Here is an 89,054-nt window from a genome sequence, read left to right as displayed (position 1 = left end):
GTTGCATTTTTTAAGCGGCAGCATCTGCTGCCGCTGGTCATTGTTTTGTAGACTGCGTTTATTTCGATGCTGCGCTGGCAGCGGCAGAGGCGCCTGCTACTTTCGCTTCTTTTTTGCCATGCTTGACGTGTTTTTCATGTTTGGCTGGCTTGGCTTCTGGTGTGGAAGCTGACTTGCTGTCTGCTGCGGGTGTCGCTGCAACAGCGCTGGCTGATGCAGAAGCGGCTACCACTTTGGCTGCAGGAGCAGGTTTGGCGACACTGGCGGCGACTGCTGCAGAAGCTGGTTTAACTGCTGTCGTTGCAGAAGCACTCGCTGGTGTTTGTGCAAATGCGCTACCCATAACAACTGTGGAAGCGATGATGGCGATGATCAGTTTGTTCATGATATTTTCCTATTCGTGTTTGGGTTGTTTGCTCAGTTTTGTATTTCGTTTTGCGTTTCGTAGTCAACCTACGTAAGCCAAGAACGCCGCCCGCAGACATTGCGTTGACGCAAAAAACCACAGGACAGGGGGCTTAGTGTTGTTGTTCTAAACGGTGTGTGGCTTGTCAACCGTTTGTGGTGCTGGCGCGTTACGCGCGTAGGATTTAAAAAAACAAGACCTCTCACCACAGAGGCACAGAGACACAGAGAAATACGGAGTTAAAAAAACGACGCCTTTGCATGCAGGGCGTCGTTTGTTTTTTGTAGTGGCCTACATGCTACTGTGGTGCGCATGGCGCACCCTACTCAGGGTTAGGTTTTGTAGGGTGCGTTACAACGCACCCTACTGATCTTTACAGACTGCGATCTGTAGGAGCGGCTTCAGCCGCGAAAGATGGACCGTGATGTACATTCGCGGCTAAAGCCGCTCCTACGGGTATGTACGTTATCGGCCATGATGCAGCGATATTGATTGACCAGCAGGGTGCGCCGTGCGCACCGGCTTGTACATATTTCATGGCGCAATATTGATTCAAATGGTGTGCATGGCATACAGTACATAGGCATGCGCACTACCCCAATGCGAGCATCACATGCGTACGATTACGCTGCGCTAATCGTACCTACTTACTGCGATATTTTCTGGCTCTTAGGGTCGCCGTGCACACTAACAAGTCCAATAAATCCTCTTACGCAAATCAATGACATCCGGCCCGGCACTACAGCCACCGACATCTTTGGCATAGCGATCCGCCTTGTCAGTCCCTATGATCCATTGTTTCGAAGCGGCATGCCACATCAGCGTGCCCTCGGCGATAACACCTTTGGGAAAGACATCCGATACGCTGCGGTTGATCAGCACGATATGCTGGCCGCGGATCTTGGCAGTCAGCACCAGACTGGGCATATCGGGTTGCTCTGCAAATTTGTGCTTGAAGGTATATAGCCCAGAGCGGATAGGCAAAGGCGGCGCGGCTGTCGCTGTACTTGCAGCAAAGGCCAAAGCAAGCATCACCATCATAGATGCTATTGCATAGCCGGTCTTGTTCCGCCTGCTTGTTGACATGGTCTTCTCTTTCAAAAGCTGCGCACCAAATGTGCTTGATATGTCTGGATAGTATAGGCTAAAAATGCCAGTTCCAGCCTCACGCATTCCCCACTTTGCCCGGCATCGTATTTTTGCGTACCATAGCCATATGAAAGCCCCATTGAAATATCTACTCCTCAGCCTGACACTGGCCTGCCTGGCCGCATGCAGCAGCCTGCCTCCCACGCCGGTCGTACTTTTCCGGGCTGCTATCTATGACATCCGCGACGGGCCACCTTATCCAAGGTCAACCAAGCCCAACGTCATGGACATGACCAGCTTTTTCTGGGTTGACTTCATGCTGCAAGAGCACCTGATTGGGCATGTCAAAAATACCCGTGGCCCAGCCTTGCTGACAGCCTGGCATATGCCGATAGAGAGTTACTGGCCCAAGTATGATTTTTACGTGCTGGCGCGCCAGGATCAGGAAGGGAAATTGCAGACCGTGTGGTGGTCTTATGCCAGCAATGATTTTTGCCTGGGTCAAAAAAAGGCGCAAGAGTTAAACATACAAAGCGATATGCAAACCCTGTACCGGGATGGAAAACTGCGCTGCTCTGTTCTGGATACCCTGGGTTATGACGCGCAGGCATTGAAGAAGCTGGATTAAGCCACGGGAGGCCGAAGCTCACATGCCTGAGCCCGGGCCTTGTTCTCCCTTGATGATAAGCGCAATCCATGCCAGTAGGGTGCGCCGTGCGCACCGGGTGTTGAAATTTTGATGCCAATCAAGAGTATAAATGGTGCGCATGGCAGGCCGCATATTTTAATGCGTGCCACCTCAATACGTGCATCACATGCGTACGATTACGCTGCGCTAATCTTACCTACGTGCTCTGATGAATTTGATAGCACGATCCACGAGAAGAAAACCAAGCAGGAACAAGCCCATGGCCAGCAATATGATTTCCTTGAGCCACAACAGTATAAAAGCGGTTACACGAAAATACCGGTCACTTGAGGGTGAAAACTCAAAGGAATAATACACGGACCACCCCAGGCAAACTATCGAAATCACGAGCAATATGAACTGGGCAGGTGATTTTTTCGAAGAGCTGTTGTCACTGTTCAGCACATCCACGGCAAGTGTCTTTCATTCCAGATTAAGCATTGGGTAAATCAAGAACAGCAGTAAATGGATATAAGCACTGCACGGCAGTTAAACCGCATCAGGAAGCATTTGTTCTTCTGAGAACAGCATGTTCATGCATGCCGTAGCGTAACGGATCCTGTGCGTTTTCAAATTTGATGTCGTATTCAAGCTGGCTGCCCTTGAATGAAAATACCTTTTTGACTGGATAGTTCATGTCTGGCCACTGTGCTATCCAGTACCCTTTATTTCCTTTGAGCTTGATTTCCTTGATGAGCGCATCCGACGCAATGATTCGTCCATCGATCATGAACATTTTCATTGAGATGGTCGAATCTTTCTTCACTTCTATAGTTATGCTCTTTGCGCCGATATCACTCATGGACAAAGTCTTGCCATTGGCCATGGTGAGCCGGTATTGCTCATAATCATATTTGCCTGTGATTTTTTCGAGATCACCAGCGCAAGCTAAGCCCGATGCCATGAACAAAATCAGCGTCCATAAAAATTTCATTTTATTGCCTTCCCAAACGGTGTTGGCGAGTACACCACCAGACAGTTTACCGGGGTTTTCTCACTTTTAAAAACCGCATTGTATCAGGCTGCCCTTGTCGGTATCGGTGTCCGTTGAAAACCTATACCGGCATCGCGACATATTTCCTCAATCACACCCTGCTATACGCAAGATGACGCGGCACTCAGTGCGCATGCGTTCCCGGGTTTTTAGCTGGTTCGGTATTTGGTTTCAAGGTCAATAGCGGCTTGCCTGCATCAAATTCATTGTGCAATGTTTTTGCCTGATTGATGAAATCCGGCTAGTCTTGCCGTGCAAACATGCTCCCAGCCCGCTTCAACCCGTTTTTCAATAGACTTACTTTTTGACGATCAATCTTTGGATACCCAAAATTGCAAAGTGTAATCTCCAGAGCTTCCTCCACTTGCTACCAGACACAATCGGTATTCCGGTCTATTGAAGCATCCCGTGTGACGGCTCCCAAATTGTTCACTGGGTGCCAGCCAGGCCATTATTTCATCAGAGATTTTCTGCGGAATAATGCTTTCATTGAAGTCGCCTTGTTTCTGCTCTTCTTTGCGCTTGAGATAGGCTGTCAGCTCTTCTTTTGAATAGCTTTGTTTGACATCGGCACTTATCGATCTCAATTTCCTGGTACCCGGATAGGTACTCATTGAGATGCTTTTCGCTTTTACCCGAAAAACGGTCTTATCAGGAAGATGGACCGTCAAGTAGTAAATAATACCGTCGCAATAATAGTCATTATCGAGCCCGGTCGATTTAAAACAGTGTGCTTTTTCTTGCGACATGATTGTGTCTATTGTCGTGCTCTCGTCCACCGTCACATTGATATGTGCAGGCCAAATGCGTTTAATCAGGAAAATACTTGTAGGCACAAAGACGCAGAACGATAAAAACCCAACAATGAACGCCTTACGAAGATTGGTTCTGCGCCTTTTGTAGGCATAGACAAAACCCAACCCTGATGCAAGGTAAGCCACCGCCCAGAGAAATAGAAAAAAGAATCCCACATAAACGAGTTCAAGACCCATACCCCCCATCATATATCCGCCCTTTCCGCATCAGTGATGCTGTCAAGTTGAGGAGCTAGCTTTTTTGAGATTTCATCAATTCTCCTTTCAGACGGGATTCGTTTTTCGCTGCTGTGACCAGTGTAGCGTAAGTGTGCAAATTATGTTTTTGCAATGATCATAGTGTCTATGATCGACATATGAATGGACGGAAATCGTGCGGGGCAAGGGATGGTGCGTTACAACGCGTTACCCTGCACGATAACCTATGTGCAGGGTGCGCGTATTTTCTCAAATCTACAAAACCAGCGTACTCATTTGACGCCGAACATTTCTGCCTTGAAAGGGGGAATAAAGCGAGTTTTGGTCACGACGCGGAGTACATGTATGGCGATTCCGCAGGGCAGGGAAAGAAAAAACAATAAGGGTGCAGGGAAGTCATTGACGGAATGTGCCGGGCTCATGAAGAGCCAGGGATAAAAGACCATAAATGCGGCAAAAAAGAAACCCGTCCCAACACCTGCCCAAATGATCTTCGGCAGTTTATACAAACGTTGCTTGTGCACTGTCAGCAATGCGGTAATCAAGACCCACCACAAGGAAACCAGCCCAACAGTACCTAAAAAAGTGAAGGTATATACATATCCCTCATCGCCGTGGACGGTGGTGAGCATAATAGAAATCAATTTAATAAAACCCAGGCTTAACAGGCCGACCAGCAAGCTTTCAACATAAAGAACTACAAGCATAGATTTCAAAACCTTTCTCTGTGAACAAACTTGGGCTTTACTCCTGGCTGCACGGCAACATTGCTGTCCGTCGGGCTGTTGGGGTAGTGATAAATAGTTGCTTCTTTTTCTCCAATATTACCACCGTTCTCTTTTATTTTATTTGCCAAGCCTTGCATAAATCTCTGCCAATTCGCGTTCTGTGCACCACCTTCGTCTCTGAACCAGCTTTTATCTAACAGAAACTCACCATCACTCACCCAGGATCTGGTTGACCGTGACAAACCACGATTTACAATATCAAATCCTCCATTCGGATTGACTTCAACGCTGATCTCACGCCCACCAGAGACGGCATGCTCGCCTGTAACATCATCCGACTTATTTGATGCGCCACGCGTATCTGTTGTCGATAGCCGGATGGAAGGCAAGCCGGTTTTGGGATTATTTTCCCACTTTGTCAAAACGACAGTTCCATTGTCAAACCATCCCTTTGGCCAAATATCAACATCATAAATTTGCCCTACACGAACTGGCCCCATATCACGCACTTTGAAATTAGACATCTCAGTGTACGGTTGGTATCCCAAGTAATTATTAAGACCTTTGTTTACCAGGCCTGTAAAGATTTCATGCGGAGACACGCGACCGAAGTCTTTTACGTGCATTCGTGTTTCATCAATGACTAAAGGGCCGAAGCCTTTGGCTGCATTGATGTATTTGACTCCAGGCGGAACCCCAACCTTCGCTTCAGCATCGCCTGCAAGTATGCTTTGATACGTCTGCGCTGCCGATGGAGAAATGCCAGGAAAAGCATTGTTAACTATTCTTATTGGTAAGTCAGTATTACCTGTTGATTGCCGGATGCGATTTTCACTCTCGACCTGCGCGTTCGATTGTTCAGCCCGCTGTCTTTGCGCCAGTTCAATTGCCTGCTGTCTAGCAGACGTATCATCAGCAATCAATTGACCACCTGCACGCAGGTTCGCATTGGTGATGTTATCCGGGATCGTCAAGACGCGTCCAACTGGTAAATTGCGTGCGCCATCGACGGAAGTTGGCAGTCCATTCTGAGCAAGAATGAACTGCCCTGCCCGCCCATCATTAAAATATTGTTTACCGAGCAGCCAGGGATTGTCATCACGTTGGATAGTGTGTGTGCGGGGCGCAAATCTGAGGTCTGCAGAATTACCTAACAAGTCGTCTATCTTTAGCGGGATATTGACACCTCTTGCTACTTCTTCATGCGTCAAGGCGGGTATGCCATGCAATCTGTTAACGACTCCTTGCAAGTACGGGCTGCCACCTTCCTCGGGACGAATCTCTTCTGCTGTCGTTGCGCCCAAAGGATAATCAGGCACAAAATTAACTCTGCCGTAAGCTGCTTCTTTCGCCGTACTAAATCGGGTAGATGGGGTATATATTGAATTGCCTTCTTGCAGCTCATCAGCATTAATGACGCCAAAACGATTTTCCTGCGGAGTCGAAGTATCAAATCTGCTGAGTAATCCTGCATTTCGTATGGCTAAATTTTGCGTAGCAGAAGATTCGCTGTTTGTCTCACCATCATCGAGCATGGTATTCAATAACCAGCTCTTCACGGGGGTGTTGGCTTGCAGGTATTCACGACCGTAGCCACCTGAGTCAGTAGTGGGCATGCTGCTGTCTCTTGCCGTCAACCTGACACCAGCGTTTGCCGGGGAGAATCGGCTGCCCATGTCAGCGAAGGGCGGCAGCCTGTAGCTGCCTTCATCATTGTCGGCCCTGCCCATGGCGGTGCCAGATGGCAAAAGACGGATGCTGGGGTCTAGATCTGACAATTGCAAATCGTCTATCAGGTCTTTACCGTAAGCTGGGGTATTCACATTATCGTAGCCGTCGAGCTCATCAAAGTCGGGGATGCGGTAGTACAGGCCGTCGCGGCCTCGTATGCTGCTACTGTTTGGCATGTTTGTTCCTTATGTGTTTTTGTGTAGGGTGCGGGAGTTAAGAAGTGGTGCGTTACAACGCACCCCACACGATTAATAAAGCACCATATGTGCTCTGCTCTGCGGCATTGCAGGAGCGGCTTTAGCCGTGACAAATCGGCCCTTGCAAGCAATCGCGGCTAAAGCCGCTCCTACAAAAAATTATTTTCTGCATCGCCAGCTTGATACAGCAGCTGGATGCGGCAATTGCAGCGACGTTTGTTGACCTGTAGGGTGCGCCGTGCGCACCGGGTGTTGATGCCGGAGTTTTAAAAATAGTGTGCAGAAAACGGTGCGCGCGGCGCACCCTGCAAGGTGTGCATGAGTAAGGTGTGCGAGCTAAGGGACGGTGCGTTACAACGCACCCTACACGACAGGCGATGTACAGGGCGCGTGCATTTTTAAAATCTACAATACCAGCTTGCGTTCTTCGACCCGGTATTGCAATTCATCGAGCGCATTAATAATTGCTTCTTGCAGGTCTGGCTTGGGTATGATTGGATAGTCAATGCCATGCATGCTAATGTCAGCCATCCAGTCATTTTCTCTGACCCGATATATGTATTGACCAACAAGCGGATGATTTATCCATTCCGTTTCTTTGGCTTGCGTTACTTGATTTTTTTTCGTTCATTTTTTCCTCCAGAATATTTTCCCTGGTCAGACTATCCACTCAGCTTCAATCACGATGAAGTCTGGCGATGTCTCGAAGCTTGGAGACCAGTCATCTTCAGGAAAAGCATCAAGATAAATAAGAAAATTGCCGTCTTTACGGATCGACAAATACTCCACTTTTGCATCAAGCAAGCGATATTCGGGGTGTTTTTCCCTCCATTCATCCGTGGGTGCATCAGGTAAATTGGAGGAACTAATGATTCCGGGCAGCCGTGCAATCAACTCTGCAAATGTGTCCATTTGCGCCTGGATGGGTTCGGGTCCCTTTGCATTTAACGAGACGGAGTAGTCAATTCCATGCACAGGTGCTTCTGCAATCCAACTGTTTTGCTCAACGCGGTATCTGTATTGACCAACAAGAGGATGATTGATACATTCCAGTTCACTGGCGTGCGGCACTTGATTTTTTTCGTTCATTTGTTTCTCCACAATATTTTCCCTGGTCAGACTATCCACTCAGCTTCAATCACGATGAAGTCTGGCGATGTCTCGAAGCTTGGGGACCACTCATCTTCAGGAAAAGCATAGAGATAAATAAGAAAATTGCCGTCTTCACGAATAGACAAATACTGAACTTTTGCATTAAGCAAGCGATAATCGGGGTGTTTTTCTCTCCATTCATCCGTGGGTGCATCAGGCAAATTGGATGCGCTAATGATTTCGGGCAACCGTACAATCAATTCTGCAAATGTGTCCATTTGCGCCTGGATGGGTTCGATTCCCATTGCATTTAACGAGACGGAATAATCAACCCCATGTACAGGTGCCTTTGCAACCCAGTCATTATGCTTAGCACGGTACATGTACTGACCAACAAGAGGATGATTGATCCATTCCGGTCCTTTCGCTTGCGGTACTTGATTTTGTTCGTTCATTTGTTTCTCCAGAATAATCTATCATTGCACAATCTATTTACTTCTTCAGGCCAGGTTCTCCGATACAAATATTCTACTTGATATATTGTTTCAAAGCGTAGACGCACACAACGTCCTGTGTATGTCAACACTGATGAAAAAATTAAAGAATAGTTGCGAATTGACGATGCAAGGTATTCCTATTTTTGCGGAGGAAGCACTCCCACATCTACATCCCTGTAACCAGCCCCGAAATAGCGATTTACCGAACCGCAATGTCGGCAAGCTGCCCTGATATATGATTTTTCTACACGATGCGTTGTGGGCTGCTCGGTTTGATGAAAGCCTGTATTAGGATACTGACATTTCCTGTATCACACGCCCCATTCCGCCAATGTGACTTTGAAATCAGGAGAGACATCAAATCCAGGACCCCAGTCATCTTCTGGGAAGGCAATAAGCCTCACAAAAAAACTGCCGTCTTCGTACAAAATCAAGGAAAGTATTTGCGCGTTAAGTAACCGGTAATCAGGGTGCTTGTTGCGCCACTCTTGAGTTGGCGCATCTGGCAAATTGGATGAAGTAATGATTTCAGGAAGCCTTTCTACCAACTCTGCAAACCTGTCCATTTGCGCTTTGGTGGGTTCGTTCCCGTGAGCAGTGATCCAGATTGGATAGTCAATACCATGCACGGTGGTGTGAGCTTTCCAATCACCCAAGGACCTTCGCCTGAAGTGCCCGGCCAGGGGATGGGGAATCTATTCAGATACCCAGGATGGGTGGATGAAATTCGTTTGACTTGACATGTGATTTTTCCTGGAAATTAACAAGTGAATAGTTTTTTATATTGACTTGTTGCGTCAAATTGGCATCAATCCGTCTAATTTTCTCAATTTAATACAGACATAAATGCAATTTCCTGCTTTCAAGATACAAGAACTGACGGCTACATTTTTAATATAGCTCAAAATTGAAATTAAAATCTTCATCATGACAATTGACGCAAGCGATATTTTATCTTTTCGGGGGCACAACTCCCAATTGATCGTCCCGATATCCAACCCCAAAATAGCGATTTGCAGAGCCGCAATTCCGGCAAGCTGCCCTGGTGTTGCTGTGCAGGGGAAAGATCACGTCGCGCAAGGCTTTGCTTCTTGTAGGAGCGGCTTCAGCCGCGAAAAAACGACCGTAGTGCGCATTCGCGGCTAAAGCCGCTCCTACATGACGGCCTTGTCAGAAATCTTTTCAAGATGAAAAACGCAGCCGTAAAGTAGGGTGCGTTTCAACGCACCGCATGTAGGCGCAATGCACGGCAATGGGCATAGACCGCGGCATGCAAAATTCACCTACGGCGCATTGCAATGCGCCCTACCTTACTGGCAATTACTTTTTGCATGACGAGCTTGATGCCGTAATTGCAGCGATGTTTGTTGACCTGTAGGGTGCGGGAGATATGGGGCGGTGCGTTACAACGCACCCTACACGACTGAAGTTTCCGACAAGAGGATGATCTATCCATTCAGGTCCGTTAACTTGCGGCACTTGATTTTTTTCATTTATTTATTTCTTGCGGACTGCTCTGTCTGCTAAAGCTGGCAATGCTATTGCGACATATTTCCTGAATCACACCTCCCATTGAGCCAAGGTGACTTTAAAATCAGGAGAGATATAAAACCCCGGGGCCCAGTCATCTTGAGGATAAGCATCAAGCCAGAAATAAAAACTGCCATCCTTGTGCAGACGAATAAATGAGATTCGTGCGTTGGCAAGCCGGTATTCAGGGTGTTTGTTCCGCCATTCATCAGTCGGCGCATCCAGCAAATTGGATGAGGCAATGATTTCCGGGATCCGTGCAATCAGCTCTGTAAATCTGTCCAACTGCGCTTTACACGGTTCGTTTCCCTTTGCGACTATATTGATTGGATAGTCGAGGCCGCCAATGATAATGTCAGTGCTCCAGTCGCCTTGTTTCCAGCGTTCATACTTTCCAACAAGAGGGTTTTCATGCGACTCTGAACTCCAGGGGGAAGATGGACGATTTTCTTGATCGGACATGTGATTTTTCCTGATAAGTGGATAGTCTTTTTATTTATCGTTTGCGTCAATTTAAAATGAGTCTGTTCAATTTGTTTATTCAATTAAAAAAACGTAAATGCAGTTACCAGTTTTCAATGTGAAAAAATTCGCAGCAATATTTCGACAATATCTCAAAATTGGCAACTTCATTGTAGCAAACAATAGTGAATAGTTATATCAGCTTGCAGAATAAATTGACGCATAGATCTTCTATTTTTGCGGAGGTACAACTCCCAAATCACCATCTCGATAACCAACCCCGAAATAGCGATTGACAGAGCCGCAATTCCGGCAGGCTGCCCTGATATTGCCGGTCGGATCATGTATCTGTGCTGCCCCCATGAAACCCCATGGTTGTTCATTGTTATTCAATATCTGTGAAAAAACCTGTGGCTCTGCACATCTGCCACGAAATCCTGCAGTATCTGGATTTAAATTATTTTCATTGATCAGGTTTTGCACGAAAGCATTTTCTATTGAAGGAATTTCTAAGTCATTGCGAGCTTTTATGCTATATCCAAGCCTCACTCTACCTACTCTGTCAATATGCGCGCCAGCCATTCCTATTTTTGCTTTTTCTTGTGCTTCTTTCGCCGTCAGTTGTGCTAAGAATTCAGCATTCGCCTGGTTGGGAAATATCGTGATTTTATCAAGCTGGTTCCTCCAGTCAGCTGGTAAATCAGCTTTTGAAAAAGTGCGCTGTTCCTTAAGCCCGGCTTCTGACATGGTGCTGCTTTCAGGCTGCATGCCATCACGGATTGCATTCGCCCTGCCGTAGAAACCCGGGTATTCATCAACAAACGTTGCTCTGCGAGAAGGGGGAACAAAGCTGTCTCTCCATGGTCGCTGGCTAATATAATTAGCACTTCTTTGAGGTGCCCCGGCCCTGGCACCAGCAAGGTCCAACCCTATGGCACCCAGTTGATTTGCAGATTCAACTTGTTCTTCATTTCCGCCAAACAGACGGGTATAAAAGCCGAGAGCATTAAAAGGCGGCCCAAGCAAAGCGAGTTCGAGATTGTTCTTTACTCTCAACTGTGCCGCATAGTCGGTCCTGTCCAATTCCATGCGTTCATTCGGCCGCCCCGCAAGTAGCATACGCATGGAGTCGGGCATCCTTGATGGATCAGGAGCAATGTACTTTCTCAACTGCGGTATTTCATCAGTCAATTCTTGCCAGTAGTAATAACCCGGTGGTGGTGGCGACCATTTTGAGTGAAATTTTGCATTCCCTGCTCCTGGTCCAAAAATGGTGACATCTTCTGGTAACGGCGTTAGTTCTGGCTTGTCGTAAGGTGTTGCCCAGCTCATGGCGCCAGTGTCGCGATCTGTAAAACTTGGCGGTCCTTGCTTCGCGATGATATTGGCAAGAGCATCATGATCGTTATCCAAATCATTGTCGCTCGGTGCTGTACGCGATAGCTGACTACGAGCCGATGTATTGGTTTGCTGGTTGCCAAGGCCGAAACGGCTATCTGCAGCAGCTAGCCTGATGCCCATGTCAGCAAAGGGCGGCAGCCTGTAGCTGCCTTCATCATTGTCGGCCCTGCCCATGGCGGTGCCGGATGGCAAAAGACGGATGCTGGGGTCTAGATCTGACAATTGCAAATCGTCTATCAGGTCTTTACCGTAAGCTGGGGTATTAACATTATCGTAGCCGTCGAACTCATCAAAGTCGGGGATGCGATAGTACAGGCCGTCACGGCCTCGTATGCTGCTACTGTTTGGCATGTTTGTTCCTTATGTGTTTTTTTGTAGGGTCCGGGAGTTAAGAAGTGGTGCGTTACAACGCACCCTACACGACAGGCGATGTGCAGGGCGCGTGCGTTTTCTCAAATCTATAAAACCAGCTTGCGTTCTTCCACCAGGTAGAGCAATTCATCAAGGGCATTGATGAAGGCTTCTTGCGGGTCTAACTTGGGATATTTCCAGAAGTTCATGAGGCCCAGGTGTTTGCAGATGGCCCAGTAAGTCCAGGGTTGTTCGAGGCGCAAGTCATTGATGAGGGCATCGATTTCCCTGACTTTTTTATCTCTTTCCATATCCCAGATGGCATGGCAATCGTCGGCGGCAACGGAATAATTGCTGAGGGCATTCTTGCCTATGATGCCGCCACCGATGCCGGTGTCGCGGGCGATTTCTGCGTGGTTGTTGTTCATCCACATGGCCCATTGGTCCAGCCAATAGGTCAGCAGGTCTTTTTGTTCCTTTTGCGGATCATTGTTTTTGGTGACTGTGTGTGCAAAATTCTGACGTGCGTTCATGCTTGCTCCTTGTTGTGCATGGGCTGTAGAGGTGTTGCTTGTGCATTTTTTAAACTTTAAAATCTTTCAACACAAAGACACAGGGGGACACAGAGAAGGGCTGGAAACATATTTTTTTTCCGTGCTCGTAGGTTGGGCTACGGGGTACCAGCCCAACACTCGACTTCACAACAACGTAATCGCTTATCAAAGGCTGAGTGTTGGGCTGATGAGGCGTAGCCCAACCTACATCCTTGCCAACACTTTCGCTTATCTTCCTCTTCGCTTTTCTCTGTGTCTCTGTGCCTCTGTGGTGAGTGGTTTTCATCATTGATTCATCTAATATTGAGCGTCAAACCACCCGCCGGTAAGACTCCCAATCAAACACCACGGCCTTGCCACCGCCTTCGCGTAGCCTGTCCATGGCGCGGGTGCCTATGTAGCGTTCTAGTTCTGTCAACCCCAGATTGCTGATGAGGATGCTGGGTTTCATGACTTCGTAGCGGCCATTGATGATGTCGAAGAGCAGCATTTTTTCTGTCTCGCTGCCGAACTGGACACCGACCTCGTCGAGTATCAATAAATCGGGCTCTACAAATTCCTGTATCAGTTCCGCCTCGGTATGAGGGCTGTCGCGGCGGTAGCTTTCTTTGATGCGGCGTACTGCTTTTAAAACGGAACTCATCACGGCTTGTTTGCCTGCCTCCATGATGTGTCTGGCGATGCCCACGGCCAGATGGGTTTTGCCTGTGCCTACGCTGCCGCAAAAGATCAGGCTGCGCCCTGTCTTGAGGACGGCATCAAACTCTTGCGCATAGACCTGGCAGGTGCGCAATGCCTGCTCTGCTGCGGCACAGGTCGGGCGATAATTTTGCAGGCTGCGTTCGGCAAAGCGTGCCGGTATGGCGGCACGGCCCAGGCGTTTTTGCCACAGCGCGGCTTGTTGCGCTTGCCGCTGTTGCCGGATGCTGACCTGGCGTTGCTGGGCGTCGCTGGCTTGCAAACATTTTTCGCAGGCAGACCAGATGCCGCTCTTGTGCGAGTAGGCGGTGTAGCCGCCATGCTGCTGGCAATGCCTTTGCTCACTGTCTAACTGCATGCCGCCGACACGGACAAAACTGCTGCTGTCAGAATGAACCATCCTGGGCTATTCCCTGTGCGTAGTTGGTGTTGGCAAACCCTGTGTGCGTGCTGCTGGCGGGTGGCGCATGATGCTCAGGCACGCTCCAGTCGGCCTTGTAGTGCTCATAGGGGCCAAAGAAGGTGGCGGCATGCTTGACGAACTTGGGTGCCTGCCCGCTGGCGATGATGTAGGCGGCATAACGCCGGACGCCATCGACCATGAGAGCAGCATCGACACCATCCCGCCGTCGCGCCAGCCAGGCTTGCCAGGCTTCTTTTTTGCTGGCACCGGGTCGGCGTGGATAGGCTTTCCAGGCGGTTTCGAATTCCTCTTTTTTTTCGTCTGCGCTGCTTAATTTTTTTGATTTGCTGGCCGTGTTTTTTTTCAAATCGCTAGCGCTGCAAGGCGCAGCCTTTGCAGGGGATATAGTATTTAAGGAATCAGGAATCAGGTTATAGGAATCAGCAGGAGTAGTATCAGAGCACTCTGGTACTACTCTGGTGCTGAGTTTTTTTCTATTTTTACGACGTGGAGTTGGTGCCGGGATTTCGCTGTCATCTTCATTCATATGTGGGTTCTGGTGCACGTCAAATTTGCATATCTGGATATACTTGATGCGATCGACCGTATACAACTGGATAAATCCATGTTTATGCAATGCAGCCAGCAGGCTGACGACATCAATTTCATCGTGAGGAAAGAGATTTCCCTTGATGCCTTTAGGACGATTTTCCAGCCGCCCCGAACGATCTGCGATGGTCCACAGGCCAATGAATAGCAGACGACCAAATGGCGGTATCTCGCTCAATTCATCATTCTTGAAAAAACCGGGTTTGATATTTCTTGCGCGGGGCATTTAGAAATTCCTTTTAATACTTACTGGAGCGATCAATACAGAGACACCGAGGAATAAAAAGAGAGAGTTATTAGCAATCAGACTTGTAAATCTCTTTATCTTCTATTGATTTTCTCTGTGAAACCTCAGTGACTCTGTGGTGTAGCAGGGGTTTCGTGCGGTATGCCGCACGCCTGCGAAACGGGCTGCTCTTGCAAGAGCCGCTTCCTTCCTCTGTGGTGAGTGGTTTTAAGTCTGTTCCCAGGCTTATCTACGGCGTCTACCCACCACGACATAATTTGCAATACGTATACACAGGCTGATTCTGCGCATTGCAAAACTGCCGTATCGAACGCATCTGCCCTCGCCCATGACGGCAACGCGGACCTTTGCACAGGCGGCGCGGGGTGATGGTGTGGGTGGGAGATATCACCCGGTTGTCCAGATGCTGCCAGTCGGTGGTTGCGGGTGACTGGCTCAGCATAGGCAGCTCCTTGTTTGTATCAAGGCTTGATGTGATCCGCCTGCCAGCCCTGACAGGCGTGCGCAAGCGGACACCTGACGCAGGATGTCTTTTTGTATAGTCATGTTGTTGTCGTGTGGCTGCCTGGGCAGCTGGGTTTGTGTTTTTAAACCGGGAAGACTTCTCGACACAGAGGTACGGAGACACAGAGGGCGCAGAGAAAGGCGAAGCGTTTGTAAAACGAGAGTGTTGGCAAGTGCGTAGGTTGGGCTACGCTTTACCAGCCCAACACTCAGCTTTTAATAAACGTATACGTCGTTTTAACGCCCAGTGTTGGGCTGATGAAACGTAGCCCAACCTACACACTTGCTACCTCTTCGCTTTTCTCTGTGTCTCCATGCCTCTGTGTTAAGAGGTCTTCATCGCAAATTTATATGCCCCATGTATAAGGAGCTACGGTCGCCAGAAAGACGACAAAATCATCAGCCGGGTAACAAAACACAGGCGGCTGACGGTGGCCAGGCAATCCTGGCGGGGTAAGTAGATGTTAAACAGCATTCGCGCGGTAATGAATCAAGGCAGGCGAAGGGCTAGTATGTTTAAGTTGATCGGGATTATTGAATTTATAGGGTGGATGGTCCATTTAAACTGAACGAGCTCCTCCCCACAAGTTCAATTATATACACATTCGTATTGCAAACCAAGTTATTTTCGTATTGTTCTTGGCATTTTTTATGCGATAACGCATAATGCAGCCATGGACGCGAAAACTAATATCAAATACCTCATGGATAAGTCGGGCATGAACCCGACTTCGTTGGCAACTGCCCTGGAAAAAATGTTCCCTGATGAAGTCAGGGTGCCACAGGCGACGATCTTTCGTATCGTCGAGGGCATCACCAAGGACCCGCGCACTTCGTCGCTGGCGCCGATTGCCAAGTTCTTTAATGTCAGCCTGTCAGACTTGCGCAGCAAGGATTTGCGTGGCTATGAAACCAGCCAGCCCATTGCTGCCAATGATGAGCATATCGGCATAGCTGCTATTAATTACTATGCAGCCAAAGGCTCATGTGGTGGTGGCGCGCATAATGAAGATGCCGAACCCAAGGGCCAACTGATTAAAGAAGTCGGCTTTTTCAAGAAATATGGCGTCAAGGCAGAAAACCTGGCCGCCATCTATGCCGACGGCAGCTCGATGGCAGACTTTATCGTCGATGGCGACATGGTCATCATCGACCAGACCAAGACCGAGCCGCAAAGCGGCAAGATCTTTGCCATCCAGCATCCTGACGGTTTGCGCATCAAGCAACTGCGTCGCGAAATCGACGGCACCTGGGTGCTGGAAAGCCGCAACCCCGACAAGCGCACTTATCCCGATGAGCGCATCACGCCCGAGAATGTGGGCTTGCTGAAAATCATAGGGCGCTTTGTTTACAGGCAGGGTGGTTGATCAGTGTAGCGCTTGAAGTACGCAGATATATAGAGCGAGCACCCTTCTTTCGCCATGTTAATTTGCTATGATAGATGCTTTAAAGCCAGGGCGATTGCCCTGAGCTACATCATGACTGGATGATCAAGCCTCATGCAAACCAAGCTGTCAATGCCCCTCCACACCCCGCGCCTGATCGTGCGCACCATACAAGAAGACGATCTGCCTGATCTCTACCAGGTATTTTCTGACGCTGCCGTCACCCGTTTTTTACCCTATATCACCTGGGAAGATACGCTCGCTGCCCATAGCTGGTATGCGCGCGCCAAGGAAATGGCGGCGCAGGCGGCAGGCATGCAATGCGTGATCGTCGACAAGGCCAGCAACAAGGTCATCGGCGCTTGCCTGCTGTTTCGCTTTGATCCCGAATGTGAGCGCTGTGAGCTGGGCTATGCCCTGGCGCAATCACACTGGGGTGGCGGCTATATGGCAGAAGCCGTGCGCGCCTTGCTGAACCATGCTTTTGCTGAAATGGGCATCAACCGCATAGAAGCAGAAGTCGACCCGCGCAACCCCGCCTCGGCCCAGCTCTTGCGCAAACTCGGCTTTGTGCAAGAAGGCTTGCTGCGCCAGCGCTGGAAGATGAAGGGCGAGATCAAGGATACCTGGATGTTTGGCCTGCTGCGCGATGAATGGCAGGCGGCGAACACGCCAGCCTGAAGCAGGCATAGCCCCCACCATATAGTGCCCAAAGACCATCCCATTACTGAAGCAAACCCACCAAGGAAGATGCCATGACCACCTTTACCACCTCCCGCGATATCCCAGCCAGCCCGGCACAAGTCTTCGCTGCCATCAGCGACCCGCAACGCCTGGCACGCTGGTGGGGCCCTGCTGGTTTTAGCAATACCGTCCATGTCTGCGAATTCAGGCCTGGTGGTAAATGGTCTTTCATCATGCACGGGCCGGATGGTAAAAACTATCCAAATGAAAACCTGTTTGCCGAGATAGACGCCCCCAACAAGGTGGTGGTGCAACATGTGTCAGAACCGCACTTTCACCTGACCATCAGCCTGGCAGCATCCGCCACCGGCACCCTGGTATCCTGGGCCCAGGCTTTCGAGAATGCCGATGTCGCCAGGCAGATAGAGCATATCGTCTTGCCGGCGAATGAGCAGAACCTGGATAGGTTGACGGTGGAGGTGGTGGGGGTTTAGGCTGGACTGTTTGTCACTTCAGATAGACAGGCAACCACTAAAAAGCGACAGCAGACCGTTTAAGCAGGCACATGACATTCAAATAATATTACACTGGCATATTCAAGCTATTCAATTTATCAGCCACTATGCCTGTGCAAATAGTTGAGGTGTTAAGACGATCCGAGCAGGGAGTGACCAAACCATTTATTTGTCGTGGCGATGATGGTCATACCTATTTTGTAAAAGGGTGTGGCGCTGGTAGGAAAAGTTTAATTGCAGAATATATATGCGGACGATTGGCACGCCGACTAGGCTTGCCAATTGCGGATTTTGAGATTGTGGATGTGCCGGAACAATTGATAAAAGCAGGCTTGTTACCAGAAATCAATGAGCTGGGGAGTGGGCTTGCATTTGGGTCAAGAGCATTGCCCCACATACAAGAAATACACTTCACGCATTTAACCAAGATCAAACCTGCGCTGGCAAAAGATGTGCTCGTGTTTGACTGGTGGATACACAATCAGGATAGGACACTGTCAAGCAAAGGCGGTAACCCCAATCTGTTGTGGGATCAAAGAAATGCTAAACTAGTAGTCATCGACCACAATGTTGCTTTTGACAAAAACTTTGACAGGCAGGCATTTTCTGAAAATCATATTTTTGCCCAGTATTTTCCGGCAATACAATATGATTGGGTCGATTGCACTGAATATCAGACTCGATTACAAGATGCCTACGCTGAATTTGATCGTGCCTGCAGTGACATCCCGCATGAATGGTGGTGGGTAGATGATGGTGTCCCCGCTCTGTTTGACAGAGAGGAAACCAGGCAAGTTTTGAGTCGTTTCAATCAACAAGATTTTTGGAGGATAGCGCCATGAAATACGCATGCCAATATGCTATCGTTCGCTTCATGCCCTTTGTCGAGACGGGTGAGTTTGCCAATGTTGGCATCGTCATGATGTGCCAGGAGGCAGCTTACTTTGATTTTATCCTGCTCAATCGCGTAAGACGCATTACCGCCTTCTTTGATCAGCTTGCCCCCCAGATTTACAGAGATGCGAAGACTGATCTCAAAAATGAACTGCAACGAGTAAAAGAAATGCTGCAAGCAAGCATGCAGGCAAACGACAAGACTGCACGCTTCCTGTTCCAGGAATTGATACGCACGCGCGAAGTCATGCTGAGGTTTGATGAACCCAGAGTCGTGCTGACAAATGATCCCGCTACAAAACTGGAGGAATTGTTCCGGTTTTATGTGGAAAGAAATTTTGTCACCCACGACTATGTAGAAAAGAAACTGGAAAAACGGGTTCGTAACCTGCTGGCTGACAATAATCTGCCATCCTACCGTAGTGGAACCGCCAGAGGTGGCGCATTCAGTGCCAACTTCCCTTTTGCCCACTATGACGCAAACGGAGAAATAGACAAAGCGATTAAACCCTTGTACTTGGCACATGATGACCCGGCACAAGCCCATGAACATGGATGGGCATGGTTAGGTAAGTTCAACCAACTGCAAAAATCGGATGCGCTGCCCAGAGATATTCTTGTTGTTGCAGAAGCGCCGTCGCCGGAAAGCGGTGAAAACTATGCAATTTTTCAACAGCTAGAAGAAGATTTTCAAAAAATTAGCGTTCCAGTCATACCAATTGAACAGCAATTGCAGATTAAGCAATTCGCCCACATTCACTAAACAGCCCCTCAAAACCCGCACTCGCGGGTTTTTTTACGCCCTTATACCCAATCCCGCACTTTCCACGTTTACATATAACCAAGTATTCCATACGAAATCATACTTTTTAATACAATTTCGTATTGACATCAATTATACGGAAGCGTATAGTTCTATACATGGTCAGACAAACAAAGAAAGCGACAAATGAGCACGCAAACTTATTTCGGATTGCCTAAAACCTATTACGCCCAACCGGCTACTGCATCGACTGCGGTACTCATGAATGGGCAAAATCTGATCGACGCCTTTGCAGAATGCAGCATGGAACAATGCGACAAACTGGCCAGCCTGCTGGACCAGGGGCGGTATGAAAACTTTGGCAGGATGATGGCCAAGGTGTTACTGGACTGGCAGCAATAAATAGGGGCAGACGCAAAACCGCTCCAGCTGCGTTGCAGCTCCCGCATTTAGCAAGATTCGGTACTAAAGTACTGTCTTCGTCGTTACGCCTTGCTGGAACAATTTTGCGTCTGCCCCTTAGAACCTATGTACGTAATCGCGTAGCACGCACAAAAGTATACGCTGGTGAAATCGGGTCGCCACCAATTTCACGCTTGCCGGAGTAGCGCCCGGCACCTTGTCTGCGCTGGCCTTGCACCTTCTGCTGCCGCGTTCACCCGCGGCGGGCAAGGCCAGCGCATCACATGGGCATCAGGTTTTTTCTGCAACAACAGCCAGCCGCAATGGCCAGCGATAGCAATACACGTTTTACAGCAAGGCATCACCCTGCATCACTCATTAAGCATCACCCCAAAAAACTACATTGATTAACACGAGAACGAGTGCGTTTTTTCGCTGTGTATGCGCTCGTCTACATTTTGTGAGGACCAGCATGAAAACATCCCTGACAGACTGGCTGCTGACTGCCCTGGCGTATATCGTCATTTGCGCAGTGCTCAGCATCATCAATCATGAAGAAGACAATCTGCCCGGCGCAGACCAGCCTGAACGACAGGCAGCGCCTGCCAGCCAGGCTGCGGCAACACTGCATGCGTCAGTGAGCGCCCAGCTTAGCCAGAAAATGGCCCCATCAACTGAGCGCGCTGCCCTGAACAAACTGGCGCAAGAGGCAGAACGCATGACTGGCTTTGCAGCGGGTGAGCAATGAAACATAGCCGCCAATTACGCGCCGTCGGCAATGCCCTGTTCGATGCGCGCAGCAGCCAGTGCATGGCGATTGCCTATGGCTGGCAGGCCGAAGCGCATTACGATGCCAGCGGCAAGATCTGCAACCCCGATGCCCTGCAAGCCTCCGACGAAGCCATTGCCAATGCCCGCCTGTGGGCACTGGCACCCGAGCTGCTCGACAAGGCCCTGGCCCTGGCCGCCAAGCTGCCACAGGATAGTCAATGGTTTGCCGCCCATGAAGCACAAGCCCTGCGTCAACTTTGTCAAACTTTAGAGAAAACCAGCACATGAACGATACACACGCCCTCATCAACCACCTGCACATGCGTGTGCGCATCATGTGCGCGGTGTACCGCATGATACGCAACCTGGGTTACAGCCGCCTGGCTGCATGCAAGACAGCGCTGCAGCACTGAGCGCTGGCAAAACGACGCAGAACAAGACAGAACGATTCATTTACCGCAAGGCGACAACCGCAATGGCATACGTCAATAAAGTGATCCTCGTCGGCAACCTGGGCCGCGACCCTGAAACCCGCTACGCCCCCAATGGCGAAGCCATCAGCAACATCACCATCGCCACCACCGACAGCTGGAAAGACAAATCCACTGGCGAGCGCAAGGAACGCACAGAGTGGCACCGCATCAGCTTCTTTGGTCGCCTGGCAGAGGTGGTGGGCATGCATCTCAAAAAAGGTGCCTCCATCTACATAGAAGGCAGCCTGCGCACGCGCAAATACATGGACAAGGATGGTACGGAAAAATTCATCACCGAAGTCCGCGGCGACACCATGCAAATGCTCAGCAAAGCCAGCACGCCAGCAGGCGGGGGCAATGCTGTCCAGGCAAGGACGCAGCAGCCAGCCCGCGCACCTGAGACCTGGGACAACATGGATGATGATTTGCCGTTTTAATCAACGCTAATAACCGCACAGCTAACCACAGTTAACAAGTAATAGCAGTCCCTTCTCCCTCAAAGAGAAGAAGTTTACCAACAACCGCCGAAAGGAAACGAAATGAAAAACGCCATGAGAAACGACATCGCCGCACGCTATGCCCAGGTAGCCAAAATCCTGAGTGACAAATTCCTCTTCATCGAAGACATCATGCGTGAGCTGCGCACCTCGGAAAACTATGCCCGCAAACTCATCGCTGACCTGTGCTTCTCTGGCCACGTCGTACAACGTGCCACCCCGACCAACCGCGGTCGCAGCAAATTGCAGTTTGGCTGGCACAGTGGCAAACCCGCCCCCACCATGTACACCCGCCAGATCAAGCCAGGCACAGACAAAATCCGCCGTACTGATCCCCTCATGATAGCCCTGTATGGTGAAGCATGATGCAGGCAGCCCAGCAGAACATCGGCATGACTGAGCAAGCCCCTGGTCCCTTGCGCGCCTCATGCCAGCTCCTGCCCTGGAGCCGCAGCATAGACCTGCGCCTGGCGCGCCGCCATGCAGGCAAGCTGCACACCGCCCTACCCTTGCATTTCCAGGAAGTGCCGGAAGGCCAGCCCGGCCCACCTGCACTCTGCCTGCAATATGAAGATGCCCAGCAACTCATGGATGAACTCTGGAACTGCGGCTTGCGCCCCCATGACAATACTGGCAGCCCGGGCAGCAGCAACCATATAAACAGCGCCGCCGCACTGGCAGCCACCGAACGCCATTTAAAAGACATGCGCGACATGGCATTTTGCCTGCTCGGTGCCTACCAGGCCTGATTCACTACTCAACACTCAACACTCAATACTCATCGTCACCAAAGGAAAACCATGGCCATCACCCGCATCATAGGCCCGGACGGCCTGCCCTACCGCCTCACCTCACCCGATGAGATGGACGATGAGTTCGACCATGACTGGCCAGCCCCCAGCCTGCCACCCGCCATGCCAGACCTGGACATCCCCGGCTTGCTGCCCAACACCTATCCAGGCCAGCCCGACGCGCAAGACCTGATGCCCTTCGCAGACATCCACAATAGCGAAGACCAGCAATTACCTGCACGCCTGTATGCCAGATTGCCAGAGCGGGAACCCGGCATCCTGCCACCCGATACTGCCAGCAGCAGAGACTATATGCCCGGCCCTGCACCTGTCAAAGGTTTGCTATTGCGTGCCATGGCGGGTAATGATGAAGCAGGCGTGGGTGAGCCTAAGGTGCAGATGAACGATCTGGATAGATGGTCGCGCAATCCCATGAATGAGCGCGAGGAAGATGCATCTGCGGAGCAAGATGCAATGCGCGGGAAAATGGGGCTGCTTAATAGGTTTTCTGATCCAGATTCATGGGGTAAAAATTCAAATATGATTGACTCGAATAAGCAGCAAGTTGATACTTTGGAGAGTCGGGACCCAGTCTATCAAAATAATTTCATTGATATTCACTCTGAAAATGATCCGCTCTTCAATACCAATAGAGAATCCAGATTATTTAAAGATGGCACATGGCGACATGCAATGATTACCCCATTCATTCAAATAAGGCATCCCGACACATCTGAACTTGATACTTGGTCAAATCAGGCTATGGGTTTTGGCGAAAATCCAAATTCACCGACAAATTCCCTGCGATTCGTCATTGCCGCAAAAGGCGATAATATTTCCTCTTTAATTGGCAAGAGTGAACCACGGGATATTGGCAACTTCATGCATGCCAATGCCCTTGACAGTAGTCGCATTCAGATAGGGGAAACCTACATGATGCCTCAAAAAAATTACATCTATGGAGATGCAAGCAAGATCGGCCAAAAAGTATTGGATATAGATAATATGCGTCGCCTGTCCGCCGAACGACCAAGCATACCTCAGCAAGATTTATCAACGTCAGAAATTGAGTATCTAAGTAAGATGCTTAATCAAGACGTCCAGGGAAGCAAAAATATAATTCCAAAGGAGCCTCAATTGATGCGTGCTGGTGGCCTGCAAGCGTCACCTTTTGAAAGTACTCCACATTATGGTGCGATTGATGTTCGCGGCGGAGATGAGCGTTTGCGTTCTGTTCAAAGAGTTCCAAAAGAAATTCCTACAAATCATCTTCGACCCGGTGAATCTATCAAAGGCAACGTATTCTTTGGTGGGGCAGGAATGGACGGCCCCTATATCCAGGATATGGTTCGCGCATTTGACAAGCAAGGAATAAAATTAACGCCTGCAAACAGGGACACCTGGTCATATGGAACTTTATTAGATGCTGGTCCTGGCGTGCAAACGTATCGATACGGTCAACACCCGTTTCCGACGCCGCTTGAAAAATTCGACCAAAGCGGAAATCAGTTCAACCTCATAGGTTACTCCTACGGCTCAGAAGTAGCCGCACAAGTAGCCGTAAATTACGCCAAAGCAGGCACAAAAGTAGACAACCTTGTATTAATAGCATCACCAATCAGCGATGATTTTTTAGAAAGTGTAAAGAACACAAAAAATATCAACAATGTTATCGTATTAAATCTTGAAAAACAGGGCGATCCCATCAAAGCTGGCATACCACTCACATCTTTGATTGCAGGAGCACCTACCTTAATCAAGCAGATGCGGGCCGGCACCGGAGAAGGTCACTTTTATTATGCCCCTGACTCAGATGCAGGCAAGGAAAGAAGAAATGCGCTGGCCGAATATTTATACAAGCAAGGAGTTCGATGATGGCAGCTTGGTCGCAACGAGTAAGCATGATTTTTTATTTTTTTTCTTTGAGCATTAACTCTTTTGGATCGGCCTGGCTCATCTACTATCATTGGAATTTTTGGATGGAAGGTAAATTCTTTTTAGGTTCTGTTAGTGGAATCGTTGTGGCCGAATATGTCACTGTGAGTCTCGCATTGTGGCTCACTGGAAGATATCTCTATAAAAGAAAAGCATTGGATCTCGTCTTTTATGGATTGACAGCCATTCCCTTCTTAATGCTTATTTTCATACCTGCAAAATTCTATATTGACTGAACATCCATGGCGATCAAAGTGAAAACGACGTTAAAACGCTCACTCATATTTCTGATCGCCGTAAGTACAATGTTCATCAGTCCACGTAGATACGATTAGAAGCGTAATCGTATCTACACTCGCTATAAAAATCGATCAAAGTAAAATGCCAAAGCCTGTTCATCCTTAAAGATAAAGACATGAAATCCATTTTAAAAAAAATAGCGAGCATTCTTGTATTGATATTCCTTGCCTTGCTCCCCCTACTTGCTTTTAGTTATTTCCTGCTCCACGAGCCCGGAGAAAAGGTACGCGAGATATATTCATATGAAGATCAGAAAAAAAGGGGTGGCCATCATGTCACCATTTCATCTGATGGCACACATCAACATGGCTATTCTCAAGAGGAAGATCGCTACGTATTAAATGTTTTCTTTTATCGGCGTTCTATCAGCGTAGACATTTCCCTCATCAACCGGGATGAAAACATCATCTCTTATCTCAAAAAATGCAAAGTCACTGAAACCAGCGAAGGCATTACTTTTTTGCAGCCAAGCGGCTATTCGACGTTTATTCCCAAATCCGAGCTGCCTTGAAACGCATGACTGCAAGTAAGCATGATTAGTCATCTTAACAGTACCTACACTCGCTAATCAGCGACGGATATTTTAAAAGGAGTATCGCCAGTGAAAACGACGTTAAAGCGCTTATTCATATTGCTGGTCGCCGCAAGTAATCTATTGATCAGCGCTCCAGAGGCGCAGGCTTTGGAGCAAAAATTCGATCTCGAATTGAGGGTACTCAACGCTACAAAACATGGGATCGAAATCTGTCACGCTACCCCAACGGATTGCAGTGCCATAGTTCCAGAAGATACCTATGAAGATGGGCAAATCACAAACGGGAAGCAAGTTCCCAATTTCTACCGCTGGTTATATCGTGTCACCATCAATATCTGTGGAAAAAATGTGCGCCTAAGCAGGACGATCACGAATCCGGAACAGCAAAATAACGGTCGTGACATCATCTTTTACAGAATGACCATCAATGAAGAAGCTTATCAGCGAGTATGTAGTGACGAAAAAAACCGACAGGAAAGCATCCCTGAAACCAGGCAATGCTTATTGAACGTACTTCGTTCAGACGGTCTCTAATCAAGTTAAGGAGTAGGGTGCGTTATAACGCACCGGCTGTGATGCAAAAAAATGAGGGCGGCGGCAATGCAAGATCGCTGCGTCAAAACGCACCCTACGGACTGAAAACTACCACTTATCATTACATGGAAAGCAGGTAGCGAGTAGGGTGCGTTATAACGCACCGGCTGTGATGGTAAAACGAGAATATTAACAATGCAAAATCGGTGCGTTACAACGCACCCTACTGACTGAAAATTACCACTTATCATTGCATGGAAAGCAGGTAGTCCACGCAGTTCACGTAGGTACGATTAGCGCAGCGTAATCGTACGCATGATCGCTGTCACTCCCTACTCTGCTTGAAAAGCATGGCTGCTTCACAGTAATCAATCAAGTATAAGTATAAGCCACGCGCCTGCTGAAATAGTAGGTGCTCAGCACGAGATATCTTTGATGCCTCTGGTTATTCAAGCCCTGCATGCGTACGATTACGCTGCGCTAATCGTACCTACACTCGCTATATCAGGACGAATATTTTGCGAGGAGCATCACCGCGAGTAGGGTGCGTTATAACGCACCGGCTGTGATGGTAAAACGAGGATGATAGCAATACAAAATCGGTGCGTTACAACGTACCCTACGGGCCTCACCAGGTAGGGTGCGCATGGCGCCCCCTACAAAACATGCATGGTCATCGCTTGCCGGTTTGGCGACCTATACCCTGCCTGCGTATTTACATCACCGCAATCAGGCGTACCCTGACGGCATCTTGCTCGGCCGTTTCGCAGCGTTCTATGCAATAGCGCAGGTCTTCGATGAGGTCTTCATCGTCGCTTGCTTCGACAGCGGCTTGTTCCAGTGCGCGCAGGGTGGCCAGCAGTTCGGCTGGGTTGACCCATTTGGCGTTTTCTGCCAGCCATTGTTCTGCCTCATCTTCGTCCATGTCGTCTTCGCTGACATTGAGTTCCATGTCAGAAAAATCGACAAACTCGGTCAGGGCGACGACATCGAGAGTAGCGCATTTTTCATCCAGGGCATCCATGCTGTCGTAGAGAAAAGCCAGGTCATCCGGGGCAAAATCGTCGGGGTCGTTTTCCAGTGTGATCCATAAGACGGTGCTCATTGTGGTTGTTCTCCCAAGTAGAGGATAATCAAAGATGTTTCTGCGCACGCTATGCCCCTGGTAATTTGGCAGGCGAGCGCGTGACGATATACCAGTGTATGGCAGATTATCTGGTACTGTAATGACAATAGTGTGACAATAACATGACCAGCCGCTTCTGCCGTGCGCCAGTACTTTATCAAGGCCAGCTATAATCTGGGCTTTTCTCAGGCAAGACTGTCATGCAAGACCCGCTCATCGCTCTATTAAATGCCCATATCCCCGTTGACGCGACAGAAGCCGCCCATCTGCGCCTGGCTCTGGACTTTGTCAGCAGCACTGCCAATTGCTGCAGCCGTGCCACGCTGGCGGGACACATCACGGCATCGGCATGGATACTCTCGCCTGATCGCCAGTCAGCCTTGCTGACGCATCACAAGAAGCTCAATCGCTGGCTGCAACTGGGTGGGCATACCGATGATGCCGATGCCAGCATACAGGCTGCCGCTGCGCGCGAAGCGCGGGAAGAAAGCGGCATCACCGATTTGCACTTGCTGAGCGACGCCCTGTTTGATGTCGATGTGCACCCCATCCCTGCCAGAGGCAACGAGCCTGCGCATTATCATTACGACTTGCGGTTTTTATTCCAGGCACAGCATGAAGACTTTAGCGTCAGCGAAGAATCGCATGCGCTGGCCTGGGTAAGGCTGGCAACGCTGGCGGCAGATAGCAGCAATACATCGGTTGCCAGGATGGCGAGGAAGAGTTTGAAAACATAGTGTTTGGCAGATGTTGCAACTTGCTAAAAAAATTCAGTTGCGTTAGATGTGTAGGGTGCGTTGCAACGCACCGAATGCGAAAAGCATAGATAAGAAAATTTAAAATTCGAGATAAGTAACACATGTGCCCCATGAAAGTCATCGAAAGAGATTTCAATGTTTGACGATCATCATGCGGTGCGTTACAACGCACCCTACATGCTTGTTCCTGCTCTGGAAAAACGCAAGGCTGAACGACGCTGGATGCTGGATCAAGTCCGGCATGACGGTTTGGCGGCTAATTGCTGGCAATGTATATTATTGTGCATAGAACGTAGGTACGATTAGCGCAGCGTAATCGTACAAATTCTCAACATGCCGCATTGCCAGCCGTGGGCAAGGATATCTAAAACCTCCAAGACCTTTAAGCTTATTTGGAGCAAGCTGAAATTGCCATGGCCCACATGCGTACGATTACGCTGCGCTAATCGTACCTACATACTGCTTCCTTATTTTTATTCCTCAAGGCTATCGAACTTCACTTGTAAATATATGCAAGCCAATGAGATGTTGATTCTTGCTTCGTGATTTCTTTTGTCTCTATCACTGCTTTGCTTTTTACAACAAGCAAAATAATTTTATCGACTTGCACCGGGTGTCCACTCATTGCACTGAGTAGCTTTAGCGGGCCTAAAAAAGAATTATATTGATGGTGAATAATGACAATGTCCAAGTTATCCAACTCAGATTGAAACAAGACTTCGTCTGCATCAGCCAGAGCAAGCTCATCAAGCATCAGTTTTCTATTTTTCGAAGTGTAGCGTGCTATCTGAGGTAATTCCTGGCCAGTAATTGATGCAATTTTATGCAATGTTATTTCTGGCAGGCTGACAGAATAATTAGCTTGTAGGACGTTATTTTTAGCCTGTAACGATAATTGTACTTCGCTAGCGCACACAATGGGAGCGTGCAATAGCAACGCCGAAACAAAGAAATGACGGAGAAATTGAGTAGTTTTTTCAATAATTTTCATTGGCGTTTTTCTAGTCCCTCACTTTTCGAGTCTCTATTTTAACTACGGTGACTGCTTGTCGATGCATGATAGCTTGCAAGGTATGTCAGGTCCGGCACTATTGCTCTACATAGCGCCGTACCCCCTAAATAATATGCGCAAACACCGGCATTATTGGCACCAACATGAACGCTCCATCGATCATGCCATCAGATTACATGAATTCACCGGCTCTGCTAATGAGGCCTATCCGGTTTACCCCTTGCTGCTGCGCCAGCGCCAATACCCTGGCCACATGCCGGTAAGTGGTGGCATTGCCAGCATGCAGGTAGACTGCATATGTACTGCTCTGTTGTCTGGCCAGTGCCTGGAAGTTGCGGCCAAGCTGGTCCATGGTCACGGTATTGCCATTCCATTGCAGGCCGCCATGAAGGTCTACGCTGAGTGTGATTGTGGTAGTCTCAGGGCGCAGCCATCCGCAACTGTCGTTACTGCCATAGTCGATCAAATGGCGCTCAGGTGGCAGGCTCATCAGCAGCATCATGATCAACGCCAGCAACAGGCCTATCATGGGCGTATTGTCCAGGTTCATCATCAGTTCTGGCTCTGTTTTATGCTGATTTGGCATGCCGCCTCCCTTGTCGTACTGGCATGACAACTATAGCAGCCAGCGCCGCTTTGTGCAAAGCGCAACGACTATTTCAGTATTTTTGCTATCTGCCCATTATTTTGAGCTAGTATGGTAAGGACTTCTTAAGGGGAGGCCAACATCATATGAACAGCTTTTTCAGACTCTGGAAAAATCAAATACTGATCCTGGCGACAGTGCTGGTGTTTGCCTTTTACCTGGTCTTCCTGACTGCCGCACCGCCCTACTGCCTGAACCTGAACCGTTACCTGTCAAATCAGGAGCTGCTGGAGATCGTGGTTGCCAATGAGATCAGCCATGGCTATGTCAAATTGGACAATGAAAAAATGTCTGCCAATGACTATGTCAGCCAGCATTCGGCCTGCTGTCAGGTGTATCGCGCGCAACAGAAAAAATGGTATGAAACCTTGCTCTCGTCAAATAGTCCAAATACTGAGATCGATTATTGGATAGAGTTTGTCTATCAAAATAAAGAAGAGCGCTTTGTCGCTGCGCTGGTTAAATTGGAAGCCTGTGGAGATGTAAAGAAAATTCTCAGGTTAGGCGTCCCAAAAGAAAAAATGACGCCGCAATTGAAGGGATAATGCATAGTATCACCCTTGCCTATGCCAAAAGCAGGCTGCAAAAGTGAAGTCGACAATGTTTGGTTATACTAGAATGCATTTCATCAATACGGATGGAATGCATTCGAATGAAATGCGTGTGAATAATTGACTGCACTGAGTGGCAATCATCTTTTAAGGCAGGGAATATGAAAATCTATTCTGAAATCATCGTTCTGTATGAGCATGTCGCCATGCCCGGCGAAGATGATTTTTGTCCGGCATTCTGGCAAGCAGAAGAATTTGATTCAGAGGGCGATTTTTATGGCGATGACGAAGCCAGGGACTGGACCACGCTCAAGCTCAGCAAGCACTATGCCAATGGCCGCAATAGTGACTTCCATTTATATGTGCACCGCGAAAAAGGTGGCGACGCCACGCATGAACTGGCCCGTTACATCCAGTACCGCAATGAAGGCCTGTACAAAGATAAAAAACATCTGCAGGAAGCTAAAAACCTCTGTGTAGCCGCACTGGAAATCCGCGCTGCGTCTCTCGAAGACTACCGTGAATTTTTACGCACCGTGCATTTTTTCCTGGAACATACCGGTGGCATCGCCGCCAACGTCGGTGGTTTTGATGCCTGGGATTTCAAGACGGAGTTTGTGGATTGATGGCTCCGCGGGTTGCGCCATTTTTAAACTCGGTAGGGTGCATTATAACGCACTGGCTCTGGCGCTCAAACCCGCGTGACACCGATGCAATGCATCAGCTCGTGTAGTTCGTGTAGGTACGATTAGCGCAGCGCAATCGTACGCATGTACGCATGATCAGCAGCAATTTTCTATGCCGCTGCAAAAGCACGACAGCTTGATGATATTGTATCCAGCATGCATTACACTCGTGCAAAAAAGGACAGACGGCGATCATGGGATTTGCTTGAGGTCTATCGCTGTTTCAGGCATCGCATGCGTACGATTACGCTGCGCTAATCGTACCTACGGGCTTCAAGAAAGAGTTTGTGAATTGATGGTTGGTAGGGTGCGTTATAACGCACCACTTCCCTGGATCGCCAAAGCTCGCGTGGATACTGTTATTCCAGCTCGCGTAGGTACGATTAGCGCAGCGTAATCGTACGCATGGTCAGCAGCAATTTTCCATGCCGCTTCAAAAGCACGACAGCTTTAGGATATTGAATCAAGCATGCATCACACTCGTGCAAAGAAGGACAGACAACGATCATGGGATTTGCTTGAGGTCTATAGCTATTGCACGCATCGCATGCGTACGATTACGCTGCGCTAATCGCACCTACGGGCTATGCCTTGGCATTTACTTTTACGTGCTACACGGCTCATTGAGTATCTCTATCTCGTGCAAAAAATTTTCACAAACAATCCTGAACACGCTGCCCCGCGAAAAATATAATTCATGGATTAGGGCCTGTTTGTTTTCTGTCAGGCTCACTTCATGGATCAATAAATCACCATGACCAATGGCACCGAATGGAGGATGGGAAAACTCTTCTGGCGTCACTATGCTGTATTCAATCACACCGGAATACACAAGATGGATTTTCAGATCATGATAAGGCCCCAAAAAGCTTGTCTCTATCTGGATGGCCCGAATTTCTGAGCGTTCACCACTTGCCACTTCCGAAATACAAAATCGCTCCAGCCAGGCATCATGCAGGCTTTGATGGCTGGTCAGATCATAATTACGCGTATCTACGGCGAATGCATATACGCCTGCTGGAAATTGCTCACAATGGTCTTGCAAGTATTGTTGATATGCTGGGAAATCAAAGTCATATTCCCCTTTACGTAGCGATTCAAAGAATTTCATAGAATAAAAATCTGGATAAGTAGGGTGCGCCGCGCGCACCAGCTTGACGCAAGTATTGCCAATCCTCTTCAGTACAAAACCTATGTTGCCAGCCTGCGCACTATCAACATTAGCCTGCATGATGGAGCAAGCTATCACATCGTCCAAAAAAAAACACCACGGTATCAGAAATACCGTGGCGATAACAATACCTAAGGAGACACTACCCACATATGGTAATTAAATTGTGTTACGCAAGTATGACCATGCGATTTTACATTTACCTGGCAGCATCTACGCCTCGCAGGCGAACACAAGTCTGCATCAAATGCCCTGGCTTATCTTAGCCTGTGCGCACCTTGCCGGGGTGGGCGATGCCCAGTTCTCTGAGTTTGTCTTCGCGTATGCGGTAGGGGCAACCGCCCAGCCACATATCTTCTTCTGGATGCGGGAATTTGCTGGCGACGAAATCGACAAAGCGCCTGACCTTGGCCGACAACTGGCGGCGGCTGGGGTAGACCATGGATATCGAGACCGCACCAAAGCAATGTTCGGGGAATAGCCTGACCAGCCTGCCTTGCGCCAGATCGTCATCGATCTGGAAAGACGTGCGCAATACCAGGCCCATGCCAGCCAGGGCGCAGGCGCGCAGCACGTCGGCATTATTGCTGATGACCTTGGCATGGATGGGGATGGCGCGGTAAGAGTCGCGCCCCAGGCGTTTGTCAAAGGCCATCCAGTTATCGCGCAAGAAATCATAATTGAAATTGAGGCAGCGGTGGCCAGAGATATCTTCAGGCGTGAGGGGCGTGCCATGCTCTTGCAAATACGCAGGCGAGGCGCACAGCAAGACTTCTGAGGTGGCCAGCTTGCGTGAGATCATGCTGCCATCGATCTTTTGCAGATCGAGATAGAAACCGACATCAATGCCCTCCTCGACCAGGTCGACATGATGGTCGGTGATCTTGATGTCGAGCATGACATCCGGGAATTGTTTGGCAAACTCGGGCAACAAGGGGGCAAGTTGCGCTTTCCCGAAATGTGGTACAGAATATACGCGCAAAGTGCCGCTGGGTTTTTGCGCGGCATAAGAGGCGATGGCATCGGCATCGTCGATATCACTCAAGATGGCGCGCACCCTCTCCAGGTAAACCAGGCCGGTCTCGGTCAGCGACAATTTGCGGGTAGAGCGATTCAATAAACGCGTACCCAGATGGCTCTCCAGATCAGCCATATACCGCGTCACCACCGCATTGGACATGTCCATCGCCGTAGCTGCCTTGGCAAAATTGCCCAGCTCCACGACCTTGGCAAAAATGCGCATAGATTGCAATCTGTCCATTTCAAGTCCTTTATTGTTCCTGATTCAGCAATAGTATATTCCCGTTTCAATACTTTATTGTTGAATCCGAAAAGCCTACACTTCTTTCCATCGGTGCAGTGCAACATCAAAACCCGCTCTACACCGCGCCACTGACATTAGCTTGCTGTAGTTGTTATCGGAAGTGAAACTTCACTTCTCATGACAATTATGCAATAATGCGGGGAAGGCTTACTCTGAAACTTACTTATTGATCGGAATTATCATGAATGCGAAACAACTCTTTTTGGCAACCAGCCTGACATTTTTGACTGCTGCTTCTGCCTTTGCTGCCGATACTGCACCTGCACAAAAAACCCGTGCTGAAGTAGTTGCCGAACTGCAAGAAGCCCGCGCCAATGGCGAAGAAATCGGCATGGAAGGTTTCTCCTGGTACCCAGCGCAAAAAGCTGCCCTGGTTAAAGCCAATGCAGAAACACGTCTGGCAGCAGAAAAAACCAATGCTGACAAAGTAGCGACATCCAAAGCACAAAAATCGACACAGAACTAATTGTGTTGGCCATGTGCTGATGTGAAGGCCAGGTAATAACTGGCTGGCAGCAGAAATGATAAAACCCGGTGATCGATGATCAGCCGGGTTTTATTTTTTTTCAGACCTCGATTTTGCATAAACGCCGCTATGCACATACTCAACTCAGTATTAATATCCTACAATCACTTTCACTCGCACTTTCGTCCATGGGTACAAACCCTTTTCCAATTGCACCCGATGCCATGTTTCTAAAATTAGACATGAGCACAAAAAACTTGTTGATCCAGAATTTTGAATCGGAATGGGGCTTGACCGACGAGCGTCTCTGTTATTTTGACGATGTACTCATCGGACTAGCATCCGACACCAGCACCGATGGTAAGCAAATTTATATTTCACTGTTACCCAAGCTTGATTCAACGCGTCAATATCCCTGGCCTGACAGAGCGATGTTTATTTTGGGAATGACTAAATTACTAAGTACATCAAAAGACTGGCTGCTCATATGCGAGCGAGATGCGGATCAAAACAAGCTTAAACATATCAACGGGCTCGAAGAAACGCTCATTGCATTAAATACTGCATTAGCATTCAGTGCGGGCGAGCCCATCCATTGCCCGACTTTCTCCGCATCCTCACAAATTTAAATCTACAGTCATATGATGTGAAGACCAATGCAGATCTATTTTCATCTTCAGTCATCCCTCTCAACCATCATGCCAGACTTGATCTGGAATCCAGTGTCGTTAGGCTGCGATTCCGATGTGACAGAACCCGCAAAAAACCGCTGTTTTATACAAACAGCAAAGCACGCGAACAGTATGAAGCCAACGCCGCTGGATGCCGGATCGAGTCCGGCATGACGGTTTTTGGGGGGATGGGATTGAAGTGGCTATAAGCGTTATCTATGCCTAGCAGTTTCATAAAAACGTACCCCCCGTAGGAACGGCTTCAGTCGCGAATAGCTACACGGCAAAGCATGTTCGCGGCTGAAGCCGCTCCTACGTGTGGCAATGATGGGTTACAGGTATCCTGACATGAAGGGTTGACGAGCTGGGGAAAGACGGATCAGTCTCAAGGATGATGACCAGTTCACAAGCCAGCACATAGCCCAACCACACGTGAGAAATCTCTTTTACGCAAATCATCATCATGTATCATGAAGTAAAGCATGCCACTGTCGGTGCCCCACATGATTTCGTCATCAGTATCAACTTGCAAGAGCAGTCGCCAACGTGCTGCGTTTGTCCAGCCGTGTTGATCTCGCTCAGGATATTGACCACTGCGCGCATACTCTGCCTGTGCTTCCAGGCTATTATTTTGCAAGGTGGCAGGATAGCCGCCCAGGCGAATGCCTGAAGACAGGCCGTCTGGCAAGGTCGTTTCAAAAAACGCCCGGTATTCTTCCAGTTCATCGTCTGAAAAAAGCTGGGCTTCGATGATCGCTGCATCGGTTTGCGGCAATTCACTTTTATCCTTGACCAGGCACATGGGCCTGGGTGCGATACCAGACCCGCTGTGGCTGACTACACCTTGTTCTGATACTGCTTGAGGGAGCCAAAGCACGCTGACGGCCTGGGGATGAAATTGCTCATCTTGCAGTATCTCGCCTTCACTATCCACACTGACAAAGAACATCAGCACGCCCGCAGGCGGAAGAAGATTTTCTGTCAACAGGCTCGCTGCTGCACTCAAGTCTATCTGGCAAAGCATCAACATTTTATGTCCGGCATATTCAGGCCAGGCGACGTCGTTTGGCAAACTGGGGGTGCCATACATGGATGAGTTTTCGCCTTGTTTTTTGTTGGTTTCCTTAAGAGCCAGGGCTGGCTTCACGAGATTCTTTAGCACTTTTTGATAGGCAGGCAGTTTCTTGCGGCCACGTATCTTATCGACGAGTTTTGTCAAAACACCTTTAGATGCCGTAGCCCCCGCCTCGCCAGAAGATCTGGCAGGGATGATGAGCGGTTGCCATGTCAGCTCGCTAAAAGTGACATGGGACAGATTTTTCTGCGAGAGTGTAAAAACGCCGTGATCAGTGACCATATAGCTGGCGCGATACTTAAGGTCGGCAGAAAAATGGGCTTGATCCAGGCTGCTATCTTCCTCATCCATGGGAACAGCAAACTCGGCAACCCGTTTTCCATCAATGTCAATGACGCGCGCACCACTCCAGCTAGCCGCCATCAGGAAATTCCCAGCATATGACAAACTGAGGTGCATTTGATCATCAGTTGGCGCACGAGGATTGGGGCGTAAGGCATCGATGAACATCCCGTGTCCATCTATCAATTCTACGGTCCCGCCTTGGTGGCCTATGGCAAAACGATTCATTCCGGCGGCAGCGGCAAAGGCTCGATATGCCTTCTTATCGTATTTTGGAGGATAACGATGAGCTGGCTTATCCGCATGGAGAGGAACTAACTCACAGATAGTCGAGCTGTTATCGTCGTGAAAGAAAAAATCAGCTGAAAAAACCGCCTGCGCTATGTTGTCTGAATGCGCGATGCCGCTCAATGTCAGCTTGCCATGATCAAGTTTCAATAATTTTGATTGCAGGCCCAGCAATAAGAAGGCGTATCCGCTGCCGCTGGCAATGAGCTGTGCTTGCGCGAGCAAGCCTTGTGCATAGGCAGGAATTTTAATCTTTAATCGTTGGCACAGGCTGGCCGCAGTCTCTTCAGAAATGATACGGTTTGCCGGGATGTCGACAATACGAAATAATGCCTGCCCTGCCACACCGGCAAAGAGCAAAATAACGACACCCTGTCCCATGGAAGCAGCCGCGCTGGGTGATTCAAGATAGTCATCAGAAATTTGACCTGCACACCAATCGACACGCCCCTGGACGGAAGGCACTGCAGATGCCAACCTGGCACGCTGTGCTGCAAGCGTTTCAAGCAAGGTCGCGCGCGGCAGGTGACGCATGCATAATGCAAAGCGATCATGCACGGCACCGCCTTCCTGATGCCATCTTGCATAGCCATACAGTTGCGATGGAAGCGGAAAATAAAATGCGTCACCCAGGGTCAAGGCGAACAAGCCTTGCGGCCCAAGATCGACCAGCATTTCTGTGATGTGTAGCGTCACAGGGCATCTCCAGATATAAGTAAATTTTTTCCCATGTTTGCTTTTGCAAACATTTTTTCAATAACGCTTGAGCGCGATATCTTCGTCGAATCTTACCTCGCAAGCTTGTGTCGTACAAGCTTGCACGGCAAGCTATCTGCGCCACCACTAGCTCCCACTGCTAGCCTCCCCCCCACGGCGTCATGCCAGACTCGATCTGGCATGACGGGTTTGAGGATGTGGGTTTGCAAATACCTATACGTGCCCTGCCTCATCACAAACCGTATTCATCTTCGTAGGAGCGGCTTCAACCGCGAATGGCTGCACGGCAAACATGTTCGCGGCTAAAGCCGCTCCTACGTTTAGCAATTGTGGTTGCGGGCACTGTGTTCTATCAGGTAGGGTGCGTTATAACGCACCACGTCAGCTTAAAGAAAACCACCATGTGCAATATCAAAAGCAAAGCGGTGCGTTGCAACGCACCCTACTACTGGTCAATGCACAGCATTCTCCCTGCTCCACCACTAGCCCCCGCTTCGTCATGCCAGACTTGATCTGGCATCCAGCGTCGTTGTGCCGTATCGCTGGTTTGATCACGAATGCAAAATCGTCATCGTGTATGTGAGTAAAAATACTGCCTGCCATGTGCTACCAACGCCACTGGATGCCGGATCGAGTCCGGCATGACGGTTTGGAGAGCTGTCACTTATAGCCAGCCAGGCGTGTATGACTACTCAAAAAGACGCAAAATCCCAACATGATGTCGCCAGGATCAAAAATATTTTCTGCACCATCATGAAAACAAAATCCCCAAAACATGGGCTTTGCAGTACTTTTCGCACTAGCCTGGCGAGTTTATTGTCTATTCAATCTCAGCTGCACGCACCTCAATAATGCACCGCCACCATTATGTCTTTTGCGAATAATGCCTATATCAATTAGTGATTTTTTGCCCCGTTGCTGGCCACGTATATTGTAGCCATCTGCCTGCTTCGAGGCAGTCTTTGCCATCGTGGCCATCTACGCAATTTATATTTTCAGGAATCCATCATGAGCCCGCAATTACGCCTGTATGCCATCGTCACAACGCTGGCTTTTGCCCTGGTCGCCATCCCCGCTTTTGCCATGGATGCCAGCCAGGCCTTTGTTGCCTCTGGCTGCGACGCCCCCTCATACGACCAAAGGACCCTGACTGATGAAGTGCAGGGCCAGGTCAGCTTGAATTTTTTGCTGGATGAAAAAGGCGAGGTCGTCGATGCCAAGATCACCGGTTCCAGCGGCTTTCGTGTCATCGACAAAGAATCCATGCGGGCCTTGAAGGCTTGCCGCTTCCAGGTGGGTGTTACACCAGGCTGGAATAATCTGGCTTTTGTATGGAAGTTGAAATAAACCTCCGCTTGTCATTTACATGGTGCGCGCGGCGCACTCTACCTGAACAAATGCGTAGACCAGTGCTATATTATCCGCTCCGTAGGGTGCGTTATAACGCACCACACCCGCTTAAAGGATACTACAAGACGTAATATCAAAACACCAAGCGGTGCGTTGCAAGACCCCCTACCTGTAGCCACGCACACGACAATGAACAAACAAAAACTACGCATCGCCGCTTTCCAGCGTTATCCCATTTTTGATGACCTGCAAAAAACCATTGCGCAATTGTGTACAGACTTGCGCTGGTGTCAGGGCCAGGGCATAGACCTGGCGGTCTTTCCTGAATCTTATTTACTCGGTTATGCTTCTGATGCAGCGACGATAGCACAACGTGCCCTGCCCACAGACAGACCGCCTTTCACACAAATGCTGCAAGAAATGTCTGGCTTTGACACCGACCTGATCCTGGGATTTTTTGAGCAAGGCGCGGCAGGCATCTACAATGCTGCTGCCGTGATACGGCAAGGACAGCTCATGGGTCTCTATGCGAAACGGCACCCTCGCGAGCGGGGTGTTTTGGCAGGACATGCATCGCCTGTGTTTGAGAAAGCTGGCTACTGTTACGGCATCAATATCTGCAACGATGCCAATTACCCGGAATACGCAGCAGAACTCCGCCAGCAAGGGGCGCGCCTGCTCTGCTACCCCTTGAACAATATGCTGGCACCCGCCACTGCAGAGCTATGGCGCAGCAAGAGTGTCGACAACTTGCGTCTGCGTGCCATGGAAACCGGTTGCTGGGTGGTGTCGGCTGATGTGGTGGGCAGGCATGAGGACAAGATCAGCCACGGCTGCACCTGCATCGTGGCACCGGATGGCAGCATCGTTGCCAGGGTAGCGGAGGGAAGTGAAGGAGTTATCGTTTTCGACATAGAATAAAGATGCAGCATAAAAATGCAGAATGAAGGCCTAATCCGGCAAAAAGTGTCCGCCACTACCCGCAACAACTCTTATGGCATTATTGCCCATCAAAAATATTTAACAATCCCACCACCCCTATTTGATACACTCTTATACACTCATCACACGCCTGCTATCCGATAGGTAACAGGCTCAGCAGCTATTTTCTTGCATCACCATATAAACCAGGTCATCGCCCCTTAAAGGTCGACATAATGGAGTCAGCATGAAATTTTCAGCCAAGATCGTCCTTTGCTCTGCCATCCCGGCTGCCTTGTTTGCCATAGGTCTGGCGACTGCCATTACCTCGCTGATAGCGACGCGCACGCAGTTTGATAACTATATATCAACAGAACAGGCACTGGAACGTAGTATTTCCGAGATGTATGCCCAGGGTTTGCAGATGGGGCAGGCGCTCAGGAATGTGGTGCTGGACCCGTCGAATAAAAAAGGCGTAGAGAATTTCCAGGCGGCGCAAACTGCCTATGACAAGGCCTTTGAAGAAGCCAAGAAAATATCGGCCAGCAATAACACCACGCAAAGCCTGGCCGAATTGCCGAAGCTGCGCGCTGCCCATGCCCAGGCCCAGGAAAAAATTGTCACCCTGCTCAAAGACAAGGGCGATGCCGCCCCGGTGCTGAATGCCGAAGAAACCCCGGCCTGGCGCAACCTGCGGGCCGAGCTGTTAAAACAGCGCGATGAAGCCGGTAAACGCTCGGCGCAAGAACATGCCAATGTCAATAGCAAGGTCAGCTTCACGGTCACGCTCTCACTCATCCTGGCGGTGCTGGCGGGCCTGGTGGCGGTCTTTTTGAATTTCTATTGCCAAAAGACCTTGCACAAAGAACTGGGCGGTGACCCGGCCCAGGCCAGGAATGCATTGTCGAATATCGCCAAAGGCAACCTGGCGCAAAACATAGACAATAATGCCGGTGACGATAGCCTCATGGGCGTGCTGCAAGAGATGCAGACCTCGCTGGAGTCTTTAGTCAATGGCGTGCGCGGCTCGGCCAGCGGCATTGCCCAGGCCACCAGCGAAATCGCCTCGGGCAGCATGGACCTCAGCAACCGTACCGAAAGCCAGGCCAGTTCACTGGAAGAAACCGCCGCCTCGATGGAAGAACTCAATTCCACCGTCAACCATAATGCCGACAGCGCCAAGCTGGCCAATCAACTGGCGGCACAAGCCTCTGAAGTCGCCAGTCGTGGCGGCGAAGTGGTGGAGCAAGTGGTGGGCACGATGCGCGGGATTAATGAATCATCCAAAAAAATCCAGGACATCATCGGCGTCATTGATGGCATTGCTTTCCAGACCAATATCCTGGCCTTGAATGCGGCGGTAGAAGCCGCCCGTGCCGGTGAACAGGGGCGCGGCTTTGCCGTGGTGGCCAGTGAAGTACGTTCGCTGGCAGGGCGCAGCGCCGAAGCTGCCAAGGAAATCAAGTCGCTGATAGGCAAGAGCGTGGAAGCAGTAGGCAAAGGCACGCAACAAGTTGACCTGGCGGGCACCACCATGGAAGAAGTGGTCAGTGCCATTCGCAAGGTCAGTGAAATCGTCGCCCAGATCAGCGCCTCCAGCGCCGAACAATCTACCGGCGTCTCGCAGGTTGGTGAAGCCGTTAACCTGATGGACCAGACCACCCAGCAAAACGCCGCCCTGGTAGAACAAATGGCCGCCGCTGCCACCAGCCTCAATGAGCAATCTGGTGAGCTGATGAATGCGGTGTCGGTGTTCAGGACCAGGCAGAGCGGCGGGGCCTTGCGGGCACGGTGAATTGCCTGTAGCTAGCCTGATAGACTGGTAGGAGCGGCTTTAGCCGCGAACGATGTACCTTACCGTATTGTCGGCCTGGCAGGGGCCAGCGTCATTGCCTGGTCAATACCCACAAAAAAAACAATAGCGGCAAGGCCAGAAAACCGGATAGCGCCAGCGCCGCACACACGACACCGTTCTCGGCAGCCATGCCCGGTCGCCCTAAAAACCAGCGGCTTGCAGCACCCGCCCACAGGCCAGCGCAAGGGAAACCATATAGCATGAAGGTGACCAGGCCAGCCGACTCTTCACTACCAGGCTCTCCCTCGCCACCTGTCATCTCCGTGTTATGCAAAGAACTCAGACCGCTAAACAGTTGCCAGAGCAGGGCTGCACTGATCAAGACTACAACGATCAATAGCACGCGACGATTGGATATCATAAAAACCAGGCCGAATGGAATGGCATAAGGTATCAGGCAAAGGCAGGCCAGGATTTCCATGGGTGAACGCGATCTGTGATGTGAAATAAATTAGCGGGCCAGCTAGAACACCAGAGCATCATGTGCTAGCACCTCGCCATAGAGCCTGCAGCATGCCATGCGCATATGCAGTGGCGATGCGTTCAGTGTGAAGTGCGGGTTTGCTGGCAAGCCTGTCCATACTGAAGTCAAGACCAAACATCTCGCCACAGTAAGTAGGATGCGTTTTAATGCACCCTACGCACCATTCGCATCATGGGTGACATCGGCGACATAAAAGCGGTGCGTTATAACGCACCCTACTTCAAGACCAAACATCTCACCACAGAGGCACCGAGACACAGAGTGGGCACGGAGAACACTTTATCCGGCGCGATATCGGTCGGCAGGGGTCTTATATCGTAGGAGCAGCTTTAGCCGCGAAGGATGTACCGTACTGGTCATTATTGACATTAAGTAGGGTGCGTTATAACGCACCATCCGCACCATTCGCACACCACCGGCGACATAAAAGCGGTGCGTTACAACGCACCCTACTGGCTGAGGTCAAGACCAAACATCTCACCACAGAGGCACAGAGACACAGAGTGGGCACAGAGAACACTTTATCCGGCGCGATATCGGTCGGTAGGGGGTCTTATATCGTAGGAGCGGCTTTAGCCGCGAAGGATGTACCGTACTGGTCATTATTGACATTAAGTAGGGTGCGTTATAACGCACCATCCGCACCATCGGCGACATAAAAGCGGTGCGTTACAACGCACCCTACTGGCTAAAGTCAAGACCAAACATCTCACCACAGAGGCACAGAGACACAGAGTGGGCACGGAGAACACTTTATCCGGCGCGATATCGGTCGGTAGAGGCCTTATATGGTAGGAGCGGCTTTAGCCGCGAAAGATGTACCGTACTGGTCATTATCAGCAGGATGCGTGGGGTGCTTGAGGTGCTTTATAGTGCACCGGTTTTGCATTCATCAGGCATATCAAACATTCGCGGCTGAAGCCGCTCCTACAACAGCAGATCTAATTCCTGGTAACGACAGGTCCGCCTGCGGTAAAGCCCCCCCTTTTTTCTGCCCTACACCTTATTTGTATTTTTGTCTATACAAAATAAATGCAATTATTTATTCCAGGAAGTGTAAGTAATCGGAAATCCGCACGACTGATGCTTAAGTTCAGCTTGTTGATGCAAGTTGCAGGGCAGGCAAAGAACTTTGTTTGTAGTACAAAAACTTTCAATACTTTTATTTATTTCAAATCTACGGAGAACACATCATGAAAAAATCTATCCAAACTGGTGCCCTGATCGCTGCTGCCGCTGCTACTATGGCTTTGTCTGGCCTGGCCCTGGCTGGCACCAGCACTGTCAGCGCCGGTGACAAAGTGCATTGCTCTGGCATCAATAGCTGCAAAGGTACGAGTGATTGCAAGACAGCAGAAAACGCTTGCAAAGGCCAAAATTCTTGCAAAGGCCATGGCTTTGTAGCGACTGCTGCTGGTCAATGCCTGGCTAAAGGCGGCAAAATCATTGATCTGGATAAATAATCCAGGCTGATTGATGAAATGCGCCGGCTCTTGGGCCTGGCGCATTTTGTGTTTTTACTTCCTCTTTATTCATCATGACAAATTCCCTCCCACCCCCACTCTCATCTACCAGCTTTGGCCTGGGTTTGCGTACTGAGCACTACCTGCCGATACTGGCTGACAAGCCAGCGGTGGACTGGTTTGAAATTTTGTCAGAAAATTATATGGTGCCCGGTGGCAAACCACTGGCCATGCTTGACGCGATACGTGCTGATTACCCGGTGGTCATGCATGGCGTGTCGATGTCGATAGGCTCGCCTGAAGGGCCTTCTGCAGAATACCTGCAAGACTTGAAGAAGTTAATGGAGCGGGTATCTCCGCTATGGGTATCCGACCATATTTGCTGGACGGGTGTACATGGCAAGAATATGCATGACCTCTTTCCGCTACCGTATAACGAAGAGACGATACAGCTGGTCGTCAATAATGTGCGCCGTGTACAAGATGTATTGGGGCGCAGGCTGGTGCTGGAAAACGTCTCCAGCTATCTGCAATACAGCAGCGACAGCATGCCCGAATGGGAATTTGTGGCCGCCATCGCCGAGCAGGCAGACAGCATGATTTTGCTGGATGTGAATAATATCTATGTCAGCAGCGTCAACCATGGTTTTGATGCGATGGATTATTTGCGTGGCATCCCTGTTGGACGGGTACAGCAAATCCACCTGGCCGGGCATAGCGACCACGGCACGCATATCGTCGATACCCATGACCAGCCTATCGCCGACCCGGTATGGGACTTGTATGCGCAGGCAATACGCCGCTTTGGTGCCGTACCCAGCATGATAGAGCGCGATGACAATATCCCGCCACTGACAGAACTGGTGGCCGAGCTGGATCAGGCGCGCCGCGTTTGCCATGGCGTTTTGTCGCCAGCCCTGGCTGCTTAGTAGTTGAGGACGATGAACATGCATAACACCCAGACCTTGCAAGACAATTTCCAGGAATTTATTTTAGGCCAGCGTGATGCTGCCAGCATGCACTCGCATCTGGCAGAGACGCCTGGCCTGGATCGCGATGCCCGCCTGGATATTTACTACCAGGCTTATCGCCTGCGCCTGCGCGATGCACTATCCCAGGCGTATAGCAAGACCCATGCGTATCTGGGTGATGAATTATTTTACGAGGCATGCGCAAGCTATATCACCGCGCAGCCTTCGCCCTTTCGCAATCTGCGCTGGTTTGGCGACAAGTTTGCCCTGCATTTGCGTGCACATATGACCGAGCACCCGCAAGTGGCTGAGCTGGCGCAATTTGAATGGGCACTGGGGACAGCCTTTGATGCAGAAGATCACGCGATTCTGGGTTTGCCTGATCTGGCCACCATCAGTGATTGGGAAACGGTAGGCTTGCGCACCAGTAGCTCCTTGCAATTCCTGTCCATGCAATGGAATGCTGTTGCCATCTGGCTGGCCCTGAATGACGATGCAACACCACCTGCCCCCACCTGCACGCCAGAACCCGCCACCTGGATCATCTGGCGCAAGCAATTGCAGGCGCACTTCCGCTCCCTCGTTACTGAAGAAGCAGAAGCTTTGCGTCAACTCAGCCGGGGCCAGCGCTTTGCTGAAGTGTGCGAAGAAGCAGCAGAAAAAAATCCCGACATCGCCAACGAAATCGGCGGCTGGTTGCAAACCTGGGTGGTCGATGAAATGCTGGCAGGTGTTGAGGAAGCCTGATATCGGCCAGTAACAGGGTATTGCGTATGGTGACGACCATCGAGTAGGGTGCGTTGTAACGCACCGCTTTTATGTGACCGATGGTGCGGATGGTGCGGATGGTGCGTTATAACGCACCCTACTCTCTGTCAACAACGACCACCCCAGGCATCGTCGCTCCAGCGCAGACTGGAGCCTAGCGGCGTTCATTGTTCAACGAAGAAACGCGAGATCTGGACATTCATTTCACACACTTTACGGCAGTTTAAACCTCACGGCGCAAACACCATGGATTCCTGCCTGCGCAGGAATGACGATGGGGAAGATATCCAGGTAAAAGACGACAGGGTTTGCGCAGGTATCAACGAAAAATTTTGTAGGGTGCGTTGTAACGCACCGTTTTTATGTCGCCGATAGTGCCGATGGTGCGTTATAACGCACCCTACTCTCTATCGATAGTGACGACCCCAGGCATCGTCGCTCCAGCGCAGGCTGGAGCCTGGCGGCGTTCATTGTTCAACGAAGAAACGCCGCCCATCTGGACATTCACTGCACACACTTTACGGTAGCTTAAACCTCACGGCACAAACACCATGGATTCCTGCCTGCGCAGGAATGACGATGGAGAAGATATCCAGGTAAAAGACGGCAGGGTTTGCGCAGGTATCAATGAAAAATATACTTGCAGGGTGCGCCGTGCGCCACGCGCACCGCCTTGTGCGCCGCTTTGTGCACATTAAAAAAGGGCGCACAATGAGCTACTCTCCGTGTCAGCTCTGTGTCTCTGTGGTGAGATTTTTGGTCTTGACAGTGGTGCGCATGGCGCACCCTACGGGCCACCAAAATGTGGCAAATATCAAGCGTCGATGATACGTATTATAAAACCAAAATGCAGGTCATGGCCGCTGGGTTAAGGCTTGCGCGCGAATAAATGACTGCTTGGTTGAGACATTGCAACAGCCCACAAATTTCTTCAATTATTTTCATCACAGCCACTAGCGCTGCGCGCTTGCCTGCTCCATAATCCGCGTCCGCCAGAAAAAAGGGGAAATGACTTGTGCATAAGCGCATAAAAATGCCACGTTATTTTCATAGCACAGTCCCCTGCTCTCGCGTTTGTACTGATGTTTTTACCCCAGCAGTTTATTTCTCATCCACCCCTGATGTTAGCAACATCATTTACAAGGAGTCTCCATGAGTAAAAACGACGACGCTTTTTCCGACAAGCAGCAAACATCTTCGAGGCCCATGCGCCTGCCTACTGAATCAGGCCAGCGTGATCATCATTGGGCCATGACGCGGATTATCCTGCCGCGTTTCTTGCGTGAAGATGCTGCCGCGATTTTCACCGAACACCTGCGCCAGAGCGGGCGTACACTGGTGGCAGATACCTGGGATGAATTTGGCCGCAGCACCATCAAGAACCCGGCTGATATTATCCCTAGTGAAGAGCTGGCCGTCTTCATCGACCATACGGCCAAAGGCAGCGAGATCATCACGATACAAATGCCTACGCCCCTGTACCGCAATGAAACTTATTTCATGGCCATCGTCTGCCAGACGCCGCCGGACAACTATCGCACTTTCAGCCTGGAATACAGTGTCATGCCGCAAGGTGGCCAGGCATTTACCATGCTGACCGGTATCTGCAATGGCAGCCGCAGCAATTTTGGCCTGGGCCCGGCACCGGACAAAGCGGCCTTTGTTGCCGCTGTGGCCGCCATTATCGATGAAGGCCAGACACCCATGACGACGTTTGCCTTGCCAGCGATGTAAGCCATGACTAGCATGCCTGGCAAAATAGCATTTACTTTTCAATAATATCCAAAAGCAAATAAAGTAGTTGCTCTGAGGAGTACTGCCCTGATCTGATCTCATTCACTACAGGCAGGACTGCAACTTGCGGCCTGCCTGTCACTATTTATATTCCGAAAGTGTGTCTATTTGTAAGTTTCTGAAACAATTTGACACAATTACCTAGTCGATGTTCTAATCCACGCTTCCATTTTGGAGAAGTGTCTGCTTTTCCTTTAATAACAAGAATACGCAATATGAAATTTGACTCTTTCAACGCCAAGCCGCAAGGCCAGTCGGCCAGTGCCCTGAGCCTGGAAGACTGGGATAAGCCAGAAAGAACGCCCGAGATCAGCCATGTCCCTTCCAGTCAGCGCGAGTTGACGGGGCATGACATCGCCAATTTGCATCCTAAAGAATTTCGTAACGTCAGCCTGGGGCTGGAATTGTATGCGCCAGGTAATTGGCGCGAAACCAAGAATAGCCGCTCCCTGCAATTGCATGACATGGCCACGGGTACCAAGCTAAAAGCAAAGGGCTTTGCGCGCCAGGATGTGTCGATAGAAAAATGGGTGGGCATGCGCCTGCCCATGGTGACCAAAGAAATGCCAGAGATGACGCAGGTGACAAAGCCTGTTGCCATCCGGGGTGAGAACTGGGGCAGCCGCGTCCAGGGCATCGTGGCAGAATACCAGGGCCGCCTGCCGGGCGAAGATGAAGACAGCCATTTACTGATCTGCTGCCTGCGCACTGACAGCATGCTGATTTCAGTCACCATCAGTGCACCTGCGGCGGTGTTTGCCCAAAATCGTGCTGTGTATAACTGGATTTTTAGCCGCTGCGACATAGGCATGGCGTTTCCGGTGTTACCGGCTGCTGCACACAAGTCTGGTGCCAGGACCAGCACAGGCACAGGTACAAGTAGTGCCAGCAGCAGTACGCGAAACCCGTCAGCACCACATACTTACGATTACGTGGAAATCGGCAATCTTGCCAGTGGCATGCGCTTATTAAATTTGGCCATGCTGATATTTGCAGGCATGGTCTGGTCGGTGCAGCATTTCCACATGCGTGGCATGCAGGCTGCGGTCATGGTGTTTCCATTTCTGGCCCTGGTTGCGGTCATGAGCGCTTATGGTTTGATACGCATGTACCGTGGTAGTGGCTGGGGGCGGCCATTTAAAGTCATCGTCGGCATCCTGGCTTTCACCCCATTTGTGAATATACTGGCCATACTGGCCATCAATTTACGCGCCAGCTCCATTCTGCGCACCCAGGGTTACAAGATAGGTTTGCTGGGTTGCAAAGAGGCGATTCCTGAGTCCAATCATGACATGAGCAATGTCATCCTGTTGACGGTGGTGCTGATACTGGCAGAAATTGGTTACGCCTCGTACACGAATAATCACCTGAGTTCTGCACCGGAAACGGCAATGACGGAATTCTCTCCGGCGGGCCAGCACTTCAGCATCAATATGCCCGGTAAGCCGGTAGAGCAACAGCTTGCCGCCCCGCCTGAGGTCCGCAATAACCATACTTACCTGGCAGGTTCAGGCAAGCTCCAGTATGCCATTACCTATTTCGATATTGCAGATGAACCGGCCGAGCCCCTGCCTTTCCTGGAAGGGATACGGGATGGCATCGTCAGCGATCTGAAAGCCATTATCATTGAAGATAAAACCCTTACGCGAGAAGGCAAGAAGGGGCTCAGCCTGAAAATGACAGGCAAGGGCAGCCTCAAGCATATGCAGCTTTTTATTGCTGGCAAGACTGTCTACATCCTGGAAGCAACTGCGCCAGTCAAAGAAGATAGCTCAGACAAAATTGTGGCCTTCATGGATTCTTTTCATTTTAAATGAGGCCATGAATACACTGCTGGCCTGCTAACGAACAAGCAGGCCAGAAGTCATTGCGCGTTTAGAAACGGTCCGGCTGACGATATTTCCCACATCAACCTGGAGATCGCAACGAAGCTCCAGGTTGAGCCGCCAGCGCCAACCGAAACGACTCAGGCAAAAAATCAGCCACCGCCGCCGGGCGTGCCAGCACTCGTCGGCACTTGATTACTGGTGCGGGGAGAAATGCTTTCTTCCTGATTTTGCACCAACACCATCTGCGTTACCTCGCCGTTGGCGTTTTTCTCAAAACGCATATGTATCCGCGCCGGGCTATCCTTGACAAAAAATTCGCTAACGGAGTAAGGCAGAATTTCCATCTTGCTCTTGCCCGATCTTTGTATAAAAACCTGGCTACCTGTACGGCTGACGATGCGGTCTTCCTTGGCGTTGATTTTATATACACCAACTACCTGATCCAGCACCTCTGGCGCGAGTTGAATCGCCTTATATTCAGGAAACGGCTTGCCGATCGCGATGGCTGCAATTTTTTCCGCCATATAGGCAGAATTCGGATTGAGTCTGCCGTCATTGCTCAAGACTGCGACGAATACCTTTTGTTCAGGGATGCGCATGACAAAGGAATTAAATCCTGGAATGATTCCATCATGCGCGTTGGCTGCCACGCCCTGTATCTTGATGGACATCCAGCCAAATCCGTAATTGCTGCTTTTTCCATCGTTCAGCACATGCGGACGCAAGGCTTGCTGCCAGGACGCGGGCTTGAGTAATTTATTTTCAGCGATGGCTTGATCCCAGAGCGCCAGATCGTCGACAGTGGAAACCAGTGCGCCTGCAGCATAGCCAATATTGGCACTGATGGGGCTGGCTTTCTGTATGCCATTACTGCCTCTGACATATCCCTCGACGCGCCTTTGAGCATCTCTTTCACGCCCCTCGAAAGCGGTATGACGCATATTCAAAGGGCTAAATACTTGCTGGGCGAGATAGTCGCCATAGGACAGACCAGAAATTTTCTCTATGATCAAACCAAGTAAAAAGTAGCCTGAATTGCTGTAAGCAAAATGTTCGCCGGGCGCAAATTCCAAGGGCTCATTCTTGAAGAAATCCAGCATCTCCGCGACCGTCATTGGCTTGTCTGCGATGTCGCCAAAACCTGGCATCGCCAAAAAATTCTTGATGCCAGAACTATGTGTGAGCAAATGCTCTATCGTGATTTTTTGCCCTTTCGCCGGAAATGCGGGCAACACACTACCAAGATCATCATTCAGACTAAGCTTGCCCGCCTCGACCAGCTGCAGTATCGCCACTGCCGTAAATTGTTTGGTGATGGACCCAATGCGCATCATCATGTCGGGTTGCAAAACGGTTTTATGTTCGACATCGGCGAGACCATAGGCTTTGCGAAACAGGGTTTTACCATCACGCGTGACGATGACAGTTGCGCCCGGCATTTCTGCCTTGAAATAGTCGGTTAAAGCATCGTCAAAACTCTTTGCTGTGGCATTGCTGGCGACATTGCTGGCGGCGTTGCTGATGTTTGCAGCGCCGGTACTTTGCGCCCAGCTCGCGACTGGCAAGGCTAACATGGCTGCAGCCAAAATACTTACACTGAATTTACCTAAACCATGCGTCTTTTGTGTCTTTGGCTGCCGTGCAGAATTTTTATTGTAGATGGAAGACATGGTGAAGAACCCTTAATCTGATCAATGATGAATGGAAAAATTGCGGCATTTCTCCCTAAAAAAAATCTGCTGACACCGAAGCTGTCTGGTGTACAGCATCAGAATTTCTGCTGGGATGCGCCATTCTTATTGAATCGGATTTTTCACATAAGCTGTTTGCGACAGAACGTGGAAATTTGGGGGCAGATGGTATGAGCGTGGATATTTCTGAAGTTAAACCCTACTCGCGCATCATCATTTTTCGCACTGGAAGCTGCGGTAAAGATATCGCGTTTTTTGAAAATGAACCGGGCAAGCGTTCACAAGATGCTGGCGATCTGTAGCGAACGTCAGTGGGGATGAAGAACAGCGCATGCGCCTCGATCACACATGCGCACAAGTAGCACACAGCTATTAGCAATCACCCGGTTGCAGGGCAACTTTCCAGGTTTCTGTAGACAGATCATTCAAGGATCGTGCTTGTGTAGTGAAGACATATTCAAGCGCGATACGGTCATCGTACAGGGCTTTCATCTTGCCCCGGCAATACGCCTGGACCAGCGACTTTTTATATGCCTGGCGCTGCTCGGCTGAAATTTCTTGTTTGAACTCTTCTGTGGCATACATGCTCATGACACGGTCCTTGTAATCTGCTTTATCAATACGCAAGCCGTTGTCCAGGGTCATCGGCAATTTTTCCTTTATACGCTCAACGACCGTCTTAGCTTTCGTATCGCTCACAACAGATGTATATCCTTGCTTCCCCATGCCTAGCATGAGTTTGGCAATAACACCCACAACCATCAGGATCACAAGAAAACGCATTAGTTTTAACTTTCAAATAAAGTGGGGCAGGATTATGTGCAAGAGCAGCATTCTATCAAGCCGCGATATGCCTGCCTATAAAATTATGCTCCCGCGCCATGCGGGCAAGGACAGCCATGCGCAGACTATTCTTGTATGCTGAAAACGGTGAGATTCGAACTCACGGCCCCCGACAGCGATGCTGTATGTAGACAGGTGCATTGATCCACTCTGCCACGTTTTCAATTTATTTTTTTCTTCAACTGGCTACTGCAAGATGCGTTGCGCCACAGCTCTCAATATCGTCTGATTTCGTAGGGTGCGCCATGCGCACCAGCACGCGTCTTGCGTCACACTTGGCAGGCATGGTGCGCACAGCGCACCCTACTGAATTTTTACTTCTCAAACTGGCAGGGGATCAAGGATTCGAACCTTGGAATGCTGGGATCAAAACCCAGTGCCGTGACCGCTTGGCTAATCCCCTGTAAAACTGGTGCGCGCGGAGGGACTCGAACCCTCATGCCATTTGGCTCTGGTGTTTAAGACCAGCGTGTATACCAATTCCACCACACGCGCTTTCATCATTCACTCTCCCATGCCTGTAGGGTGCGTTGTAACGCACCACGACCGGGGCAAATTGGTGCGTTATAACGCACCCTACAAAACTGGCGGAAACGGTGAGACTCGAACTCACGGGACCTTTCAGCCCTACTGTCTTCCAGACAGCTGCAATGGCCGCTCTGCCACGTTTCCAAACTGGTGCGCATGGAGGGACTCGAACCCTCATATCTGACGAAACTGTTTTTTGAAACCAGCGTGTATACCATTCCACCACACGCGCTTTTATCGATCACTTTCAATTTGGGCATTCAGCCCGCTTCTGTAGCACCTTGTCTCGGGTGATTTGGTGCGTTATAACGCACCCTACAAAACTAAAACCAGCGTGTATGCCACTCCACCACACGTGCATTGATTCTTCACTTCAACCTGCTTTGGGGTGACCACCCGGAATCGAACCGGGATAAGCGGAATCACAATCCGCGATTTTCACCGTTAAATCATGGTCACCCCAAAGCAGGCTGCTTCTTTATTTCTTTATCTGTTTTTACTTGCTTCCAGTCTGTAGGGTGCGTTGTAACGCACCACGACCGGGGCAAATTGGTGCGTTATAACGCACCCTACAAAATCAGTCGCATCGTCAAATCCAGGGTGTAGAGCACGCCGTATCAACGGCGCGCCCTACAGAACGATGCAACGTTCAAACTGGTCGGAGTGCGAGGATTCGAACCTCGGACCTTCTGCTCCCAAAGCAGTTGCGCTATAGTGAACTGCAACAGTGGAATTCGGAGTGCCTGCCATGTGCGCGGCGATCATGGCTGCGTTGCAAATGCTCGCGATAGCCCCGCTATCTCTGTGCTCATTTTTCCAAACCTTGCCTTGCCCTGATACGCCGGGCACATGTCCTTCACTCTCGATTCCACTGTTGCAGTCCACTGGCTGCGCCACACTCCGATTAAACTTTCACTTCTCAAACTGGCAGGGGATCAAGGATTCGAACCTTGGAATGTCTGGTTCAAAACCAGATGCCGTCACCGCTTGGCTAATCCCCCGTAATACTGGTGCACGTAGAGGGACTTGAACCCCCAATCCTTGCGGCACTGGTTTCTAAGACCAGCGTGTATACCATTCCACCACACGTGCATTGATTCTTCACTTCAACCTGCTTTGGGGTGACCACCCGGAATCGAACCGGGATAAGCGGAATCACAATCCGCGATTTTCACCGTTAAATCATGGCCACCCCAAAGCAGGCTGTTTCTTTATTTCTTTATCTGTCTTTACTTGCTTCCAGTCTGTAGGGTGCGTTGTAACGCACCCTACAAAATCAGTCGCATCGTCAAATCCAGGGTGTAGAGCACGCCGTATCAACGGCGCGCCCTACAGAACGATGCAACGTTCAAACTGGTCGGAGTGCGAGGATTCGAACCTCGGACCTTCTGCTCCCAGGGCAGTAGCGCTACCAGGCTGCGCCACACTCCGAAAAATCTTGCTGTCTGCTTAAAACAAACAGGCTTTAAAAATTCTGTCCTGCAAAAACCAAAAAGCCCGGTGCTGTGATCGCATCCGGGCTTTTTGCTACAAGTGGCGTGCACCTTTAACTGGTGCCTTTGACTTGTGGGGTTTCCCCCCGGATGTTGAATTGCCAGCATGCGCCCAGATGATGCAGGGGCAGGCTGAATTGCGAGCTGGATTGTGCTGGCTGCAGGGGCAGTTGAGCAGTAGCCAGGGCTAAGGGTGAGGACGGGAGCAAATCTGCGTTCAGGAACGCTGCACCAGCCTGTGCCATTGCCTGCGCAATGATGCGCAAGTTCTGGTTCAGTTGTTGGAGTAGCGTGGCTTTCACAATATGTCCTGTTCTTTAATTGAGTGTTGGTAGTAAATCTGGGTGTTGCTGTATTCGATGGAGCTATCTTGCCACAGCTTTTTAAATAAAACAAGCATGGCATGACGAATTTATTCAATTAATTGATATATTTTTGCAACAGGGGATTATTTTTAAAGCTGACTGCGAGCTAAGGCATAACCAGCGCATCGCAGAAATATCAGATTTTATTAAATTTTATGCTAGACTTATTTACATCAAAATATTGTTATTTATGCGCAAGAGCAGCTGTCAGTAAAGTAATATTGATCAAAGCTTTAGCGCAAAATTGACTTGTCGCGCAACACCAAAGCCTGGGCTATGCCCATGTGCGACATGTGCTGCCGGTAAAGTCAGCAAGCTAAATACTGCACCTGTCCAGACGGTGCATCTACCCATGCCTTTGGGGTAAAAAGATACAGGCAAACCCCTACGCATCAAGCTCGCCTTTTTCACTTGCACCCAAGGAGAAACCCATGTCACAAAGCACCCTAGACAGCAAACCCGGCTCGCCCGTCTGGCAAAACTGGAGTCAGAATCTGCATTATCAGGGCGATAATTATTATTACACCCCGCGTAACCGGGCGGAGTTGCAAACCATCATCAGCAATGCCGCTGCGCAAAACAAACAGGTGCGCGTGTCTGGCCAGCGCCATGCGCAAACCCCGCTGGTGGCCAGCAGTGAAACCCCGACCAGCAAGTTCCTTATCGTTGATTTGTCTTGCTATGCCGATCTGGGCAGCGAGGGTGACCAGCGCCTGCAACTGGGCAGTGATGGCAGTAGTGTCACCGTCAACACTGGCGTGCGTGAAGATGAACTCGATGCCTTTTTGACGCAAAACAAATTGATGTTGCAAACCGTCACCGCGGGCGGCTTCTTCAGCCTCGGCGGCATGACGGCGGTGGATGTGCACGGTGCCACTGTGCAGGCACCAATTTTTGCAGAGACCGTAAGCGCCTTTGCCATCATGGGCCCGGATGGCGTAGTGACGACCATCGATGCCAGCACACCCAGCGTTGGCCTGTGGTCGCCGCTGCAATTTGCCCGTGTGTCGCTGGGGACATTGGGCGTGGTCACTGCTGTCACGATCCAGGTCTTGCCACGCCCTTATGCCAATAGCCTGACATCCGGCATTACTGACAGCGTATGGGAAAACGCCAATGACTTCAGCAATGGCATGGCCAGCTTGCTGGCCTCGAAAACCAGGCTGGAAGCTTTCTTCAATCCCTATGCCCTGACTGGCACCAGCAATTTCACCACCGCCTGGTGGAATGTAGAGACAGGCTCAGGCGCAGCCCCCGCGCCCCAGCCCGCTGCAGATGCCTGCCAGTTGGCGCAAAGGCAGGAGTTTGGCGCGCCCTATCTGCCCTTTGGTGAAAACATTGCCGAAGATGCCGCGCTGTATGCCCAGAGTTTCGATGCCCCCATCGTTGGTACTGCGGCGGCATCAGTCATCACCTCGACGGCGATCTCGGTCATCAAGAGTGAAGTCCGGGCGGCGGGCAAAAACAATTCTGACTTGTGGCTGGGGGATGCCGCCAGGGTCATTTTCATGTCTTACTTCATAGAACTGCCTGATCTGACACCTGCCAGCCTGAACAAGATCTGGACAGTCTTGAAGTCAGTCAGCGACAAGGTGAATAAAACCAGCAACTTCCACATCGCAGCACCGATGGAGTTTCGCTTCATCAAAGGCGGTGACACGGCCATGGCTGGCACCTATACCAGCACGGCCAATGCCTATTTTGTCAACCTTGATCTGATCGCCTTTGTCGCCGTCAATGCCAGCAAGACCGGCCTTGATTACCCAGGCAAGATGCTGAGTTTTTTTGCCGAAATCGAAAGCGAATGGGTGGCCCTGGGTGGCTGGCCGCACAATGGCAAGATGTATGGCTTCTATGACCCGGCCACTGGCCCTGGCGCTGCAACCCCCCCTTTCAACCCGGCTTTCCTGAGCCACTTGCGCAGCCGCCGCCCGGAGCGGGTGCAAGCCTTTGACGACTATCGCCAGAGCCGCGACCCCAAGGGGATGTTTGTTAATCCCTATGTGGCGAGACTGCTGGGGTAAGCGTGTTGTCCTGTAGGAGCGGCTTGAGCCGCGAATGGCCGGGCAACCCCGTAGGGTGCGTTATAACGCACCAATTTTTCATTGCAACCACTACGCGGTGTCAACCATTCGCGGCTAAAGCCGCTCCTACTTACTGCCTCGTGGTGGATTGCGGCCTGTTGCGAGTGCCGGGCTGGTGCGTTATAACGCACCCTACCCGGAATAAATACCCGTTGATTCAATAACGCGCTTCATCGTTTCAGGAGCGCTTTTTAATTTGGATTACTGGACTCAGCTGCTTTATCATGTCAGCACGCAATGGCGAGCGCGCATGGCAAGGTATAAAACTGCGCTTGCAAGTCTTGACCACATCAAAGGGCCCACCATGTTGAAACGCATTTTGCTGACGCTCACCGCCTGCTGCCTGCCGGTGTTTTCTGCACAATCAGTGCAAGCCGCCACAGTCAGCTCGGCCTATATGGACAGGCCCGAAGGCCCGCGGCATTATCTGCTGGCGCAGGCACAACAAGCCACGCCGGGCAAACATCCCCTGCTGATCTTGCTGCACGGCCATGGCGGTACTGCCACCCACCTGTTCGGACAAGAACGGCTGGCCTCGCCCTTGTCTTCGTGGTTGTCGATTGCCGACCGCGAACACCTGGTCATCATGGCTCCTGATGGCAGCAAGGGTAGCGATGGCAAGCAGGGCTGGAATGATTGCCGTCGCGATGCACCCACCAGCCCCAAAACAGATGACAGCGCGCTCATCAACAGCCTCATCGACAAAGCCATCGCCGAATACAATATTGACCCGGGCAGGGTATATATCATGGGCATGTCAAATGGTGGCTTGATGACTTTACGCCTGGCCAGTGAAATCGCCCCCAGGCTGGCAGGGGTAGCCACCGTCGGTGCAGGCATGGCCGCCTCAAGTTCATGCCCGCCAGCAGAGACGCCGCTGTCAGTCATGATGGTGGCAGGCACCAAGGACCCGGTCATGCCCTATGCCGGTGGCGACATCAGCTTTGCCTTGCTGCGCTCACGCGGCAGCGTACTGAGTGCAGAAGCCAGCGTCGAGCACTGGCGCAAGCTGGCACAATTGCCGGACACAGCAGCGAGCTATACTTTCCCGCACCGTGACCCCGCCGACACCACCAGCGCCAAACGCCTGCTGTGGGGTGAAGACCCAGGCAAACTGCAAGTTGAATTCTTACAGATAGACGGCGGCGGCCATATCGAACCCAGCATCAGCAAGCGCGCAGGCTGGATGTATAGCAGCATCGTCGGCGCACAAAACACCGACCTGGAAATCGCCGAAGAAGCCTGGGCATTTTTCAAGGATAAACGGGCGGGCTTGAAGCCTTGAAGCAGCCAGTAGGGTGCGTTATAACGCACCGGTTTTAAATGTGTGCAAGACGGTGAGCGCGGCGCAGATCTGTAGGGTGCGTAGGGTGTGTTATAACGCACCGGTTTTGTCTTGCATAAGCTATGGTATATCAAGCATTCGCGGCGGAAGCCGCTCCTACAAACTGCATTATTGCGAAAGCCGCATAATCTATCACCAAGAAACCGGCATCTTATGGGTGTGTGCATGGTGCGTTATAACGCACCCTACTGTGCCTGGGTGAGCATTCAACACATGCAATTATTCATTTTCATCAGGCTGATCTTCCTGCGACTCGTCTATGCATGCATCGTTTTATCAGGCGTACAAAACCACTCGCGCTTGACACCGTCCTGCAACATCGCCGCCTCATCGAGGATGGCCGGGAATGGCACTACACCCTGCTTTTCCAGGCTGGCATATAGCTCTGTGGCATAGCGATGGGCATAGTCTTCTTTGGTGGCCTTGGTTTTGCCTCGCCATTCTTCAAGCGTGCTACGGTTGAAATCCACGTGATGACCTATCTCATGCAAGAGCGTGCGGTAGAGGATGGTGTTGCGCAAGGACTGTACAGTGTGCGTAATCTGGACCCCACGTCGCGTCATTTCGATGTGATGACCGTCTTGCCGCAAGCGGTTTAGTTCGCGGACGCGCTCTGGGTTGGCTGACTTGGTCCAGGTATAAGAGTCAGTCATTTGCGCCTCGATGATGACAGCACCACCACGCTGCTTGCGTATATCATACGTATATTCTGCCCTGCCCCACACTGGTTGCAATATGCCCTGCTTACGGGTGGGCTGGCGCAAAACGATAAAATCAAAAGCTGCTATCGCCTCATCAGGGCAATGTGCCAGCACCTTGCAGATATCATCAATACTGCAGGGGTAAAAATAAGCAGAGCGTGTAGGCTGGACAAAAAAAAGCATCTCATGTCCCTTGATCTGGCGTTTGACCAACACATGTGAGCCCAGTTTTTCAAGAAAATACTCACCCCAGGCCTCAGGCACGACCATGCGATTATCATTGCCATGACCATGGGCCTTGGTGCCAAGGTTTTTATTTCTGCGGGTAGGATTCCAGCCGGGGCGCATAAGCTGTGGTTTTATCTGTGAAGCATCTATTTAATCATAGCTGTCGCCGTGGGTAAATAAGACATGCTGTGGATATTTATAGATTTTTCTTGAGACAAACACATTCTCGCTTAGGAGCAGCTTCAGTCGTGACGCAGACCTGTAGGGTGCCTAGGGTGCGTTATAACGCACCGGTTTTGCCTTGCATATACTGTGTCAAGCATTCGCGGCTGAAGCCGCTCCTACAAACTGCATCATTGCGAAAATTGCATAATCAATCGCTAAAACAACCTGCATCTTGCGGAGGTGTACATGGTGCGTTACAACGCACCCTACAGTACAGATATCATGCATGAAAATATGCTCAGTGCCAGCTCTGAGGTGTAGCAGGGAATTCGTGCGGTATATCGCACGCCTGCGCAACAAAGGCTACCTGCCAGCAGCCTTTTCTTTCTCTGTGTCTCTGTGGTGAGATTTTTGGTCTTGATTTCAATCTGCGCGGTACGTTATAACGCACCCTACACCGTGTCGCTGATAACAAACTCAGGGCAAGACAAAATCAAAGCTGTAAAAATGCTGTTTGTCTTTGATGTCTATGCCCATGGTGCCGCTGAGGCCGGTCAATTCTTCTGTGCCAGAATCTGGCACGACCTGTATTGTCAATTGTGGCTGGCCACGGTTCATGGTGCCGGTGTGCATGAGAACAAAGCTGCCTTTTTTGCCCAGCAAAGTGCCGCTCACTCTTTCTATGGCGACATAGCCTGCCGAGCCCTTGATCTCACCCATGGCGGACAACATCTCGCCCAGGCTATGGGCTTGCAGGTCGCCATGGAATTGCTTGTCTATGGTCATGCGGCCCAGCCTGGCGTCTTCTATGCCGGGGGCGGCGGCTTGCGGATTGAGTTTGACGTCAAACTTGCCGGTAATGTGTTGCATGCGCTGCTCCTTTACAATGGTGGCTGGGGTGGTGCTGCTTGTTTGTCCTTGTGCCAGGCTAGTCGTAGTGTACAGGCACAAGCTGCTGGCAACGAGCAACATGCTGGATAAAACTGTTTTCATGATGACCCCATCGCTAAATTTCGCCGCTCTGCATGAGCGACAACATAAATAAGTTAGATGAACAAGATTAAACCAGAGCCAGCTTACAGATGATAGTAAAAACGCGACAAGTCACCAGGCAGGTGCAGGCATGAGTCAGGCAGCCCCCAAAGATGCAGGCCCGGCCCGCGGCGTCTTGCGCCCGGCCTTTAGCGAAGGTGAATTCCAGCATCACCGCCAACTACCCTCGCCTGCACTGGCTGGCCTGGTGGCGCATTACTGGTATGTGGCCTGGGATTTGCGCGGCCTGCCAGCACAAGAGCAAGCCACCCTGCCGCATCCCAACCTGCACCTGGTAGTAGAGCAAGGCCAGGCCCGCATCTACGGCGTGCATAGCGGGCGCTTCATGCGGACCTTGCAGGGCAAGGACAGGGTATTTGGTATCAAGTTCCAGCCTGGCGGGTTTTATCCTTTTTACCGGCAGGCAGTGGCGCAACTGGGCAATACCTCGATAGACGTGGCTGCCCGCTTTGGGGCCGATGGCGCTGCATTTTGCGCAAACATCCTGGCGACAGATGATGTCATGAGCATGTGCGCCATTGCAGAAAATTTCTTGCTGCGTCAACTGCCACCTGCTGACGCAAAAGTCAGCCACATCAGCGACTGGCTGGCAAGGATAGAGCAAGACCGCAACATCATCGCGGTGGAAGATGTCATGGCCATCGCTGGCCTGGATAAACGCAGCCTGCAAAGGCTGTTCCAGAAATACGTGGGCATAGGCCCCAAGTGGGTAATACAACGCTACCGCCTGCATGAAGCCATTGCGCAGGTGCAGGCAGGCAAGACCCTGAGCTGGAGCGACCTGGCGCAAGAGCTGGGCTACTTTGACCAGACCCATTTTGTGCGCGACTTCAAACAGCTGGTGGGGATGACGCCGGGGGAGTATGAGAAGAGTCTGGGTTTCTAGGCGGCTTGTATAATTGCGCTCAATACGATTATCAACAACACAAAGTTAGCTACCAGCATGTTGCAAATTTTCCTTGTACTTGCATTACTGCTTTCTTCAGCTTGCGCTGATGCAGCAGTAAAACCATTTCTCGCTGACGTAAGTACATGGCAAGAAATTCCAGTGCCCACGTCGGATGGCGACCGTGAAGTATGGAATTATGCGGCCAATTATTCTGATCTGACGTGGCGCGTGTTTATTGAAGCTACTATCGTCAAGGCCAGGCTCGAAGATGCAAAGTCAAAGAAAACTATCAAAGACATGCGCTTTGCGATTGCAACAGAACCGCTGTCAGAATCCTTTAAAACGGACACCGCTGTCGTGGAAGTGGATGATGGCTGGCTGGTCGGCTATAACTGTGGTGAATTTGGGGCCGCTTTGTACTGGTTTAGCAAAGATAGAAAAAAATATTACAAAATATCTGATCACCATATAGTTGATTTCATCAAAAAGAATGATGGGCTGTATGCGATTGAAGGCTTATCTCACATGGGGTCTACTGACGGTTCATGGCTAAGGCTAGCGAAGATAGCTGAGCGCTGGCAAGCCAAAGTCGAAGTACAGCTCCCCTGCGTACCATTTGCCGCCAGCCTCAAGCGAGATCAGGATGTGTTAGTGGTCTGTACAGAAGCCTTGTTGTCCATAGGGCGCAGCAAAAAAACCAGCAATGGAAATATGATCAACGTCAAACACAAGCTCTTGCTGCAAGACGGTTTGTGGCCCACCTCATCTGCCATGTCAGATAAGGAAGACTATCTGTACATAGGTGCGCGTCAGTATGTGATTCAGGTCGACTTGCGCAATATGCAGGTACGCTACCTGATACCGGATAGCAGCTTCTTGAACAAATTGCCGCAAAAGAAAGAAAAGCAAATACGACAGCAATGGTCGGGGAAATAATCGCTCACACTTGCAATAAAATCAAGCATGCACTATCTTGAAATGACCACTGCTCCCCACTATTCAGGAGGTCGCATGCAATACGATGCCAGCAAGACCGCGCTGTTTCATCCTGAATCCCAGCCTGCCCTGCTGGGGACGGAATTACCCTGGACCACGCATGCGATTTGTGCCGAGCTGGCGCGGCTGGCGTATTGGCATTATGAAGAAGGCGGGCAGGTGCTCAGTCATTTTCAGGGCATATTGAAGCAGGCACAATTTACTGAGCCTGCGCTACTCCTGGACACGCGCAGCAACGTGGGCAAGCGCAGCAGCACCCAGGGCTTTGCCGTCAGCAAAGGCGATACTGCCTATGTGGCCTTTAGCGGCACCCAGCCAGACGACCCTACCGACATCCTCATCGACGGCTTGTTCTGGCCCGTGGCCTGGCAGGGCGATGGCCTGGTGCATGATGGCTTCTTGCGGGCCTATGAGAGCATCGCCGGGCAATTGCATGCATGGCTGGAGCAGGCCCAGGCCAGCCGGGTCTATATCACGGGGCATAGCCTGGGGGCAGCGGTAGCGACACTGGCGGCGGCCTTGCTGCCTGACAGCCGCCTGGTGACTTTTGGTTCACCGCGGGTGGGCAACGCCGCCTTCGCCGCCATGTTCAAGAACCGCGTGGTAGACCGCTATGTGCATTGCGCCGACATCGTCACGATCTTGCCGCCAGAATCAGAATATTATGAGCACTTGCACGGCATGCATTATCTGGACCGCCATGGCGCCCTGATCGCCGCCGCAAGCGGCCTGGACATGTTGCAAGACCAGACCATCGCCAAGGCAGAATACCTGTTTGAATATGCCTGGCGCAGCGAGAATGTCGGCTTTCGCTCGCTGGCCGACCATGCACCTGTGAATTATGTGCAGGCGGTGCTGGGCTTGTGAGGGATATGGCAGGGCGATGAATACCATCTCCGTTTATCAAAGCCTGATTCAAGACCTCTCACCACAGAGACACCGAGACACAGAGGAAAGGCAAGGAGCTTGTCGTTGGTAGCTTGAGCTAGATGCGTAGGTTGGGCTACGCTTCATCAGCCCAACACTGGGCCTCAACAAACGTATACGCCATTCAACCACCCAGTGTTGGGCTGGTAAACCGTAGCCTAGCGAGGCCCGGCCCAACCTACGAAGCGGCCCAAGCTACGAGCTATATCCGTTTATCAAAGCCTGATTCAAGACCTCTCACCACAGAGACACCGAGACACAGAGGAAAGGCAAGGAGGTTTTCGTTGGTAGCTTGGGCAGGTTGCGTAGGTTGGGCTACGCTTCATCAGCCCAACACTCGGCCTCAACAAACGTATACATTATTCAACTGCCCAGTGTTGGGCTGATACCCCGTAGCCTAGCGAGGCCCGGCCCAACCTACGAAGCGGCCCAAGCTTCGAGCTATCTCCGTTTATCAAAGCCTGATTCAAGACCTCTCACCACAGAGACACCGAGACACAGAGAAAGGCAAAGAGGTTTCCGTTGGTAGCTTGGGCAAGTTGCGTAGGTTGGGCTACGCTTCATCAGCCCAACACTGGGCCTCAAAAAACGTATACCTTATTCAACCGCCCAGTGTTGGGCTGATACCCCGTAGCCCAACCTACGAAGCTAGCGAGGCCCGGCCCAACCTGCAATATCCCCAACGTCATCGCCATCTCAAAAAATGCTATCCTAAGCAAACTCCCGATTTCATCCATCATGCCCGCCACCCCGCAAAAACAATTCACCATGCTCGTCTGCCAGCTACCCGGCGTGGAAGCGGTGCAGGCGCAATCCAGGCATAGCTTTGGGCGGCATATGCATGCGCAGTTTGGTATCGGTGTGGTATTGCAAGGCGCACAAAAGTCGCTCAGTGACCGTGGTGTGGTCGAGGCCGTGGCGGGTGATACGATTACTGTCAACCCTGGCGAGATCCATGATGGCACACCACTGGGGGATGCTGGCCGTAGCTGGCAAATGCTGTATCTGGAACCAGCGCTGATCGCCACGCTCATGGATGATATCAGCGAGGGTAACAGCAGGCAGAGAGAATTCAGCCTGCCGGTAATACGCAATGCCCGTATCAGCCAGGCGGTGCGACACTTGTTTGCTACTGTGACATCACCACAGGCTGCAATAATGTCGGCAGAAGAACAGATGCTCTTACTCTTCTCCCGTCTCATGCAAGAGCCTGCCAGCCAGCCGGAAGCAGCACCGCCCGCAATACAGCATGCGCGCAGCCTGATTGATGATGACCCGACCGCCGAACTGAGCCTGCAAACCCTGGCGCAGCAACAAGGCCTGAGCCGCTTCCAGCTTTTGCGTGCCTTTGCCAAGAATACGGGCATGACGCCACATGCCTATATCCTGCAACGCCGTTTGCAACATGCGCGCCGCCTCATCGCTGCTGGCATGCCACTGGTGCAAGTGGCCATGGAATGCGGCTTTGCCGATCAAAGCCATATGACGCGGCTATTCATCCGCAATTTTGGTCTTTCGCCGGGTGCTTATGCGCAGCGCTGATGCAGCGTCTCCCTGTTTAAATCTCCACTGCAATTTTATTCAAGACGCGCCCACAACTCACTGTCACGCTCATGCTTTTTAAGATGAACGGGGCAAAAGATGTCAGACAGGTTATTGGGATATATGTATTTGGCGCTGGCGATGATACTGGTCGGCAGCACCGTGGTAGCCAGTAAGATGATAGGCAGCGGCTTGCCGGTATTCACCGCCACGGCGCTGCGCTTTGCAATTGCCCTGCCCTGCTTTTTATTCTTGATGCGCGTCACTGGCACACGGATTCCCCGTTTAGATAAACGTGACTGCGCCTTGTTGATACTGCAGGCAGGTGCCGGCAGCGTCGGCTACACCAGCCTGCTCATCACCGGCATGCAGATGACATCTGCTGCCGATGCCGCAGTCATCATCGGCAGCCTGCCGATAGTCTCGGCTGCGATTGCCATAGGCTTGCTGAGAGAAAGGCCGCAAGCCAGCCTGCTGCTGGCGGTATTGCTGGCGGGGGTCGGGGTGCTATCGATAGCAGTCAAGGCAGGTGGCAGCGACCAGCATTCAATCACCGGCAATGCCCTGATCTTTGCTGCGATTATCTGCGAAGCCTTGTTCATCCTGCTCAATAAACGCCTGAAGACTGCCATTGCGCCGCTGGCCCTGTCCACCATCATGGTTGGTCTGGGCCTGGCTTTATCGCTCATCCCTGCCCTGTTTGAAATGCCCTGGAAGCTGGCCATCGGTAGCCATGCTATCTGGGCCACCGTCTATTATGCGCTGCTGCCTACCGTCGCCGGTTTCTTGCTATGGTATGCCGGTGCAGCCAAAGTCAGCGGCAGCGAAGCCGCCTTGTTCACCGCGCTGGCACCGGTATCCGCCGTGATGTTGGCAGTGCTGGTGCTGGGTGAAATCGTCAGCAGCGGCCAGCTTATCGGCATCACCTGCGTATTGCTGGCGATAGGCGGGATGGCTGTATTGGGCAAGCGTGGCGCAGATAATGCGAAGGAAAAAATTTCCTGAATTCTTAGGGTGCGTAGGGTCGATTATTGCGCACCACAAACTGTGTGTGTAAAGACGGTGCGTTATAACGCACCCTACATATGCCAAAATCAAACTGGGATACCTCTGCTATCCCAGCACCTCCGCACAAAAACCGTGTACATTAACAGGCTATTCCTTATTGCCCCTACTCTCTTGCAGGAACCTGCCATGTTCATCAAAAAGACGCTCTCACTTTGCATCGCTCTCTCCCTGTCCAATAGCCTGTTTGCTGCCACAGCCCAAGCGCAAAGCCTGTCGCCAACTGAACAGCAAATCGTCGCCGCTGTGCAGGCGCGTTCTGAGGCAGCCTTGCAATTACTGGAGCGCAGCGTCAATATCAATAGTGGCACGCTCAATCATGCGGGTGTACGCGAAGTTGGCAAGTTATTCAGCAATGAACTTGAGGGCCTGGGTTTCAAGACCAGCTGGTCTGAGATGCCCGCTGCCATGAACCGGGCCGGGCATTTGCTGGCCGAGCGTGAAGGCAAACAGGGTAAGCGGGTGCTGATGATAGGCCATCTCGATACCGTCTTTGAAAAAGACAGCCCCGTGCAATTGTGGGACAGGAAAGGCAATCGCGTGCGCGGCCAGGGTGTCAATGACATGAAGGGCGGCGATGTCATCATGATAGAAGCCCTGCGCGCCCTGCATGCCGTGGGCGCACTCGACAATACCCGCATACAAGTCATCTTCAGTGGTGATGAAGAAAGCGCAGGCCACCCCACCGCCACGTCCCGCGCCGACCTCGTCAATGCAGCCAAACGCAGCGATGTGGCGCTGGCCTTTGAGGGCACGGCACTCGACAGCCAGGGCAATGCCACAGGCACCGTGGGCCGCCGCGCCTCTGGCGGTTTTGTGCTGGAAGTGAAAGCCAAACAGGGCCATTCTGCCGCGGTATTTGGCCACAATGGCTACGGCGCGATTTATGAAACAGCACGCATACTGAATAGCTTTCGCGAACAATTGATAGAGCCCGACCTCACCTTCAACCCCGGCAATATCATAGGCGGCACCGAGATCAGCTACGACAGCCAGACCGGCAAGGGCACGGCATTCGGCAAGACCAATGTCATCGCCCCCAGCGCCGAGGTGCATGGCGATTTGCGCTACCTCAGCACAGAGCAGGGCCAGCGCGCCAGAGAGCGTATGAAAGACATCGTCAGCAAAAGCTTGCCCGGCACCAGCGCCACCATCCGCTTCTCAGAAAACTACCCACCCATGTCGCCCACACCCGGCAACCTGGCCTTGCTCGATGTGTATTCCAAAGCCAGCCATGACGCCGGCCTGGGCGAGATCAAGGCTTTCCCGCCGGGTGAACGCGGCGCTGGCGACATACAATTCGTCGCACCGTATGTAGACAGCCTGGATGGCCTGGGCGCTACCGGCAGAGGTGCGCACTCACCGGATGAAGACCTGGATATTTCTTCGATACAGAAAGCGACGCTCAGGACGGCGATTTATTTGTATAGGTTGACGAGGTGAGAAATAAAATTCGCGACGCTACAAATAGCAACCAATGAAAATTCAAAGCACATGTCGCACTACAAAAATTTTTGCCTGGCCAACTGGGAATTCCCAGGCCGTAGGTACGATTAGCGCAAGCGTAATCGTACGCATGGTCAGCGACAAGCCCCCCATGCAGCTTGATAACCCTGGACATGTGATGAGATAGAATCTGACATGCATCACGCTCACATCGCAATGGGGCAGGCGGGCAAGTGGATTGCTTGAGACGACTTGCAATTTGAGGCATCGCATGCGTACGATTACGCTGCGCTAATCGTACCTACAAGAGCTGCTTCGAAAGGATAGCAAAATCTACGGAACTTGAATCTGGGAAAAAGTATTTTGTTGACGCGCATGGAACTTGGCTGACCGAATCTGAGTGCAACCAACTTGGCTCACGTATTTCATTTGATGAGATTCGCTGGGACACTGATCTAGCTCCCCTTTTCGCGTCCAGATAAAACCTGTTAATGATATTCATGATTCTCCTCACAGGGCCGTATGCACTAATTGTACCTACGCGGGGTAATACAATAAATTTAGGAAATAAGTCATGCAATTGAACATCAGTTTGGTTTCTGATTTTCACTATACAAGTGAGATTCGTAAATTCCCTATCAATATAGAAATTACTAGCGATGATCCGGTGGATATATGTTATCCAGTTCATGTAACGGGAGCAGTGCTCACAAAATTGGACAATTCAGAACTATGGTTTGGATACGCCATGCAAGTTACGCCGGCAAAAAGGAACGTAATTACGCTGACCTCAGCGATACCGTTGCGTATGCAAGCTGATGTTTTTGAGCACGATGATGATTTTGGCGACTTGATCCCGGGAGAGTATCTTTGTGAAATTAAGGTTTCAGTAGTAACAATAGTTGATGATAAAGCCTGTGCAGGTGACCTTCGAGAAAGCTTTACAATTATGCTGACATGATTTTGACAGCTTGCTGCTAGCGACTACCCTGGTCAGTGTTTAGGACTGTAGGTACGATTAGCGCAAGCGTAATCGTACGCATGATCAGCAGCCAACTCCCATACTGCCTGACAATCCCTGGCCTAGTGATGAGATAAAGCCTGGCATGCAACATGCTCACATCGCAATGGGGCAGGCGGGCAAGTGGATTGCTTGAGATGACTTGTAATTTGAGGCATCGCATGCGTACGATTACGCTGCGCTAATCGTACCTACGAGAGCTAGGAAACTATTAATTCAAGAAGACCACACTGCCCAGTACCAGCATCACCATGACAAGCAAACCCCAGGCGACAAATTTATTTGAATTTTTGGTCGCAGTTTTTTTATGCTGTTCAATAACCAGCGGCCACAGCAATATGTAGTCAGCAATAGATTTATTGTCGCTTTTTAAGATGCGAAAAAACAGGAAAGCTATCCCGGTCAGTAACAAGAGAAACCCTGTCACATGATAAGCATAGGGATTATTTGCCAGCCAGGATAAAAGTGTGTCCATAAAATTTTACAGGGTACGTTGCAACCCAATGAACGTACCGCTCTCTTTTCATTTTCCTGATGAATAGTTTTTTGATGCTGACGTGGTGCGTTATAACGCACCCTACAGAATGATCCGCAACCTGCATCATCCACAAATCACTCCGCACTACGCGCACTACGAAATTGCAAGCTTAGCACAAGCGGCACTGCGATCGCATACACCACCACGACGCTGAGCCAGATCGCGCCTGGCCATTGTGATCGCAGGAGGAAGTAAAGTGTCGAGAATGTCAGCGGACCGATGATGGAGGCCAGGCTGACGGCGGATGCCAGCACGCCCTGGAATTGCCCCTGCCTGCCGTCATCGACCATGCGGCTTGCGAGGGACTGCAAGGCCGGTATGCCGACGCCGCCCATGACAAAGATAGGCATGATGGCAAACACCATCCAGCCCTGCGTGGCAAAAGCCATGACGACCAGGGCTATGCAGGTGCCTGCCAGGCCGGTCAGTATGGTGCCGCGCTCGCCCAGCAACTTGACGGCGGGGCCGGGTAAAAAGGCTTGCGCCAAGGCCTGGCACAGGCCATAGGTGCCGAGCGAGAGGCCTATCCACAAGCCATTCCAGCGAAACACGTCATTGCCCCAGAGTGCCCAGCAAGTGCCATACACTTCACCCGTCATGCTGAGGACGAAGAAGATGATGGTGACGGGGATGAGCTTCTTCATGGCGAATATCCAGCGCATGGGCAGCAGCGGGTTAAGCGCCGCCAGGTCCAGCTTTTCGCGGCTAGGTGTGCGTGATTCTGGCAAGACGAAGTATGCCATCAGCAGGTTGGCCGCATTCAAGATCGCTGCGGCGATGAAAGGCAGGCGCAGCCAATAGTCACCCAGCACGCCACCAAGAATGGGGCCGATAATGAAGCCAGCACCAAACACTGCATTGAACAGGCCAAAGCGACGTGCCCGCTGCTGTTCTGGCGAAATGTCGGTGATATAGGCCATGGCCACCGACATATTGGCGCTGGTCAGCCCGGCTATGGCGCGGCCCAGCATTAACATCCAGAGTTGTGGCGCGAAGGCCATGACGAGGTAATTGATGGCCGCGCCAGCCAGCGAGATCAGCAGCACCGGGCGGCGGCCCAGCCTGTCACTCAATGCGCCCAGCACCGGTGCGAAGATGAATTGCATGATCGCATACAGTGCGGTCATGATGCCTATATAGGGCGCGACATTGTCGCCATGTATCACCTCTGCCAGCAGGCGCGGCAGGATGGGGAAGATCAGGCCTATGCCGACCGCATCGAGGCCAATGGCAGCGAAGATGACGCCCAGGGCGCGGCTCCCGCCCGCCTGGCTATGCGGCTGGCCTGTACTAGTTAATGTAGTCATAAAATCAGTCTTTCTTAATATATACTCAATATAAACATATACTGAGTACATTTAATATATGCTATGATTCCTTCCATGTCAAATCCCACTGATCTCCGCACCCGCAAACGCCTGGCCATGCGCCAGGGCATCTCTGACGCTGCCACCCGCTTATTCCAGGAGCGCGGCTTTGATCATGTGACGGTGGATGAGATAGCAGCTGCGGCTGACGTGGGGCGCATGACGGTGTTCAATCACTTCCCCCGCAAAGAAGACATGTTCTTTGACCGCGATGAAGAAGCACGCGAGATGCTGCGTGCAAGCTTGCGCCAGCGTGACCCAGCCATTTCCCCGATCGAAACCCTGCGCCTGCTGGCGCATAAACTGGTGGCGGAAGAAAGCCCCTATGTCAGGTTTGCCTCTGCAGCCAGGGGCTATATCTCGCCTGGCAGCCAGGGCTTCATAGAAACCATAGAAGGCAGCGCCAGCCTGAAGGCACGTGCCAGGGCCATACGCGATGAGATCACACAAGTCGTGGCAGAAGCCATGGCCGCATCCGTCAGGCGCGAAGCTGGCGACACCGATGCAGCATTGGCAGCGGGCCTGTTATTGGCGACATGGACAGTGGCGCTGATCCAGGCTCACCAGTGTTTCCGGCAAAAGCAGGATGCAGCAGAAGCAAAGGCGGTTTTTTTGGCAATAGTGGATAAGGGCAGCCTGGGGATCAAGGCGGCGATGGCGGGGACGGTTTACGCCTGAGTTCAAGCGCATGAATACCGGAATCTCATTTTGCTGTGATGTAGCCTGCCTCCATACTCCTGAAAGTACTCACTATTGCTGACAACGGCATTTGCGCAGATGGATCCCAGCCTGCGCTGGGATGACCTGAATGTGTATTGCAATGCTTTAAACTTCATTGCTTCGATACGGTTATAAGGGCGATATTTTCTTTCTGAAACCGTACCCCGTAGGATGCGTTATAACGCACCACCCGGATGCTCGCTGACAGATATCCTCTCTTTTACAAACCCTCTGTCATACTCGTATTTGCATGCCCGGCATGCAAAATTTCTTCATTTTCCCCAACTCACATGCGGTGCGTTATAACGCACCCTACACGATGTGTCAGGCTTATCCCGAGGATTCAATAAAACAAATAAGTGAATTTGAAAAACAGATTCAAATAACAAAACCAATACACAAACATAGAAAATAAATTATTCCTGTTTCTTTTGCGAGCAACAGTATATGCAAGCATGACGACACCAAAAATTGCGCCTGCAATGAAAAAAATGCGCAATGCTTCATTTGAAGTAAGGAAACTGCTTATGCTAGTGATCATCATGCTCATTTCAAAAAAAACATCCTTGCACGACACCGAGGTCATATCGGCAAAGAGAGATTTATATGGATCCCAGCCTGCGCCGGGATGACCTGAATACGTATCGCCAAACTTTAAACGCAGCAGCTTCGATATGTTTGCTGACTAGGCGTTGCCGTATCCTGTAGGGTGCGTTATAACGCACCGCATGGATGCTCGCTGACAAGTACCGTTCTTTACAAACCCTCTGTCATACACGCATTTGCATGTCCGGCATGCAAAATTTCTTCATTTCTCCCAGGTCATATGCGGTGCGTTATAACGCACCCTACATGAGGTGTCAGGTTTATCCTGCGAGGGATAATGCCTTACGCTGCATTTGCGTCTATGAACCATCACCACATACTACAAATACGGCGAAATATTTTTCATCGTGCGGACGACATACTCTTCCTTTTCCCCCACAGGCGCCACATAATCTATGGCACTGATTGCGGCCTCTGTGCCCGCCAGGCGGGCGATGACCCAGGCGGCCAGGTATTGTGATGCCAGGCAGCCGCCAGCCGTGGCGAGATTGCCCTTGGCGAAGAAAGCTTGATTAAGGACATCGACGCCTGCCGCCACAACCCAGGGCTTGGTCGTCACGTCAGTACAGGCTGGCACGCCATCCAGCAAACCCAGCTTGGCCAGGATCAGTGCGCCAGAGCATTGGGCCGCCAATAATTGGCGCGCCGGATCAAACTGCAATTGCGCCATCAGTTCAGCATCTTCCACTACCTCTCGCGTGCGCGAGCCACTGCCGACGATAACGGCATCAGCCGTGCAGGCTTCTTGCAATGAAATCTGTGCCTCCATCAGCAAGCCATTCATGGAACGTACTTGCGCAGTCGGGCTGGCAATGGAAACGCGCCAGCCTGGTGTCTTGATGCGATTCAGGATGCCGAGTGCGATCAGTGAATCAAGTTCATTGAAGCCTTCAAAACTGACTATGGCGATATGCATGTGTGTGTCTTTTCAGATAAGGGATCGGGCAGTTTTCACCCTGAGTGTGGCAATACTTTAACACGGTAGATAATGGCTATAAATATGCCGTAGAGTGTGCCATGCGCACCAATACGCATGGCGTTCAACAACGCTGGTGCGCGTCGCATCCTGCAGGCTGAGTATATGAATGGGCCATTTGGTTCAAACCATCATCTTCCATTATTTTTTTGCCCCTTCTCTTTCCGCCACTCTTTCTCACAATCCGCATAATTTGCAAACTCATAGCTGACGCCGACTTCGCCGCGGTTGATGGCGTGGGCCTGGGCGAAGACGATGATGTTGAGGATGTTGTCGGGCAGTTCGCGTTCGGTCTTGCCATTGGCCCACAGGTAGCCGTAACTGACTGAGCCTTCCTTGAGGCCAACCATCCAGAATTGCGGGCGGCGGCTGTAGATGTCGGTTTTGACTTTGTCTTTCTTGAGACTGGGTTTGCCATATTGCTGTTCCAGCGCCAGCGCGATACGGTCGGCGGCGACTTTGATCTGCTCACCTGTGCCGCTGACGGCGGTGATGCTACGCGATGCACCGAGCTTGCAGATGCCGCTGATGGGGGCCGTGACGGCGAAGTAATCGCTGAAATCTGCCAGCGGCGCAGGTGGCTGGCCTTCGAACAGATGTTTGGCTTTGGCGGATTTGACGAAGCCCAGTTTGTTGATGAGTTCTGTTTCGCTGATGGCCATGGCGAGGCCGAAGGGGCCGGTGTAAGTGCTGGTTGCGGTGAGTGCTGGTGTCGCTGGTGCGTCAATAAGGGCGGCACTACCGCTATTGGCGGCATTGCTCTGCGCCATTGCAGCAGCGCCAGCAGATGCCTGAGGTGTTTGCACTGCGACCTGGTTCACGCCTGGCTTGCAGGCGGTGGCGCTCAACAATAGGGCGACCATGCAGTAGCGATGGCGTATGAAGTGTTTCTGCATGGGCTAGGCTGTAAGGGATGGCAAATCAATTTTGTCCGGGTCGCGGCAATTTAATGATATCCAGATAAAAATTGCAATGGCTTTCATGTTGAAGTTTTACAGATAGTCAAAACTCTGGGATATAGTGCCTGCTGTTGCAAACCATACACCATAACTCATGACGCGCTTGCTTATCTCCAGCATTCTCCTGCTTCAACTCTGCCAGACTGCGATAGCCGCAGAGGACTCAGCTACTACCGCCCCCACTGAAGAGCCTCAGTCAGTCGCCGTGAATGGTATCAAGAATCCTGAATTGCGCTCTTACCGTAATATGCTGGCCGGGCTGGATATGTTCGAGAGCAAGCACCAACTGGCCCCGGCTGCGGATAATTTGCGCTTTGTGCTTAAACCGCGGCATGCGGCTACCTCGCTGGCAGGTTTGAGCTTGCGCATCGCCACAGACGATCTATCCATCCCGGTGCCGCTTGCTGCGGATGGCAGTTTTATCCTGCCACGCGACCAGGCGGCTGCTGATGGCGATGCTGAATTACTGCTCAATCGCAGCCGTGGTGAATTCAGCGGCATGCCACGCGTGGACAGTGCTAACGTGCCGGCAAATATGCGCCGCCTTGGCGATGTGCGCCTGGAATGCCAGGTCGCCATTGCGATCGCCAAGAAAGAATTCAATGTCTTCCTGCGTGCTGCTGCCGCCGTGGCCTTGGGTGGCACGGACTGGTGCCTGTCATCAAGGGTCAGCTATGGCACGTATACGCCTTTCGCCTCTGACAGCGTGACCCTGATATCGGGCGACAAGCGTACCGTGTTCACGAACGGCCATCGCCTGAAGTATGTGGTGTTGCCGCTTGCTGACCGCAACTGGCCGGACGACACCCTGGTTGAATTCCAGCCATCGCCAGCCACCAGCATGGCCCATTACACCGCCCAGCCTATCTACCTGAGCGGCAGCATGAACAAATGGGATACCTCATTACCCTTGACGCAGATTGATGCCAGCAATTTTAGCGTAGATGTGGTTTTACCCAAGGGCATCAGCAAGTTCAAGATAGTATCGAAAGATTTCAAGATGCTTGACCTCGGTATCGCCGACAGCAGGGCCAATGAAACCAGGGGCAATTTCCTCATCAACACAGGCAAGGCCCTGGCATGGGCAGGCAAGGATATTTGGTTTGAACCGCCGCAGGCGGGCAAGTATCGCGTTGTCCTGGATGTGGCTGATCCAGATGTGCCTGTGTTGACGATTTCGGCACGGGAGTAGAGGGGATATAGCTTGTGAACATTGTAGCTTGGGCCGGGCCTCGCTAGGCCGGGCCTGGCGAGGCCCGGCCCAAGCTACGAAAACCGGGTATTCGTTGCAAGCGATATCCGGCATAGCAAAGCACACGGCACAAATACGATGGATTCCTGCCTGCGCAGGAATGACGATTTTGAAGGTATGCAAATATGCGGGCGATGCGGTTTGTATGAACTTGTTTTTGTGGACTTGTTTTTGTGAACTTCTTTGTGTGAACTTGTTTTTATGAGCTTTACTGAGTGTTTGAGAAGTATCAGTCAAGCGATCTATTTTCTGAGCAAGCTCTATCAATCACCTCTATCCTTTGCAACGTCGCTCCAGCGCAGGCTGGAGCCTAGTGGCGTTGGTTGACGAACTAAAAAACTTCGCAAATCTGGATACTCGCCGCAAGCAGCATAAGGTATCTCAAAGTTCCCGGCGCAAATAGGCGGGCGTACGGTTTGCATGGCCCAGCTCGTCGCTAGGCCGGGCCTCGCCAGACCGGGCCTCATCAGCCCAACACTGGGCCTCTGCAAACGGATACGTCATTTAAACGCCCAGTGTTGGGCTGATGAAGCGTAGCCCAACCTACGATATTCACACCCTGTCCAGCGGCAATCTCGTCATCAAAAAATCCAGCAAGGCGGCCACTCTTGGTGGTATTGCTTCCTGTTTATAGAACACTGCCCAGACTGGCTGCATCCAGGGCAGGCTGATGTCAGCCAGCACGGGTTTGAGCCTGCCGTGGGCACGGTCGGCCATGGTGAGAAAGTCAGACAGGCAAACGATGCCCGCGCCCTGCACTGCCAGGTGGCGCAGGGTTTCGCCGTTGCTGGCGCTGACGACGGGGTCTATGGTGTAGCCTTCATTCTCTGCGCCATCTTTGGCAGTATCTGATTTGGGCAGCGGCCAGGTATTCAAACTGGCGGGGGCGGTGAAGCCCAGTAATCTGTGCTGAGCCAGGTCAGCCATGGTGTGTGGTTCACCATGGCGTGCCAGGTAATGCGGTGCGGCCACCAGGCGGATGCGGCTGCTACCCAGGCGGCGTGCGTGCAGGCTGGAGTCCGTCAACTGGCCTATGCGTATCGCCAGGTCTGCCCGCTCTTCGATGAGATCAACAAAGGTTTCGCCACTGACCAGTTCCAGCCTGATGAGGGGGTAGGCATCCAGAAAATCTGCCACCAGCGGGGCCAGCAAGTGATCCAGCGTGGGGGTGGCGGCATTTACCCGCACCAGGCCGGATGGTTGCGACAGGCGTGCTGTCAGTTGTTCTTCGGTGTCATCAATATCGCAGAGTATCTTCCTGGTCCTTTGTAGTAGCCAGTGGCCTTCCTCGGTGATTTCCAGCTTGCGAGTGGTGCGCGTCATCAGGGTCATACCCAGTTGCGCTTCCAGACGGGAAATGCTACGGCTGATGCCGGATGGGGTCTGTCCCAGGCGCTCGGCGGCGGCTGAAAACGAACCGGTATCGGCCACCGCGACGAGCGACTTCATGGTTTCCAGACTTAGCATTGTTGATTCCCAGTCATAAGTTAAGTGTAGCTTAAGCTATTTTTCTTATGCTTGCATGGGTTCAGACTGGCATCTCGTTCACATTTACATCGAACTTACGCAAAATTGTCCCAGCAAGGCGTCAGCGACGAAGACAGTACTTTAGTACGGCTAGGAGCTGCAACGCAGCTGGGGCGGTTTTGCGTAAGTTCAAACCAGGAGTTATTTCATGCCACTTGCCCTGTGGGCGCTGACACTCAGCGCCTTTGCCATCGGTACGACAGAATTTGTAATTGTCGGCCTTATCCCCACCATCGCCAGCAGCCTGGCGGTGTCTGTGCCTTCTGCCGGTTTGCTGGTCAGCCTGTATGCATTGGGTGTTGCTGTCGGCGCGCCAGTGTTGACGGCGCTGACTGGCAAGCTGCCACGCAAGCAATTGCTGCTGGGCCTGATGGCCTTGTTCACAATCGGTAACCTGGTGGCCTGGATGGCACCCAACTATGCCTCGCTGATGGCGGCGCGGGTACTGACTGGTCTGGCGCATGGAGTATTTTTTTCCATAGGTTCTACCATCGCCACTGGCCTGGTGGCCAAGGACAAAGCGGCGAGTGCGATTGCACTGATGTTCAGCGGCCTGACGGTGGCGCTGGTGACGGGTGTGCCGCTCGGCACCTTCATCGGTCAGCATCTGGGCTGGCAGTCTACCTTTCTGGCGGTGTCGGCACTGGGTGTGATTGCTTTTATCGGCTGTGCGATCCTAATCCCCTCGACGATTGCCAGCAGCAAGCCTGCCTCTTTATTGACGCAAATGGCGGTGCTGAAAAAACCACGCCTGTTGCTGGTGTATGCAATGACGGCGCTGGGTTATGGCGGCAGTTTTATCGCCTTCACCTACCTCGCGCCTGTACTGCAAGACATCAGCGGCTTTAGCGCCAATGCGGTGGGCCTGGTGATGCTGGTGTATGGTGTCTCGGTAACCTTTGGAAATATCTGGGGCGGCAAACTGGCCGATAAAAAAGGCCCGGTCGCGGCATTGCAAATCGTCTTTGCTCTATTGGCCCTGGTCTTGCTGGTGCTGACTTTTACTGCACACAATAAATGGCTGGCCTTGCTGACCGTATTGGCCTGGGGTGCAGTGGCATTTGGCAATGTGCCGGGTTTGCAGGTGTATGTGGTGCAGCGTGCTGAGCAGGATGCACCGCAAGCCGTGGACGTGGCATCAGGCTTGAATATCGCGGCCTTTAATGTAGGCATTGCGGTGGGTGCCTGGGCCGGTGGCCTCATCGTCAGCCATCTGGGTTTGATGCATACACCGTGGATAGGTGCGCTGGTGGTAATCGGTGCCTGGGGCTTGACGACGCTGGCGGGGCGGCTGGACAAGGCAGATGGGATTTCCTTTGTGCCTGGGCAGGCAAGGGTGGTTGCCATGCATTGAGCGTGTTAAGAGAAGCGTCGATTTTTACTCCGCAGGATAGGCCGTGTAGGTTGGGTCTGGCCCGTAGGTTGAGCCGGGCCTCGCCAGGCTTCGTAGGTTGGGCTACGGGGTATCAGCCCAACACTCGGCCTCTGCAAACGTATACGTCATTTAACCGCCCAGTGTTGGGCTGATGAAGCGTAGCCCAACCTACAAACTGTGCATTGAGCGTGGCCAGGGAAGCGTCCGCCTTTACTCCGCGGGAGCTGTTGGACTGGGTGCAGTTTGGGCCGGGTCCGTAGGTTGGGCTACGGGGTATCAGCCCAACACTCGGCCTCTGCAAACGTTTACGTCATTTAAACGCCCAGTGTTGGGCTGATGAAGCGTAGCCCAACCTACGGACCACTACGCGCGCCGGACAGAATGATGTGCGCATAAAAAAACTTGGTAGAATGCGCCTTTCTTTCCAATGCAAGAGCAGGCGGGCAAACTTATCCAGCTCTTCCAATGCAAGCAATCTCTATCCAAGCACTTTGATGAACATCTCCAAACTATCTCTCGCTCTCTTATTTTCGCTGGCCAGTCAGTTACCGACTAGCAGCCTGGCGGCCAGCCCTGTCACCCTGATCGCGCCAAAACAAGTTGTTGCTGGCAAAACCCAGGGAGAATGGTCCAGCGCCTGGTGGCAATGGGCGCACTCATTTGATGGCGAAGACAATAGTCCAGTGGCAGATAAAAGCGGGGACTATTGCCATTTGAAACAGCAAGGCCCGGTCTGGTTTTTGACTGGCACGTATAGTACGCAAAGAACCATCAGGACTTGCACCGTCCCAAAGGATAAATACCTGTACTTTCCTCTGATTAATTACATGGTCAATTCACATATACCAGGCAAAATCAGTTGCCAGGGCGTCACCGAAGCTGTCAGGGAAAGCATAGATGGCATCCATATGCTGATACTGGAAGTTGATGGCGTGCGCGCCACCAAACTTGAAGCACACAGACAGGTCAGCCCTGGCTGCTTTGACGCAGGTGCATTGACCGGCGGCCGCGTCAAACTCGATCCCGCTGCTGCCGATGGCTACTATGTCATGCTCAAACCTTTGAGCCCGGGCAAGCATACGATCAACTTTGGCGGGCGTGGCAATGATATGTCGCAAGCGGTGACGTATACATTGATTGTTGAATAAAGACCGTTCAACCAAACTTCTTGCAGGAGCGGCTTTAGCCGCGAACAGTAAGCACCGTATTCGCGGCTGAAGCCGCTCCTACATTCATGCCATGTATCACCCGCCCGACCGAAAAAATTACCCTGGCAAAGAATGCATATAGCTTCGTAGGTTGGGCCGGGCCTCGCCAGGCTTCGTAGGTTGGGCCGGGCCTCGCTAGGCTACGGGGTATCAGACCAACACTGGGCCTCTGCAAACGTGTACGTCATTTGAGCGCACTGCTTCGTAGGTTGCAACACTCGGCGTTTAAATGAGACGTCCGTTCGTTGAGGCCCAGTGTTGGGCTGGTAAGGCGTAGCCCAACCTACGGCCCTGAAGCTGCTCCTACATTCATGCCATGCATCACCCGCCCGCAAAAATTACCCTGGCAAAGAAATGCATATAGTTTCTTTTCTTTCATATTAGTTTTCGCAAAGACAAGTCCATCACTTGAACGCATTCAAAGGCGCTCAGCAAACCCTGATTGACGCCGCAATTTTTCTTTGTTAGGATCGCGCCATATCACTGGAAACAGTGACGTAAGCGTTTACGTTAGCCAACGCGCAAACAAATTTGTCATGCATTTGCAAGCAGATTTGTCGCGCCATGGATAATGTATATGCGATTACTATCACAGCTGGTATCTCTACTACCACGATTACCACTCTGGCTTTGTGCCTCTCTCCGCATTTTTACGAATGCGCCTCTTGCCACTGCTGTTGGCCTCTTCCTTTGTTTTTTTGTCGGCTTTGCTGATGGTGTACTCATGCCTTTTTTTGCCTTGTGGGCAGAAAAAGAGGCAGGCATTTCTGCCAGCCATATAGGCTTGCTGCTGGCTTGCTATTCTGGCGGCGAGTTGCTGGCTACGCCTCTGGTGGGCGGCATTGCCGACCGTGTCGGACGTCGCCCGGTCTTGCTGATCTCCACTGCGGGCGTGGGGATGGGCTTTGCCATGCTCTACTTTACCCACGGTGTATGGGCATCTGCCCTGGTGCTGGTGTTGATAGGCGCGTTTGAAAGCGTCTTGCATCCCACCATCTCTGCCGTGATTGCCGATGCCGTACCGGCTGAGCAGCACCGTTATTATTTTTCCATCGCACGCGTCATGTCGAGTGCGGGCCGCGTGGCAGGCCCGGCGGTGGGCTCTGTGCTGGCGCTGTTTTCACTTGGTGCGGTGTTCCTGGGGTCTGCCCTGGCGACACTCATCAGTACGCTGATCATTGCGTTGTGGCTGCCGGAGACGCTGACAAAAAATACCGTCCCTGAAGACGAAGATGAAAGTTTGCTGGGCATCCTGCCCGCCTTCCGGGATGTGCGTCTCGCTGGTTTGCTGCTGTGGTCAATGTGCCTGCAAATATCCGCGGGCTGGCTAAGTTCAGTCTTGCCGCTGCATGCGGTCGATGCGGGCACCCTGACACCTTCGCAGATAGGTTTGCTGTTTACTTATGCGGCGGTATTGACAGTGCTGTTCCAGTTGAAGATCAGCGCTGTGCTGGCGCATGTGTCTAATTTCAAGATGGTGATTGCCAGCGGCTGCGTACTGGTGGCTGCTTTTTTGTGCCTGCTGTTTTCATCCAGCCTGGCGGCGCTGGTGCTGGGTGTGAGTTTGCTTTCGCTGTCGCAAATGCTGTTTGGCCCTTTGCTACCTACCTTGATCATGGAACTCGCACCTGCACATGCACGGGCTACTTATATGGCAGCCGCATCGGTAGCGGCAGATTTGAAAGATACCGTAGGCCCGGCGGCGGGCACAGCCCTGTATGCAGTTGCCGTACGCCTGCCGTGGATGGTGGGGATACCGGTTGCGATGTGCGCCACGCTGGCGCTGGCGTTTAATGTCAGGCGGTGTGGGCGAAGAAAAACTATGTAGGTTGGCAAGACCTGTAGGTTGGGCTACGCCTCATCAGCCCAACACTCGGCCTTTGCAAACGTATACGTCATTTAAACGCCCAGTGTTGGGCTGGTAAAGCGTAGCCCAACCTACAGATCAGCCCAACCTACGCACTTTGCCCAACCTACATCCTGACACAACCACAATCATCAACTAACACGAGCTACGGCTCACAAAATAAAAACCATCATGACCACAAACACTAAACACCACATAGAACGCCTGCACTGGGAAAAACGCCGTAGAACCCTGCGCGTCATCGACGTCACACGCTTGACACCGCATATGCAGCGCATCACTTTCCAGTCAGATGAGCTGCATGACTTTAGCAGCCTCGCGCATGATGACCACGTCAAGATCTTGCTACCCATTGCGGGTGAAGCAGACAGCTTTGTTACACGCGAATATACGCCGCGATATTTCGACACACAGACAGGCACCCTGGTGCTGGACTTTGCGTTGCACCAGCACGGGCCAGCCCATGCATGGGCGATGCAGGCAAAAACAGGCGACATGCTGATTGTCAGCGGGCCGGGCAAATCAATGGTCGTGGCCGATGACTTTGACTGGTATCTGTTCATAGGCGATGCCACTGCCCTGCCTGCCATCACACGGCGCCTTGAGCAATTGCGCGCAGGGGCACAGGTCACCAGCATCATCATGCTTGCTGATGCTGCAGATAAACAGACTTGCGTAACAGCCGCCAGCTGGCAGGCGCATTGGCTGTTACGTGACAGCGACGCAGTCAGTGATGAACAGGCTTTGCTGACAGCCGCCGCTGCATATCAATTCCCGCCTGGTGATGGCTATATCTGGATTGCCGCTGAAAAACAGGCTGCGCGCGCATTGCGTACCTATATGGTGGAACAGCGCGGACAGCCAGAGGCATGGATAAAATCATCGAGTTACTGGACGCGTGAAGAGGTGTAAATTGCGTTGCGAAAATGCTGGTCAGGTCCTGTTTTTGGCTCATCAATTGTAAGTTTTCTGTAACAGGGAAATCAATTTGTTTCTTACAAATTTGTCATAAACCAGGGAGCGGTAATACCACTTTCTTTTACAGGTCAATTTTGTGTATTACAAATTTAAATTTGATATTTTCTGGCCATTTTTTGTCAGCGGCATATCTTGGTCTGCAGATGGTTTGCACAAGTGGTATTACCACGGGCATTGCCATAAAAATGGAAAAGTTTCCATTTTTTGCAGATCAAATTTATCAGCCAGCACTGGAATGCTTTTCAAACTGACCAATTCTGTCAGTCCCACTGACAAAATTTGAGATGGACCACGCCCCAATTCAGGGCAGATACACGCCCGCTTACACGGCCTTGCAAGCTGCCTGGCATTTGGATACTGTCAGGCCACAAACAATAAATAGTCAACACAGACCCGTTTTACCTGATTCTCTTTTGTGAATGCCTGGTACAGACCAGGCTTCACTGACGCATCCACAAAAATGCAGCTTACCGTTATCAATGAGTATCGATGGATGTCGTGTACCCACACATCTACTTATCCATATGCACCAACGTAAAAAACCAGGAGTTCATACGTGAAAAAAATATCCAACCGCATGACGGCCATCTGCCTGGCCTCATCGCTACTTTGTCTGCAACTGGCAGGCTGTGGTGGTTCCAGCACTGCTGATTCCGGCAGTACTAACCCCACCGCCAGCCCCATGGCCGCGCCGCCGCAAGCTGCACCTGCCGAGACTGCACTGACGCCTGTCGCTGCCACGGCCAGCTCGGTGGAACGTGGTGACCTGTCGGCAGCAGCGGCTATCGACCACAACGACAATACCCGCTGGGGCAGCGCTTTCACGGATGACCAATACCTGACGCTGGATTTTGGCAAGACAGAAAGCATCACCCGCGTGCGCATACAGTGGGAAAACGCCCATGCCACGCAATACCTGTTGCAGGTGTCTGACAATAATAGTGACTGGACCACCATCAAGACGGTAGACAATAGCCAGGGCGGCATAGAAGACCTGACAGACATGAATGGCAAGGGTCGCTACCTGCGCATGAAAGGCATCAAACGCTCTACCCAGTATGGTTATTCCATCATAGAGATACAGGCTTTCTCTGGCACGCCGGTGACACAACCAGGCACGGACCCAAGCCAACCCAGCCAGCCTAGCAATCCGGGAACGATAGATTTGAGCAAGCCTGGCGTGGCCGTCAAGCCTGTTGCCGCGACTTCATCCGCAGTAGAAAACCAGGCCATGTCAGCCGCCATGGCGATTGATGGCAAAGCCAATACCCGCTGGGGCAGCACGGCAGAAGACGGTGCCTGGATACAGTTTGACTTTGGCAGCAAGACACCCGTCGGCTATATGAAACTGACATGGGAAAACGCCTATGGCAAGGAATACGCCCTGCGCGTATCCGACGATGGCCAGACCTGGACGCAGCTGCGCTATGTCAGCAATGGCAAGGGCGGCACAGAAGAATTCTTTAACCTGGGTGCGAATGCCCGCTACCTGCGTCTGCAAGGCGTGGCCCGCGCTACCCAGTATGGTTACTCCTTGTTTGAAGTGGAATTCAAGTCACCGGGCAGCGACAATACCTTGCCAGATGCGACTACGTCTGCTTTAAAATTCCCTGCCAGTGGTAGCGGCTGGGCACCCTTGCCTGCCGCCGCAGAACCATTGGAAAGCCTGCAATTCACCTTGGCTGATGGCACCCTGGTGACGCGCTTTGGCGCACGCGGCCTGGCACGCCATGGCCGTGAACGTGGTGAAGAATGGAATGAAATCGGCTATGGCCCGAACGAGACTGTAGACCCGGTGACGGGCTTGCCTGTCGATAAAGGCCCGGGCAATTACCTGACCTTTGTGCCGCAATATTTCAAGAACCGCACCTGGGGTTTTGAGATCATCGACAATAGCCGCGTGGCAGGCGTGACCAAGCCTGTGCTGACCGTCAACCAATATAACACCGTAGACTTTTTGCCGGGTGGCGTGGCCTTCTTCCGTGGTTTTGATCGCGTCGGCGTCACTGGCTATGGCTGGATGAATCCGGGTGAACTGGTGGACCGCAATGTCGCCATCTGCAAACCCGTGCCCTACCCTGCCAATAACAAGCTTAACACGCCTGATGGTGTGAATGGTGCCTGCACCTTGCGCGTGAAGGATTATCCTGGACATAGCGACCTGGATGCGAATGGTTTCCCGAATGGCAAAAATATCCCCGCACGCCCACTGGTGGCAGGTGACATCATCGAAGTATCGCCATCGATGTTCTCCACGCCCGATGGCATGGCTGCCAAGGGGGATAGCGGCGGCGTGCGTTATTACTCGTCTGAATGGATATATGTGGTCGGCGCTGGCCTCAAGCCATGGTATGGCGTGCAGCCGCGCCTGAACTCGGTGCCTTTGCCGGATGAGACTTTGTCGGGCGGCCAGGGTTCAGTCTCTTACAATTATTCTGACAATGGTCTGTTCATGTTCCAGCAGCCGCACAATAATGCGGGTATGCAAAACATACAGCGCTTTGTGGAGGGCCGTCGTCTGGTGCATACCAATTTCACCACCGGTGACCATAATGAGAATGGCAATGACCGCTACCTGCAGGCCGTGGGTTTGCAGGGGCCGCGCTTCAACCAGTCTGCCTGTATTGCCTGCCACGTCAATAATGGCCGCAGCCCTGCACCTGTCGCCATCAACCAGCGCCTCGACAGCATGTCAGTGCGGGTAGCTGCCATCAATGCCGCGGGCCAGCAATTGCCACATCCGCAATATGGCACCGTAGTACAGATGAATGCCTTTTCGACCAGCGGTGTGCCGCAAAACTGGGGCACCAATGTCAACGTCGCCGGATTTGAAACCCGTACCACCAAACTGGCCGATGGCAGCAATGTTGAGTTGCGCAAACCTACGCTGGCATTTGAAGGTGCAGTACCAACTGTATATTCGCTGCGCGCTGCCCAACCCATGATAGGCATGGGCTTGCTCGAAGCCGTGCCTGAAGCTGACATCCTGGCACGTACCCGCACTACCCCAGATGCCGATGGTGTGCTTGGTCTGGCCAACTATGTGTATGAGCCAGAAACCGGTGCAGTACGGGTAGGCCGCTTTGGCTGGAAGGCATCCAAGGCCACCCTGCGTCACCAGGCTGCTGCTGCGCTGTTGCAAGACATGGCTGTCACTTCACCAAGCTACCCTAACCGCAGCTGCACGACAGACCCGGCTGGCTGCGCCACCGCACCTGCGCAAAAAGGGATCTCGGAAACTGACCTGCAAGCCATCACCCGCTACCTCGGTCTGGTGGCCGTGCCTGCACAACGCAGCATTGCCAGTGGTTTCCCCAAAGGTGTCGCACCTATGGATGAGCATGTCGTCAACCCGCAGCAAGTCAGTGCCGGTGCCAAGTTGTTCCAGAGCATGCGTTGTTCAGCATGTCACACGGTAGAGATGAAAACTGGTAACGGCCATCTGCTGGCAGAATTGCGCAACCAGACCATCAAGCCCTACACAGACTTGCTGCTGCATGACATGGGCACAGGTCTGGCCGACAAGCTGGTAGAAGGCCAGGCCCAGGGCAATATGTGGCGTACCTCGCCGCTGTGGGGCATAGGCTATACCGACAAAGTCATGGGCAATAACAGCAAGGTCGGCTACCTGCACGATGGCCGCGCCCGCAACCTGACCGAAGCCATACTCTGGCACGCAGGCGAAGCAGATAAATCCCGCCAGCGTTTTGAGAATTTGTCCAAGGCTGATAGGGATGCGTTGCTGGCTTTCTTGAAGTCTTTGTAATTGACTGGGGAAACTCTGATGCAGTCCTGTGTCTGACAGTGCAGGCATCTACACATCAGAGTTTCCTTGCCCCATCCCGTAGGAGCGGCTTCAGCCGCGAATATCACACCGTACCGGCCAGGCGCACGCTCGCGGCTAAAGCCATTCCTGCCACGTCTCATGACGACCAATAAAATCAACACGAGGTATTCATCAGTGAAAAAAATATTACCAGGCCGGATAAGGGCCATTTGCCTGAGCTCGTCCCTATTAAGCTTATGTCTGGCCGGTTGCGGTTCTGGCAGCAACTCGAATGACAGTAACCAGAACAAGCAGGCAGCACCACCGCCCATGGCGGCCGCAGTAGCAACATCGCTGGGTGCAGCCGATCTGCAATCCCTCGCTGACGCATCACGCCTCATGCACCAGGCCACGTTCGGGCCTACGCTGGCGGGTATCGCCGACATACAACAACTCGGTGCCCGGCAATGGATCATGAAGCAGTTTACGCTGGTGCCTACGCAATACACCGTTGGCAACGAGTTCATTGACAAGGTCGCTGGCGGCTGTGCAGGCGGTAGCAATTTTGATGAACACTATACGGCAGAGCACTGTGGCCGCGACAATATGACCAGCGACCCGCTGGTCTGGGAATTTTATCGTCAGGCCATCAATGCCGATGACCAGTTGCGTGGCCGTGTCGCACTGGCGCTGTCAGAAATACTGGTAGGCATGGGAGAAGATTCTGATCACACCTATGGCTTGCGCATTCATCAGCAAATCTTTCGTGACCAGGCATTTGGCAATTATTTTGACATCCTGCGGGCTTTTTCACTGAGCCCGGTGACGGGTGACTTTATCAACTCGGTCAACAATGACGGGGTTGATCCAAACCAGAATTATGGCCGTGAATTTTTGCAACTGTTTTCAGTTGGCCCCTGTCTATTGAATCATGATGGCAGTTTGCAGCAAAACAAATGCAAGCAAACCTATACCGAAGAAATCGCCCTGAATTATGCCTATGCATTCTCAGGCATGACTTATCCTGCTGGCGGTTATTCACGTTACACGATACGCAATCCCAATTCCTGGAACAACTCTTACTATGGCGGCCCGATGATTTTCATCGACGCCAAACATGATGACCCAGCAGCGATTGCGCGTGGCGACAAGCGCTTGCTGGTCTCCGACATGACGATACCGGCATCGCGCAATGCCAAACAGGCTTTTGATGCGGCCTTGCAAGCGGTGCAGAGCCACCCCAATGTCAGCCCCTTCATCAGCAAGCAATTGATACAGCGGCTGGTGACCAGCAACCCCAAGCCGTCCTATGTCAGCCGGGTAGCCGATGCATTTGACAGCGGCAAATTTGGTGATATTGGCGCTGGCAAACGCGGTGATATGCGGGCCGTCATCGCCGCCATTTTGCTGGACCCGGAAGCACGCGACCCTGCCAGTACAGCAGACCCGTCTTTTGGCAAGCTCAAAGAACCCATCATGTTCATGACATCGCTATTGCGTGCGCTGCCCGGTTCTGTTACCGATGGCCGCCAGATGGGGCGGCATAGTGTGGGTGAAGACCTGGGGCAACTGGTGTTTGATTCACCCACCGTGTTTAACTTCTTTAAACCGGATGCACCACTGCCTGGTTCCAATCCCAATAATCTGGTCGGGCCTGAGTTTGAAATCAATGGCTCCAACGAACTCATTTCGCGCGCCAATTTTGATAACTACCTGATCTTCAGCCAATACAATGAAGGCGAAGGCATCTTGCCAAATTGCGATACCGGTTTAAAACGCAAAGACGGCAATTGCCCGCTCGCTGCCGATGGTCAACCGCGCTACAACTCGCCGTGGGACCTGGGTACCAGGCTGGAATATAAAAACCTGGTAACCCAGGCAGCAGATGCAAACAGCCTGGTGCGCTGGATGAATGCGGCCTTTGCTGCTGGCAGCTTGCCTGAGGCAGATATCAAAACCATCGTCGATGCCATCAGCAAATGGACGCCGGCCAGCGATACGGCCAACAACGGCAAGCTGGTAAAAACCTATAAGAGCGATTATTTAACCGAGCGTGTGAAGCTGGCTCTGTATCTGATCCGCAAGTCTGGATACTATCAAATTCAACGCTAAGGACTTCCCCATGAATCGCAGAAAATTTTTAAGAAGCGGGATCGCCTCGACTGCTGCCTCAGTCGCTTCCATCGCCACTGGCGTCTCGGTATTTTCATATACAGACGCCAATGCACAAAGCGCTGACTACAAGGCACTCATCTACGTCTATATGGTGGGTGGCAATGACGGTTTCAATTGCTTTGCCCCTCTGGATGAAGCCATCTACAAGATCTATAACCAGTCCCGCAATGGTCTTGCCCTGCGTCGCAATGACAGTGACAAAGGCATCGCTGGCGAGAATGGTTTATTGCGCCCACTGGATGGCCCTGAACGCCTGGGCATGCACCCGGCCATGGCCGCGCTGCAAGAATTTTGGACCGACAAGAGCATGGCCATCATTGCCAATGTAGGCCCGCTGGTCAGGCCCATCACCAAGGCCGAGTATGCAGGCCTGGTCAGGGACGGTGACACCAGCCAGATACCCAGCCAGTTATTCGATCATGGCGGACAGCAAAACTGCTGGCACAATGCCATGGGTGACCCCAAGGTACAAAGCGGCTGGGGCGGCCGTGCATTGCAAAATGCAGGCATGGGTAAATCCTATTCCTTTGCCGGTGACAAGCGCTGGGGGCAAGCACCGCGAGTTGCGCAATTACGCCTCTCAGGTACGGCGCTGACGTATAACGACAATGCCATCAAACAAGCCGGTGTGGCGACGACCTCGCGACTTGACCTGATCAAGATGCTGGTCGGATCAGCGACAGGCAGCGCCTCTGAATTTGTCAGGGCATGGGGTGAACAGGAGAAGGGCACGATAGACGTCAATGAAACCATCAGCCCACTGTTTTCTGGAGCCATACCTGGTGAAATAACGACAGGTTTCAGCCAGGCCAGGGATGTGGAATTTGTCAGGCATCTCAGGCGTGCCGCCACGATTATCAGCGCCCGCTCAAAACTGGGCGGCGTGCGCGATATCATTTGCGTAGGCACGGGTGACTTTGATATGCATTCCAACCAGTTACAAAGACACCCGATTTTATTGCGCGATATGTCAGAAGCTTTGGCAGGCTTTACCAAGACCATGCGCCTGATGGGCTTGTCTGACAAGGTAACGGTTATGACCGCATCTGACTTTGGCCGCTCACTCAAACCCAACAGCAGCGATGGCACCGACCACGCCTGGGGTAATTGCCAACTGGTGCTGGGAGGCGCAGTCCGCGGACAAAAATCCTACGGCACCTGGCCCGACTATACCCTCGGCGGCCCCGACGATAAAGGCAGCGGGCCAAATGCGAAGGGCCAGTTCATCCCCACCACCTCGGTCAATCAATACGCAGCCACCGTGCTGGACTGGTTTTTACCCAACAGCCAGTTAGCCAGTACATTGCCCGACCTTGCCAATTTTACGGTGAAGAATCTGGGGTTCATGAAGCCAGCGTAATGATGTAATTACCAGACCTGGGGAAGCTCTGATGTAGTCATGTGCTTTATGCTTGCTTGAATACTCAGAGTTTCCTGGCATCACCCTGCAGGAGCGGCTGAAGCCGCGAATATTAAAACAATCGAAATGAATGACACGGCCCGCTATTCGCGGCTAAAGCCGCTCCTGCAAGCTCAAGCAAGCGCCCCGCTGCACGCCTGACAAGACTACTGTATAGTTTTCCTCACATTGAATGAAGAGAATTTCTGAGGGGAAATGTATGACTGGTCTGGCTGGAAAAACCGCAGTAATCACAGGCGCAGGACGCGGCCTGGGTGCAGCACTTGCCATCTCACTGGCAGAGGCAGGCTGCAAAGTGATTTTGTGTGGCCGCAATCCTGCACAGCTTGCTGATACTGCCAGCACCATACAAAACCTGGGACACGATAATCCGCTATGTGTAGCAACTGATCTGGCCGATGTACACAGCGTGCAGGCTGCCGTTGATACCATCATCAAATCGCACACCCACATCGACCTGCTCATCAACAACGGCACCATGTGGCTGCAGGCCAGCGATGAGCCCTATACACCTGCACAGGTACTGGGTGTCATCAATTCTGCCGTCACTGGTACCTTCCTGCTGACTCAGGGCTTGCTACCGCTGCTGAGATTATCAAGTGGTGCAGACATCCTCACCATAGGTTCCATCAGCGGCTTGCCCAACGCCCGTATGCAAAGCGTGTCCGTCCCTTTCTACGCCGCCAAACACGCCCAGGCTGGCCTGGCAGATGGCTTCAAGCAAATGCTGGCAGGCACACCCATACGCTCCATCAGCGTACATCCACCTTATCTTGATGATGTCACACCACAGCAGCCAGAATGGGATGCCGTGCAAGACCGCAAGAAAGGCGAGCGTGCAACCAGCAAGGACGTGGTGGATGCAGTGCTGTTCGCACTGACACGGCCACGGCATATTACTTTGTCGGTGATACTGGATGCGGATGAGGGTGGGGTGTTTGGGTGAGGTTGAAAGGCAGGGATGTAGGTACGATTAGCGCAGCGTAATCGTACGCATGCTGCCTGTTCCAGCCTGCTTTTGCACCATGGCTGCTTTGCGATTTTCAGTCAGCAATAATCATGTTCATGTTGAGATAGACTAGCAATGACCAAGCGATCTACTTGAGGTATTTTCCTTTTCTTTGGACACGGTTGTGTACGATTACGCTGCGCTAATCATACCTACGCGAGCTACACCGGCTACAATGTGATTTACTTAATCTAGTATCAGAAAAATTTCCGTCATGACTGACAGCCTATTCCTTTTTTCCCCAACAAGCCCATGGTTTCCGGTGGTGTTTGTCCCGTTTATGTTCAGCATTTTGGTGTCCCTGTCATTTCTTGGTGGATGGGCCAGCCTGGCTACACATTTTCGGGCGACACAGGCGGCGACCGGTGAACGTTTTCGCTTTGCCTCAGGCTCCATGGGTTCCAGGTTTTTCCCGGTCAGCTATGGTAGCTGCCTGTTTGTGTCTGTCAATGAACAGGGCCTGCATTTGTCCGTGTTTTTTCTTTTCCGTCTGTTTAGTCCGCCGCTATTCCTGCCTTGGTCACAAATAGAAGCCATCGAGAAGAAGCGCTATTTTTTTCGTAACGCTACCGTTATCAGCATGCGTGGCCAGTGGCCAAGAATCATGCTGCTCGGTGCTGCTGCCGAGGCAGTTGCAAATGCATATGCAAAGGCTGAGGGACGTAGGTACGATTAGATTCTATGGTTCCCGTCAAGTTTTTATCGAGATGAGATCAGAATTAAAATCAACGCCGTTCTTGAACAGGCTAAAAGCAACTCGCAATATTTTACGTGCGATGATCATGATAGCGGCCGTTGAGGGCCAGCCAAGTTGCCGGTAATGTTGATACAAGGGTGCCCATACCTTTGATTTTGCAGCTGCCATACCAGCGTTAAATAGCAAGCGGCGCCCTTCAGCAGGGCCTCGCTTGGATAACCTCCTGCGGCCACGTTTTTGACCAGAGTCACACGGACGTGGATCCATACCGACAAATGCAACGACGGCAT

Annotated in this window: 86 protein-coding genes and 10 tRNA genes; 53 read left to right on the top strand and 43 right to left on the bottom strand. The window is 51.5% G+C overall.

Features of this window, described 5'->3' with window-relative positions; genetic code table 11:
- Positions 1 to 58: 58 nt before the first annotated feature.
- Together ACO0LF_RS28100 and ACO0LF_RS28095 are read right to left on the bottom strand one after the other, a co-directional pair.
- A complete protein-coding gene (locus tag ACO0LF_RS28100; RefSeq protein WP_423020142.1) occupies positions 59 to 385 on the bottom strand; it encodes a hypothetical protein in 327 nt (108 codons plus the stop codon).
- A gap of 708 nt (positions 386 to 1,093) precedes the next feature.
- Positions 1,094 to 1,492, bottom strand: a complete 399-nt coding sequence (locus ACO0LF_RS28095; RefSeq protein WP_423020140.1) for a hypothetical protein — start codon at positions 1,490 to 1,492, stop codon at positions 1,094 to 1,096.
- A gap of 142 nt (positions 1,493 to 1,634) precedes the next feature.
- On the opposite strand from ACO0LF_RS28095, the gene ACO0LF_RS28090 reads away from it, so the two are divergent.
- Positions 1,635 to 2,123, top strand: coding sequence for a hypothetical protein (locus ACO0LF_RS28090; protein ID WP_423020138.1), 489 nt, complete (start codon positions 1,635 to 1,637; stop codon positions 2,121 to 2,123).
- A 559-nt stretch (positions 2,124 to 2,682) separates the two neighbouring features.
- Here the strand turns inward: ACO0LF_RS28090 and ACO0LF_RS28085 are convergent.
- The 13 genes from ACO0LF_RS28085 to ACO0LF_RS28025 form a co-directional block, all read right to left on the bottom strand.
- A complete protein-coding gene (locus ACO0LF_RS28085; protein WP_423020136.1) occupies positions 2,683 to 3,117 on the bottom strand; it encodes a hypothetical protein in 435 nt (144 codons plus the stop codon).
- A gap of 371 nt (positions 3,118 to 3,488) precedes the next feature.
- On the bottom strand, positions 3,489 to 4,169 hold the full coding sequence (locus ACO0LF_RS28080; protein WP_423020134.1) for a hypothetical protein: 681 nt from the start codon (positions 4,167 to 4,169) through the stop codon (positions 3,489 to 3,491).
- A 293-nt stretch (positions 4,170 to 4,462) separates the two neighbouring features.
- Positions 4,463 to 4,906, bottom strand: a complete 444-nt coding sequence (locus ACO0LF_RS28075; RefSeq protein WP_423020132.1) for a hypothetical protein — start codon at positions 4,904 to 4,906, stop codon at positions 4,463 to 4,465.
- Positions 4,903 to 6,825, bottom strand: a complete 1,923-nt coding sequence (locus tag ACO0LF_RS28070; RefSeq protein WP_423020130.1) for a hypothetical protein — start codon at positions 6,823 to 6,825, stop codon at positions 4,903 to 4,905. The genes ACO0LF_RS28075 and ACO0LF_RS28070 overlap by 4 nt, the downstream gene beginning before the upstream one ends.
- A gap of 426 nt (positions 6,826 to 7,251) precedes the next feature.
- Entirely contained in the window at positions 7,252 to 7,377 is a 126-nt protein-coding gene (locus ACO0LF_RS28065) for a hypothetical protein (RefSeq protein WP_423020128.1), read from the bottom strand.
- 126 nt (positions 7,378 to 7,503) lie between these two features.
- Positions 7,504 to 7,935, bottom strand: a complete 432-nt coding sequence (locus tag ACO0LF_RS28060; protein WP_423020126.1) for a hypothetical protein — start codon at positions 7,933 to 7,935, stop codon at positions 7,504 to 7,506.
- Between the two features lie 26 nt (positions 7,936 to 7,961).
- Positions 7,962 to 8,393 carry a hypothetical protein gene (locus ACO0LF_RS28055; protein ID WP_423020124.1) on the bottom strand — a complete coding sequence of 144 codons (432 nt, stop codon included), beginning with the start codon at positions 8,391 to 8,393 and terminating at the stop codon, positions 7,962 to 7,964.
- 353 nt (positions 8,394 to 8,746) lie between these two features.
- A complete protein-coding gene (locus ACO0LF_RS28050; protein ID WP_423020122.1) occupies positions 8,747 to 9,091 on the bottom strand; it encodes a hypothetical protein in 345 nt (114 codons plus the stop codon).
- 904 nt (positions 9,092 to 9,995) lie between these two features.
- Entirely contained in the window at positions 9,996 to 10,427 is a 432-nt protein-coding gene (locus tag ACO0LF_RS28045; RefSeq protein WP_423020120.1) for a hypothetical protein, read from the bottom strand.
- Between the two features lie 231 nt (positions 10,428 to 10,658).
- Positions 10,659 to 12,179, bottom strand: coding sequence for a hypothetical protein (locus ACO0LF_RS28040; protein WP_423020118.1), 1,521 nt, complete (start codon positions 12,177 to 12,179; stop codon positions 10,659 to 10,661).
- 107 nt (positions 12,180 to 12,286) lie between these two features.
- Positions 12,287 to 12,712, bottom strand: coding sequence for a hypothetical protein (locus ACO0LF_RS28035; RefSeq protein ID WP_423020116.1), 426 nt, complete (start codon positions 12,710 to 12,712; stop codon positions 12,287 to 12,289).
- A 331-nt stretch (positions 12,713 to 13,043) separates the two neighbouring features.
- The gene (locus ACO0LF_RS28030) at positions 13,044 to 13,832 is read right to left on the bottom strand and encodes an ATP-binding protein (RefSeq protein ID WP_423020114.1); all 789 of its coding nucleotides are present in this window, start codon (positions 13,830 to 13,832) and stop codon (positions 13,044 to 13,046) included.
- Entirely contained in the window at positions 13,819 to 14,670 is an 852-nt protein-coding gene (locus ACO0LF_RS28025; RefSeq protein WP_423020112.1) for a hypothetical protein, read from the bottom strand. The genes ACO0LF_RS28030 and ACO0LF_RS28025 overlap by 14 nt, the downstream gene beginning before the upstream one ends.
- A gap of 1,199 nt (positions 14,671 to 15,869) precedes the next feature.
- Here ACO0LF_RS28025 and ACO0LF_RS28020 point away from each other — a divergent pair.
- The 16 genes from ACO0LF_RS28020 to ACO0LF_RS27945 all read left to right on the top strand — a co-directional run bounded on the left by ACO0LF_RS28020 (position 15,870) and on the right by ACO0LF_RS27945 (position 25,674).
- The gene (locus tag ACO0LF_RS28020; protein WP_423009157.1) at positions 15,870 to 16,562 is read left to right on the top strand and encodes a LexA family transcriptional regulator; all 693 of its coding nucleotides are present in this window, start codon (positions 15,870 to 15,872) and stop codon (positions 16,560 to 16,562) included.
- 150 nt (positions 16,563 to 16,712) lie between these two features.
- Complete coding sequence (locus tag ACO0LF_RS28015) at positions 16,713 to 17,261, top strand: GNAT family N-acetyltransferase (RefSeq protein WP_423020110.1); 549 nt, start codon at positions 16,713 to 16,715, stop codon at positions 17,259 to 17,261.
- A gap of 74 nt (positions 17,262 to 17,335) precedes the next feature.
- Positions 17,336 to 17,758: an SRPBCC domain-containing protein gene (locus ACO0LF_RS28010; protein ID WP_423020108.1), complete on the top strand. Its 423-nt coding sequence runs from the start codon at positions 17,336 to 17,338 to the stop codon at positions 17,756 to 17,758.
- 128 nt (positions 17,759 to 17,886) lie between these two features.
- Entirely contained in the window at positions 17,887 to 18,621 is a 735-nt protein-coding gene (locus tag ACO0LF_RS28005; RefSeq protein ID WP_423020106.1) for a HipA family kinase, read from the top strand.
- Positions 18,618 to 19,436, top strand: coding sequence for a DUF3037 domain-containing protein (locus tag ACO0LF_RS28000; protein WP_423020104.1), 819 nt, complete (start codon positions 18,618 to 18,620; stop codon positions 19,434 to 19,436). Before ACO0LF_RS28005 ends, ACO0LF_RS28000 begins: the two co-directional genes overlap by 4 nt.
- Before the next feature lie 186 nt (positions 19,437 to 19,622).
- On the top strand, positions 19,623 to 19,838 hold the full coding sequence (locus ACO0LF_RS27995) for a hypothetical protein (protein ID WP_423020102.1): 216 nt from the start codon (positions 19,623 to 19,625) through the stop codon (positions 19,836 to 19,838).
- A gap of 472 nt (positions 19,839 to 20,310) precedes the next feature.
- Entirely contained in the window at positions 20,311 to 20,586 is a 276-nt protein-coding gene (locus tag ACO0LF_RS27990) for a hypothetical protein (RefSeq protein ID WP_423020100.1), read from the top strand.
- Positions 20,583 to 20,897 carry a hypothetical protein gene (locus ACO0LF_RS27985; RefSeq protein ID WP_423020099.1) on the top strand — a complete coding sequence of 105 codons (315 nt, stop codon included), beginning with the start codon at positions 20,583 to 20,585 and terminating at the stop codon, positions 20,895 to 20,897. The genes ACO0LF_RS27990 and ACO0LF_RS27985 overlap by 4 nt, the downstream gene beginning before the upstream one ends.
- Positions 20,894 to 21,022 carry a hypothetical protein gene (locus ACO0LF_RS27980; protein ID WP_423009173.1) on the top strand — a complete coding sequence of 43 codons (129 nt, stop codon included), beginning with the start codon at positions 20,894 to 20,896 and terminating at the stop codon, positions 21,020 to 21,022. Before ACO0LF_RS27985 ends, ACO0LF_RS27980 begins: the two co-directional genes overlap by 4 nt.
- A gap of 62 nt (positions 21,023 to 21,084) precedes the next feature.
- Positions 21,085 to 21,519, top strand: a complete 435-nt coding sequence (gene ssb / locus ACO0LF_RS27975) for a single-stranded DNA-binding protein (RefSeq protein ID WP_423020146.1) — start codon at positions 21,085 to 21,087, stop codon at positions 21,517 to 21,519.
- 102 nt (positions 21,520 to 21,621) lie between these two features.
- Positions 21,622 to 21,945: a hypothetical protein gene (locus tag ACO0LF_RS27970; RefSeq protein WP_423020097.1), complete on the top strand. Its 324-nt coding sequence runs from the start codon at positions 21,622 to 21,624 to the stop codon at positions 21,943 to 21,945.
- A gap of 26 nt (positions 21,946 to 21,971) precedes the next feature.
- The gene (locus ACO0LF_RS27965) at positions 21,972 to 22,328 is read left to right on the top strand and encodes a hypothetical protein (protein ID WP_423020095.1); all 357 of its coding nucleotides are present in this window, start codon (positions 21,972 to 21,974) and stop codon (positions 22,326 to 22,328) included.
- A gap of 51 nt (positions 22,329 to 22,379) precedes the next feature.
- Complete coding sequence (locus ACO0LF_RS27960; protein ID WP_423020093.1) at positions 22,380 to 24,245, top strand: hypothetical protein; 1,866 nt, start codon at positions 22,380 to 22,382, stop codon at positions 24,243 to 24,245.
- Positions 24,242 to 24,541 (top strand): hypothetical protein, encoded by a 300-nt coding sequence (locus ACO0LF_RS27955; RefSeq protein WP_423020091.1) that lies wholly within the window; start codon positions 24,242 to 24,244, stop codon positions 24,539 to 24,541. The genes ACO0LF_RS27960 and ACO0LF_RS27955 overlap by 4 nt, the downstream gene beginning before the upstream one ends.
- 179 nt (positions 24,542 to 24,720) lie before the next feature.
- Positions 24,721 to 25,116, top strand: coding sequence for a hypothetical protein (locus tag ACO0LF_RS27950; protein ID WP_423020089.1), 396 nt, complete (start codon positions 24,721 to 24,723; stop codon positions 25,114 to 25,116).
- Positions 25,117 to 25,206: 90 nt separating this feature from the next.
- Entirely contained in the window at positions 25,207 to 25,674 is a 468-nt protein-coding gene (locus ACO0LF_RS27945) for a hypothetical protein (protein ID WP_423020087.1), read from the top strand.
- Positions 25,675 to 26,389: 715 nt separating this feature from the next.
- On the opposite strand, the gene ACO0LF_RS27940 is transcribed toward ACO0LF_RS27945, so the two are convergent.
- Complete coding sequence (locus tag ACO0LF_RS27940) at positions 26,390 to 26,779, bottom strand: hypothetical protein (RefSeq protein ID WP_423020085.1); 390 nt, start codon at positions 26,777 to 26,779, stop codon at positions 26,390 to 26,392.
- 221 nt (positions 26,780 to 27,000) lie between these two features.
- Between ACO0LF_RS27940 and ACO0LF_RS27935 the strand changes: the two genes are divergently transcribed.
- Complete coding sequence (locus ACO0LF_RS27935; RefSeq protein WP_423020083.1) at positions 27,001 to 27,537, top strand: NUDIX hydrolase; 537 nt, start codon at positions 27,001 to 27,003, stop codon at positions 27,535 to 27,537.
- A gap of 156 nt (positions 27,538 to 27,693) precedes the next feature.
- On the top strand, positions 27,694 to 27,864 hold the full coding sequence (locus ACO0LF_RS27930; protein WP_423020081.1) for a hypothetical protein: 171 nt from the start codon (positions 27,694 to 27,696) through the stop codon (positions 27,862 to 27,864).
- A gap of 190 nt (positions 27,865 to 28,054) precedes the next feature.
- Here ACO0LF_RS27930 and ACO0LF_RS27925 read toward each other — a convergent pair whose 3' ends face one another.
- Together ACO0LF_RS27925 and ACO0LF_RS27920 are read right to left on the bottom strand one after the other, a co-directional pair.
- Positions 28,055 to 28,549 carry a hypothetical protein gene (locus ACO0LF_RS27925; protein ID WP_423020079.1) on the bottom strand — a complete coding sequence of 165 codons (495 nt, stop codon included), beginning with the start codon at positions 28,547 to 28,549 and terminating at the stop codon, positions 28,055 to 28,057.
- 193 nt (positions 28,550 to 28,742) lie between these two features.
- The gene (locus ACO0LF_RS27920; protein WP_423020077.1) at positions 28,743 to 29,156 is read right to left on the bottom strand and encodes an ExbD/TolR family protein; all 414 of its coding nucleotides are present in this window, start codon (positions 29,154 to 29,156) and stop codon (positions 28,743 to 28,745) included.
- Positions 29,157 to 29,302: 146 nt separating this feature from the next.
- Here ACO0LF_RS27920 and ACO0LF_RS27915 point away from each other — a divergent pair, with 146 nt between their 5' ends.
- Positions 29,303 to 29,761, top strand: a complete 459-nt coding sequence (locus ACO0LF_RS27915) for a hypothetical protein (protein WP_423020075.1) — start codon at positions 29,303 to 29,305, stop codon at positions 29,759 to 29,761.
- 167 nt (positions 29,762 to 29,928) lie between these two features.
- Positions 29,929 to 30,393 (top strand): hypothetical protein, encoded by a 465-nt coding sequence (locus tag ACO0LF_RS27910; protein ID WP_423020073.1) that lies wholly within the window; start codon positions 29,929 to 29,931, stop codon positions 30,391 to 30,393.
- Between the two features lie 664 nt (positions 30,394 to 31,057).
- On the opposite strand, the gene ACO0LF_RS27905 is transcribed toward ACO0LF_RS27910, so the two are convergent.
- Together ACO0LF_RS27905 and ACO0LF_RS27900 are read right to left on the bottom strand one after the other, a co-directional pair.
- Entirely contained in the window at positions 31,058 to 31,711 is a 654-nt protein-coding gene (locus ACO0LF_RS27905; protein ID WP_423020071.1) for a hypothetical protein, read from the bottom strand.
- 175 nt (positions 31,712 to 31,886) lie between these two features.
- Positions 31,887 to 32,885 (bottom strand): LysR family transcriptional regulator, encoded by a 999-nt coding sequence (locus tag ACO0LF_RS27900; RefSeq protein ID WP_423020069.1) that lies wholly within the window; start codon positions 32,883 to 32,885, stop codon positions 31,887 to 31,889.
- 244 nt (positions 32,886 to 33,129) lie between these two features.
- On the opposite strand from ACO0LF_RS27900, the gene ACO0LF_RS27895 reads away from it, so the two are divergent.
- Both ACO0LF_RS27895 and ACO0LF_RS27890 read left to right on the top strand, forming a co-directional pair.
- Complete coding sequence (locus ACO0LF_RS27895) at positions 33,130 to 33,414, top strand: DUF4148 domain-containing protein (RefSeq protein ID WP_423020067.1); 285 nt, start codon at positions 33,130 to 33,132, stop codon at positions 33,412 to 33,414.
- Between the two features lie 68 nt (positions 33,415 to 33,482).
- Positions 33,483 to 34,043, top strand: coding sequence for a hypothetical protein (locus ACO0LF_RS27890; RefSeq protein ID WP_423020065.1), 561 nt, complete (start codon positions 33,483 to 33,485; stop codon positions 34,041 to 34,043).
- Positions 34,044 to 34,488: 445 nt separating this feature from the next.
- Here ACO0LF_RS27890 and ACO0LF_RS27885 read toward each other — a convergent pair whose 3' ends face one another.
- A complete protein-coding gene (locus tag ACO0LF_RS27885; protein WP_423020063.1) occupies positions 34,489 to 36,486 on the bottom strand; it encodes a DUF1963 domain-containing protein in 1,998 nt (665 codons plus the stop codon).
- A 1,029-nt stretch (positions 36,487 to 37,515) separates the two neighbouring features.
- Between ACO0LF_RS27885 and ACO0LF_RS27880 the strand changes: the two genes are divergently transcribed.
- The 3 genes from ACO0LF_RS27880 (at position 37,516) to ACO0LF_RS27870 (ending at position 40,573) form a co-directional block, all read left to right on the top strand.
- Positions 37,516 to 37,854 carry an energy transducer TonB gene (locus ACO0LF_RS27880; protein WP_423020061.1) on the top strand — a complete coding sequence of 113 codons (339 nt, stop codon included), beginning with the start codon at positions 37,516 to 37,518 and terminating at the stop codon, positions 37,852 to 37,854.
- Positions 37,855 to 38,046: 192 nt separating this feature from the next.
- Positions 38,047 to 38,778 (top strand): carbon-nitrogen hydrolase family protein, encoded by a 732-nt coding sequence (locus ACO0LF_RS27875; protein ID WP_423020059.1) that lies wholly within the window; start codon positions 38,047 to 38,049, stop codon positions 38,776 to 38,778.
- A gap of 247 nt (positions 38,779 to 39,025) precedes the next feature.
- On the top strand, positions 39,026 to 40,573 hold the full coding sequence (locus tag ACO0LF_RS27870) for a methyl-accepting chemotaxis protein (RefSeq protein WP_423020057.1): 1,548 nt from the start codon (positions 39,026 to 39,028) through the stop codon (positions 40,571 to 40,573).
- A gap of 91 nt (positions 40,574 to 40,664) precedes the next feature.
- On the opposite strand, the gene ACO0LF_RS27865 is transcribed toward ACO0LF_RS27870, so the two are convergent.
- On the bottom strand, positions 40,665 to 40,994 hold the full coding sequence (locus ACO0LF_RS27865; protein ID WP_423020055.1) for a hypothetical protein: 330 nt from the start codon (positions 40,992 to 40,994) through the stop codon (positions 40,665 to 40,667).
- A 1,316-nt stretch (positions 40,995 to 42,310) separates the two neighbouring features.
- Here ACO0LF_RS27865 and ACO0LF_RS27860 point away from each other — a divergent pair.
- The 5 genes from ACO0LF_RS27860 to ACO0LF_RS27840 all read left to right on the top strand — a co-directional run bounded on the left by ACO0LF_RS27860 (position 42,311) and on the right by ACO0LF_RS27840 (position 47,930).
- Entirely contained in the window at positions 42,311 to 42,580 is a 270-nt protein-coding gene (locus ACO0LF_RS27860; protein ID WP_423020053.1) for a hypothetical protein, read from the top strand.
- Positions 42,581 to 42,654: 74 nt separating this feature from the next.
- Positions 42,655 to 43,509, top strand: a complete 855-nt coding sequence (locus ACO0LF_RS27855) for a DUF692 domain-containing protein (protein WP_423020051.1) — start codon at positions 42,655 to 42,657, stop codon at positions 43,507 to 43,509.
- 18 nt (positions 43,510 to 43,527) lie between these two features.
- Positions 43,528 to 44,298, top strand: coding sequence for a putative DNA-binding domain-containing protein (locus ACO0LF_RS27850; RefSeq protein WP_423020049.1), 771 nt, complete (start codon positions 43,528 to 43,530; stop codon positions 44,296 to 44,298).
- A 1,173-nt stretch (positions 44,299 to 45,471) separates the two neighbouring features.
- Positions 45,472 to 46,053 (top strand): hypothetical protein, encoded by a 582-nt coding sequence (locus ACO0LF_RS27845; RefSeq protein WP_423020047.1) that lies wholly within the window; start codon positions 45,472 to 45,474, stop codon positions 46,051 to 46,053.
- A 275-nt stretch (positions 46,054 to 46,328) separates the two neighbouring features.
- Positions 46,329 to 47,930: a hypothetical protein gene (locus ACO0LF_RS27840; RefSeq protein ID WP_423020045.1), complete on the top strand. Its 1,602-nt coding sequence runs from the start codon at positions 46,329 to 46,331 to the stop codon at positions 47,928 to 47,930.
- A 161-nt stretch (positions 47,931 to 48,091) separates the two neighbouring features.
- Here ACO0LF_RS27840 and ACO0LF_RS27835 read toward each other — a convergent pair whose 3' ends face one another.
- Positions 48,092 to 49,516: a serine hydrolase domain-containing protein gene (locus ACO0LF_RS27835; protein WP_423020043.1), complete on the bottom strand. Its 1,425-nt coding sequence runs from the start codon at positions 49,514 to 49,516 to the stop codon at positions 48,092 to 48,094.
- Positions 49,517 to 49,803: 287 nt separating this feature from the next.
- Here ACO0LF_RS27835 and ACO0LF_RS27830 point away from each other — a divergent pair, with 287 nt between their 5' ends.
- The gene (locus ACO0LF_RS27830) at positions 49,804 to 49,935 is read left to right on the top strand and encodes a hypothetical protein (protein ID WP_423020041.1); all 132 of its coding nucleotides are present in this window, start codon (positions 49,804 to 49,806) and stop codon (positions 49,933 to 49,935) included.
- A 70-nt stretch (positions 49,936 to 50,005) separates the two neighbouring features.
- On the opposite strand, the gene ACO0LF_RS27825 is transcribed toward ACO0LF_RS27830, so the two are convergent.
- From ACO0LF_RS27825 to ACO0LF_RS27770, 12 genes are all read right to left on the bottom strand, one after another.
- Positions 50,006 to 50,278 carry a hypothetical protein gene (locus ACO0LF_RS27825; protein WP_423020039.1) on the bottom strand — a complete coding sequence of 91 codons (273 nt, stop codon included), beginning with the start codon at positions 50,276 to 50,278 and terminating at the stop codon, positions 50,006 to 50,008.
- Between the two features lie 277 nt (positions 50,279 to 50,555).
- Positions 50,556 to 50,639, bottom strand: a tRNA-OTHER gene (locus ACO0LF_RS27820).
- A 164-nt stretch (positions 50,640 to 50,803) separates the two neighbouring features.
- Positions 50,804 to 50,879: transfer RNA gene (locus ACO0LF_RS27815), tRNA-Gln, on the bottom strand.
- Positions 50,880 to 50,886: 7 nt separating this feature from the next.
- A tRNA-Leu gene (locus ACO0LF_RS27810) sits at positions 50,887 to 50,971 on the bottom strand.
- Positions 50,972 to 51,061: 90 nt separating this feature from the next.
- A tRNA-Ser gene (locus ACO0LF_RS27805) sits at positions 51,062 to 51,148 on the bottom strand.
- Between the two features lie 4 nt (positions 51,149 to 51,152).
- A tRNA-OTHER gene (locus ACO0LF_RS27800) sits at positions 51,153 to 51,236 on the bottom strand.
- A 152-nt stretch (positions 51,237 to 51,388) separates the two neighbouring features.
- Positions 51,389 to 51,463 (bottom strand) — tRNA-His (locus ACO0LF_RS27795).
- Positions 51,464 to 51,929: 466 nt separating this feature from the next.
- Positions 51,930 to 52,005, bottom strand: a tRNA-Gln gene (locus ACO0LF_RS27790).
- A gap of 7 nt (positions 52,006 to 52,012) precedes the next feature.
- Positions 52,013 to 52,096: transfer RNA gene (locus ACO0LF_RS27785), tRNA-Leu, on the bottom strand.
- Positions 52,097 to 52,121: 25 nt separating this feature from the next.
- Positions 52,122 to 52,196 (bottom strand) — tRNA-His (locus tag ACO0LF_RS27780).
- Positions 52,197 to 52,358: 162 nt separating this feature from the next.
- Positions 52,359 to 52,435, bottom strand: a tRNA-Pro gene (locus ACO0LF_RS27775).
- A 115-nt stretch (positions 52,436 to 52,550) separates the two neighbouring features.
- The gene (locus ACO0LF_RS27770) at positions 52,551 to 52,799 is read right to left on the bottom strand and encodes a hypothetical protein (RefSeq protein WP_423020037.1); all 249 of its coding nucleotides are present in this window, start codon (positions 52,797 to 52,799) and stop codon (positions 52,551 to 52,553) included.
- A 494-nt stretch (positions 52,800 to 53,293) separates the two neighbouring features.
- Here ACO0LF_RS27770 and ACO0LF_RS27765 point away from each other — a divergent pair, with 494 nt between their 5' ends.
- Entirely contained in the window at positions 53,294 to 54,886 is a 1,593-nt protein-coding gene (locus ACO0LF_RS27765; protein WP_423020035.1) for a D-arabinono-1,4-lactone oxidase, read from the top strand.
- 364 nt (positions 54,887 to 55,250) lie between these two features.
- Positions 55,251 to 56,231 carry an alpha/beta hydrolase family esterase gene (locus ACO0LF_RS27760; RefSeq protein WP_423020033.1) on the top strand — a complete coding sequence of 327 codons (981 nt, stop codon included), beginning with the start codon at positions 55,251 to 55,253 and terminating at the stop codon, positions 56,229 to 56,231.
- Between the two features lie 317 nt (positions 56,232 to 56,548).
- Here the strand turns inward: ACO0LF_RS27760 and ACO0LF_RS27755 are convergent, their stop codons facing one another.
- Both ACO0LF_RS27755 and ACO0LF_RS27750 read right to left on the bottom strand, forming a co-directional pair.
- The gene (locus ACO0LF_RS27755; protein ID WP_423020031.1) at positions 56,549 to 57,340 is read right to left on the bottom strand and encodes a hypothetical protein; all 792 of its coding nucleotides are present in this window, start codon (positions 57,338 to 57,340) and stop codon (positions 56,549 to 56,551) included.
- Between the two features lie 522 nt (positions 57,341 to 57,862).
- On the bottom strand, positions 57,863 to 58,378 hold the full coding sequence (locus tag ACO0LF_RS27750) for a DUF3224 domain-containing protein (protein WP_423020029.1): 516 nt from the start codon (positions 58,376 to 58,378) through the stop codon (positions 57,863 to 57,865).
- Positions 58,379 to 58,508: 130 nt separating this feature from the next.
- Here ACO0LF_RS27750 and ACO0LF_RS27745 point away from each other — a divergent pair, with 130 nt between their 5' ends.
- The 7 genes from ACO0LF_RS27745 to ACO0LF_RS27715 all read left to right on the top strand — a co-directional run bounded on the left by ACO0LF_RS27745 (position 58,509) and on the right by ACO0LF_RS27715 (position 66,264).
- Entirely contained in the window at positions 58,509 to 59,324 is an 816-nt protein-coding gene (locus ACO0LF_RS27745; protein ID WP_423020027.1) for an AraC family transcriptional regulator, read from the top strand.
- 162 nt (positions 59,325 to 59,486) lie between these two features.
- Positions 59,487 to 60,263, top strand: a complete 777-nt coding sequence (locus ACO0LF_RS27740; RefSeq protein ID WP_423020025.1) for a hypothetical protein — start codon at positions 59,487 to 59,489, stop codon at positions 60,261 to 60,263.
- A 75-nt stretch (positions 60,264 to 60,338) separates the two neighbouring features.
- On the top strand, positions 60,339 to 61,190 hold the full coding sequence (locus ACO0LF_RS27735; RefSeq protein WP_423020023.1) for a lipase family protein: 852 nt from the start codon (positions 60,339 to 60,341) through the stop codon (positions 61,188 to 61,190).
- Between the two features lie 798 nt (positions 61,191 to 61,988).
- Positions 61,989 to 62,792, top strand: a complete 804-nt coding sequence (locus ACO0LF_RS27730; protein WP_423020021.1) for a helix-turn-helix domain-containing protein — start codon at positions 61,989 to 61,991, stop codon at positions 62,790 to 62,792.
- A 99-nt stretch (positions 62,793 to 62,891) separates the two neighbouring features.
- Positions 62,892 to 63,797 carry a DMT family transporter gene (locus ACO0LF_RS27725; protein ID WP_423020019.1) on the top strand — a complete coding sequence of 302 codons (906 nt, stop codon included), beginning with the start codon at positions 62,892 to 62,894 and terminating at the stop codon, positions 63,795 to 63,797.
- Between the two features lie 189 nt (positions 63,798 to 63,986).
- The gene (locus ACO0LF_RS27720; RefSeq protein WP_423020017.1) at positions 63,987 to 65,300 is read left to right on the top strand and encodes a M20/M25/M40 family metallo-hydrolase; all 1,314 of its coding nucleotides are present in this window, start codon (positions 63,987 to 63,989) and stop codon (positions 65,298 to 65,300) included.
- 577 nt (positions 65,301 to 65,877) lie between these two features.
- Positions 65,878 to 66,264 (top strand): hypothetical protein, encoded by a 387-nt coding sequence (locus tag ACO0LF_RS27715; protein ID WP_423020015.1) that lies wholly within the window; start codon positions 65,878 to 65,880, stop codon positions 66,262 to 66,264.
- Positions 66,265 to 66,535: 271 nt separating this feature from the next.
- Here ACO0LF_RS27715 and ACO0LF_RS27710 read toward each other — a convergent pair whose 3' ends face one another.
- Complete coding sequence (locus ACO0LF_RS27710; protein ID WP_423020013.1) at positions 66,536 to 66,799, bottom strand: hypothetical protein; 264 nt, start codon at positions 66,797 to 66,799, stop codon at positions 66,536 to 66,538.
- A 137-nt stretch (positions 66,800 to 66,936) separates the two neighbouring features.
- Positions 66,937 to 68,169, bottom strand: a complete 1,233-nt coding sequence (locus ACO0LF_RS27705; RefSeq protein WP_423020011.1) for a TCR/Tet family MFS transporter — start codon at positions 68,167 to 68,169, stop codon at positions 66,937 to 66,939.
- Between the two features lie 75 nt (positions 68,170 to 68,244).
- On the opposite strand from ACO0LF_RS27705, the gene ACO0LF_RS27700 reads away from it, so the two are divergent.
- Entirely contained in the window at positions 68,245 to 68,907 is a 663-nt protein-coding gene (locus ACO0LF_RS27700) for a TetR/AcrR family transcriptional regulator (protein ID WP_423020009.1), read from the top strand.
- Between the two features lie 497 nt (positions 68,908 to 69,404).
- Complete coding sequence (locus ACO0LF_RS27695) at positions 69,405 to 69,581, top strand: hypothetical protein (protein WP_423020007.1); 177 nt, start codon at positions 69,405 to 69,407, stop codon at positions 69,579 to 69,581.
- Positions 69,582 to 69,874: 293 nt separating this feature from the next.
- Here ACO0LF_RS27695 and ACO0LF_RS27690 read toward each other — a convergent pair whose 3' ends face one another.
- Together ACO0LF_RS27690 and ACO0LF_RS27685 are read right to left on the bottom strand one after the other, a co-directional pair.
- A complete protein-coding gene (locus ACO0LF_RS27690; RefSeq protein ID WP_423020005.1) occupies positions 69,875 to 70,471 on the bottom strand; it encodes a DJ-1/PfpI family protein in 597 nt (198 codons plus the stop codon).
- Between the two features lie 191 nt (positions 70,472 to 70,662).
- Entirely contained in the window at positions 70,663 to 71,427 is a 765-nt protein-coding gene (locus ACO0LF_RS27685; RefSeq protein WP_423020003.1) for a hypothetical protein, read from the bottom strand.
- Between the two features lie 157 nt (positions 71,428 to 71,584).
- On the opposite strand from ACO0LF_RS27685, the gene ACO0LF_RS27680 reads away from it, so the two are divergent.
- Complete coding sequence (locus tag ACO0LF_RS27680; protein WP_423020001.1) at positions 71,585 to 72,682, top strand: hypothetical protein; 1,098 nt, start codon at positions 71,585 to 71,587, stop codon at positions 72,680 to 72,682.
- A 612-nt stretch (positions 72,683 to 73,294) separates the two neighbouring features.
- Here ACO0LF_RS27680 and ACO0LF_RS27675 read toward each other — a convergent pair.
- Positions 73,295 to 74,191 (bottom strand): LysR family transcriptional regulator, encoded by an 897-nt coding sequence (locus ACO0LF_RS27675; protein WP_423019999.1) that lies wholly within the window; start codon positions 74,189 to 74,191, stop codon positions 73,295 to 73,297.
- Between the two features lie 226 nt (positions 74,192 to 74,417).
- Between ACO0LF_RS27675 and ACO0LF_RS27670 the strand changes: the two genes are divergently transcribed.
- The 9 genes from ACO0LF_RS27670 (at position 74,418) to ACO0LF_RS27630 (ending at position 88,743) form a co-directional block, all read left to right on the top strand.
- Positions 74,418 to 75,623 carry an MFS transporter gene (locus ACO0LF_RS27670; RefSeq protein ID WP_423019997.1) on the top strand — a complete coding sequence of 402 codons (1,206 nt, stop codon included), beginning with the start codon at positions 74,418 to 74,420 and terminating at the stop codon, positions 75,621 to 75,623.
- Between the two features lie 515 nt (positions 75,624 to 76,138).
- Complete coding sequence (locus tag ACO0LF_RS27665; protein WP_423019995.1) at positions 76,139 to 76,792, top strand: hypothetical protein; 654 nt, start codon at positions 76,139 to 76,141, stop codon at positions 76,790 to 76,792.
- A 631-nt stretch (positions 76,793 to 77,423) separates the two neighbouring features.
- Positions 77,424 to 78,680 (top strand): MFS transporter, encoded by a 1,257-nt coding sequence (locus ACO0LF_RS27660; protein WP_423019993.1) that lies wholly within the window; start codon positions 77,424 to 77,426, stop codon positions 78,678 to 78,680.
- Between the two features lie 210 nt (positions 78,681 to 78,890).
- A complete protein-coding gene (locus ACO0LF_RS27655; protein WP_423019991.1) occupies positions 78,891 to 79,631 on the top strand; it encodes a siderophore-interacting protein in 741 nt (246 codons plus the stop codon).
- 748 nt (positions 79,632 to 80,379) lie between these two features.
- Positions 80,380 to 83,463, top strand: coding sequence for a di-heme oxidoredictase family protein (locus tag ACO0LF_RS27650; RefSeq protein WP_423020144.1), 3,084 nt, complete (start codon positions 80,380 to 80,382; stop codon positions 83,461 to 83,463).
- Positions 83,464 to 83,658: 195 nt separating this feature from the next.
- On the top strand, positions 83,659 to 85,575 hold the full coding sequence (locus ACO0LF_RS27645; protein ID WP_423019989.1) for a DUF1800 family protein: 1,917 nt from the start codon (positions 83,659 to 83,661) through the stop codon (positions 85,573 to 85,575).
- Between the two features lie 10 nt (positions 85,576 to 85,585).
- Positions 85,586 to 86,998 (top strand): DUF1501 domain-containing protein, encoded by a 1,413-nt coding sequence (locus ACO0LF_RS27640; protein WP_423019987.1) that lies wholly within the window; start codon positions 85,586 to 85,588, stop codon positions 86,996 to 86,998.
- A gap of 259 nt (positions 86,999 to 87,257) precedes the next feature.
- Complete coding sequence (locus ACO0LF_RS27635; protein ID WP_423019985.1) at positions 87,258 to 88,004, top strand: SDR family oxidoreductase; 747 nt, start codon at positions 87,258 to 87,260, stop codon at positions 88,002 to 88,004.
- Between the two features lie 343 nt (positions 88,005 to 88,347).
- Positions 88,348 to 88,743, top strand: a complete 396-nt coding sequence (locus tag ACO0LF_RS27630; RefSeq protein WP_423019983.1) for a hypothetical protein — start codon at positions 88,348 to 88,350, stop codon at positions 88,741 to 88,743.
- A gap of 15 nt (positions 88,744 to 88,758) precedes the next feature.
- Here ACO0LF_RS27630 and ACO0LF_RS27625 read toward each other — a convergent pair.
- Positions 88,759 to 89,054: transposase (locus ACO0LF_RS27625; protein WP_423019981.1), on the bottom strand; the 296-nt coding region annotated here is incomplete at its 5' end.

The organism is Undibacterium sp. Di27W, assembly GCF_049340345.1.
GTDB lineage: Bacteria > Pseudomonadota > Gammaproteobacteria > Burkholderiales > Burkholderiaceae_D > Undibacterium.
Note: the sequence above shows the minus strand (reverse complement) of the source record. Positions and strands in the feature narration are given on the sequence as shown.

What these genes read in the sequence shown, in the direction of transcription:
- ACO0LF_RS28100 (WP_423020142.1), bottom strand. Translation starts at nt 385, where the DNA reads ATGAACAAACTGATCATCGCCATCATCGCTTCCACAGTTGTTATGGGT.
- ACO0LF_RS28095 (WP_423020140.1), bottom strand. Translation starts at nt 1,492, where the DNA reads ATGTCAACAAGCAGGCGGAACAAGACCGGCTATGCAATAGCATCTATG.
- ACO0LF_RS28085 (WP_423020136.1), bottom strand. Translation starts at nt 3,117, where the DNA reads ATGAAATTTTTATGGACGCTGATTTTGTTCATGGCATCGGGCTTAGCT.
- ACO0LF_RS28080 (WP_423020134.1), bottom strand. Translation starts at nt 4,169, where the DNA reads ATGGGTCTTGAACTCGTTTATGTGGGATTCTTTTTTCTATTTCTCTGG.
- ACO0LF_RS28070 (WP_423020130.1), bottom strand. Translation starts at nt 6,825, where the DNA reads ATGCCAAACAGTAGCAGCATACGAGGCCGCGACGGCCTGTACTACCGC.
- ACO0LF_RS28065 (WP_423020128.1), bottom strand. Translation starts at nt 7,377, where the DNA reads ATGGCTGACATTAGCATGCATGGCATTGACTATCCAATCATACCCAAG.
- ACO0LF_RS28060 (WP_423020126.1), bottom strand. Translation starts at nt 7,935, where the DNA reads ATGAACGAAAAAAATCAAGTGCCGCACGCCAGTGAACTGGAATGTATC.
- ACO0LF_RS28055 (WP_423020124.1), bottom strand. Translation starts at nt 8,393, where the DNA reads ATGAACGAACAAAATCAAGTACCGCAAGCGAAAGGACCGGAATGGATC.
- ACO0LF_RS28045 (WP_423020120.1), bottom strand. Translation starts at nt 10,427, where the DNA reads ATGTCCGATCAAGAAAATCGTCCATCTTCCCCCTGGAGTTCAGAGTCG.
- ACO0LF_RS28040 (WP_423020118.1), bottom strand. Translation starts at nt 12,179, where the DNA reads ATGCCAAACAGTAGCAGCATACGAGGCCGTGACGGCCTGTACTATCGC.
- ACO0LF_RS28035 (WP_423020116.1), bottom strand. Translation starts at nt 12,712, where the DNA reads ATGAACGCACGTCAGAATTTTGCACACACAGTCACCAAAAACAATGAT.
- ACO0LF_RS28030 (WP_423020114.1), bottom strand. Translation starts at nt 13,832, where the DNA reads ATGGTTCATTCTGACAGCAGCAGTTTTGTCCGTGTCGGCGGCATGCAG.
- ACO0LF_RS28025 (WP_423020112.1), bottom strand. Translation starts at nt 14,670, where the DNA reads ATGCCCCGCGCAAGAAATATCAAACCCGGTTTTTTCAAGAATGATGAA.
- ACO0LF_RS28020 (WP_423009157.1), top strand. Translation starts at nt 15,870, where the DNA reads ATGGACGCGAAAACTAATATCAAATACCTCATGGATAAGTCGGGCATG.
- ACO0LF_RS28015 (WP_423020110.1), top strand. Translation starts at nt 16,713, where the DNA reads ATGCCCCTCCACACCCCGCGCCTGATCGTGCGCACCATACAAGAAGAC.
- ACO0LF_RS28010 (WP_423020108.1), top strand. Translation starts at nt 17,336, where the DNA reads ATGACCACCTTTACCACCTCCCGCGATATCCCAGCCAGCCCGGCACAA.
- ACO0LF_RS28005 (WP_423020106.1), top strand. Translation starts at nt 17,887, where the DNA reads ATGCCTGTGCAAATAGTTGAGGTGTTAAGACGATCCGAGCAGGGAGTG.
- ACO0LF_RS28000 (WP_423020104.1), top strand. Translation starts at nt 18,618, where the DNA reads ATGAAATACGCATGCCAATATGCTATCGTTCGCTTCATGCCCTTTGTC.
- ACO0LF_RS27995 (WP_423020102.1), top strand. Translation starts at nt 19,623, where the DNA reads ATGAGCACGCAAACTTATTTCGGATTGCCTAAAACCTATTACGCCCAA.
- ACO0LF_RS27990 (WP_423020100.1), top strand. Translation starts at nt 20,311, where the DNA reads ATGAAAACATCCCTGACAGACTGGCTGCTGACTGCCCTGGCGTATATC.
- ACO0LF_RS27985 (WP_423020099.1), top strand. Translation starts at nt 20,583, where the DNA reads ATGAAACATAGCCGCCAATTACGCGCCGTCGGCAATGCCCTGTTCGAT.
- ACO0LF_RS27980 (WP_423009173.1), top strand. Translation starts at nt 20,894, where the DNA reads ATGAACGATACACACGCCCTCATCAACCACCTGCACATGCGTGTGCGC.
- ssb (WP_423020146.1), top strand. Translation starts at nt 21,085, where the DNA reads ATGGCATACGTCAATAAAGTGATCCTCGTCGGCAACCTGGGCCGCGAC.
- ACO0LF_RS27970 (WP_423020097.1), top strand. Translation starts at nt 21,622, where the DNA reads ATGAAAAACGCCATGAGAAACGACATCGCCGCACGCTATGCCCAGGTA.
- ACO0LF_RS27965 (WP_423020095.1), top strand. Translation starts at nt 21,972, where the DNA reads ATGACTGAGCAAGCCCCTGGTCCCTTGCGCGCCTCATGCCAGCTCCTG.
- ACO0LF_RS27960 (WP_423020093.1), top strand. Translation starts at nt 22,380, where the DNA reads ATGGCCATCACCCGCATCATAGGCCCGGACGGCCTGCCCTACCGCCTC.
- ACO0LF_RS27955 (WP_423020091.1), top strand. Translation starts at nt 24,242, where the DNA reads ATGATGGCAGCTTGGTCGCAACGAGTAAGCATGATTTTTTATTTTTTT.
- ACO0LF_RS27950 (WP_423020089.1), top strand. Translation starts at nt 24,721, where the DNA reads ATGAAATCCATTTTAAAAAAAATAGCGAGCATTCTTGTATTGATATTC.
- ACO0LF_RS27940 (WP_423020085.1), bottom strand. Translation starts at nt 26,779, where the DNA reads ATGAGCACCGTCTTATGGATCACACTGGAAAACGACCCCGACGATTTT.
- ACO0LF_RS27935 (WP_423020083.1), top strand. Translation starts at nt 27,001, where the DNA reads ATGCAAGACCCGCTCATCGCTCTATTAAATGCCCATATCCCCGTTGAC.
- ACO0LF_RS27930 (WP_423020081.1), top strand. Translation starts at nt 27,694, where the DNA reads ATGTTTGACGATCATCATGCGGTGCGTTACAACGCACCCTACATGCTT.
- ACO0LF_RS27925 (WP_423020079.1), bottom strand. Translation starts at nt 28,549, where the DNA reads ATGAAAATTATTGAAAAAACTACTCAATTTCTCCGTCATTTCTTTGTT.
- ACO0LF_RS27920 (WP_423020077.1), bottom strand. Translation starts at nt 29,156, where the DNA reads ATGCCAAATCAGCATAAAACAGAGCCAGAACTGATGATGAACCTGGAC.
- ACO0LF_RS27915 (WP_423020075.1), top strand. Translation starts at nt 29,303, where the DNA reads ATGAACAGCTTTTTCAGACTCTGGAAAAATCAAATACTGATCCTGGCG.
- ACO0LF_RS27910 (WP_423020073.1), top strand. Translation starts at nt 29,929, where the DNA reads ATGAAAATCTATTCTGAAATCATCGTTCTGTATGAGCATGTCGCCATG.
- ACO0LF_RS27900 (WP_423020069.1), bottom strand. Translation starts at nt 32,885, where the DNA reads ATGGACAGATTGCAATCTATGCGCATTTTTGCCAAGGTCGTGGAGCTG.
- ACO0LF_RS27895 (WP_423020067.1), top strand. Translation starts at nt 33,130, where the DNA reads ATGAATGCGAAACAACTCTTTTTGGCAACCAGCCTGACATTTTTGACT.
- ACO0LF_RS27880 (WP_423020061.1), top strand. Translation starts at nt 37,516, where the DNA reads ATGAGCCCGCAATTACGCCTGTATGCCATCGTCACAACGCTGGCTTTT.
- ACO0LF_RS27875 (WP_423020059.1), top strand. Translation starts at nt 38,047, where the DNA reads ATGAACAAACAAAAACTACGCATCGCCGCTTTCCAGCGTTATCCCATT.
- ACO0LF_RS27870 (WP_423020057.1), top strand. Translation starts at nt 39,026, where the DNA reads ATGAAATTTTCAGCCAAGATCGTCCTTTGCTCTGCCATCCCGGCTGCC.
- ACO0LF_RS27865 (WP_423020055.1), bottom strand. Translation starts at nt 40,994, where the DNA reads ATGATATCCAATCGTCGCGTGCTATTGATCGTTGTAGTCTTGATCAGT.
- ACO0LF_RS27860 (WP_423020053.1), top strand. Translation starts at nt 42,311, where the DNA reads ATGAAAAAATCTATCCAAACTGGTGCCCTGATCGCTGCTGCCGCTGCT.
- ACO0LF_RS27855 (WP_423020051.1), top strand. Translation starts at nt 42,655, where the DNA reads ATGACAAATTCCCTCCCACCCCCACTCTCATCTACCAGCTTTGGCCTG.
- ACO0LF_RS27850 (WP_423020049.1), top strand. Translation starts at nt 43,528, where the DNA reads ATGCATAACACCCAGACCTTGCAAGACAATTTCCAGGAATTTATTTTA.
- ACO0LF_RS27845 (WP_423020047.1), top strand. Translation starts at nt 45,472, where the DNA reads ATGAGTAAAAACGACGACGCTTTTTCCGACAAGCAGCAAACATCTTCG.
- ACO0LF_RS27840 (WP_423020045.1), top strand. Translation starts at nt 46,329, where the DNA reads ATGAAATTTGACTCTTTCAACGCCAAGCCGCAAGGCCAGTCGGCCAGT.
- ACO0LF_RS27835 (WP_423020043.1), bottom strand. Translation starts at nt 49,516, where the DNA reads ATGTTAGCCTTGCCAGTCGCGAGCTGGGCGCAAAGTACCGGCGCTGCA.
- ACO0LF_RS27830 (WP_423020041.1), top strand. Translation starts at nt 49,804, where the DNA reads ATGAGCGTGGATATTTCTGAAGTTAAACCCTACTCGCGCATCATCATT.
- ACO0LF_RS27825 (WP_423020039.1), bottom strand. Translation starts at nt 50,278, where the DNA reads ATGACCCTGGACAACGGCTTGCGTATTGATAAAGCAGATTACAAGGAC.
- ACO0LF_RS27765 (WP_423020035.1), top strand. Translation starts at nt 53,294, where the DNA reads ATGTCACAAAGCACCCTAGACAGCAAACCCGGCTCGCCCGTCTGGCAA.
- ACO0LF_RS27760 (WP_423020033.1), top strand. Translation starts at nt 55,251, where the DNA reads ATGTTGAAACGCATTTTGCTGACGCTCACCGCCTGCTGCCTGCCGGTG.
- ACO0LF_RS27755 (WP_423020031.1), bottom strand. Translation starts at nt 57,340, where the DNA reads ATGCGCCCCGGCTGGAATCCTACCCGCAGAAATAAAAACCTTGGCACC.
- ACO0LF_RS27750 (WP_423020029.1), bottom strand. Translation starts at nt 58,378, where the DNA reads ATGAAAACAGTTTTATCCAGCATGTTGCTCGTTGCCAGCAGCTTGTGC.
- ACO0LF_RS27745 (WP_423020027.1), top strand. Translation starts at nt 58,509, where the DNA reads ATGAGTCAGGCAGCCCCCAAAGATGCAGGCCCGGCCCGCGGCGTCTTG.
- ACO0LF_RS27735 (WP_423020023.1), top strand. Translation starts at nt 60,339, where the DNA reads ATGCAATACGATGCCAGCAAGACCGCGCTGTTTCATCCTGAATCCCAG.
- ACO0LF_RS27730 (WP_423020021.1), top strand. Translation starts at nt 61,989, where the DNA reads ATGCCCGCCACCCCGCAAAAACAATTCACCATGCTCGTCTGCCAGCTA.
- ACO0LF_RS27725 (WP_423020019.1), top strand. Translation starts at nt 62,892, where the DNA reads ATGTCAGACAGGTTATTGGGATATATGTATTTGGCGCTGGCGATGATA.
- ACO0LF_RS27720 (WP_423020017.1), top strand. Translation starts at nt 63,987, where the DNA reads ATGTTCATCAAAAAGACGCTCTCACTTTGCATCGCTCTCTCCCTGTCC.
- ACO0LF_RS27715 (WP_423020015.1), top strand. Translation starts at nt 65,878, where the DNA reads ATGCAATTGAACATCAGTTTGGTTTCTGATTTTCACTATACAAGTGAG.
- ACO0LF_RS27710 (WP_423020013.1), bottom strand. Translation starts at nt 66,799, where the DNA reads ATGGACACACTTTTATCCTGGCTGGCAAATAATCCCTATGCTTATCAT.
- ACO0LF_RS27705 (WP_423020011.1), bottom strand. Translation starts at nt 68,169, where the DNA reads ATGACTACATTAACTAGTACAGGCCAGCCGCATAGCCAGGCGGGCGGG.
- ACO0LF_RS27700 (WP_423020009.1), top strand. Translation starts at nt 68,245, where the DNA reads ATGTCAAATCCCACTGATCTCCGCACCCGCAAACGCCTGGCCATGCGC.
- ACO0LF_RS27695 (WP_423020007.1), top strand. Translation starts at nt 69,405, where the DNA reads ATGACGACACCAAAAATTGCGCCTGCAATGAAAAAAATGCGCAATGCT.
- ACO0LF_RS27690 (WP_423020005.1), bottom strand. Translation starts at nt 70,471, where the DNA reads ATGCATATCGCCATAGTCAGTTTTGAAGGCTTCAATGAACTTGATTCA.
- ACO0LF_RS27685 (WP_423020003.1), bottom strand. Translation starts at nt 71,427, where the DNA reads ATGCAGAAACACTTCATACGCCATCGCTACTGCATGGTCGCCCTATTG.
- ACO0LF_RS27680 (WP_423020001.1), top strand. Translation starts at nt 71,585, where the DNA reads ATGACGCGCTTGCTTATCTCCAGCATTCTCCTGCTTCAACTCTGCCAG.
- ACO0LF_RS27675 (WP_423019999.1), bottom strand. Translation starts at nt 74,191, where the DNA reads ATGAAGTCGCTCGTCGCGGTGGCCGATACCGGTTCGTTTTCAGCCGCC.
- ACO0LF_RS27670 (WP_423019997.1), top strand. Translation starts at nt 74,418, where the DNA reads ATGCCACTTGCCCTGTGGGCGCTGACACTCAGCGCCTTTGCCATCGGT.
- ACO0LF_RS27665 (WP_423019995.1), top strand. Translation starts at nt 76,139, where the DNA reads ATGAACATCTCCAAACTATCTCTCGCTCTCTTATTTTCGCTGGCCAGT.
- ACO0LF_RS27660 (WP_423019993.1), top strand. Translation starts at nt 77,424, where the DNA reads ATGTATATGCGATTACTATCACAGCTGGTATCTCTACTACCACGATTA.
- ACO0LF_RS27655 (WP_423019991.1), top strand. Translation starts at nt 78,891, where the DNA reads ATGACCACAAACACTAAACACCACATAGAACGCCTGCACTGGGAAAAA.
- ACO0LF_RS27650 (WP_423020144.1), top strand. Translation starts at nt 80,380, where the DNA reads ATGGCCGCGCCGCCGCAAGCTGCACCTGCCGAGACTGCACTGACGCCT.
- ACO0LF_RS27640 (WP_423019987.1), top strand. Translation starts at nt 85,586, where the DNA reads ATGAATCGCAGAAAATTTTTAAGAAGCGGGATCGCCTCGACTGCTGCC.
- ACO0LF_RS27635 (WP_423019985.1), top strand. Translation starts at nt 87,258, where the DNA reads ATGACTGGTCTGGCTGGAAAAACCGCAGTAATCACAGGCGCAGGACGC.
- ACO0LF_RS27630 (WP_423019983.1), top strand. Translation starts at nt 88,348, where the DNA reads ATGTTCAGCATTTTGGTGTCCCTGTCATTTCTTGGTGGATGGGCCAGC.